Source organism: Variovorax sp. OV329, assembly GCF_900114785.1.
Lineage (GTDB): Bacteria > Pseudomonadota > Gammaproteobacteria > Burkholderiales > Burkholderiaceae_C > Variovorax.
This window is the reverse complement of record NZ_FOUG01000013.1, coordinates 1-111,476: the sequence shown is the minus strand read 5'-3', so window position 1 is coordinate 111,476 and position 111,476 is coordinate 1. Positions and strand designations below refer to the sequence as shown.

104 protein-coding genes (1 of these 104 running past the window's edge) are annotated in these 111,476 nt (G+C 68.5%); 38 read left to right on the top strand and 66 right to left on the bottom strand.

From position 1 onward, the window contains the following. A protein-coding gene (locus tag BM345_RS20645; protein WP_093382944.1) for an alpha/beta fold hydrolase crosses the window boundary here: on the bottom strand, window positions 1-957 show its 5' portion. The gene continues 96 nt to the left of window position 1, outside the view; only the first 957 of its 1,053 coding nucleotides appear in the window; the start codon lies at window positions 955-957; the stop codon falls past the left edge of the window. Window positions 958-1,246: 289 nt separating this feature from the next. On the opposite strand from BM345_RS20645, the gene BM345_RS20640 reads away from it, so the two are divergent. Then, window positions 1,247-1,975, top strand: a complete 729-nt coding sequence (locus BM345_RS20640) for an NADPH-dependent FMN reductase (protein ID WP_093382941.1) — start codon at window positions 1,247-1,249, stop codon at window positions 1,973-1,975. Window positions 1,976-1,990: 15 nt separating this feature from the next. On the opposite strand, the gene BM345_RS20635 is transcribed toward BM345_RS20640, so the two are convergent. Then, window positions 1,991-2,809 (bottom strand): alpha/beta fold hydrolase, encoded by an 819-nt coding sequence (locus tag BM345_RS20635; protein WP_093382939.1) that lies wholly within the window; start codon window positions 2,807-2,809, stop codon window positions 1,991-1,993. A 328-nt stretch (window positions 2,810-3,137) separates the two neighbouring features. Here BM345_RS20635 and BM345_RS20630 point away from each other — a divergent pair, with 328 nt between their 5' ends. Together BM345_RS20630 and BM345_RS20625 are read left to right on the top strand one after the other, a co-directional pair. Further along, window positions 3,138-3,719, top strand: coding sequence for a cytochrome P460 family protein (locus BM345_RS20630; protein ID WP_093383081.1), 582 nt, complete (start codon window positions 3,138-3,140; stop codon window positions 3,717-3,719). A 154-nt stretch (window positions 3,720-3,873) separates the two neighbouring features. Next, window positions 3,874-4,263 (top strand): hypothetical protein, encoded by a 390-nt coding sequence (locus tag BM345_RS20625; RefSeq protein WP_093382936.1) that lies wholly within the window; start codon window positions 3,874-3,876, stop codon window positions 4,261-4,263. 96 nt (window positions 4,264-4,359) lie between these two features. Here the strand turns inward: BM345_RS20625 and BM345_RS20620 are convergent, their stop codons facing one another. Both BM345_RS20620 and BM345_RS20615 read right to left on the bottom strand, forming a co-directional pair. Then, window positions 4,360-5,073 (bottom strand): response regulator transcription factor, encoded by a 714-nt coding sequence (locus BM345_RS20620; RefSeq protein WP_093382934.1) that lies wholly within the window; start codon window positions 5,071-5,073, stop codon window positions 4,360-4,362. Between the two features lie 89 nt (window positions 5,074-5,162). Beyond that, the gene (locus BM345_RS20615; RefSeq protein ID WP_254789845.1) at window positions 5,163-8,075 is read right to left on the bottom strand and encodes an ATP-binding protein; all 2,913 of its coding nucleotides are present in this window, start codon (window positions 8,073-8,075) and stop codon (window positions 5,163-5,165) included. A 195-nt stretch (window positions 8,076-8,270) separates the two neighbouring features. On the opposite strand from BM345_RS20615, the gene BM345_RS20610 reads away from it, so the two are divergent. Together BM345_RS20610 and BM345_RS30790 are read left to right on the top strand one after the other, a co-directional pair. Next, on the top strand, window positions 8,271-8,831 hold the full coding sequence (locus BM345_RS20610; protein ID WP_093382929.1) for a thioredoxin family protein: 561 nt from the start codon (window positions 8,271-8,273) through the stop codon (window positions 8,829-8,831). 15 nt (window positions 8,832-8,846) lie between these two features. Further along, on the top strand, window positions 8,847-8,981 hold the full coding sequence (locus BM345_RS30790) for a hypothetical protein (RefSeq protein WP_302847586.1): 135 nt from the start codon (window positions 8,847-8,849) through the stop codon (window positions 8,979-8,981). An 8-nt stretch (window positions 8,982-8,989) separates the two neighbouring features. Here BM345_RS30790 and BM345_RS20605 read toward each other — a convergent pair whose 3' ends face one another. Next, a complete protein-coding gene (locus tag BM345_RS20605) occupies window positions 8,990-9,730 on the bottom strand; it encodes a response regulator (protein WP_093382926.1) in 741 nt (246 codons plus the stop codon). 206 nt (window positions 9,731-9,936) lie between these two features. Between BM345_RS20605 and BM345_RS20600 the strand changes: the two genes are divergently transcribed. The 3 genes from BM345_RS20600 (at window position 9,937) to BM345_RS20590 (ending at window position 13,793) form a co-directional block, all read left to right on the top strand. Continuing rightward, window positions 9,937-10,356, top strand: coding sequence for an organic hydroperoxide resistance protein (locus tag BM345_RS20600; RefSeq protein ID WP_093382923.1), 420 nt, complete (start codon window positions 9,937-9,939; stop codon window positions 10,354-10,356). 48 nt (window positions 10,357-10,404) lie between these two features. After that, window positions 10,405-11,823, top strand: coding sequence for an ATP-binding protein (locus tag BM345_RS20595; RefSeq protein WP_254789843.1), 1,419 nt, complete (start codon window positions 10,405-10,407; stop codon window positions 11,821-11,823). A gap of 167 nt (window positions 11,824-11,990) precedes the next feature. After that, window positions 11,991-13,793, top strand: coding sequence for a cytochrome c biogenesis protein DipZ (locus tag BM345_RS20590; protein WP_093382918.1), 1,803 nt, complete (start codon window positions 11,991-11,993; stop codon window positions 13,791-13,793). Window positions 13,794-13,896: 103 nt separating this feature from the next. Here BM345_RS20590 and BM345_RS20585 read toward each other — a convergent pair whose 3' ends face one another. The 13 genes from BM345_RS20585 to BM345_RS20525 form a co-directional block, all read right to left on the bottom strand. Further along, window positions 13,897-15,771: an alkyl/aryl-sulfatase gene (locus BM345_RS20585; RefSeq protein WP_093382916.1), complete on the bottom strand. Its 1,875-nt coding sequence runs from the start codon at window positions 15,769-15,771 to the stop codon at window positions 13,897-13,899. A 37-nt stretch (window positions 15,772-15,808) separates the two neighbouring features. Beyond that, the gene (locus BM345_RS20580) at window positions 15,809-16,783 is read right to left on the bottom strand and encodes a Bug family tripartite tricarboxylate transporter substrate binding protein (protein WP_093382914.1); all 975 of its coding nucleotides are present in this window, start codon (window positions 16,781-16,783) and stop codon (window positions 15,809-15,811) included. Window positions 16,784-16,803: 20 nt separating this feature from the next. Then, entirely contained in the window at window positions 16,804-18,639 is a 1,836-nt protein-coding gene (locus BM345_RS20575; RefSeq protein WP_093382911.1) for an AMP-binding protein, read from the bottom strand. 125 nt (window positions 18,640-18,764) lie between these two features. Continuing rightward, window positions 18,765-20,003: an acyl-CoA dehydrogenase family protein gene (locus tag BM345_RS20570; RefSeq protein WP_093382908.1), complete on the bottom strand. Its 1,239-nt coding sequence runs from the start codon at window positions 20,001-20,003 to the stop codon at window positions 18,765-18,767. A gap of 20 nt (window positions 20,004-20,023) precedes the next feature. After that, entirely contained in the window at window positions 20,024-20,950 is a 927-nt protein-coding gene (locus tag BM345_RS20565) for an SDR family NAD(P)-dependent oxidoreductase (protein ID WP_093383078.1), read from the bottom strand. Window positions 20,951-20,984: 34 nt separating this feature from the next. Beyond that, window positions 20,985-22,139, bottom strand: a complete 1,155-nt coding sequence (locus tag BM345_RS20560) for an acyl-CoA dehydrogenase family protein (RefSeq protein ID WP_093382906.1) — start codon at window positions 22,137-22,139, stop codon at window positions 20,985-20,987. An 18-nt stretch (window positions 22,140-22,157) separates the two neighbouring features. Beyond that, window positions 22,158-22,961 carry an enoyl-CoA hydratase/isomerase family protein gene (locus BM345_RS20555; protein ID WP_093382903.1) on the bottom strand — a complete coding sequence of 268 codons (804 nt, stop codon included), beginning with the start codon at window positions 22,959-22,961 and terminating at the stop codon, window positions 22,158-22,160. 10 nt (window positions 22,962-22,971) lie between these two features. Further along, complete coding sequence (locus tag BM345_RS20550) at window positions 22,972-23,736, bottom strand: SDR family oxidoreductase (protein ID WP_093382901.1); 765 nt, start codon at window positions 23,734-23,736, stop codon at window positions 22,972-22,974. A 13-nt stretch (window positions 23,737-23,749) separates the two neighbouring features. Beyond that, entirely contained in the window at window positions 23,750-24,901 is a 1,152-nt protein-coding gene (locus BM345_RS20545; RefSeq protein ID WP_093382898.1) for a thiolase family protein, read from the bottom strand. Between the two features lie 2 nt (window positions 24,902-24,903). After that, on the bottom strand, window positions 24,904-25,308 hold the full coding sequence (locus tag BM345_RS20540; protein WP_093382895.1) for a Zn-ribbon domain-containing OB-fold protein: 405 nt from the start codon (window positions 25,306-25,308) through the stop codon (window positions 24,904-24,906). Between the two features lie 24 nt (window positions 25,309-25,332). Then, window positions 25,333-26,532, bottom strand: coding sequence for an acetyl-CoA C-acetyltransferase (locus BM345_RS20535; protein ID WP_093382892.1), 1,200 nt, complete (start codon window positions 26,530-26,532; stop codon window positions 25,333-25,335). A 6-nt stretch (window positions 26,533-26,538) separates the two neighbouring features. Next, complete coding sequence (locus BM345_RS20530) at window positions 26,539-26,730, bottom strand: hypothetical protein (protein ID WP_093382890.1); 192 nt, start codon at window positions 26,728-26,730, stop codon at window positions 26,539-26,541. 2 nt (window positions 26,731-26,732) lie between these two features. Further along, entirely contained in the window at window positions 26,733-27,908 is a 1,176-nt protein-coding gene (locus BM345_RS20525) for a CaiB/BaiF CoA transferase family protein (protein ID WP_093382887.1), read from the bottom strand. Between the two features lie 215 nt (window positions 27,909-28,123). On the opposite strand from BM345_RS20525, the gene BM345_RS20520 reads away from it, so the two are divergent. The 7 genes from BM345_RS20520 (at window position 28,124) to BM345_RS20490 (ending at window position 36,065) form a co-directional block, all read left to right on the top strand. Then, window positions 28,124-30,916: a winged helix-turn-helix domain-containing protein gene (locus BM345_RS20520; RefSeq protein ID WP_093382885.1), complete on the top strand. Its 2,793-nt coding sequence runs from the start codon at window positions 28,124-28,126 to the stop codon at window positions 30,914-30,916. Window positions 30,917-30,999: 83 nt separating this feature from the next. Further along, window positions 31,000-31,833 carry an enoyl-CoA hydratase/isomerase family protein gene (locus BM345_RS20515; protein ID WP_093382882.1) on the top strand — a complete coding sequence of 278 codons (834 nt, stop codon included), beginning with the start codon at window positions 31,000-31,002 and terminating at the stop codon, window positions 31,831-31,833. Window positions 31,834-31,922: 89 nt separating this feature from the next. Further along, window positions 31,923-33,062, top strand: a complete 1,140-nt coding sequence (locus BM345_RS20510; protein WP_093382880.1) for an acyl-CoA dehydrogenase family protein — start codon at window positions 31,923-31,925, stop codon at window positions 33,060-33,062. Between the two features lie 52 nt (window positions 33,063-33,114). Then, a complete protein-coding gene (locus BM345_RS20505) occupies window positions 33,115-34,308 on the top strand; it encodes a lipid-transfer protein (RefSeq protein WP_093382878.1) in 1,194 nt (397 codons plus the stop codon). 27 nt (window positions 34,309-34,335) lie between these two features. Beyond that, entirely contained in the window at window positions 34,336-34,776 is a 441-nt protein-coding gene (locus tag BM345_RS20500) for a MaoC family dehydratase N-terminal domain-containing protein (RefSeq protein ID WP_093382875.1), read from the top strand. A gap of 16 nt (window positions 34,777-34,792) precedes the next feature. Further along, window positions 34,793-35,209 (top strand): MaoC family dehydratase, encoded by a 417-nt coding sequence (locus BM345_RS20495; RefSeq protein WP_093382873.1) that lies wholly within the window; start codon window positions 34,793-34,795, stop codon window positions 35,207-35,209. Between the two features lie 31 nt (window positions 35,210-35,240). Then, window positions 35,241-36,065: an SDR family NAD(P)-dependent oxidoreductase gene (locus BM345_RS20490; RefSeq protein WP_093382870.1), complete on the top strand. Its 825-nt coding sequence runs from the start codon at window positions 35,241-35,243 to the stop codon at window positions 36,063-36,065. A 194-nt stretch (window positions 36,066-36,259) separates the two neighbouring features. Here the strand turns inward: BM345_RS20490 and BM345_RS20485 are convergent, their stop codons facing one another. The 8 genes from BM345_RS20485 to BM345_RS20450 all read right to left on the bottom strand — a co-directional run bounded on the left by BM345_RS20485 (window position 36,260) and on the right by BM345_RS20450 (window position 43,942). Next, window positions 36,260-37,621: an MFS transporter gene (locus BM345_RS20485; RefSeq protein ID WP_093382868.1), complete on the bottom strand. Its 1,362-nt coding sequence runs from the start codon at window positions 37,619-37,621 to the stop codon at window positions 36,260-36,262. Between the two features lie 50 nt (window positions 37,622-37,671). Then, window positions 37,672-38,460 carry a 1,6-dihydroxycyclohexa-2,4-diene-1-carboxylate dehydrogenase gene (locus BM345_RS20480; protein WP_093382865.1) on the bottom strand — a complete coding sequence of 263 codons (789 nt, stop codon included), beginning with the start codon at window positions 38,458-38,460 and terminating at the stop codon, window positions 37,672-37,674. Next, a complete protein-coding gene (gene benC, locus BM345_RS20475) occupies window positions 38,457-39,473 on the bottom strand; it encodes a benzoate 1,2-dioxygenase electron transfer component BenC (protein WP_093382863.1) in 1,017 nt (338 codons plus the stop codon). The genes BM345_RS20480 and benC overlap by 4 nt, the downstream gene beginning before the upstream one ends. Before the next feature lie 23 nt (window positions 39,474-39,496). Next, window positions 39,497-39,982, bottom strand: a complete 486-nt coding sequence (benB, locus tag BM345_RS20470; protein WP_093382860.1) for a benzoate 1,2-dioxygenase small subunit — start codon at window positions 39,980-39,982, stop codon at window positions 39,497-39,499. After that, window positions 39,982-41,364, bottom strand: coding sequence for a benzoate 1,2-dioxygenase large subunit (gene benA, locus BM345_RS20465; protein ID WP_093382858.1), 1,383 nt, complete (start codon window positions 41,362-41,364; stop codon window positions 39,982-39,984). Before benA ends, benB begins: the two co-directional genes overlap by 1 nt. Before the next feature lie 147 nt (window positions 41,365-41,511). Next, entirely contained in the window at window positions 41,512-42,432 is a 921-nt protein-coding gene (locus tag BM345_RS20460; protein ID WP_093382855.1) for a dioxygenase family protein, read from the bottom strand. Between the two features lie 56 nt (window positions 42,433-42,488). After that, window positions 42,489-42,779 carry a muconolactone Delta-isomerase gene (gene catC / locus BM345_RS20455; protein ID WP_093382852.1) on the bottom strand — a complete coding sequence of 97 codons (291 nt, stop codon included), beginning with the start codon at window positions 42,777-42,779 and terminating at the stop codon, window positions 42,489-42,491. Window positions 42,780-42,787: 8 nt separating this feature from the next. Continuing rightward, window positions 42,788-43,942: a muconate/chloromuconate family cycloisomerase gene (locus tag BM345_RS20450; RefSeq protein ID WP_093382850.1), complete on the bottom strand. Its 1,155-nt coding sequence runs from the start codon at window positions 43,940-43,942 to the stop codon at window positions 42,788-42,790. A gap of 120 nt (window positions 43,943-44,062) precedes the next feature. Between BM345_RS20450 and BM345_RS20445 the strand changes: the two genes are divergently transcribed. Both BM345_RS20445 and BM345_RS20440 read left to right on the top strand, forming a co-directional pair. Then, the gene (locus BM345_RS20445) at window positions 44,063-44,983 is read left to right on the top strand and encodes a LysR family transcriptional regulator (RefSeq protein WP_093382847.1); all 921 of its coding nucleotides are present in this window, start codon (window positions 44,063-44,065) and stop codon (window positions 44,981-44,983) included. Window positions 44,984-45,078: 95 nt separating this feature from the next. Next, window positions 45,079-47,130, top strand: a complete 2,052-nt coding sequence (locus tag BM345_RS20440) for an alkyl/aryl-sulfatase (RefSeq protein WP_093382845.1) — start codon at window positions 45,079-45,081, stop codon at window positions 47,128-47,130. Between the two features lie 57 nt (window positions 47,131-47,187). Here BM345_RS20440 and metE read toward each other — a convergent pair whose 3' ends face one another. Beyond that, on the bottom strand, window positions 47,188-49,479 hold the full coding sequence (gene metE / locus BM345_RS20435; protein ID WP_093382842.1) for a 5-methyltetrahydropteroyltriglutamate--homocysteine S-methyltransferase: 2,292 nt from the start codon (window positions 49,477-49,479) through the stop codon (window positions 47,188-47,190). A 107-nt stretch (window positions 49,480-49,586) separates the two neighbouring features. On the opposite strand from metE, the gene BM345_RS20430 reads away from it, so the two are divergent. Further along, window positions 49,587-50,519 carry a LysR family transcriptional regulator gene (locus tag BM345_RS20430; RefSeq protein WP_093382840.1) on the top strand — a complete coding sequence of 311 codons (933 nt, stop codon included), beginning with the start codon at window positions 49,587-49,589 and terminating at the stop codon, window positions 50,517-50,519. Here BM345_RS20430 and BM345_RS20425 read toward each other — a convergent pair. The 7 genes from BM345_RS20425 to BM345_RS20395 form a co-directional block, all read right to left on the bottom strand. After that, a complete protein-coding gene (locus tag BM345_RS20425) occupies window positions 50,510-51,385 on the bottom strand; it encodes an isocitrate lyase/PEP mutase family protein (protein WP_175545095.1) in 876 nt (291 codons plus the stop codon). The genes BM345_RS20430 and BM345_RS20425 overlap by 10 nt on opposite strands. Then, entirely contained in the window at window positions 51,382-52,356 is a 975-nt protein-coding gene (locus BM345_RS20420) for a Bug family tripartite tricarboxylate transporter substrate binding protein (protein WP_093382837.1), read from the bottom strand. Before BM345_RS20420 ends, BM345_RS20425 begins: the two co-directional genes overlap by 4 nt. Before the next feature lie 104 nt (window positions 52,357-52,460). Next, window positions 52,461-53,639, bottom strand: coding sequence for a 2-methylaconitate cis-trans isomerase PrpF (prpF, locus tag BM345_RS20415; RefSeq protein WP_093382835.1), 1,179 nt, complete (start codon window positions 53,637-53,639; stop codon window positions 52,461-52,463). A 12-nt stretch (window positions 53,640-53,651) separates the two neighbouring features. Then, the gene (gene acnD, locus BM345_RS20410; protein ID WP_093382832.1) at window positions 53,652-56,282 is read right to left on the bottom strand and encodes a Fe/S-dependent 2-methylisocitrate dehydratase AcnD; all 2,631 of its coding nucleotides are present in this window, start codon (window positions 56,280-56,282) and stop codon (window positions 53,652-53,654) included. 2 nt (window positions 56,283-56,284) lie between these two features. Further along, the gene (locus BM345_RS20405; protein ID WP_093382830.1) at window positions 56,285-57,265 is read right to left on the bottom strand and encodes a Bug family tripartite tricarboxylate transporter substrate binding protein; all 981 of its coding nucleotides are present in this window, start codon (window positions 57,263-57,265) and stop codon (window positions 56,285-56,287) included. A 122-nt stretch (window positions 57,266-57,387) separates the two neighbouring features. Next, window positions 57,388-58,557, bottom strand: coding sequence for a bifunctional 2-methylcitrate synthase/citrate synthase (gene prpC / locus BM345_RS20400; protein WP_093382827.1), 1,170 nt, complete (start codon window positions 58,555-58,557; stop codon window positions 57,388-57,390). Then, a complete protein-coding gene (locus tag BM345_RS20395) occupies window positions 58,554-58,949 on the bottom strand; it encodes an acyl-CoA thioesterase (RefSeq protein WP_093382824.1) in 396 nt (131 codons plus the stop codon). The genes prpC and BM345_RS20395 overlap by 4 nt, the downstream gene beginning before the upstream one ends. A gap of 116 nt (window positions 58,950-59,065) precedes the next feature. On the opposite strand from BM345_RS20395, the gene BM345_RS20390 reads away from it, so the two are divergent. From BM345_RS20390 to BM345_RS20380, 3 genes are all read left to right on the top strand, one after another. Beyond that, a complete protein-coding gene (locus BM345_RS20390) occupies window positions 59,066-60,478 on the top strand; it encodes a short-chain fatty acyl-CoA regulator family protein (RefSeq protein ID WP_093382822.1) in 1,413 nt (470 codons plus the stop codon). Between the two features lie 73 nt (window positions 60,479-60,551). Next, window positions 60,552-61,235, top strand: a complete 684-nt coding sequence (locus BM345_RS20385; RefSeq protein WP_093382820.1) for a heavy metal response regulator transcription factor — start codon at window positions 60,552-60,554, stop codon at window positions 61,233-61,235. 4 nt (window positions 61,236-61,239) lie between these two features. Further along, complete coding sequence (locus BM345_RS20380; RefSeq protein ID WP_093382817.1) at window positions 61,240-62,586, top strand: heavy metal sensor histidine kinase; 1,347 nt, start codon at window positions 61,240-61,242, stop codon at window positions 62,584-62,586. Window positions 62,587-62,694: 108 nt separating this feature from the next. On the opposite strand, the gene BM345_RS20375 is transcribed toward BM345_RS20380, so the two are convergent. From BM345_RS20375 to BM345_RS20350, 6 genes are all read right to left on the bottom strand, one after another. After that, window positions 62,695-65,835, bottom strand: coding sequence for a CusA/CzcA family heavy metal efflux RND transporter (locus BM345_RS20375; RefSeq protein WP_093382814.1), 3,141 nt, complete (start codon window positions 65,833-65,835; stop codon window positions 62,695-62,697). Between the two features lie 19 nt (window positions 65,836-65,854). After that, window positions 65,855-67,435: an efflux RND transporter periplasmic adaptor subunit gene (locus BM345_RS20370; protein WP_093382812.1), complete on the bottom strand. Its 1,581-nt coding sequence runs from the start codon at window positions 67,433-67,435 to the stop codon at window positions 65,855-65,857. After that, window positions 67,432-68,736 carry a TolC family protein gene (locus BM345_RS20365; RefSeq protein WP_093382809.1) on the bottom strand — a complete coding sequence of 435 codons (1,305 nt, stop codon included), beginning with the start codon at window positions 68,734-68,736 and terminating at the stop codon, window positions 67,432-67,434. The genes BM345_RS20370 and BM345_RS20365 overlap by 4 nt, the downstream gene beginning before the upstream one ends. A gap of 95 nt (window positions 68,737-68,831) precedes the next feature. Continuing rightward, entirely contained in the window at window positions 68,832-69,221 is a 390-nt protein-coding gene (locus tag BM345_RS20360; RefSeq protein WP_139237571.1) for a DUF2946 family protein, read from the bottom strand. Window positions 69,222-69,233: 12 nt separating this feature from the next. Next, window positions 69,234-70,145, bottom strand: a complete 912-nt coding sequence (locus BM345_RS20355; protein WP_093382804.1) for a cation diffusion facilitator family transporter — start codon at window positions 70,143-70,145, stop codon at window positions 69,234-69,236. Window positions 70,146-70,405: 260 nt separating this feature from the next. After that, on the bottom strand, window positions 70,406-70,669 hold the full coding sequence (locus tag BM345_RS20350) for a hypothetical protein (protein ID WP_093382801.1): 264 nt from the start codon (window positions 70,667-70,669) through the stop codon (window positions 70,406-70,408). A gap of 178 nt (window positions 70,670-70,847) precedes the next feature. Between BM345_RS20350 and BM345_RS29775 the strand changes: the two genes are divergently transcribed. Then, the gene (locus BM345_RS29775; protein WP_139237570.1) at window positions 70,848-71,150 is read left to right on the top strand and encodes a hypothetical protein; all 303 of its coding nucleotides are present in this window, start codon (window positions 70,848-70,850) and stop codon (window positions 71,148-71,150) included. Window positions 71,151-71,162: 12 nt separating this feature from the next. Here BM345_RS29775 and BM345_RS20340 read toward each other — a convergent pair whose 3' ends face one another. The 17 genes from BM345_RS20340 to BM345_RS20260 form a co-directional block, all read right to left on the bottom strand. Further along, window positions 71,163-71,822 carry a glutathione S-transferase family protein gene (locus tag BM345_RS20340; RefSeq protein ID WP_093382795.1) on the bottom strand — a complete coding sequence of 220 codons (660 nt, stop codon included), beginning with the start codon at window positions 71,820-71,822 and terminating at the stop codon, window positions 71,163-71,165. Window positions 71,823-71,876: 54 nt separating this feature from the next. Further along, window positions 71,877-72,200, bottom strand: a complete 324-nt coding sequence (locus BM345_RS20335) for a YnfA family protein (protein ID WP_093382792.1) — start codon at window positions 72,198-72,200, stop codon at window positions 71,877-71,879. Window positions 72,201-72,227: 27 nt separating this feature from the next. After that, a complete protein-coding gene (locus BM345_RS20330) occupies window positions 72,228-73,103 on the bottom strand; it encodes an isocitrate lyase/PEP mutase family protein (protein WP_093382789.1) in 876 nt (291 codons plus the stop codon). Window positions 73,104-73,105: 2 nt separating this feature from the next. Next, the gene (locus tag BM345_RS20325) at window positions 73,106-74,527 is read right to left on the bottom strand and encodes an FAD-dependent oxidoreductase (RefSeq protein ID WP_093382786.1); all 1,422 of its coding nucleotides are present in this window, start codon (window positions 74,525-74,527) and stop codon (window positions 73,106-73,108) included. After that, a complete protein-coding gene (locus BM345_RS20320) occupies window positions 74,524-75,138 on the bottom strand; it encodes a cysteine hydrolase family protein (protein WP_093382784.1) in 615 nt (204 codons plus the stop codon). Before BM345_RS20320 ends, BM345_RS20325 begins: the two co-directional genes overlap by 4 nt. Next, complete coding sequence (locus BM345_RS20315) at window positions 75,135-77,186, bottom strand: hydantoinase/oxoprolinase family protein (protein WP_093382781.1); 2,052 nt, start codon at window positions 77,184-77,186, stop codon at window positions 75,135-75,137. The genes BM345_RS20320 and BM345_RS20315 overlap by 4 nt, the downstream gene beginning before the upstream one ends. Then, on the bottom strand, window positions 77,183-78,865 hold the full coding sequence (locus BM345_RS20310) for a hydantoinase B/oxoprolinase family protein (RefSeq protein WP_093382778.1): 1,683 nt from the start codon (window positions 78,863-78,865) through the stop codon (window positions 77,183-77,185). The genes BM345_RS20315 and BM345_RS20310 overlap by 4 nt, the downstream gene beginning before the upstream one ends. Further along, complete coding sequence (locus BM345_RS20305) at window positions 78,862-79,374, bottom strand: LeuD/DmdB family oxidoreductase small subunit (protein ID WP_093382775.1); 513 nt, start codon at window positions 79,372-79,374, stop codon at window positions 78,862-78,864. The genes BM345_RS20310 and BM345_RS20305 overlap by 4 nt, the downstream gene beginning before the upstream one ends. Then, entirely contained in the window at window positions 79,371-80,663 is a 1,293-nt protein-coding gene (locus BM345_RS20300; RefSeq protein ID WP_175545094.1) for a 3-isopropylmalate dehydratase large subunit, read from the bottom strand. The genes BM345_RS20305 and BM345_RS20300 overlap by 4 nt, the downstream gene beginning before the upstream one ends. 5 nt (window positions 80,664-80,668) lie before the next feature. Next, a complete protein-coding gene (locus tag BM345_RS20295; protein ID WP_093382772.1) occupies window positions 80,669-81,640 on the bottom strand; it encodes a tripartite tricarboxylate transporter substrate binding protein in 972 nt (323 codons plus the stop codon). 30 nt (window positions 81,641-81,670) lie between these two features. Further along, on the bottom strand, window positions 81,671-82,381 hold the full coding sequence (locus BM345_RS20290) for an ABC transporter ATP-binding protein (RefSeq protein ID WP_093382770.1): 711 nt from the start codon (window positions 82,379-82,381) through the stop codon (window positions 81,671-81,673). Then, window positions 82,378-83,136: an ABC transporter ATP-binding protein gene (locus BM345_RS20285; RefSeq protein ID WP_093382767.1), complete on the bottom strand. Its 759-nt coding sequence runs from the start codon at window positions 83,134-83,136 to the stop codon at window positions 82,378-82,380. The genes BM345_RS20290 and BM345_RS20285 overlap by 4 nt, the downstream gene beginning before the upstream one ends. Continuing rightward, on the bottom strand, window positions 83,129-84,130 hold the full coding sequence (locus tag BM345_RS20280; RefSeq protein ID WP_175545093.1) for a branched-chain amino acid ABC transporter permease: 1,002 nt from the start codon (window positions 84,128-84,130) through the stop codon (window positions 83,129-83,131). The genes BM345_RS20285 and BM345_RS20280 overlap by 8 nt, the downstream gene beginning before the upstream one ends. Further along, complete coding sequence (locus BM345_RS20275; RefSeq protein WP_093382764.1) at window positions 84,127-84,999, bottom strand: branched-chain amino acid ABC transporter permease; 873 nt, start codon at window positions 84,997-84,999, stop codon at window positions 84,127-84,129. The genes BM345_RS20280 and BM345_RS20275 overlap by 4 nt, the downstream gene beginning before the upstream one ends. 27 nt (window positions 85,000-85,026) lie before the next feature. Further along, window positions 85,027-86,229, bottom strand: coding sequence for an ABC transporter substrate-binding protein (locus BM345_RS20270; RefSeq protein ID WP_093382762.1), 1,203 nt, complete (start codon window positions 86,227-86,229; stop codon window positions 85,027-85,029). A 31-nt stretch (window positions 86,230-86,260) separates the two neighbouring features. Further along, the gene (locus tag BM345_RS20265; protein WP_254789841.1) at window positions 86,261-87,052 is read right to left on the bottom strand and encodes a GntR family transcriptional regulator; all 792 of its coding nucleotides are present in this window, start codon (window positions 87,050-87,052) and stop codon (window positions 86,261-86,263) included. Between the two features lie 172 nt (window positions 87,053-87,224). Next, window positions 87,225-87,944: a GntR family transcriptional regulator gene (locus tag BM345_RS20260; protein ID WP_175545092.1), complete on the bottom strand. Its 720-nt coding sequence runs from the start codon at window positions 87,942-87,944 to the stop codon at window positions 87,225-87,227. A gap of 128 nt (window positions 87,945-88,072) precedes the next feature. Between BM345_RS20260 and BM345_RS20255 the strand changes: the two genes are divergently transcribed. From BM345_RS20255 to BM345_RS20230, 6 genes are all read left to right on the top strand, one after another. Then, entirely contained in the window at window positions 88,073-89,062 is a 990-nt protein-coding gene (locus tag BM345_RS20255; RefSeq protein WP_175545091.1) for a Bug family tripartite tricarboxylate transporter substrate binding protein, read from the top strand. 15 nt (window positions 89,063-89,077) lie between these two features. Continuing rightward, the gene (locus tag BM345_RS30420) at window positions 89,078-89,833 is read left to right on the top strand and encodes a sulfite exporter TauE/SafE family protein (RefSeq protein ID WP_093382755.1); all 756 of its coding nucleotides are present in this window, start codon (window positions 89,078-89,080) and stop codon (window positions 89,831-89,833) included. A gap of 14 nt (window positions 89,834-89,847) precedes the next feature. Next, on the top strand, window positions 89,848-91,254 hold the full coding sequence (locus tag BM345_RS20245; RefSeq protein WP_093382753.1) for an amidohydrolase family protein: 1,407 nt from the start codon (window positions 89,848-89,850) through the stop codon (window positions 91,252-91,254). Window positions 91,255-91,358: 104 nt separating this feature from the next. Next, window positions 91,359-91,829 carry a carboxymuconolactone decarboxylase family protein gene (locus BM345_RS20240; protein ID WP_093382750.1) on the top strand — a complete coding sequence of 157 codons (471 nt, stop codon included), beginning with the start codon at window positions 91,359-91,361 and terminating at the stop codon, window positions 91,827-91,829. Next, window positions 91,829-92,701, top strand: a complete 873-nt coding sequence (locus tag BM345_RS20235; RefSeq protein WP_093382747.1) for a sigma-70 family RNA polymerase sigma factor — start codon at window positions 91,829-91,831, stop codon at window positions 92,699-92,701. The genes BM345_RS20240 and BM345_RS20235 overlap by 1 nt, the downstream gene beginning before the upstream one ends. A 78-nt stretch (window positions 92,702-92,779) precedes the next feature. Next, window positions 92,780-93,391: an alpha-ketoglutarate-dependent dioxygenase AlkB gene (locus tag BM345_RS20230; RefSeq protein ID WP_093382744.1), complete on the top strand. Its 612-nt coding sequence runs from the start codon at window positions 92,780-92,782 to the stop codon at window positions 93,389-93,391. Here BM345_RS20230 and BM345_RS20225 read toward each other — a convergent pair. Both BM345_RS20225 and BM345_RS20220 read right to left on the bottom strand, forming a co-directional pair. After that, window positions 93,375-94,277 carry a hypothetical protein gene (locus BM345_RS20225; protein ID WP_093382741.1) on the bottom strand — a complete coding sequence of 301 codons (903 nt, stop codon included), beginning with the start codon at window positions 94,275-94,277 and terminating at the stop codon, window positions 93,375-93,377. The genes BM345_RS20230 and BM345_RS20225 overlap by 17 nt on opposite strands. A 343-nt stretch (window positions 94,278-94,620) precedes the next feature. Continuing rightward, a complete protein-coding gene (locus BM345_RS20220) occupies window positions 94,621-95,250 on the bottom strand; it encodes a DJ-1/PfpI family protein (RefSeq protein WP_175545089.1) in 630 nt (209 codons plus the stop codon). A gap of 230 nt (window positions 95,251-95,480) precedes the next feature. On the opposite strand from BM345_RS20220, the gene dps reads away from it, so the two are divergent. Then, entirely contained in the window at window positions 95,481-96,017 is a 537-nt protein-coding gene (gene dps / locus BM345_RS20215; protein WP_093382735.1) for a DNA starvation/stationary phase protection protein Dps, read from the top strand. 65 nt (window positions 96,018-96,082) lie between these two features. Here dps and BM345_RS20210 read toward each other — a convergent pair whose 3' ends face one another. Then, entirely contained in the window at window positions 96,083-96,535 is a 453-nt protein-coding gene (locus BM345_RS20210) for a DUF1931 family protein (RefSeq protein WP_093382732.1), read from the bottom strand. 677 nt (window positions 96,536-97,212) lie between these two features. Further along, window positions 97,213-98,247, bottom strand: coding sequence for an IS110 family RNA-guided transposase (locus BM345_RS20205; RefSeq protein WP_093382729.1), 1,035 nt, complete (start codon window positions 98,245-98,247; stop codon window positions 97,213-97,215). Between the two features lie 328 nt (window positions 98,248-98,575). Between BM345_RS20205 and BM345_RS20200 the strand changes: the two genes are divergently transcribed. The 4 genes from BM345_RS20200 (at window position 98,576) to BM345_RS30605 (ending at window position 100,306) form a co-directional block, all read left to right on the top strand. Continuing rightward, window positions 98,576-99,013 carry a divalent metal cation transporter gene (locus BM345_RS20200; RefSeq protein ID WP_139237569.1) on the top strand — a complete coding sequence of 146 codons (438 nt, stop codon included), beginning with the start codon at window positions 98,576-98,578 and terminating at the stop codon, window positions 99,011-99,013. A gap of 152 nt (window positions 99,014-99,165) precedes the next feature. Continuing rightward, on the top strand, window positions 99,166-99,342 hold the full coding sequence (locus BM345_RS30215) for a hypothetical protein (RefSeq protein ID WP_175545088.1): 177 nt from the start codon (window positions 99,166-99,168) through the stop codon (window positions 99,340-99,342). Then, a complete protein-coding gene (locus tag BM345_RS20195) occupies window positions 99,339-99,527 on the top strand; it encodes a hypothetical protein (protein WP_093382723.1) in 189 nt (62 codons plus the stop codon). The genes BM345_RS30215 and BM345_RS20195 overlap by 4 nt, the downstream gene beginning before the upstream one ends. 272 nt (window positions 99,528-99,799) lie before the next feature. After that, on the top strand, window positions 99,800-100,306 hold the full coding sequence (locus BM345_RS30605; protein ID WP_368086491.1) for an OB-fold nucleic acid binding domain-containing protein: 507 nt from the start codon (window positions 99,800-99,802) through the stop codon (window positions 100,304-100,306). A 127-nt stretch (window positions 100,307-100,433) separates the two neighbouring features. Here the strand turns inward: BM345_RS30605 and BM345_RS20190 are convergent, their stop codons facing one another. Further along, window positions 100,434-101,765 (bottom strand): vanadium-dependent haloperoxidase, encoded by a 1,332-nt coding sequence (locus BM345_RS20190; protein WP_093382720.1) that lies wholly within the window; start codon window positions 101,763-101,765, stop codon window positions 100,434-100,436. A 205-nt stretch (window positions 101,766-101,970) separates the two neighbouring features. On the opposite strand from BM345_RS20190, the gene BM345_RS20185 reads away from it, so the two are divergent. The 4 genes from BM345_RS20185 (at window position 101,971) to BM345_RS20170 (ending at window position 106,578) form a co-directional block, all read left to right on the top strand. Further along, a complete protein-coding gene (locus BM345_RS20185) occupies window positions 101,971-103,692 on the top strand; it encodes a winged helix-turn-helix domain-containing tetratricopeptide repeat protein (protein WP_093382716.1) in 1,722 nt (573 codons plus the stop codon). A 446-nt stretch (window positions 103,693-104,138) separates the two neighbouring features. Next, on the top strand, window positions 104,139-104,498 hold the full coding sequence (locus tag BM345_RS20180) for a hypothetical protein (RefSeq protein ID WP_093382712.1): 360 nt from the start codon (window positions 104,139-104,141) through the stop codon (window positions 104,496-104,498). Window positions 104,499-104,701: 203 nt separating this feature from the next. Beyond that, on the top strand, window positions 104,702-105,532 hold the full coding sequence (locus BM345_RS20175) for a class I SAM-dependent methyltransferase (RefSeq protein WP_093382709.1): 831 nt from the start codon (window positions 104,702-104,704) through the stop codon (window positions 105,530-105,532). 359 nt (window positions 105,533-105,891) lie between these two features. Then, the gene (locus tag BM345_RS20170; protein WP_217654011.1) at window positions 105,892-106,578 is read left to right on the top strand and encodes an HpcH/HpaI aldolase family protein; all 687 of its coding nucleotides are present in this window, start codon (window positions 105,892-105,894) and stop codon (window positions 106,576-106,578) included. Between the two features lie 263 nt (window positions 106,579-106,841). Here BM345_RS20170 and BM345_RS20165 read toward each other — a convergent pair whose 3' ends face one another. Then, window positions 106,842-108,746 carry a putative Ig domain-containing protein gene (locus tag BM345_RS20165; protein ID WP_175545087.1) on the bottom strand — a complete coding sequence of 635 codons (1,905 nt, stop codon included), beginning with the start codon at window positions 108,744-108,746 and terminating at the stop codon, window positions 106,842-106,844. A gap of 376 nt (window positions 108,747-109,122) precedes the next feature. Here BM345_RS20165 and BM345_RS20160 point away from each other — a divergent pair, with 376 nt between their 5' ends. Continuing rightward, a complete protein-coding gene (locus BM345_RS20160) occupies window positions 109,123-109,443 on the top strand; it encodes a hypothetical protein (protein ID WP_175545086.1) in 321 nt (106 codons plus the stop codon). A 1-nt stretch (window position 109,444) separates the two neighbouring features. Here the strand turns inward: BM345_RS20160 and BM345_RS20155 are convergent, their stop codons facing one another. From BM345_RS20155 to BM345_RS20145, 3 genes are all read right to left on the bottom strand, one after another. Beyond that, on the bottom strand, window positions 109,445-109,837 hold the full coding sequence (locus tag BM345_RS20155; protein ID WP_175545085.1) for a hypothetical protein: 393 nt from the start codon (window positions 109,835-109,837) through the stop codon (window positions 109,445-109,447). Between the two features lie 560 nt (window positions 109,838-110,397). Beyond that, window positions 110,398-111,327 (bottom strand): hydroxymethylglutaryl-CoA lyase, encoded by a 930-nt coding sequence (locus BM345_RS20150; RefSeq protein ID WP_093382697.1) that lies wholly within the window; start codon window positions 111,325-111,327, stop codon window positions 110,398-110,400. A gap of 26 nt (window positions 111,328-111,353) precedes the next feature. Next, a partial coding sequence (locus BM345_RS20145) for an acyl-CoA carboxylase biotin carboxyl carrier protein subunit (protein ID WP_139237568.1) occupies window positions 111,354-111,476 on the bottom strand: 123 nt, incomplete at its 5' end.

The window sequence follows — 111,476 nt, the reverse complement described above, 5'->3', positions numbered from 1 at the left end:
GTAGCGGCCGGAGAACTTCTTCGCGTAGGCGGCGGGCTCCGGGTGCGGCGCGCCGTTGGCATCGCCTTCCAGCGTGATGGTGGGCACGGTGATCACGGGCGCCTGTGCCAGCTTGTCCTCGAGTGCCTGGTACTTCGCCTCGCCATCGGCCAGGCCGAGGCGCCAGCGGTAGTTGTGCACCGTGATGGCGACGTGGTCGGGGTTCTCGAAGGCGCGGGCGCTGCGCTCGAAGGTGGCGGCGTCGAAGTCCCACCTGGGCGAGGCGGTCTGCCAGATCAGCTTCGCGAAGGCTTCGCGGTTCTTCTCGTAGCCGGCACGGCCGCGCTCGGTGGCAAAGTAGAACTGGTACCACCACTGCAGCTCGGCCTGCGGCGGCAGCGGGATCTTGCCAGCCGCCTGGCTGCCGATGAGGTAGCCGCTGACCGACACCAGCGCCTTCACCCGCTCGGGCCACAGCGCCGCCATGATGCAGGCGGTGCGCGCGCCCCAGTCGCAACCGCCGACCGTGGCGCTGCGGATCTTCAGCGCATCCATCAGCGCAATGATGTCCACGGCGATGGCCGCCTGCTGGCCGTTGCGCGGCGTCTCGCTGGAAAGGAAGCGCGTCTCGCCATAGCCGCGCAGATAAGGGACGATGACGCGGCGGCCGGCCGCGGCCAGCAGCTGCGCGACATCGGCGTAGGTGTGGATGTCGTAGGGCCAGCCGTGCAGCAGGATCACCGGCTCGCCGCTGGCGGGGCCGGCTTCGTAGTAGGCCACCTTGAGCACGCCGGCGTCGATGGTCTTGAGCGGCTCCATGCGCTGGGTGCCGTTGCCGCCGCGGCCGCGGCCGGCCGCGTTCGGCGAGCCCGCCGACTGTGCGAAGGCCGGCACCGCGGCGACCAGCTGGGCGGCCGCGACGCCGAGGGTCGCGCCTCCGAGGAAGGATCGGCGCGGCAGGTTGAATGAGTCGGACATCGGAACGCTCCTTGTGCGTGGTGGTGGATTCAGGGTGGAGGGATGGGAAAGCGCATCGCCAGGAAGGCTCGTGATGCATCTGCCCGTGCCGGCCGCCCGGCGGCTGGCGGAGGCGAATATGGGCGACAGGTGGGGGTGCCGGACGGGGCTGCGTATCCCCGTGTATCTGCGGTCGGTTTGCCGACAATAGATTTCGCAGCGGGCGCTGTCGCGACCATCGTGCAATGGCGCAGCGCGCCTGCCTCGGGTGAGATCGCGGGCTTCGACAACCCTTCTCTGCACTCCCATCATGAGCAGCAAGCCACTCATCGGCGTCATCCTCGGCGCGTCGCGCCAGGGCCGACTCTCCGAGGTGCCCGCGCACTGGATCCATCAGCTCGCCAGCCAGCGGCAGGACCTGCGGGTCGAACTCGTGGACCTCGGCCACCACCCCCTGCCCTTCTTCGACGCGCCTTCGCTCCCCGGGGAAGCCGGCACGCCGCGCGTGGCCATCGCCCAGGCCTGGCGCGCCGCGCTCGATCGGCTCGATGGCTTCGTCGTGGTGGTCCCCGGGGACGATGCGCTGCGCATCGCCCGACAGGCCGGCGCGGAAAGAACGGCCTTCCTCCACAAGCCCGTGGGCTTCGTCGGCTACGGCCGGCGGGTGGGCATGTCCAACGTGCACGCCCTGCGCTCGCTGGCGTCGGCGCTGCGCATGGCGCCGATGAGCCGCGAGGTGCACCTGAGCCTGCACGAGGTCATGAGCGTCTGGCAGATGGACCGGGGCTTCGACGACTACCCGCACCTGGCCCGGGCCGCGCAGGACATGCTGGACGAGCTTTCGTGGTGGGCCCATGCGCTGAGGGCGGCGCGGGAGCGCCCCGCAGCGGCCGAGTCGCAAACGCATGGTCCGATGGCGGCCCTTGCGCTGCTTCGCCGCGCATGGCGCCGGACGCGCGCCTGGGCGAGCGGCCCGCAAGCCGCCCCGGCATCGCTGGCGAACGCAACGGCAGGCTCTGCCGTTCCCTGGCCTCGCTGACGGGGCCGACGCGCCTCAGTGATTCGCGGCCTCGGCGATGAGCCGGGCCACGGTGTCGGGATGCGAGGTCATCACCACATGCGAAGCGCCCTTGACCACCACGGTCTTCACCGACTTGGCACGCGCCGCCATGAAGGCCTGTGCGGCAGGCGGGATGTTCCTGTCGCCGTCGCCATAGACGAACCACGAGGGAACGGTCTTCCATGCGGCGGCCGATGCCGCCTCGCCGAGTGCCGCCTCCGCGATGGGACGCTGCGTGGCCGCCATCAGTTGGGCCGCCTTCGCCGGGACGTCCGCGGCGAACTGGTCGTGGAACCTGTCCTGCAGGATGTAGAGATCGCGCCCGCCGCCCGCGAGCGCCACCGGCGGCGCCAGGGCCGGGCCCAGCGTGCTGCCCGGGAACTTGCCGGCCAGCGCACCGGCCGATTCACCCGCCTCCGGCGCGAAGGCAGCGACGAAGACCAGGCCCTTGACCTGCGGCCGGTCCCTGGCCGCCTCGGCGATCACCATGCCACCGTAGGAATGGCCGACCAGCACCACCGGGCCCTTCACGGAATCGACCAGGCTGGCGATCTCCGCCGCATCGGATTTCACGCCACGCAGCGGGTTGGCGGCAGCGATCACCGGGAAATGCTGCGCCTGCAGCTTGCGGATGACGCCGTCCCAGCTCGACGACTCCGCGAAGGCGCCGTGCACCAGCACGATGGTCGGCCTGGCGGCGTCCTTCGCAGCTGGCGTCTGCGCGGATGCACCAAGGGTGGCGAATGCGCCGGTCAGCGTCAGCACGCCGACGGCGACGAAGGCGCGAAGGAGACGACGGGAAGTGAATTTCATGGATGGGTCCTGGGTTGAAGTGGCGTGCCTGACCGCCCCTCGCGCCATGCGACGGATCGGTGCACGCCGCATTGAAAGGCGTCACTTCACCGCAGAACCAGGTGCCTGTATTCCACTGTGTACGCGCCGCGATGCGACACGAAGCAATACCCGCGGCGCTGGCCTGCGCTTGCCGGGAACGAATCGAAGTGTGTGGGCCCGTGAAGGCAGATACATGGACATGCGCAAGCTGCGCGAGCCGGCGCCGGCGCCCGAAGAATCTTCAGGGCCCGCGCCGGTGCCGCCCCCGTGCCGACGCACTTCCCCCAACCCCTTCGAGGCCCTTTTCATGAAGCCATCGCCCAGAGAGAACTCCGTCCCGTCCACGTCCACACCGCGTGCACGACGCCCGGCCGCGCAGTCGGTGCTGCTGTACCTGGGCGCCGTCGCCCTGGCAGCGGGCGGCGCCGTCATTTCCATCGCCTCGGGAAGCACCGGGGATGCCACGAAACCCGAGGCCTCGCCCATCTACGGCGTGACCATTCCCAAGGCCTACCGGCAGTGGCAGCTCATCGCGCCCGCCACGGAAGCAGCGCCGCTGGACGAGCTGCGCGCCGTGCTGGGCAACGACAAGGCGGTCGGCGCCTATGGCAAGGGCACGCTGCCCTTTCCCGATGGCACGGTGCTAGTCAAGCTGGCCTGGAAGCAGGTGCCGTCGCCGGAGTTCGAGTCGGCGACCATCCCGGGGCCGGCGACCACCGTCCAGGTCATGGTGAAGGATTCGAAGCGTTACGCCGACACCGGCGGCTGGGGCTTCGGCCGCTTCATCGATGGCAGGCCGGCCGACCTGGCGCAGCACCAGACCTGCTTCGCCTGCCACGCGGCCCGGGTCAAGGACCGCGACTACGTCTTCACCCGCCGCGCACCCTGAATTGAAATTTACTGTGCTGCATGTGCACCGCGATACAGAGCCATACGCGTTCCATGCAAGGCGGCCCTTGCCGATCCAAGAATTCACCACGCCGGCTGATCCGGCCCGACGACCGGGCAGGCGGCGCACCCACCTCCACCACTGAAAGACATCCATGAAGTCATTTGCACGCCTCCTTCTTTCCACCGCCGCGGTCTCCGCCCTTCTTGCCGCCAGCGCCCATGCCGAGCAGTACCAGGGTGTGCTGCGCTTTCAATCGTCGGCCCCGCGCAGCCAGGTGCAGGCCGAAGCGGTGGTTGCCGCGCACAGCCCCGATCCGTACAGCGACGGCGCCAACGCCAATGCGCCCACCCCGCTGCCGCACGAGGCCGATCGCGCACAGGTGCGGGCACAGGCCTACGCGGCCGCCCGCGCAGGCAACCCCTACAGCGACGTCGCCGGCGATGGCGTGGTCCAGCTTGCGCACAGCACGGTGGACCGGCAGGCCGTGCGCGCGCAGGCGATCACCGCCGCAGCGCAGGGCGTGTCCGACGGCGTGGAGTGATGTCGGCACTCGGCCAGCGATGGCCGGGCGCCCGCCCGTCGGGCCAAGTGCCGGACAGGCCATCCCGCGGCCGCGCATGACGCGGCCGCTCGCAGTTCAGGCGGCCAACTGCACCGCCTCGCCCAGCCTGGCGGCCATGTTGACCAGGTCCGGCAGGGTACGGGCTCCCATCTTGCGCATGGCATTGCCGCGGTGCGCCTTCACCGTGACCTCGCAGATGCCCAGCTCGGCGCCCACCTGCTTGTTCAGCAGGCCGCGCACCACCAGCGACATCACCTCCTGCTCGCGGGCCGTCAGCGCGTCGTAGCGCACGCGCAGGTCTTGCATGTCGACCGCCTGCGCAATGGCCGCGCGGCTGCGCGCCAGCGCCTCGTCGACAGCGCGCAGCAGGCTCGATGCGCAGATCGGCTTGGCGAGGAAGTCCATCGCACCCGCCTTCATCGCCTGCACGGCCACCGGTACATCCGCCTTGCCCGTCGTGGCAATGACCGGCATTCCGCTGCGCTCGGCCACGATGCGCCGCTGCAACTCGATGCCTTGGGCATGGGGCAGGTTCACATCCAGCACCAGGCAGCTCGGGCCGGCGTGCGGTGCGCGGCCCAGGAATTCCTGCGCGCTCGGGAAGCACTCGGTGCGGCGTCCGCTGCCATCGACCAGCGTGGCCAGCGCGTCGCGGCTTGCCGCGTCGCCGTCGACCACGAAGACCAGCGTCGAATGGCCGGGCTCGTGCGGCACGCTGGAGGCCGGGGCCGGAAAGAAGGGCGCGGTCCAACGGGACGGGCCAGGGGTCAAGGGGAGCTTGTCATGCATGGGTATCTCCAGGCCGGCGGGGATCGCCGGGCCGCATCGCATTGGAGCGCGGCGGGCACCGAGATGGGCATCGCCGGCGATGGCCGGTGTTAGGCGTTGTTAGCCAGCCGCCGGGGCTTGCGGCCGGGCCCGTCCAGGCTCGCAAGAAGCGCGCTCGCGTCGCGCAGGTCGGCGGTGCCGAAACCCTCGGCGTACCCGGCGAGCACATCCCGCAGCAGCACCCGGCCATCCTGGCGGCGCTCGCTCGCGCTCCACAGGCGCGCCAGGTCCATCGCCGTGCGCAATTCCCAGCCGCGGGCACCCTGGCGACGGCTCCAGTCCAGCGATTGCAGCAGGCAGTCCTCGGCCAGCGCGTGGCGCGGCGCGGGCGAACTGGCCAGGGCGCGCGCCTTGACCCGCAGCAGCTCGGGCAGGTTGTACAGGTCGCCGTTCGCATGCACCAGGGCCAGGGTCTCGTCGAGCAGGGCGATCGCGTCCTCCGTCCTGCCGACCAGGATCTGCCCCTCGGCCAGCGTGAGGTTGAAGGCCGTGGTGAGCAGCTCGTAGCGCGATTCGTGCAGCTCGACCAGGCAGCGCTCGATCGCGGCCACGCCGCGCGCCGGGTCGCCGCTGCGCAGCGCGAGCTCGCCCTTGACGCCGCGCCCCACCGCCAGATAGGGCGTGAGCGAATGCGATTCCGCATAGGCGATGAAGCTGTCGATGTCCCGCTCGGCCCGTGCCAGGTCGCCGACCCAGAGGTAGACCGACACGGCCCAGATCAGCGCGATGCACAGCGTCACCGGGTGGCCGAGCCGGCGCGCCTCGTCGACGGCCTGCTGGGCCACGACGACGGCCTGGTCTGAGTGGCCCTGCAGCCACAAGGTGCGCGACAGCGCGATCCGCGCCCGGTTGCAGTGGTCGAAGCCCGAGTAGATGGTGCTGCCCTGCGTGGGATGCACCGCCGCCGCGATCGCCGCCTCCAGCAGCGGGCGCGCGCTGGCCTGGTCGCCGGTGAGGTGCTTGCACAGGCCCAGCAGCGAGTTGGCCGTTGCACGGGCGGTGGGGTCGGCGATGGTGCCTGCCACCGCCATGCTGCGCTGTGCGTAGCCCAGCGAGACGACGAAATCGCCGATGCGCTCGTGGAAGATCTGCAGCCGCGCCAGCAGCTGCACCTGGCTGGCGGTGTCGCCCAGTTCCTCGGCCACCGCCAGGCTGCGCTCCAGTGCATGGCGCACCTGTTCGCTGTTGCCGCGGGTGAACATCTGCGAGAGGCCCAGCGCCGCCTGCAGGTTCATCTCCGCCGGGCTGCCGCGCGAGGACTCGGGCAGCTCGCCCAGCGCGCGCTCCGACCAGCGGTGGCACTCGGCCAGCAGCGACATGGCCAGGAAGGCCGGCACTGCGGCCGCCGCCAGCGCGGTTCCCAGTTCGGGCGCGCCGCCCGGGTCGAAGCACCACTGCAGCGCCGCGCGCACGTTGCCCAGGTCGGCCCCGTCCGCCGCCCGCCCGGCATCGCGCGAGAAGGCACCGTCGGTGGCCGCGACCTGCTCCAGCCGGCGGCGGAAGTACATGGCGTGCCGCAAGGAAGCCGACGCGGTGGCCTGGGCATCCGCCTTCGACAAGGCATAGGCGCGCGTGCTCTCCAGCAGCCTGTACATCAGGCGCGGCCCGAGGCGGTGCACCGCCAGCAGCGACTTCTCGGCCAGGCTGGCGATGGCGGCGATCACCTGCTCCTGGCTCAGCGCAGGCACCACCACGACCTGGCGCGCAGCTTCCAGCGAGAAGTCGCCGACGAACACCGGCAGCCGGCACAGCACCTCGCGCTCGCCGTCGTCGAGCAGCTGGTAGCTCCAGTCCAGCGTGGCCTGCAGCGTCTGGTGGCGCGGCTGCGCCGTGCGCTGGCCGGGCCAGGACAGCGTGAGGCGCTCGTCGAGCAGCGCAGCCGTCTGGTGCAGCCCATAGGTCGCGACGCGGCGCGCCGCCAGCTCGATCGCCAGCGCCACGCCATCGAGCTTGCGGCAGATGCCGGCGACGACGCGGGCGTCCGTGTCGTCGAGGTCCAGCGCTGCGCCGCCGGCCGCCGCACGGTCCACGAACAGCCGCGCCGCCGGATAGGCCAGCACGTCGCGGGCCGTGATGCCGGGCTGGTCCGGCGGGGTTTCCAAGGGCTCGAGGCGGTGGACATGCTCGCCCTGCGTGCGCAAGGCCTCGCGGCTCGTCGCCAGGACGTGGACGCCCGGCGCGGCCTGCGAGATGCGCTCGGCCAGCAAGGCCGCTTCCTCGACGAGGTGCTCGCAGTTGTCCAGGATCAGCAGCAGGCGCCGCTCGCGCAGGTAGGCCAGCAGGCTGGGCACGGGGTCGGTGGAACGCACCGACAGCCCGAGCGCCGAGGCGATGGCGGTCGGCACCAGGGCGCCATCGCTCAGCGCCGCCAGGTCGATGAAGAACACGGCACCCTCGAAGTGCGCCAGCAGGTCGTGGCCGGTTCGCACGGCGACCGTCGTCTTGCCCACGCCACCCGAGCCCACGATGGTGACGAAGCGGCTTCCGGCCAGCTGGCCGGCGATGGCGCCGAGGTCTTCCACGCGGCCCACCATGTCCGCCAGTTTCGCGGGCAGGCTGGCTGCGAGTTCCGCGGGTGCGGAGTGCGTGGCTCGCGGCGCATCGGCGACGAATCTGGACACCGCGGCGACGAAGCAGTAGCCCCGACCCACGATGTTGGCGATGTAGCGCGCGCCGTCCTTGCCGTCGCCCAGCGCCTGGCGAAGCATCGTGATCTGGAAGCGCAGGCTGCCGTCCGACACGATGACACCGGGCCAGGCCAGCTGCAGCAGCCGCTGCTTGCTGACCACCGTGTTCGCGTGCGCCACCAGCACCAGCAGCACATCCATCGCGCGGCCGCCGATGTCCACCGGGGCGCCGTCACGCGTCAGCAGCCGCTCGCCAGGCACCAGGGTGAAGGGCCCGAAGCCCAGCACGCCGCCGGAGTTCCCGGTGGGGTCGCTGGACAGGACGGACGCTGGCACGGGCTGGGTCATCGAGATGCTTGGGGCAAAGGGCGGGCCGGATGTTATCGGAGCGCGCGCGGGCGTGCCGACCCGGTCGGGTCCGGCCACGCCTGCGCCTTGCTGCAGGAAAAGTAGTGTGTCGGCTCGCCCCGCCGGATACGCAACGGTACGCAAATGCGGCTGGGGCGGCTCGCGCGGGCCGAACATCGGCCCATGAGATTTTCGAACCGCGCCATCTTCACCGCCTTCGCCGTCCTGGCCGCCGCAGCGGCGGTGAGCCTCGCCATCTTGCCGCCCGGCCCGGACACGCCGGTCAGCGCGCAGAAGACCGAGCCGGCCTTCCGCGACATCGACGCCTGGATCAACTCCCCGCCGCTGGACCTCGACGCCCTGCACGGCAAGGTGGTGCTGGTGGACTTCTGGACCTACAGCTGCATCAACTGCCTGAACACCCTTCCCTACCTCAAGGCCTGGCACCAGAAGTACAAGGACCAGGGCCTGGTGGTGGTGGGCGTGCACACGCCCGAGTTCGGCTACGAGAAGTCGAACGCGAACGTGAAGGCGGCGGTGGAAAAGCTGCAGATTCCCTATGCCGTCGCGCAGGACAACCAGTACGCCACCTGGAAGGCCTTCGACAACCACTACTGGCCGGCCCTGTACCTGATCGACCAGCAAGGCCACGTCGTCTACTCGCACTTCGGCGAGGGACGCTATGCGCAGACCGAAGACAGGATCCGGCAGCTGCTCGCGCCATCTCGCGCGGCGGACTCCTGAAGAAAGGCGGCCGCCATGAAAAGACTCTGGTTCGCCCTCCTGTTCCTGGCCGGCGGCGTGGCGCAGGAGCTTCGCAATCCCGTGAACTGCCAGACCATCGCCACGCGCCAGGTCGTCGGCGCGCTGCGGCGCCGCCTTCCTGGCGAGTAGGGCGCCGCTCAGTCGCGCGCTTCGACCGTGGAGGCGAACACGTAGCCTTCGCTGCGAACGGTCTTGATGTAGCGCGGCTCGCGCGCGTCGTCGCGCAGGCGCTGGCGCAGCCGGCTGACCAGCAGGTCGACCGAGCGCTCGAAAAGTTCCGCCTCGCGGCCCTGCGTCAGGTTGAGCAACTGGTCGCGGCTGAGAACCACGTTGGGATGGTCGAGGAAGATGCGCAGTAGCCGGTACTCGGCGCCGCTGAGCGCCACCATGGTGCCGCTGTCGTCGATCAGGTGGCGCTCGGAGGTGTCGACCTTCCAGGGGCCGAAGGCCAGCATGCGGGCCGACTCGGTGGACTGCATGTTCGGCGGCAGCATGCGGGTGCGGCGCATCACGGCACGGATGCGCGCGAGCAGTTCGCGCGCCGAGAAGGGCTTGGCCAGGTAGTCGTCCGCGCCCATCTCCAGGCCCAGGATGCGGTCGGCCTCCTCGCTGCGCGCGGTGAGCATCAGGATCGGCGTGGCCTTGTACTTGCCGGTGCGCAGGTCGCGGCACAGCGTGAGCCCGTCCTCGCCCGGCAGCATCAGGTCCAGGATGATCAGGTCGAAGGGCCCGGACGCCTCCAGCGCCGCGCGCATGTGCCGCCCGGTGGGCACCGCGACCACGCGCAGGCCGTTCTTCACCAGGTAGGTCGTGAGCAGCTCTCGGATCTCGCGGTCGTCGTCGACGATCAGCACGTGGTCGGAAGGACGGGAATTCATGGGTCGCCAATGTAGCCAGCTGCGGCGCCGGTGTCAGCGCCTTTGTATGCCCAAGTATCTACGGCTTGAAATCTATTGTCGTGAAGCGCGGCCCGGATACATAGGCATACGAAACGAAGGCCGCCGCGCCTCGCAGCGCGAAGAATCCCTTCGTCCGCCGATCACCGGTGGGCACTTCCATTCTTCACCCCAGCAAGGTTCACGACATGACCCAGGTTCAGAAAGTCCTCTACACGGCCCATCAACACACCGCAGGCGGCCGCGACGGCGGCGCCTCGCGCAGCTCCGACGGCCGCCTGGACATCCACTTCACGCCGCCGGGCATGCCCGGCACCGGAACCAACCCCGAGCAGTTGCTGGCGGCCGGCTGGTCGGCCTGCTTCATCGGCGCCATGGCGCGCACAGCCGGCAAGATGAAGCTTGCCCTGCCCGCGGACACTGCCGTCGATGCCGAGATCGACCTGTGCATGACGGGCGATGCCTTCTCCCTGCAGGCGCGCCTGAACGTGAGCCTGCCCGGGCTGGAGCCCAGCGTGGCGCGCGCGGTGGCCGACGGCGCGCACCAGATCTGCCCCTACTCGAAGGCACTGCGCGGCAACATCGACATCGCCATCAACGTCGCCTGAGCGATGGCGCGGCGCACAATGCCCCGCGCCACCGCCTATAACCGCTCCATGTCCCACTCACCCGGCAGTTCCATCGCAAGCATGTCCTCGCCGCCCGACGACGCACAAAGGCCCTCGGCGGACGGCGCGCACCCGGCCCGCGCGCGCGGCCGGCGGCGCCTGTGGCCACGCTCGCTGTTCGCCCGCGTCACGGTGATCTTCGTCCTGGGACTCGCGATTGCGCAGGCGCTGACCTTCGCGGCGATCCTCTACGAGCGCGAGTCGGCCATGCGCGAGCTGATGATGAGCGGCATCGAACAGGACATCGCCAGTTCGATCGCGATCCTCGACCGCCTGCCCGCCGCCGAGCGCGCCGGCTGGCTGCAGCGGCTGGAGCGGCGCAACTACCGCTTCGTGCTGGGCGGCAGCGTGAGCGGGCCGGCGCCGTCTGCGGCTTCCGCCCGGCAGTTCGCCACTGCCATCGGCCAGGCGCTGCGCCCCTTCGAGGTCGAGCACGTCGCCCAGGGCGGCAGCGGGCGCGATGCGCTGCGCATGCAGGTGCGGCTGTCCGACGGCGCATCGGTCGTCGTGGATGCGCGCCGCGTGGGCATGCCGCTGGCCGACTGGGTGCTGTGGCTGCTGCTGGCGCAACTGGCGGTGCTGGCACTGTGCGGCTGGCTGGCGGCGCGGCTGGTGACGCGGCCGCTGGCTCGGCTGGCCGCTGCCGCCGACGAACTGGGCCCCGACCTGAAGGCGCGCCATGTCGACGAAGAGGGTCCCAGCGAAGTGGCGCAGGCGGCGCGCGCCTTCAACGCCATGCAGGGCCGCATCAGCGACTACCTGGCCGAGCGCGTGCAGATCCTCGCGGCCATCTCGCATGACCTGCAGACACCCATCACCCGCATGCGGCTGCGCACCGAGTTCATGGACAACGAGCAGGACCAGCTCAAGTTCAGGCAGGACCTGGACGCCATGAACGTCCTGGTGCGCGAAGGCGTGACCTATGCCCGCACGCTGCAGGGCACGCGCGAGCCGCCCTGCCGCATCGATGCCGACGCCCTGTTCGAGAGCATGGTTGCCGACTACGGCGACGCCGGCCAGGAAGTGGTGCTGCAGGGGCAGATCGGCGAGCCCATCGTGACGCGGCCCCACGCGCTGCGCCGGATCCTGTCGAACCTGATCGACAACGCGCTGAAGTTCGGCAGCGAGGTGCGGCTGCAGGTGCAATACGCCGATCACCGCCTGACGCTCGCCGTCAGCGACAACGGCCCCGGCATTCCGCCCGAGCACCTGGAATCGGTGATGAAGCCCTTCTACCGCGTCGAGGGCTCGCGCAACCGCAGCACGGGCGGCACGGGGCTGGGCCTGGCCATTGCGCAGCAGCTGGCCAACGCGATGGGGGCGCAACTCAGCCTGCGCAATCGCAGCGAGGGCGGGCTGGAGGTGCGGCTGAGCATGGACACGCGCGCCGACGCGGCGCAGGGCTGAACGCGGCGGCGCCACCCGCGCCGGATCCGAGCTGCCGCGAGTTTGTATGACCGTGTATCTAGCGCCGTACAGGTACACGGCCATACCAAACGGCTTGATCTCGACACACGCCAAATACATGGCGCGCATCCAATCGATACATCGATCAACTCCGACGAGAAGACAAGATGTTCATCCTGGTCGTGGCCTACCTGGGCGGGATCCTTACCATCCTCAGCCCCTGCGTCCTGCCCGTGCTCCCCTTCGTGTTTGCCCGCGCCGACCGGCCCTTCCGCACGCACGGGCTGCCGCTGCTGCTGGGCCTGGCCCTGGCCTTCGCGGCCACGGCCACGCTCGCCGCCGTGGGCGGCAGCTGGGTGGTCTCGCTCAACCACTACGGCCGCGGCGCAGCGATCGGCCTGATGGCGCTGTTCGGCGCCGCGCTGCTGTTTCCCGCATGGGCCGACCGGCTGAGCCAACCCTTGGTTCGACTGGGCAACCGGCTGTCGGAGACGGCGTCGGTGCCAGCCTCTTCGCGCTACGCCTTCCTCGCTCCGCTGCTGCTGGGCGTCGGCACCGGCATGCTGTGGACGCCTTGCGCGGGCCCCATCCTGGGACTGATCCTGACCACCGCGGCGCTGCGGGGGGCCAACCTCGGCACCTCGGTGCTGCTGCTCGCCTACGCGGCAGGTGCGGCCACCTCGCTGGCGGGCGCACTGCTGTTCGGCGGCCGCCTGTTCTCGATGCTCCGAGGTACGCTGCGCACCGGCGAGAACATCCGGCGCGTGGCCGGCCTCGCGGTCCTGGCCGGTGCGGGGGCCATTGCACTGGGCCTGGACACCGGAGTGCTCAGCCAGATCCCGTTCGGAAGCACCACCCGGCTGGAACAGTCGCTGGTGGAAAAGATCGAATCGCGCCCCGCGCGGCTGACCGAGCCGAGCTCATCCACCCGCCCCTCGCGACCCGGCTTGATGCTCACGGCGGCGGGCGCGTCCGACGCCATGCAGGCGCAGCGCCTGCCCGTTCAAGGAAACTTCCCGTCGCTGGCGGGCGCCACCGAGTGGATCAACTCGGCGCCACTCAGCGCCGAAAGCCTGCGCGGCAAGGTGGTGCTGGTGGACTTCTGGACCTACTCCTGCATCAACTGCCTGCGCACCCTGCCCTACCTGAAAGCCTGGTCGCAGAAGTACAAGGACGCCGGCCTGGTGGTGGTGGGCGTGCACACGCCGGAGTTCGCCTTCGAGAAGAAGCCGTCGAACGTGCAGGCGGCGGTGAAGGATCTGGGCATCGGGTTCCCGGTGGCGCTGGACAGCAACTTCTCGATCTGGCGCGCCTTCGGCAACCGGGCCTGGCCCGCCTTCTACTTCATCGATGCGCAGGGCCGCATCCGGCACCAGCAACTGGGCGAGGGCCGCTACGACAAGGCAGAGAGCGTGATCCAGCAGCTGCTGGCCGAAGCGGGCCAAGGCCATCTGCCGGCGGGCCTGGTCGTCGACCCGGTGGGCCAGGGCACCCAGGCCGCGGCGGGCCCGACGCGCGCGCAGTCGGGCGAGACCTACATCGGCTACGCGCAGGCGGACAACTTCGCGTCGCCGGGCGGCCTGGTGCGCGACCGCGCCCATCGCTACGAAACTGCAGCGCAACTGCGCCCGGACGAGTGGTCGCTGGCCGGCGACTGGACGGTGGACGGCGAACGGGCCGTGCTCGATCGTGCGAACGGCCGCATCAGCTACCGCTTCCAGGCGCGCGACCTGCACCTGGTGCTGGGCCCTGCCAAGGACGGCAGCCCGGTGCGCTTCCGGGTGCGCGTGGACGGCAAGGCGCCGCAGGCGGACCACGGCTTCGACGTGGATGCCGAGGGCAACGGCACCATCGACCGCCAGCGGCTGTACCAGCTGGTGCGCCAGGCCAGGGACGGCAACAAGCCCCGGCTGTTCGAGATCGAGTTCCTCGATCCGGGCGTGCAGGACTATGCATTCACCTTCGGCTAGGCGATGGCGAGCACACGGTCTCGCCTGAGCCGGGCGGCTCCATGATCCCGCTGGGCTGGATCCTGCCCGGCGCAAGCCCTGCTCGGCGGCAGGCCCGCGCCGCTCAGGGCTCGACGACGTTGAACATCACGTCGAGCTCTTCCAGCATGCCCAGCAGCCGCTGCACGCCTGCGGCATCGCCCTCGACGCCGATGGTGCCCTGCGCCACCAGCCGCTCGAAGGCGGCAGGCAGGCCGGCGCGGTCCATCTGAAGCTCGGTCAGCGCGGCGCGGTTCATCGACACGCGTGCGCCGGCCTCGCCACGGCAGGCACCGGGCAGGTAGGTCATGGTGGCGTTCTCGATGTGCATGGCCCAGCGCTCGTCCGTTTCCGGGTTGAACCACTCCACATCCATCTGCAGATCGCGCGCCTGCTCCGCGTCCAGGCGCACGGCGAACGAGTCGAGCAGCAGCTCCAGCGGCAGCACCGAGACCAGGTCACGGCTCACGTGGCTGCGGCGGATCTGGGGCACGCCCTTGCGCAGCTCCTGCGCGCCCAGCAAGTAGGCGTTGCGCCAGGTCGAGGACTCGGCGGCGAAGCCCAGCTGCTCCAGCGCGTCGGCGCACAGCGCGCGCGCCGCCGCGTTGGCCGGGTCGGCGAAGACAAGGTGGTTGCTGACCTCGGCCACCCAGCGGTACTCGCCGCGCTCGAAGTCCTTGCGGGCACGCTCGAGCAGTGCGTCGGCGCCGCCCATGTATTCCACGTAGCGGGGGCCGGACTTCTCCGGCGGCAGCAGGTGCAGGTGCGCCGGGTTGCCGTCGTACCAGCCCAGGTAGCGCTGCACGATGGCCTTCACGTTGTGCGAGATGGTGCCGTAGAAGCCCTTGTTGGCCCAGGTGTCGGCCAGTGAAGGCGGCAGCTGCATGACCTCGGCCACCTCGACGCCGGTCATGCCGCGGTTCATCAGCCGCAGGGTCTGGTCGTGCAGGTGCTTGTACAGGTCGCGCTGCTGGCGCAGGAACAGGCGGATGTTCTCGTTGCCCCAGGTGGGCCAGTTGTGCTGGGCGAACACCACGTCGGCGGTGGGTGCGTAGCGGTCCAGCGCCTCGTCCAGGTAGCGCGACCACAGGCGCGCATCGCGCACCTGCGCGCCGCGCAGGGGGCACAGGTTGTGCAGGGTCTGCACGCCGATCTCGGCCGTGTTGAGCGCGCGCAGGCCGGGGAAGTGCATGAACATCTCCGAGGGCGCCTCGCTCTCCAGCGCCAGGTGGAAGATGATCTCCACGCCGTCGATGACGTGGGTCTCGACTTCCTTCTCGATGCTCATCGTCGGCGGGATCAGGGTCATGGTCCCCAGGGGCGCGCCCTTGCCGATGCCGCAGTCCACCTGGCCGCAGGCATTGCGCGGCAGCATGGCGCCGGACTGGAACATGCCCCGGCGCAGCATGGCGTTGCCGCCCAGCACGTTCTCCGACACCGTATGCCACATGAAGCCGTGCGGCGCGATGATGGGCACGCGCCGGGCGATGGCGTCCTGCTCGTCGAGCACGCCGCGGGCGCCGCCGAAGTGGTCGGCGTGGCTGTGGGTGTAGATGAGCGCCGTTACCGGCCGGTTGCCGCGGTGCGCGCGATACAGCTTGATGGCGGCCTCGGCCGTCTCCGCCACGGTGAGCGGGTCGATCACGATCACGCCGGTGTCGCCCTCGATGAAGCTCACGTTGGCGATGTCGAAGCCGCGCACCTGGTAGATGCGCTCGCTCACCTTGAACAGGCCGTGCGCATTGTTCAGGCGGCCCTGGCGCCAGAGGTTGGGGTGCACCGTCGGCGCGGGCTCGTCCGTCTCGAGGAAGGCATAGTCCTTCATCGACCACACCACGTGGCCCTTGGCGCCGCGGATCTCGGCGTCGGGGATGGAGCCGATGAATCCGCGCCAGGCGTTGGCGAAGTCGGTGTCGCCGGCCGTGTCGTTCGCGGCCGGAATCTTGTCGATGGCGTTCATGGGAGCAAAAACCAGGCGTGAAGTGATGGCAGGCCGCTCATTCGAGGCGGATGCCGGAGGACTTGATCATTTTTTCGACCACGGGGGACATGGTCTCGACCTCGCGGCGGAAGTCGGCCGAGCTGCTGCCCACGGGGTCGGCGCCGTAGACCTGGATGCGTGCCTTCAGCGCCGCGGTCTGCAGCGCAGCACGCGCTTCCTTCTCGATGCGCGCCAGCACCGGCGCGGGCACGTTGGCAGGCGCCAGCAGGCCGATCCAGCCGAAGGCCTTGAACTCGCGCTCGGTGAAACCGGACTCGGCCAGGGTCGGTACGTCGGGCAGGTTCTGCGGCCGCCGGTCGGCGATGGAGCCCAGCGCCGTCAGCTTGCCGCTCTCGACGAAGGGCGCGAGAGAGCCCAGCGAGGCGATGCCCCAGGCGATCTGGCCGCCCAGCATGTCCTGGATCATCTGCGCCTCGCCCTTGTAGGCGACATGCACCATGTCCAGGTCGCGGGACTGCGACAGGTAGGCGCTGTACAGATGCCCGGCGCTGCCCAGGCCGTAGGAGCCGTAGCTGACCCTGCCCTTGTTCTTCTGCGCCCAGGCGACGAATTCCTTCATCGACTTCGCCGGCACCATCTTCGGGTTGACGGCCAGCACCAGCTGGCCGGTGCAGATCTGCGAGACATAACTCAGGTCGCGCTTCGGGTCGTAGGGCACCTTGGGCAGCAGGTAGGGCACGTTGAGGATGGGCGCGGAATGCGTCACCAGCAGGGTGTAGCCGTCGGGGTTGGCGCGCGCCACGGCCTGCGTGCCGAGCACGCCGGAAGCGCCGGCCCGGTTGTCGACCACGATCGCCTGGCCCAGGCGCTTTCCCATCTCGTCGGCCAGCGCGCGGGCGATGCCGTCCACCGCGCCGCCGGGCGGAGCGGGCACGACGAAGGTGATGGGACGTGTCGGGTAGTCCTGCGCCGGTGCGAGGCCGGCCCAGGCCAGCGTGGCCACGGCCACGAGGGTCTTGATGAGTTTCATATGGAATCCTTGGAGAGCGTTCAGCGGGCGCGGGCCACGTGCTGCGGCGGCTGCGCATGGAAAAGCTCGGGCAGCAGGTGCGCGCGGCGGGCACGCGTGCTGGACTGGTTCACGTAGCCCTTGTCGGAGACTTCGTTGGCGTCGATGGAAGGCGGCTCGGGCATCAGCATCAGCCGCTGCACGCTGAGGCTGGCCGTGCCCTTGCTGCGGCGCAGGCGCTCGGCCAGCGCGCCCACCACCACGGGGTGCCGGGCGAGCGCGGCCGCATCCAGGCCGGCCAGTTCGGGCGCCAGGCGCTGGCACTCGGCCACGTTGGGCCAGGCCAGCGCGGCGATGTAGTCGTGGTCGTGCCCGCAGATCACCGCGTCGGTGATGAGCGGCGCGCACAGGTCCACCAGCCCCAGGCGCACGGCGCCGGTGCGAACCCAGGTGCCGTTGATGAGCTTGAAGTCCTCCACCACGCGGCCGGCGAAGCGCAGGCCCTTGGCGGGGTCCGCCGAGTCGGCCAGCACCACCGCATCGCCCAGCAGGAAATAGCCTTCCTCGTCGAAGGCAGCGGCCGTGAGGTCGGGGCGCTGCATGTAGCCCGCGAAGGGGAAACCGGAATGAACGCGGATCTCGTAGCGGCCGTCGCCGCCGTCGAGCGGAACCAGCTTGACCTTGGCGCCAGGGCGCGGCACGCCCACGTTGCCCAGGTCGTCGCCCTCGCCGTCGTAGAAGCAGCCGGCACCGGCCGTCTCGGTCGCGGCCAGGCCCGAGTGGAAGGGGATGCGGCGGCCGACGCCCGTGCTGGCGATGCGCTGCACCCGCTGCCACACCTCGCGCGGCAGGCTGGCGCCGCCGTAGCCGAAGCTGTGGATGCGGGCGCACAGGCTGCGCGCCAGCTCGGGGTCGCGCTCCAGCTCGCCGGCCAGCATGGCCCAGGCCGAGGGCACGCTGCTGAACATGCTGGGCGAGACCTCACGCAGGTTGCGCACCGTCTTGTCGAACTGGCCCGGCAGCGGGCGGCCGTCGTCGATGTGGTGCGTGGCACCGTTGAGCATCGAGCGGTTGAAGTTGACCATCAGGCCGAAGGCGTGGTGCCAGGGCAGCCAGTCCAGGTACACCGGCTGCTGTTCGGTGAGCTCGCCGAACACGTTGTCCAGGTAGCGCGTCATGAAGGCCAGCGCGCCGAAGCTGGTCGCCACGCCCTTGGGCACGCCGGTGGAGCCGGAGGTGAACAGCACGCGGGCGATGTGCTCGGGCCGGATGGCCGCATGCGCGGCGGCCACGGCAGCGCGGCGCTCGGGGGTCAACCCGGTGGCCAGCAGGCTCGCCCAGCTGCGCTGCCCCTCGGTCGCGCCCTGCACCGCGATCACCTGCGCGCCGTGGCCCGACAGCGCGACGAGCGCCGGCCCGAAGGCCTGGCCCGACTGCACGAAGACGGCCGCCGGCGGCACCAGCTCGGCCACGCCCTTCAGGCGGGCGAAGTCGCGGCTCATGAGCGAATAGGCCGGCGACACCGGCGCGGTGGGAATGCCCACGTACTCGGCCGCCATGAAGAGCACCGCCTGCTCGATGGAATTGCCCGACAGCAGCATCAGCGGGCGGTCCTGGCCCAGCTTCATCTCCAGCAGTGCGGCGGCCACGGCCTGCGCCTGTTCCCAGAACTCGCGCCAGGTGATGCGGCGCCAGCCGCCGGCGGTGTCGCGCTCGCACAGGGCGTAGATGCTGCCGCGGCGCTGCGCCCACTGGGGCAGGAAGTCCGCGAAGCTGCCGTTCGTGCCGGCGGGCAGCGGCTGCGTGGGGGTGAGGATCAAGCTGCCGTCGTCGCGCCGTTCGACGCGGATCGCAGGCTCAGCCTTGGCGTGGTTCATTTGTCTCTGTCTCCGGGTTCTGCTCACGCGCCCCGGTTTGCGGGCGAATGGCATCTTGTACGTCACGTTAAGGGGCGGGCGCCACGCCATCACCACCCAGGCCGGGTGGCAGGGTCTACCCCGCCTCAGGCCCAGAAGGCCGTGTCCCCCGCCAGCAGGCGCTTGGCGATGGTGCGGCGCTGGATCTCGGAGGTCCCGTCCGGGATGCGCAGGGTGCGCACGTAGCGGTAGCCCTCTTCCAGCCGCAGCTCGTTGGTCAGGCCCATGCCGCCATGCACCTGGATGCAGCGATCGAACACGCGGCCCGCGGCCTCGGTCGAGGCGGCCTTGACGATGGACACCTCCTTGGTCGCCGCCCGCCCCTGATCCACCAGCCACGCGCAGTGCTGGATCATGGACTTGGCGGCGTAGATGTCCATGGCGCACTCGGCCAGCATGATCTGAACCGCCTGATGCTCGGCAATGGGCTGGCCGAAGGTCTTGCGCACCTTGGAATATTCCAGAGCCTGGTCCAGTGCCCAGCGGGCCAGGCCCAGGCAGGAAGCGGCCATGCTCAGGCGGCCGGCGTTCACGCCATCCAGCGCGACCGATAGGCCCTTGTCCACCGGCCCGATGCGGTGCGAGTCGGGCACGCGTACGTTCTCCATGGTCACGATGCCGAGGTCCGCGCCCAGGTGGCCCATGATCGGAATGACGCTGGGCACCGAGAAGCCCGGCGTGTCCGTGGGCAGGAAGAAGCCGGTGATGCCGCCCTTGCTCGCCCGTGCCTTCTCCTCGTCGGTCACGGCGAAGACCATGGCGTAGTCGGCATAGGGCGCGTTGGTGATCCACTGCTTGGTGCCGGTGATGACCCAGTCGTCGCCGTCGCGCACGGCGCGGGTGCGCATGCCAAAGACATCCGAGCCCGCATCGGGCTCGCTCAAGCCAAAGCACAGCGTCTTATCGCCGCTGGCAATGGCCTCGTGGTGCTGTTCGAGCACCGCGCGGTCGAGGTGCCGCAGCACCGGCGTCAGGCCGTTGGTGAAGGGCGAAGGCAGCACCACCGTCTGGATCAGGTGGCGCGACGGGCCCACATGCGCGTTCAGCCGCTCCTGGATGTACGCGGCGGCTTGCGCGCCCAGGCCCCCGCCGCCGATCGCTTCGGGACCGAGCGCGGTGTAGAAGCCCAACTCCGCCGAGCGCTTGCGCACCTGCTTGCGCAGCGCCAGCACCTGGGGCACGTAGCAGCCGCGCTCGTCGTAGACCTTGCGCTCGCTGTGAAGCAGCCCGCGGTGCTCGTGTTCCAGCGGTGCCACCTCGCGGTCGATGAAGCGGATCAGCGAATCGCCGATCTCCACCCAGTCGCTGGGAATCGTGAAGTCCATGCCGTTCTCCTCGCCTTCGATCAGATCGGGTCCCAGGCGAAGACCTGGCCCGACACTTCCACCGGGAAGAAGGAAGGCGCCAGCGCCGGCGCCATGTGCTCGGCCAGCGTCTGCGGCGTCCAACCCTCGGAGCGCTGCACCGAGCGCACCGGGCGCGGCTGGCTCATCAGGAAGATCTCGTTGCGGCGCACGGTGAAGATCTGGCCGTTGACCTGGCTCGCCGCATCGCTGCCCAGGAACACCGCCAGCGGCGCGATATCGGTGGGCTTCATGCTCATGGCGCGGGCCACGCGCTCGGCCTGCTCGGGCGTGTCGGTGGGCACGGCGCCGGCCATGCGGCTCCATGCGAAGGGCGAGATGCAGTTGGAGCGCACGCCGTAGCGCGAGGCATCCAGCGCGATCGACTTCGACAGGCCGGCGATGCCCATCTTGGCCGCCGCGTAGTTGGCCTGGCCGATGTTGCCAATCAGGCCCGAGGTGGAGGTCATGTGCACGAAGGCGCCGGACTTCTGCTCGCGGAAGTGCGTGATGGCGGCGCGGCTCATGTTGAAGCTGCCCTTGAGGTGCACCGCGATGACGGCGTCCCACTCGTCGGGCGACATCTGGTGGAAGATGCGGTCGCGCAGGATGCCGGCGTTGTTCACCACGCAGTCGATGCGGCCGAAGCGCTCGACGGCCTGCGTCACGATGCGGTTGGCCGCGTTCCAGTCGGCCACGCTGTCTCGGTTGACCACCGCTTGGCCGCCCTCGGCCACGATGAGGTCTACGACTTCCTGGCCCGGGTCCTCGGCGCTGTTCTCGCCGGTGACGGACACGCCCACGTCGTTGACCACCACGCGCGCGCCGTGGCGCGCCATCAGCAGCGCGATCTCACGGCCGATGCCGCGGCCCGCGCCCGTCACGACCACGACCTTGTCCTGCATGGTCTTGCTGTTCTCGTTGCTCATTTCGTTCATCTCCTGTGTCGGGTCGTCGGCAGGTTCAGCGGAAGGCGCTGGTGCCGGTGAGTTCGCGGGCCTGGATCAGGGCCAGGATGCCGTTGGTGCCGTCGGGCACCTGGATCATCCGGGCGTCGCGCCACATGCGCTCCACGCCCATCTCGGCGCTGATGCCCATGCCGCCCAGCACCTGCATCGCCGTGTGCAGCGCGCGCTCGCAGGCCTGGGTGGCGAAGCGCTTGGCCATGGCCGAGCTGCCGTTGGCCCGCAGGCCGCGGTCCACGCAGTCCAGCGCGTGGTAGCACATGAGGCGCGAGGCGACGACGGCCGTCTCGATGTCCGCCAGGTCCTGCTGCACCAGCTGGTGCGCGGCCAGGGCCTTGCCGAACTGCTGGCGCGAGCGCGCATGCTCCAGCGCCAGGTCCAGGCCCTTCTGCGCCAGGTGCACGCACATCAGGCCCAGCAGCGGCCGGTTGCCGTTCCAGCCCACGGTGAGCGTCTTGGCCGCGTCGCCGGGCTCGCCGATGACGTGGCTGGCGGGAATGCGCGTGTCCTCGAACACCAGTTCGCTCAAGTGGCCCTGCTGCAGGCCCGTGACCGCGATCTCGCGCACCTCGAAGTCGCACTGGCTTCTGTCCACCAGGATGCGGCGCACGATGGGGCGGCCCTGTTCGTCCTTGCCCACCGTGCACGAGACGTTGATGACGTCGGCCACCGAGGCGTTGGTGATCCACATCTTGCGGCCCGTGAGATACGCCCACTCGCCCTCGATGCGCAGCTTGGCGGTGACCGCGCCGGAGTCGGAGCCGGCGCCAGCCTCGCTGTTGGCGGTGCAGGCGATCTTGCGGCCGGCGATCAGGTCGGGCAGGTAGCGTGCCAGCAGTTCGGGGCTGCCGCCGGATCGGATGCGGGCGATGCTGCCCTCGTGCGAGGCCAGCGACAGGGCCACCACCGGCGGCAACTGCTCCAGCATCAGGCCGTAGTCCAGCAGCGAGAAGCCGCCGCCGCCCGCCTCCACCGGCAGGCGCGGCGCGGTGATGCCCAGCTCGGCCAGCAGGGCGTAGATCTCCAGCATGGCCGCCTTTGGGAGCGGCTTGTCAGCGGGATGGCGGGCCAGGATGGGCTCGATGCGCCCGCGCGACGTGCGGCGTGCGGCATCGACCATCATCTGCTGGTCTTCGCTCAGCGTGAAGTTCATGGGTCGTGTCTCTTGGGTTCAGGCGCCGCGGTAGTTCGGCGCGCGCTTCTCGGCAAAGGCCTTGCGGCCCTCGATGCGGTCCTCGCTGTCGCGCAGCAGGCCCCAGGCCAGGTTGGCCTGGGCCACGAAGTCGCGCGGCGCCAGGTGGGCGCTCGTGACCGCCAGCTTCTTGATCGCCTGCACCGCGAGCGGGCCGTTGGCGGCGATGCGCTGGGCCATCGCCATGGCCGTGTCCATCAGCGCCGCGGCAGGCACCACGTCGCTCACCAGGCCGATGCGGGCGGCTTCCTGCGCGTCGACGCGCTCGCCGGTCATCGCCATCTTCATCGCGTGGGCCGCGGGCACGGCACGCAACAGGTACTGCACGCCGCCCACTGCGGGAATGCTGGCCACCTTGGATTCGGGCAGCGCAAAGCTGGCCTTCTCGGAGGCCACGCGCAGGTCGCACTGCAGCGCCAGTTCCAGGCCGCCGCCCAGGCAGTAGCCGTTCACCGCGGCGATCATGGGCTTCCACACTTCCAGGTCGCTCAGGTCCAGGAGGCGCGTGTAGCCGCCCAGCGCCATCTCGGCCGCGCGGCTCTTGAGCGCGCCACTGGCAAAGGAGGTGGAAGGCGGCAGCGTGGCCTTGAGGTTGGCGCCCGTGCAGAAGGCTTTTTCGCCCGCGCCGGTGATGACGATGGCGCGCACGGCGTCGTCGTCCTGGTAGGCGGCGAGCTTCTCGCGCAGCGCGGTCAGCTCGCCGATGGTGAGCGCGTTCATCGACTCGGGTGCGTCGAGCGTGAGCACGGCCACATGGCCGTCGATGCGGTACTGGATCGTCATCCCGCTTCCCTCACACCGACGGGCTGGAGAGCGAGCGCCCGCCGCAGACGTAGATCGTCTGGCCGGTGACATACGAAGCCTCGGCGCTCGCGAACATCTTCACCACCTGCGCGATGTCTTGCGGCTTGCCGATGCGGCCCACGGGCACGGTGGCCTTCAGCCTGTCCTTCTGCTCGTCGGTGTAGCTGGCGAGCAGCGGCGTCTCCACGATGCCGGGGGCGATGGCGTTGGCCGTGATGCCGTGCTTGGCCAGCTCGATGGCCAGCGAGCGGGTGAAGCTCACGACGCCGCCCTTGGCGGCCGAGTAGTTGGATTGCCCGAAGCCACCCAGCCAGGCACGCGAGGAGATGTTGACGATGCGCCCGTGGCCCTGGTCGATCATGCCGGGGATGACTTCGCGCGCGCACAGGAACTGCGACTTGAGGTTGACGTTGATGACGAAGTCCCAGTCTTCCTCGCTGAGCTTGGTGATGCGCTTGTCGCGGGTGATGCCGGCGTTGTTCACCAGCACGTCCGGCGTCTTCCAGGCGTGGGCGATGCGGGCAACGGCATCGCGGATCTGCGCGGCGTCGGTCACGTCGACCTTGTATGCCTGCAGCGACCCGCCTGCATCGGGGCCGGCGTGGTCGATGGCCGCGTTCATCGCGTCCTGGTTGAGGTCGAACATGGCCACGGCGTAGCCGGCCGCGAGCAGCCCTTGGGTGATGCCCAGGCCGATGCCCTGGCCGCCGCCGGTGACGATGGCGACGCGCTTGTCGAAAGTCTTGTGAGTCATGGAAAAGGAGAAATCAGGTTGCGAGGATGTGGACCGCAGAGGCTGCGTGGTCCACGCCGGCGATGCCGCCGCCGGTGCACTGGGTCAGCGCCACGCGCGCGCCCTTGACCTGCCGGTCGCCGGCGCGGCCTTCGAGCTGCCACACGGCCTCGACCATCTGCGCGACGCCGGTGGCGCCGAGCGGGTGGCCCTTGGCCAGCAGGCCGCCGCTGGGATTGACCGGCACACGCCCGCCCAGGGTGGTGGCGCCGCTCTTGAGCAGTTCGTGCGCCTCGCCGCGCTGGCACAGGCCCAGGGCGTCGTAGTAGATGAGCTCGGCGATCGTGAAGGCGTCGTGCAGCTCGATGACGTTGACGTCACCCGGCTGCACGCCGGCCTGCGCATAGGCCTTGCGTGCGGCACGGGCCGTGATCTCGGCGGCCAGGATGTCGTCGCAGCCCGTCTCCAGCTTGCCCGACTGCACGGCCGAACCCAGCACGCGCACCGGCGAGGCGCCGCGATGCAAAGGCTTCTTCGTGGTCAACACCAGCGCGGCCGCACCGTCCACCGCCGAGGGGCAGCACTGCAGCAGGGTGAGCGGGTCGAACACCATGCGCGAGCTCATCACCTCGTCGATGGTGACGGGCTTGCGACTCTGCGCCAGCGGGTTGAGCGCGCCGTGGCAGCGGTTCTTCACCGCCACCTCGCCCAGCGTCTGCGCGTCGATGCCGAACTCGTGCAGGTAGCGCTGCGCGCGCATGGCGTACACCGCGGGCAGCGCGAGGCCGGCGCGGGTGAACAGCTCGGTCATGTAGTCGTTGCGCTGCATGGGCAGCGCGCCGCCGCCCAGCGCGGTGAGCTTCTCGGCGCCCAGCACCACCACCGTGTCGTACACGCCCGCAGCCAGTGCATGGCAGGCCAGGTGCACGCCGGTGGCGCCGCTGGCGCAGGCGTTCTCCACGTTGTAGATGGGCAGGCCCGGCAGGCCCAGGTCGCGCAGCAGCACCTGGCCCAGCACCATGCCGCCGAAGACGTTGGCGGTGTAGAAGGCCTGCGCGTCGGCCAGCTCGATGCCGGCGTCGGCCGCCGCGTCGATCACGGCCTGCTGCGCCAGCTCGGGCATGCCGGCCTCGTGGCGGCCGAAGCGCGTCATGGCGACGCCGCCGATGTAGATGGGGGTCTTCATGCTCATGCTTCGTCGCTCCGCAGTTCGAAGGCGTAGACAAGGCCATCGTCGGCCTGGGTCACGCAGGGACTGAGCCGGTCGCCGATGCGCGGCGCGCGGCCTTCCGGATAGACCAGGCGGCCGAAGACGCGCAGGCCCTCGGGAAAGTCGGCCAGGCCCAGCGCCATGGGAGGCTTGCCGGCCTTGGGGCTGGCGTGCACGACGGTGAAGCTGTAGAGCGTGGGCGTCGAGTCGATCTCCACGATCTCGCCGCCGGCCAGCAGCGGCGAGGTGGGCGGCAGCGGCGGGAAATGCAGGCCGTGCCGGCCCGCCAGGCGCGCGGCCAGCAGCACGGTGCGGCCGTCGCGCTCGCGCCAGGGCTGCTGGAAAGGTGCGGGCGCTTCCTGCGCCTTGATTGCGGTGCTCATGTCTTGCTCTTTTCCTTGTGGGCCTCAGGCGCGCTCGAACACCGCGGCCAGGCCCTGCCCGCCGCCGATGCACATGGTTTCCAGGGCGTAGCGGGCCTGGCGGCGCTTCATCTCGTGCAGCATCGAAGTCAGGATGCGAACGCCGGTGGCGCCGATGGGGTGGCCCAGCGAGATGCCCGAGCCGTTGACGTTCACGCGCTCGTCGCCTTCCAGCTTCCATTCGCGCAGGCAGCACAGCAGCTGGCCGGCGAAGGCCTCGTTGACCTCGATCAGGTCCATGTCGGCCAGCGTCAGGCCGGTGCGCTGCATCAGCTTGGCCACCGCCGGCACGGGGCCCAGGCCGAAGCGCATCGGATGCACCGCCGCGGCGCCCCAGCCCACCAGGCGGGCCATCGGCTCCAGCTTGAATTCCTTCACGTAGCGCTCCGACACCACCAGGCAGCCCGCGGCCGCATCGTTCTGCTGGCTCGCGTTGCCGGCCGTGACCGTGCCGCCCTTCATGAGGGGGCGCAGCTGGCTCATGGCCTCGTAGTCGACTTCTTCACGGATGCCTTCGTCGCGGCTGAAGAGCTTGGGCTCGCCCTTCTTCTGCGGCACGGGCACGGGCACCACTTCGTCACTGAAGCGGCCCTCGTTCCAGGCTTGCGTGGCCCGCTGGTGGCTGCGCACCGCCCAGCGGTCCGATTCTTCCCGGGTGATGCCGTACTCGCGCACGATCATCTCGGTGGATTCGGCAGCGCCCGAACTTTCGCCGTAGCGGCTCACGGGCTGGGAGTTGGCGCGGCCGCGGTCCAGGCGGTCGTGCAGCTTCACGTCGCCCAGGCGCGCGCCCCAGCGCATGCTCGTCGAGTAGTACTCGATGTTGCTCATGCTCTCCACGCCGGTGACGAGGATGGCGTCGGCATTGCCCGTCTGCACCTGCATGGAGGCATCGATGACGGCTTGCAGGCCCGAGCCGCAGCGGCGGTCCACCGTGTAGCCGGGCACTTCGTCGGGCAGGCCTGCGACGCCCGCGGCATAGCGGCCGATGCAGGGCGCCTCGCTGGACTGGTAGGACTGGGAGAGGATGACCTCGTCGATGCGCTCCTGCGGCAGGCCGCACTTCCCGAGCACGGCGCGCATGACGTGGGCGGCCAGGTCAGCGGCGGGAATGGAGGACAGGCTGCCGCCGAACTTGCCGATGGGCGTGCGCAGCGGGGAGACGATGTAGGCGTGGGAAGTCATGGTCGTTCAGATGAGCTGGTGGATCACGGCCTTGCTGAGCACGCGCAGGTTGCGCGCCGTGCTGCGTCGCGTGGCGGAGGGTGACGTGCGGGCAGCGCGCTCCTGCGGCAGGTCGCGCCCGTTGATCGGCAGCGGATCGAAGGGCCCGCGCCCGGCGGCGGCGCGCACTTCGAACAGGCGTTGGCGAAGCAGGGCCATGCTCAGGCTCCTTCTGGCTGCTGTGCGTCGGCGAAGCCGAGGCCCTGCCTGCGCAGCCGCTCGATGGCCTGCGCGTCGAAGCCCCAGTCGCGCAGGGCGGCGGCACCGCGTTCACCGCGCCGGGGCGCCGTCGTGCTCAGAGCGGAGGGCGTGGCGGAGAAGCGCGGCGCGGGTGCGGGCTGCAGCACGCCGTCCAGCTCCACGAAGCTGCCGCGTTGCCGGTTGTGCGGATGCAGCGGCGCCTCGGCGAAGCCCAGGACGGGTGCCACGCAGGCATCGCTGCCGTCGAAGATCCGGGTCCATTCCTCGCGCGTGCGGCTGGCGAAGGCCTGGGTGAAGGCTTCGCGAAGCCGAGGCCAGTTGCCGCGGTCGTGCTGCTTCGGCAGGCCGGCATCGGCCAGGCCCAGCTTCTGCACCAGTTCGGCATAGAACTGCGGCTCCACCGCGCCCACCGCCATGTGCTGGCCGTCGAGCGTGCGGTAGGTGTCGTACCAGGGCGCGCCGCCATCCAGAAGGTTGTTGCCCCGCCCCTCCTTCCAGTGGCCGGCCGCCAGCAGGCCCCACATCAGCGAGCCCAGTTGCGCCGCGCCTTCGACCATCGCGGCATCCACCACCTGCCCGGTGCCGCCGCGCTGCACGTGCAGCAGGGCCGAGACCACGCCCAGCGCCAGCAGCATGCCGCCACCGCCGTAGTCGCCCAGCAGGTTCAGCGGTGCGATCGGCTTGTCCTGCGTGCCCATCGCGCAGAGCACGCCCGACAGCGCGATGTAGTTCATGTCATGGCCCGCGCTGTGGGCCAGCGGGCCGTTCTGTCCCCAGCCGGTCATGCGGCCGTAGACCAACTTGGGGTTGCGTGCCAGCGCCGCTTCCGGGCCCAGGCCCAGCCGCTCCATGGTGCCCGGGCGCAGGCCCTCGATCAGGACGTCGGCGCGTTCGATCAGATCCAGCGCGGCATCCACGCCCTCGGGGTTCTTCAGGTCCAGCGTGACGGAGCGGCGGCCGCGCCCGACCACGTCGATGTGCACGGCTTCGGGACCGCGCGGCACCTGGGCCGGCGGCGCGACGGGGCGGTCCACGCGCACCACGTCGGCACCCATGTCCGCCAGCAGCATGGCGCCGAAGGGCCCGGGGCCGATCGCCTCGAACTCCAGTACCCGAATGCCGGACAGAACACCCATCGCCTTGTCTCCATCGCTCTTGTGGAAGGCGTCATGCGCCTCGATGGAAGCAGTAGACCCGTGGGGGTGGGGCCATGGCGCCACCCGAATCCGGTGGCGGTCCGCTTTCTGGACCCGGGTCGGTATTGCACAATCCCCGTCCACAAGCGCCTCCCGGTCCGCCACGCAGCGAATCGGCGGATCAGGCGCAAGTCAAACGGGGACCCAGGAGCAGGATGACACGCAGTTCGTCGAGGCGGGATTCGACCCAGGCCGCTGGCGCCGGCGGGCTGCAGGGCCCCGCGAGCACCCGGCTGGCCCCGCCGCGCAGCACTCAGCGCTTCATCGCCCGCGAGCCGCTCATGTCGCGCCTCGCCGATTCACGCCGGCGCCGGTGCATCGTGATCGCCGGGCCCGCCGGCTCGGGCAAGACCACCCTGCTGGCCGCCTGGCGGCAGGTGCTGGTGCCGCTGGGTTTCGACCTGGCCTGGCTGTCGATCACGCCCGAGGACAACGAGGTGGCCCGCTTCCTCGATGCGCTGGTGGCCAGCCTGGCGCAGGTGGACGCGGCCATCGTGCGCGAGGCCGTGCTGCTGGGCGGCGAGCGCCTCGATGCCGACGCGGTCGAACGCCTGGTGATCTCGCTGGTGCGCGGCGTGGCCGCCCATCCGCGCGGGCTGGTGCTGGTGCTGGACGACCTGCACCACCTGACGCATCCCGACATCCTGACAGCGCTCGAATGGCTGCTGGATTACGCGCCACCCAACCTGCACCTGGCGCTGTCCTCGCGCGGCACGGTTCGCCTGTCGCTGGACCGGCTGCGTGCTCAGGGCCAGGTCCTGGAGGTGGGCCTGCGCGAGCTGCGCTTCTCGCCCGCGGAGACCGAGCAGTTCGTGAAGTCGCAGGTGGGCGAGCTCGACGCGCGCACGCTGCGCCAGATGCACGAGCTCACCGACGGCTGGGTGGCCGGCCTGCAGCTGCTGTGCGTGGAGTGGAAGAAGAAGCACCCCGCCGGAGCCGCGGCCCAGCCCGAGCCAACGGCCCGCGCTCCCATCCGCGACGTGGAGGCCTTCACCCGTTTCTTCGAGCAGGAGGTGCTGTCCGCCCTGCCGCCCGAGGCGCTGGAAACCCTCACCAGCCTGGCTCCCTGCAGCCGCTTCAACGCCGCGCTGTGCGCCGCCCTCGTCGGCCAGCCGCAGTCGGTGGAAGCGGCCATGGAACTGCTGGCCCGTCTGGAGGCGGAGGACCTCTTCGTGGTGGCCACCGAAGGCCGCGAGGCCGACACCTGGTACCGCCTGCATCCCCTGCTGCGCGAGACCCTGCTGGCCCGCTTCGCCGTCCTGCCCGCGGATCGCCGGCGCGAGGTGCATGCCCGCGCCTGGACCTGGTTCCGCGACCACGGCCTGCTGGACGAGGCGGTGCGCCACGCGGTGCAGGCCGGCCAGGCGGAAGACGCGGCCGAACTGGTGGAGCAGCGTGCGCTGTCGATCTTCGCGCGCGGCGAGCGCCGGCAGCTGATCGCGCTGCTGCGCGAGTTGCCCGATGAGCAGGTGCGCAAGCGCTTCGGCCTGCGCCTGTGGCTGGCGCGCTCGCAGCTGTACCTGCGCGAGCTGGATGCCTGCACCCGCAGCGTGGACCAGATGGAGCGCGACCTGGAGGGCAGCGACACCGACCAGCGCTTCAACATCGCGATGCTGCGCTGCGCCCTGGCCGTGCAGCGCGACGACACCGACAGCGCGATGGCGCTGCTGCCCGACATCCTGGCCACGCCCGAGCACGCGGATGCGCTGGCCCGCGGCGGGCGCGACAACATGCTCACCTGGCTCTACATGCACCGGGGCGAGTACGAGAAGGCACGCCGGGTGCAGGCCGAGGCCTCGCGGCACATGGTCAACGGCATGCCGCTGTCCAGCACCGTCGGCGGCCCGATGCACGGCCGCGCGCTGGTGGGCCTGAGCTATGCGCTGGAGGGCCACATGACGCAGGCCGAGCGCATCTACCGCGCGGTGATCGCCGACGCCGAGCAATGCGGCCGCGCCTGCGCGGAGACCTACTACTTCACCATCGCGCTGCTCAGCGACGTGCTCTACGAGCTCAACGACACGCAGGCAGCGCGCGCCCTGATCGAGGACAAGCTCGATGTGCTCGAGCGCATGGCCATCCCCGACGCGGTGCTGCGCGCCATGCGCCTGCTGTCGGCCGCGCACTGGCTGGCGGGCAACCGGCTGGAATGCTTTGCCTACCTGGAGCGGCTGGAAGACTACGCCCTGCGCAACGGCCTGGATCGCCTGCTGGCCTACAGCTTGGCCGACCAGGTGCAGTTCCGCATCGTGGCCGGCGAGACCCTTGCGGCCGAGGCCGAGATGGCGCGCCTGGAAGAGGTGGATGCACGCCACCCCAACGCGCAGCAGAGCGCGCTGGGCGAGATCAGCGACATGGCCGACCGCGCCCGCCTGCAGATCGCCACCATGCAGGGCGACCTGGACGGCGCGGCCACCGGCCTCGCCGCGCTCTTCGCCCGCTGCGAGGCGCGTGGCCGCCAGCGGATGGCGGCGGCCGTGCTGCTCAAGAGCGCCGTCATCGACGCCAGGCGCGGGCGCGCCGGCCCCGCGCGCGAGAAGGCGGTGGAGGCCCTGCGCCGCGGCCATCGCCTGGGCCTCATGCGCACCCTGCTCGATTCGGACCTCGCGTCGCGCAAGCTGATCGGCGAGGTGGCGCAGATCGAGGCGCTGGACCCGGTGCTCGCCTTCTACGTCGAGCGGCTGCAGGCCAACCAGGCCTCGCCGCTGGAAGTGCAGGCCGCGGGCGGCCATGCCGCCGCCGCGGCCACCATCGAGCCGCTGCGCGAGCGCGAAGTGGAGGTGCTGCGCCTGCTGCTGCAGGCCATGCCCAACAAGAAGATCGCCCGCGCCCTCGGCCTCTCGCCCGAGACGGTGAAGTGGCACCTCAGCCGCATCTACAGCAAGCTGGGCGTGACCGGCCGCGACGAGGCCGTGGCCCGCGCGCGCGACCTGGGGCTGGGCAGCTAGCAGCTTCGGCGCTACCCGACGCGGGTGGCGCCGCGCGGCCGAAGCGGGCCGGATCATGGGGTTCAACCCCACAGGATCCTTCCATGAGCCAGGCCACCACCGTCCTGCGCGAGTCGCAACTCTCGGTTGCGAACGGCGTCGCGCACTTCTCCCACCAGCGGCCCTCGGCGCGCAACGCGCTGTCGATGGAACTGCGCGCCGACTACCAGGACATGCTCGCGCAGGTCGAGTCGGACCGCGGCATCCGCGCCCTGGTGATCTCCGGCTCGGGCGGCAGCTTCTGCGCGGGCGGTGACCTCAAGTCGCTGCAGGCGCTGCGCAACGCCGAGGACCCCGAGGCCCGTTCGCCCGACGCGATGCGCCGGCGCCTGCAGGCCGGCCACGTCTGGATGGAGCGGCTGCGTTCGCTGGAAGTGCCGGTGATCGCCGCGGTGGATGGGCCGGCCGTGGGCGCGGGCTTCTCGATCGCGCTGGCCGCCGACTTCGTGCTGGCCTCCACCCGCGCGGTGTTCTGCATGTCCTTCGCCAAGGTGGGGCTGGTGCCCGACCTGGGCGCCTTCTACTTCCTGCCGCGCGTGGTCGGCATGGCGCGGGCCAAGGAGCTGGCGCTGACCGCGCGCCGTGTCGGCGCGCAGGAAGCGCGCGACCTGGGTATCGTCCTGGCCATCCATGCGCCCGAGGATCTGGAGGCGCAGGCGCTGCGCATGGCCGGCCGTCTTGCCGCCGGCCCGCGCGAGGCCCTGGGCCTGACGAAGAACCTGTTCAACAGGAGCTTCGAGACGCCGTACGCTACCCTGGCTGAGATGGAGAGCCAGGCCCAGGCGGTGGCATCGGCCGCACCCTTCCATGCGCAGGCCATCGATGCCTTCCTAGGCGGCAGGCCGGCGGCCTACGACTGGGACCGCCAGGACGCCTGAGCGCCCTTGCCACCCATCGCAGGTGGTGGCCTGCCGCAGGGCCCGGCCCACACTCGACGGACAGAGACAAGACACCAGGAGATCCTTCCGTGCACATCACCCGCACCGTCTTCCGTGAAGACCACGAGATGTTCCGAGACACCGCGCGCCGCTTCCTCGACAAGGAATGCCTGCCGCGCCAGGCGCAATGGGACGAGGCCGGCTTCGTCGACCGCGAGACCTGGCTGAAGGCCGGCCGCGAGGGCCTGCTGTGCGTCACCCTGCCGGAGGAATACGGTGGTGGCGGCGGCGACTTCGGCCACTCCACCGTGTTCAACGAGGAAGTGGCCCGCTCGGGTGCGAGCGGCCTGGGCTTCGGCATGCACTCGGACATCATCGCGCCCTACATCTTGCGCATCGGCAACGAGGAGCAGAAGATGAAGTGGCTGCCCGGCGCCGCCAGCGGCGAGCTGATCCTGGCCATCGCCATGACCGAGCCGGGCACCGGCAGCGACCTGAAGGCCGTGCGCACCACCGCCGTTCGCGAAGGCGACGAGTACGTCATCAACGGCAGCAAGACCTTCATCAGCAACGGCCTGACTGCCGACCTGGTGATCGTGGTGTGCAAGACCGACACCAGCGCCGGCGCCAAGGGCATCACGCTCATCGCGGTGGAGACCACCCGCGCGGGCTTTCGGCGCGGGAACAAGCTCAAGAAGCTGGGGCAGTACGCGCAGGACACGGCCGAGCTCTTCTTCGACAACGTGCGCGTGCCGGTGGCCAACCGCCTGGGCGAGGAAGGCAAGGGCTTCGGCTACCTCATGGGGGAGCTGCCGCAGGAGCGCTTCGCCATCGCCGTGGGCGCCGCCGCGCGCCTGGAGCGCTCGCTCGAGCTGACGGTGGAGTACGTGAAGCAGCGCAAGGCCTTCGACCAGACCGTGTGGGACTTCCAGAACACGCGCTTCAAGCTCGCGGACATCAAGGCCCAGGCGATTGCGGTGAGGCTGATGATCGACCACTACCTGGGCGAGCACATGCGCCGCCGCCTCACGCTGGAAGAGTCGGCCATCGCCAAGCTCTATGCCACCGAGGCGCTGGGCAAGGCGCTGGACGAGATGGTGCAGCTGCACGGCGGCTACGGCTACATGCTGGAGTACCCGGTGGCCCGCGACTTCGTCGATGCGCGCGTGAACCGCATCTACGGCGGCACCAGCGAAGTGATGCGCGAGCTGATCTCGCGAAAGCTCTGAGGGCGCGCCCTCCTCCCATTTCACGCAGATCCATCCAAGGAGACAGATTCCCATGACACGAAAGACCTTCGTCGCCGGCGTCGGCATGATCCAGTTCAAGAAGCCGGGCACCAGCGAGCGCTACGACGTGATGGGCGCCCAGGCCGTGCGCCAGGCGCTGGAAGACGCCGGCCTGGCCTACACCGACGTGCAGCAGGCCTACGCCGGCTACGTCTTCGGCGACTCCACCTGCGGCCAGAAGGCGCTGTACCACCTGGGCATGACCGGCATCCCGGTGCTCAACGTCAACAACAACTGCGCCACCGGCTCCTCGGCCTTGTACCTGGCACGCCAGGCGGTGCAGAGCGGCGCGGTCGACTGCGCCCTGGCCGTGGGCTTCGAGGAGATGAACCCCGGCGCGCTCAAGTCCGCCTACACCGACCGCCCCAGCGCCCTGGAGCGCGCCAACGCGATCGTGGACGAGCTGGTGGGCCGCAACGACCTGCCCAGCAATGCGATCCGCCAGTTCGCCGGCGCCGGCATGGCGCACATGAAGAAGTACGGCACGAAGCTGGAGACCTTCGCAGCCATCCGCGCCAAGGCCAGCCGGCATGCGGCCAACAACCCGCTGGCCGTGTTCCGCAACGTCGTCAGCACCGAGGACGTGATGAACGCCCCCATGCTGTGGGACGGCGTGCTGACGCGCCTGATGGCCTGCCCGCCCACCTGCGGCGCGGCCGCGACGCTGATCGTCTCGGAGGACTTCGCGAGAAAGCGCGGCCTGCGCACCGATGTGTTCATCGCCGGCCAGTCGCTCACCACGGACACGCCCAGCAGCTTCGAGACGCGCGACATGATCCGCGTGGTGGGCGCCGACGTGACCCGCGCCGCCGCCAACCAGGCCTACGAGCAGGCCGGCGTGGGCCCGCAGGACGTGGACGTCATCGAGCTGCACGACTGCTTCGCGCAGAACGAGCTGATCACCATGGAAGCGCTGGGCCTGTGCCCCGAGGGCGAAGGCCCCAAGCTGGTGGCCGACGGCGACAACACCTACGGCGGCAAATGGGTGGTCAACCCCTCGGGCGGCCTCTTGTCCAAGGGCCACCCGCTGGGCGCCACCGGCCTGGCGCAGATCTACGAACTCACGCACCAGCTGCGCGGCAGCGCCGATGCACGCCAGGTGGGCAACGCGCAGGTCGCGCTGCAGCACAACCTGGGGCTGGGCGGCGCGGGCGTGGTGACCATCCTCAAGCGCGCATCGGCCTGAAGAAGCAAGCATCGGAGCACCCCAGAGATGATCGACAAGAAACACATCGGCAAGCAGCTGCCGGGCTTCAAGGCGGTGGCCGAGGCCGGCCAGCTGCGCTTCTTCGCCAAGGCCATCGGCGAGACCGATCCGGTCTACTTCGACGACTCGGCCGCGCGCGACGCGGGCCACCCCGGCCTGCCGCTGCCGCCCACCTTCTTCTTCTCGTTGGAGTTCACCCAATCGTCGGCCGGCTGGCGCGGCGAGCTGGGCATCGAGCCCTCGCGCATCCTGCACGGCGAGCAGCAGTTCACCTATCACCGAATGGCCTACGCCGGCGACACCCTGCAGTACGAGAGCCGCATCGCCGACATCTACGACAAGAAGAACGGTGCGCTGGACTTCGTGGTGCGCGAGACCCGCGTGAGCAACCAGAAGGGCGAGCACGTGGCCGACCTGCGAAGCATCCTGGTGCAGCGCAACGGGTGAAGGAAGGACAAGCAACATGACCAAGATCCGCTTCGACGACCTGAAGGTGGGCGACACCCTGCCCCCGCTGGCGCTGCCGGCCATCGACCGCACCACGCTGGCCCTGTTCGCCGGCGCCTCGGGCGACCACAACCGCATCCACATCGACACCGACTACGCCCGCAAGGCCGGCATGCCCGACGTGTTCGCGCACGGCATGCTGTCCATGGCGTACCTGGGCCGGCTGCTCACGCAGTGGGCGGACCAGCGCCAGATCCGCAGCTTCGGCGTGCGCTTCCAGGGCATCACGCACCTGGGCCACCAGATCACCTGCACCGGCAAGGTGGTGCAGAAGTTCGAGGTCGACGGCGAGCAGCGCGTGAAGCTCGAGGTGCAGACGGCCAACCAGTACGGCGACATCAAGGTGGTGGGTGACGCCATCGTGGCGCCCTGATTCCACCTGTTCATTCAAACGAGACAAAGACATGACCCAGAAACTCGAAGGCAAGGTGGCCCTGGTCACCGGCTCGGGCCGCGGCATCGGCCAGGCCATCGCACTGAAGCTCGCCGGCGAAGGCGCGCGCATCGTCATCAACGACCTGGACGCGGATCCGGCGAACGAGACGGTGGAGATGATCAAGGCCGCCGGCGGCGACGCCGTGGCCTGCGTGGGCAGCGTGACGGCGCCGGACTTTGCCGAGCGCTACGTCAAGACGGCGGTCGATGCGTACAAGGGCATCGACATCATCGTGAACAACGCCGGTTACACCTGGGACGACGTGATCCAGCGCATGACGGACGAGCAGTGGTACGCCATCCTGGACTGCCACATGACGGCACCCTTCCGAATCCTCCGCGCGGCCTATCCCGTCATCAAGGCGAAGGCAGCGGCCGAGGCGGCCGAGGGCCGCGAGGTGTTCCGCAAGGTGGTGAACATCTCTTCGGTATCGGGCCTGCAGGGCAACGCGGGACAGATCAACTACTCGGGCGCCAAGGCCGGCGTGACCGGCATGACCCGCGCGCTGGCGCGCGAGTGGGGCCGCCTGAAGGTGAACGTGAACGCGGTGGCCTTCGGCCTGATCCTGACCCGCATGACCTCGGCCGACGCCAAGGCAGGCGCGACGGTGAAGATCGACGGCCGCGACATCCGCATTGGCATCAGCCCCGACCTGCTGGCCACGCACGCCCAACGCTGCCCGCTGGGCCGCGCCGGCACGACCGAGGAAGCAGCGGGCGCGGTGTACCTGTTCTGCTCGCCCGAATCCAACTACATCACCGGCCAGACGGTCGCGGTGTCCGGAACGCCCTGAGCCAGGGCGCGCCCGACATGCGCATCGCCGAGGGTCCGCGCAGCGACAGTGCGGGTCTAGTCCCGGCGGTCCTTGACCGGAGGCGTTCCCTCGTCGATCAATCGGCCGAAAGCCTCCACCTGCCGCCAGATGGCGTTTGCAATCGCGCGCAACCACCGAAGCATGTCGAACGTTGAAAACTGCATGGCCGCCAGCTACTTGGCCGCTACCGCGGGTTTCGCCACCATGGAAGGTGCGGCCGCCTTCTGCGCACCCGTGGAGCGTCCATGGTTGATCAGTGCCACCGCGACGGCCGCGATGACGGCCGGGATCGCGATGGCCATGAAGTTCTGCTGCAGAGGCAGCGCCAGCCCCACCAGGCTGCCGATCACGATCGGCGCCAGGATCGCGCCGCTGCGCCCCACGCCGGACGCCCAGCCGATGCCGGTGGCACGCACCGCCATCGGGTAGAACTGCCCCACGTAGGCATAGGTGACGATCTGCGTCCCGATGGTCGACGCGCCCGCCAGGCCCACCAGGAGAAACAGAATCTCCGTCGGCACGCGGTAGCCCAGCAGGGTGATGGACACCGCCGCCAGGGCGTACATGCCGACCAGCACGTACTTGATGTGGAAACGGTCCGCGAGCCAGCCGCCACCCACCGCCCCCACCATGGCGCCGAAGTTCAGCACCAGCACGAAAGTCAGGGCCGAGCCCAGGCTGTAGCCGGCGCCGGCCATCAGCTTGGTCAGCCACGAGCTGAGGGCATACACCATGAACAGGCACATGAAGAAGGCGACCCAGAACATCACGGTGCTGAAGCCCCGGCCTTCCTGGAACAGGCGTCCGATCGGTGCGCTGGCGGCCTTGTCTTCACGCGGCAGGGCGAAGCGGTCGCCGGCGCTCGGCCGATAGGCTGGGTCCAGGCGCGCGGCGAGCCGCTGCAACTCCTCCACCCGCTGCGACTTGATGAGGAAGGGCATCGACTCGGGCATCGACTTCAGGATCGCCGGGACCAGCAGCACCGGCAGCCCGGCCGCCAGGAACACCGAGGGCCAGCCATAGGCTTCCAGCAGGCCCTTGCCGAGCAACGCGGCCAGCATGCCGCCGACCGCATAGCCGCTGAACATCAGCGTGACCATGGTGCTGCGAATGCGGCGCGGCGCGTATTCCGTCATCTGCGCGACCACGTTGGGCATCACGCCGCCGATGCCCAGGCCGGCCAGGAAGCGCATCACGCTGAAGCTGACCGGCTCGTGGGTCAGGCCCGCCGCCGCGGTGAAGACGCTGAAAAGCGCGACGCAGATCACGATGGCGCGCCGCCGGCCGATCCGGTCGGCGATGGTGCCCAGGAAGATCGCGCCGAACATCATGCCGAACAGCGCCGAGCTGACCATGAAGCCGGCGTTGGTCGGGCTCACGCCCATCTCCTTCATGATCGACGGAAGCGCGATCCCGGCGACCGCCAGGTCATAGCCGTCGAAGATGATGATCAGGGCGCACCAGAAGAGAACCAGCCGGTGGAAGCCATTGAAGCGGGCCTCGTCGGCCAGCTTGTGAAGGTCGATCTCGCGCATGGTGGGGTCTCGCTGTTCAGGAAGTGACTGGGTGGCCGGCGCCAGGCGCGTCAGCCGAGATCGCCGCCACCCACGGGCACGACGGTGCCGGTGATGTAGGAGGCTTCGTCGGAGGCGAGGAACAGGATCGGCGCGACCTGCTCCTCGATGCTTCCGTAGCGGTGCATGAGGCTGGAGTCGACCGTCTGGTCGACCACGCCCTGGTACCAGGCGGCTTCCTGGCGAGTGGCCTTGGCCTTCGATGCATTCCGGGGCACCCGGCGCGGCGGCGCGTCGGTGCCGCCCGGCGCGGTGGCATTGATGCGGATGCCGTTGCGCGTGTGCTCCATGGCAAGCGACGCGGTCATCGCGTTGATGCCGCCCTTGGCCGCCGAATAGGGCACCCGGTGCACACCGCGCGTCGCGACGGACGACACGTTGACGATGGCGCCGCGCTTCTTCTTCACCATGAAGGGCAGCACCGCGCGGCAGGACCACAGCGTGGGGAAGAGCGAGCGCCGGATCTCGGCCTCGATCTGCGCCTCTTCGTAGTGCTCGAAAGGCTTGGCCCAGATCGTGCCGCCGACGTTGTTGATGAGAACGTCCACGCGCTTGAACTGCGCCAGGCATTGCGCGACCATGGCCTGCGCACCGGCAAGCGTCTCCAGGTCGGCCTGGAAGCCCAATGCCCTGCCGCCACCCTCCTCGATCTCGGCCACCACCTCGTGGACGATGCCCGCGCGATCGACCGCCAGCACCGTGCCGCCTTCGGCCGCCACCCGCAGTGCCACGCCGCGACCGATGCCCTGGGCCGCACCGGTCACGATGACCACCTTGTTGCCGAAGCGACCGGGGCTCATGCTGGCACCGCCTCGTTGGACGAGGAGAACTTCTCGAAGTGGAAGCTCCTGGGCGCGACGCCGATGCCCGCCATCCACTTGCGCACGCCCTCCACCATCGGCGGCGGACCACAGACGTACACGTCGACATTGCCCTCGTGGAGGTCGTCGCCCGACAGGTGGCTGGTGACGTAGCCCAGCCTGGGGTGCGCGCTGTCCTCGTCCACCACGCAGGTGAAATAGTCGAAGTCGGGCAGGCTGGCCTTCAGCGCCGCAAGCGTGTCGAGCTCGACCAGGTCCTCGTCGCCGTTCACGCCGTAGGCCAGGCGGATCGGCTGGCCGGTCGGATTGTCCTTCAACCACAGCAGCATCGACAGGAAGGGGGCCAGGCCGGTGCCGCCCGCGAGCATCAGGATCGGGCGCACGGCGGGTCGCAGGTAGAAGCTTCCGTAGGGCCCCGTGAACATCATGAAGTCCTCCGGCTGGGCCGTCCTGCGCATGTAGGTGCTCATCAGGCCGTCGGGCACGTCGCGGATCAGGAACGAGAGCTCGCTGGAGTTCGGGGCGGAGCTGAACGAGTAGGAGCGCGTCTGCTTGCTTCCGGGCACCATCAGGTTGACGTACTGGCCGGGCAGGAAGGCCAGTGGCCGCTCCGCCTGCAGCTGGAAGCTCACCGTGGTGGACGAATCGCGCTGGATCCGCGCCAGCTTGCCGCCGTGCGTGCCGACTTCCGTCTTGCACGCGGCCGACGATGCCGGCACGCGCACCACGCAATCCGAGGTGGGCTTCATCTGGCAGGTCAGCACGTAGCCGTTAGCCGCCTCGTCGTCGGCCAGCGCGTCCTCGATGTAGTCGCCCATCGTGAAGCTGCCGCTTTCGCAGTGGCACTTGCAGGTGCCGCAGGCGCCGTCGCGGCAGTCCAGCGGGATGTTGATCTTGGCGCGGTAGGCCGCGTCGGCCACCAGTTCGTTGGGCTCGCACGGGATGATGCGCGACACACCGTCCTCGAACTGCAATGCAATGTTGTAGGTCATGGCTTGTCTCCTGTCCCCAGGGGTCAGATGTGATAGATGTCGAGCAGGTGGTGGATGTAGTCGTTCTTCAGCACGACGTACTTGCGCTTGATCAGCGGCTTCTCCCCGCGCGTGTCCAACGTGTATTGCGAGCTGCCGAAGTACACGTCGACGATGTCGTAGCGAAAGCTGTGGGTGGTCCAGTTAAAACTGACGACGCACTCGTTCTCGTCCTGCGACAGCACCTCGAGGTTGTTGATCGCGTGGCCGGTGCGCGTGTCGGGCATGGTGGCGCTCGAGCGCTCGGTCTGGATGCGGAACACCCGGTCTTCCAGCCCCTGCTTGTCGGGGTAGTAGATGAGCGAGACCTCGTTGCTCGGGTCCGTCGTGAGGCGGTCGTCGTCGTCCCAGGAGGGCATGAAGAACTCGGCGTCGTCGGCGTAGCAGGCGAGCCAGTCGGCCCAGCGGCTCTCGTCCAGGGCGCGCGCCTCCGAGTACACGAAGGCCTGGAGGGCTTGGTAGGACAGCATCACAGCGCTCCTTCCGTCAACTCACCCTGCTCGGCGCCATAGGCCTTCTTCATGGTCGCGAGCCAGTACTCGTGCTGGCCGATGTACAGGCCCTCGTCCTCGGTCTTGATGCAGCTCATGTCCGGCTTCAGGCCGATCAGGTCGGCGGTGGCGTCCGGCCCCTTGATCCAGTGCGTGGCGCCGCGGCTCATGTCGTTCCACTTCACGGCGCGCGCGCCGTAGCCGTGCTGGCAGGAGCGGAACTCCTCCAGGTCGTCGGGCGTGGCCATGCCGGTCGCGTTGAAGAAGTCCTCGTACTGGCGCAGGCGCCGCGTGCGCGCTTCGGGCGCTTCACCTTTGGGTGCGATGCAGTAGATCGTCACCTCGGTCTTGTTCACCGCGATCGGCCGCACGATGCGGATCTGCGAGCTGAACTGGTCCATCAGGTAGACGTTGGGGTACAGGCACAGGTTGCGCGACTTGCCCAGCATCCAGTCCGCGCGCGCCTCGCCGAACTTCTCGATCCATTCGCCGCGCTGCGCATACAGCGGCCGGTCTTCCGGGTTCGACCAGTTGGTCCACAGCAGCAGGTGGCCGTGCTTGAAGGTGTAGGAGCCACCGCCCTGCTGCGCCCACTTGCCGGCGTTCATGGCCTTCACGGTGTCGACCTTGCCGTCGCTGCTGCGGCGGCTGGTAGTGGCCGCGTAGTTCCAGTGCACCGACGAGACGTGGTAGCCGTCGGCACCGTTCTCCGCGCCCAGCTTCCAGTTGCCGTCGAAGGTGTAGGTGGATGCGCCGCGCAGCACCTCCAGGCCCTCGGGCGACTGGTCCACGATCATGTCGATGATCTTGGCCGCCTCGCCCAGGTGCTCCGCGAGCGGTACGACGTCCGGATTGACGCTGCCGAACAGGAAGCCGCGGTAGTTCTCGAAGGCCCCCAGCCTGGTCAGGTCGTGGCTGCCCTCGCAGTTGAAGCTCGGCGGGTAGCCGGCCTCGGCGCTGTTGTCCTTCACCTTGAGCAGCTTGCCGGCGTTGCTGAAGGTCCAGCCGTGGAAGGGGCAGGTGAAGCTGGACTTGTTGCCCTTCTTGTGGCGGCACAGGATCGCGCCGCGGTGCGTGCAGGTGTTGGCCAGGGCGTTGAGCTTGCCGTCCTTGCTCCGCGTGATGACCACCGGCTGGCGGCCCACGTAGACGGTCAGGTAGTCGTTGACGTTGGGGATCTGGCTCTCGTGCGCGAGGTAGACCCAGTTGCCCTCGAAGATGTGCTTCATCTCCAGGTCGAACAACTGCTCGTCGGTGAACACGGAGCGGTCCAGGCGGTGCACTTGCTTGACCGGATCGTCTTCGAGCAAGGCGTCCAGCTGGGCGAGCCTGGTGGTCTGCACGGGGTAGATGGGGATCATGGGGTCTCCAGGGGGCGTTGGGCGGCGATTCGCTGCAAAGGGGGTCGTCGCAAAGCCGAAGCGCGCTGCTTCACCATCGACGATCGGAGTTGGGAAAGAGCTCCTGGCCGGTCGGCTCGCGCCGGCGCAGGAGTGGTGGGCCTCAGCTCAGGCGAGTGCGCGTGCCACGCGGGCCTGGGGCGCCGCTTCGCTTTCGTCGGCGGCCGGCTGCATGACGAAGTCGAAAGGCACGCGGGTGAAGGGCTCCTTCACGCCGAGCGATTCGTAGCCCTTGGCGGACGTGTTCTTCTCCAGCTTGAGGATCAGGCCGTCGCGCGTGGCGAAGGCGAAGTCGTCGTCGATGAAGCTGTCGCCCGGCACGTTGACCTGCGTGGTCAGCGTGCGCAGCCCGGGTGCGACCACCAGGAAGTGGATGTGGGCCGGACGGTTGCCATGGCGGCCGATCGCGCTGAACAGCTCGGAGGTCGGGCTGTTCGGCGGAATTGCGTAGCCCGGCGGCAGGAAGCTGCGAAAGCGGTAGCGGCCCTGCGCATCGGTCTCGATGCGGCGGCGCAGGGCGTACTCGGCCTGGTCGGGGTCGAAGTGCGAGTAGCGGCCCAGCTCGTTGGCGTGCCAGACGTCGATGATCGCGCCGGCCACGGGCTGGCCGTTCACATCGACCACGCGTCCTTCCATGACCATCGTCTCGCCGCGCTGCGCCTCGCCCGCCTCGTCGACACGCGTCTCGTACTTCGACAGCGGCGCGCCGGCGATGTAGAGCGGGCCTTCGATGGCGCGCGGCGTGCCTGCGTTGCGGCCGGCGCGCTCGTCGGCTTCGTCCAGGCGGATGTCCAGCAGGCGATCAAAGCCCAGGCCGGCGGTGATGAGCCCGGCCTGGCCGCCCGAGCACAGGCGCGAGAGCCAGTCGACACCGGCCCAGAACTCGTCGGGCTGGATGTCCAGCTCATCGATGGCGCGGAACAGGTCGCCGACGATGCGTGCGCTGATCTTCTGCACGCGCGGGTTGCCGTTGGGCCGGTTCGAGTGCTTCACGCGTTGCAGTAGCTGGGTTTGGGTCAGGTCGCTCATGGTTGTCTCCTTCGGGTCGTGGGTTCGGTGGGGTGGGTCGGGTGCTTCGGATGGGATCAGCGGTCGTCTTGCCGGATGGAAGAGCCGTGGCGGCACAGCGGCTGCACGACGATGTCCATGTAGGGAAACAGGGGCAGCGTCATCAGCGTGTGGTGCAGCGCGGCGTTGTCCGCCACGTCGAAGACGCTGACGTTGGCGTAGCGGCCGGCGATGCGCCACAGGTGGCGCCAGACGCCATCGCGCTGCAGGCCCTGGGCGATTTCCTTCTCGCGCGCCTTGAGTTGCTCGGCTTCAGCCTTCGGCATGTCGTGCGGCAGGCGGACGGTCATTTCGACGTGGAAGAGCATGGTGGTCCTCAGGCAGTGACGGCAACGGGTTGCGACGCGCGGTCGCGGCGGTAGAAGGCGAGCTTGTCGAGGTCGAGCTGCACGCCCAGGCCTGGCACCTGGGGCAACTGCAACTCGAAGTCACGGAACTCGGGGCGCTTAACGACGACGTCATCCTTGAGCAGCAGCGGGCCGAACAGCTCCGTGCCCCAGGCAAGCGTCGGGCAGGCCGCGAACACATGCGCCGCGGCAATGCTGCCGATGCTGCCTTCGAGCAGGGTGCCGCCGTAGATGCCCATGCCGCCCGCATCGGCCACCGCCGCGGCACGCAGCGTGGGCCACAGGCCACCCGCTTGCGAGATCTTCAGTGCGAAGACATCGGCCGCGGCATCGGCGGCCAGGTCGAAGGCGTCGGTGGCGTCGTGCACCGCCTCGTCGGCCATGATGGCCACGTCGAAGCGGGCCGCGAGCCGCCGGAGGGCGCCGCGATTGCGCCGCGCCACGGGTTGCTCTATCAGGCTCACGCCGATGGCCTCGAGTGCGGCGACGCCGCGCACGGCGGTGGGCTCATCCCAGGCCTGGTTGACGTCGACGGTCAGCATCACCTCTTCGCCCAGGCCGCGGCGGATGGCTTGCACATGGGCCAGGTCGTCGGCCAGCGGGTGGCTTCCGATCTTCAGCTTGAAGACCTTGTGGCGACGCGCCTCGATCAATGCGAGGGCCTCGTCGACGTCGCGCGTGGCATCGCCGCTGGCAAGGGTCCACAGCACCGGCAGGGCATCGCGCACCGCGCCGCCGAGCAGCGCGTGCACCGGCAGGCCCAGCCGCTGGGCCTGCGCGTCGAGCAGCGCGATCTCCACGGCCGACTTGGCGAACGAATTGCCCTGCACCGAGGCCGACACGCGCTGCATCGCGCCGTTGATGCGGGTCGCATCCGTGCCGACCAGCAGCGGGGCGATGTAGGTGTCGATGGCGCTCTTGATGCTCTCGGGGCTCTGGTCGCCATAGGCCAGGCCGCCGATGGTGGTGGTCTCGCCGACACCGCTGATCTCGTCGCTGCACAGAAGGCGCACGATCACGAGCGTCTGGCGCATCATGGTGGTCATCGCCAGCTTGTGGGCACGGATGGTCGGCAGGTCGACCAGGATGGCCTCGATGGACTGGATGGTGGGGCTCGTGTTCATGGGTGGAATGTTCGTTTCCACGAGCGCTTTGGTCCAATATCGATTGGGTCCGGCAAAATACCTTTGAGGTATACGGCCATCGGGTTACTACCAATCCGCCTTCATGCAGGAGGAAGATCCATGCACCTCGAGTTGCGTCACCTGCGTTACTTCTGCGCCGTCGCGCGCGAGTTGAGCTTCAGCCGCGCGGCCGAGCAGCTGCACATCGCGCAGCCGCCCCTGAGCCGGCAGATCCGCACGCTCGAAGAGGAACTCGGCGCCGAACTGCTGGACCGCAGCTCGCGGCCCCTGCGCCTCACCACGGCCGGGCGCTACTTCCAGATCCAGGCGCAGCAGATGCTCGACCGCATGCAGGAAGTGCAGGCCGCCACGGCACGCATCGCGGGCGGCAGGCGCACCTGGTATGCCATCGGCTTTGCGCCATCGACGCTTTACGGCAAGTTGCCGGACGTGATCCGGCAGTTCCGCCAGGCGCACCCCACGGTCGAACTGCACCTGCACGAGATGACGACGGTGCAGCAGATGGAAGGGCTCAAGGCCGGCCGCATCGACATGGGCTTCGGGCGGCTCTCCTTCGACGACGACGACGTCGTGGGGGAACTGGTGCGCAACGAGCCCGTGATGGTGGCGTTGCCGGCGAACCATCGGCTGGTCAAGCACAAGCAGATCACCCTCGCCAAGCTGGCCTCGGAGCCGCTGTTGCTCTACCCCGCCAAGCCGCGGCCGAGCTATGCCGACCAGGTGCTGGAGATGTTCCAGTCGCGCGGGCTGAAACCCACGGTGGCGCTCGAATCCAACGAAGTGCAGACCGCGATCGGCCTGGTGGTGGCGGGCCTGGGCTACGCGCTGGTGCCGCAGTCGGTGCAGAACCTGCACCGCGAGGGCGTGCTCTACCTGCCCCTGGGCGACGAAGGCGTGAGCACGCCGGTCGTGATGAACCGCCGTCGCAATGACGAATCCGAACTGACGGCTTACCTGGCCGAGATGGTCCGCGCGTTGCCCTCGTCGGTGCGCAGCATGGCGAGGCAGGCGCAGGCCTGAACACTGCTCCGCGTACCGGTTCGACGACAGACAAATCCAACTACAGTACGCCCAGACGGAGCCACCCCGGCATCCGTCATCAGGGAGTTGAAAAAATGTCTACAAGACTCGTCTTGGGGAGCCGCGCGCTCCTCTGCGCCAGCGCGCTCGCGCTGCTGGCACTCCAGGGTTGTTCGGGCTCGAACGACACCAGCAAAGCCCAGGCCTCGCAAGCCGCACCGTCCGGCGATCCGCTGCCGGTCGGCGTGGCCACCGAGCACACGCGCCTGGCCAACGCCGCCGTGCTCAAGGAACTGGACTTCAGTGACAAGGCCGCCTACGCGGCGGCGCAAAAGGGCTTCATCGCCAGGCTCGACGACCCGAAGATCCTCGGCAAGGATGGCAACTACATGAGCGAGAAAGGCGTGGTCTATGACGCCTCGAAGCTCGACTTCCTCAACAATGCCGCCGAGGCGCCGCCCACTGCCAACCCCAGCCTCTGGCGCCAGGCGCAGATCAACAACGTGCAGGGCCTGTACAAGATCGCCGAGCGCATCTACCAGTTCCGCGGCTACGACATCACCAACCTCACCCTCATCGAGGGCAAGACCGGCTGGATCCTGGTCGACCCCAACATCTCGCCCAACGTCGCGGCCGCCGGCCTCAAGCTGGCCAACGAGAAGCTGGGTGCGCGGCCGGTCAAGGCCATCCTCATCACGCACAGCCACGGCGACCACTTCGGCGGCATGCTGGGCGTCACCACGCTGGAAGACATCAAGGCGGGCAAGGTGCAGGTCATCGTGCCCGAGGCCTTCATGGAAGAGGCGGTGAGCGAGCAGCTCTACACCGGCAACATCATCGACCGGCGCTCGGGCTTCTCCTACGGCTTCAACCTGCCCACCGGGCCGGCGGGCACCATCACCAACGGCCTGGGCGTGCCGGCCGCGCAGGACATCGTCACCCTCGCGCCGCCCACGCAGGTCGTGAGCCGTACCGGGCAAAAGCTCACCGTGGACGGGCTGGACGTGGTGTTCCAGATGGCGCCCCACACCGAAGCGCCGGCCGAGATGCTGTTCTACTTTCCGCAGCTCAAGGCCCTGTGCCTGGCCGAGGACGGCAACCAGCTGATGCACAACCTCTACTCCATCCGCGGCACCAAGGTGCGCGACGCGCGCGTGTGGGCGCAGACGCTCAACACCGCGCTCGAGATGTTCGGCGCCGACGCGCAGATGGCCTTCAGCCCCCACACCTGGCCGGTGTACGGCAACGAGAGCATCCGCACCTTCCTGGGCAAGCAGCGCGACATGTACAAGTACATCAACGACCAGTCGCTGCGCCTGGCCAACAACGGCTACGACGCGGTCGAGATCTCCAACATGATCAAGCTGCCGCCTTCGCTGGACAAGGAGTTCTACAACCGCGGCTACTACGGCGCGCTCAAGCACAACGCGCGTGCGGTGTACGACTTCTACCTGGGTTACTTCAACGGCAATCCGGCCGAGCTCGACCCACTGCCGCGCATCGACGCGGCCAGGCTCTACGTGGAAGCCATGGGCGGCATCGACAACGTGCTCAAGCTGGGCCGCAAGGCCTTCGACGCGGGCGACTACCGCTGGACCGCACAGCTGGTGAACCACGCCGTGTATGCCGACCCCGAGAACAAGGCCGCTCGCGAACTGCAGGCCGCGGCGCTGGAACAGATGGGCTTCCAGGCCGAGTCCGCCACCTGGCGCGGCTTCTACCTGACTGCTGCCATGGAACTGCGCCAGTACGGTGGCGAGCGCCGCCACACGCGGCCCATCATCGACCCGGCGACCATCCCCGTTCCCATGGCCGTGGACTACCTGGCCGCGCTGGTGGACCCGGCCAAGGCGCAGGGCAAGGCGATCCGCGTCGGCCTGGCCCTCGGCAAGCAGAAGTACACGCTGCGCCTGGAGAATTCGGTGCTCAACCTGGGCCAGCCCTTCCCGGGCGAGAAGCTGGACGCGAGCTACACGCTCGACCAGGCCACCTTCGGCCGCATCGTCAAGGCGCAGGCCAAGGCAGCCGACGAAGCGAAGTCCGGCGCGCTCAAGGCGGACGGGAACGCCGCCGCGCTGGATGACATCGTCGCCGTGTTCAGCATGCCCAGCACGGACTTCCCGCTGGTGTGGCCCAACAAGCCATAAGCACGCGAGACCATCGAGTGGAAGCGGGCGCCTCAGCGCCCGCTTTTTCGTTGCCGCTCAGGCGGCCGCGCGCAAGACCTTCGCGGCGGACACCATGTTCCTCAACGCGGGAAGCACCTCGGCCCACTGGCGCGTCTTCAGCCCGCAGTCGGGGTTCACCCACAAGCGCTCGGCCGGGATGCGCTGCGCCGCCTTCCTCATCAGCTGCACGATGTGCTCCTGCGTCGGGATGTTGGGCGAGTGGATGTCGTACACGCCCGGCCCGATCTCGTTCGGATAGTTGAAGCTGTCGAAGGCATCGAGCAGTTCCATGTCCGACCGGGAGGTCTCGATGGTGATCACGTCGGCATCCATGTCCGCGATGGACGCGATGATGTCGTTGAACTCCGAATAGCACATGTGGGTGTGGATCTGCGTCTGGTCGCGCACGCCGTTGGCCGTGATGCGGAAGGACTCGACGGCCCAGTCCAGGTACTCCTTCCACTGCGACTTGCGCAGCGGCAGGCCTTCGCGCAGCGCCGCCTCGTCGATCTGGATGACGCGCACACCGGCCTTCTCCAGGTCCAGCACTTCCTTTCGGATGGCCAGGGCGAGCTGCCTGCACGAGGCTGCGCGCGGCTGGTCGTCGCGCACGAAAGACCAGTTCAGGATGGTGACGGGCCCGGTCAGCATGCCCTTCATCGGCTTGCGGGTCAGCGACTGGGCATAGGTGATCCAGTCCACCGTCATCGCGCGCGGACGGCTGATGTCGCCGAACAGGATGGGCGGCTTCACGCAGCGCGAGCCATAGGACTGCACCCAGCCGAACTGGCTGAAGGCGTAGCCGTCGAGCTGCTCGCCGAAGTACTCCACCATGTCGTTGCGCTCGGCCTCGCCATGCACCAGCACGTCCAGCCCGAGCGACTCCTGCTCGCGCACGCTGCGCTCGATCTCGGCCTTCATGGCTTTCGCGTAGCCAGCCTCGTCCAGGCGTCCGGCCTTGAATTCGCTGCGCGCGTGGCGGATCTCCGCCGTCTGCGGGAAGGAGCCGATGGTGGTGGTCGGGTAGGCCGGCAGCTTCAGGAAGGCGGCCTGCTGGGCCGCGCGCTGACCATAGCCGCTTTCGCGCTGGCCCATCTGGCGGCTGATGCGCGCCACTGCCGCCTGCACTTCGGGGTTGTGCACGCGCGGCGAAGTGCGGCGCGAATTGAGCGCGGCGCGGTTGGCGGACAGCGCCTCCTTCACCGCATCGCGGCCCCGGTTCAGGGCGGCCGCCAGCACGCGCAGTTCGTCCAGCTTCTGCAGCGCGAAGGCCAACCAGGACTGGAGGTCCGGGTCCAGCTTCTTCTCGCTCGCCAGGTCCACGGGCACGTGCAGCAGCGAGCAGGATGGCGCGATCCACAGGCGCTCGCCCAGCCGCTCGGCGATGGGCTCCAGCCAGTCGAGCGCGGCGCCCAGGTCGGTCTTCCAGATGTTGCGTCCGTTGATCACGCCCAGCGACAGCACCTTGTGCGGCGGCAGCATGCTCAGCAAGGGCAGCACGTCCTCGCGGCCGTTGATGGCGTCCACGTGCAGGCCGGCCACGGGCAGGTTGGCGGCCAGGTACTTGTTGTCCTGCAGCTGCCCGAAGTAGGTGGCCAGCAGGACCTTCACGCGGCAGCTCTTGAGCTGGTGGTAGGCGGTGTTGAAGGCGTGCTGCCATTGCGCATCCAGCTCGGTCACGAGCAGGGGCTCGTCGATCTGCACCCATTCCACGCCCTGGGCCCCGAGTGCGTCCAGCAACTGCGCATACACCGGCAGAAGGCGCGGCAACAGTTCCAGCTTGTCCGAGTCGTCCTTGGCCTTGCCCAGCGCCAGGTAGGTCACGGGGCCCACGATGACCGGCTTGGCCTTCACGCCTTGCGCCTTCGCCTCGGCCAGCTGCGCCAGCAGGCGCGACGCGTCCAGCCTGAACTCGGTGGACGCGCTGAACTCGGGGACGATGTAGTGGTAGTTGGTGTCGAACCACTTGGTCATCTCGCCGGCGGCGACACCGCCGCAGCAGGCGCCGTGGTCTTCGCCCGTCTGGGCCGAACGGCCACGGGCCACGCGGAAGTAGTTGTCCAGCGCATCGCCGTGGAAGCCCTGCACGCGCTCGGGCAGGTTGCCCAGCAGGAAGCTGGTGTCCAGCACCTGGTCGTAGAAGGAGAAGTCGCCCACGGGCACCAGGTCGATGCCGGCCTGGTCCTGCCAATGGCGCTGGCGCAGTTGCGCGCCCAGGTCCTTCAGGGAGTCGCGGGTGGACTCGCCTTTCCAGTAGGCCTCCAGCGCGAACTTCAATTCGCGCTTCGCGCCAATGCGGGGGAATCCGAGGTTGTGGGTGGTCGTCATGGAGATGGAGGCGGTGGTACAGAGCCGTTCAAGCGAAGGGCCCGATGCTAGGCACCCAACTCCATGAAGTAAAATGGTCTTATCTCACGTATCGATGAATTTCCCTCATGCTTGAACGCGTGCACCTGGCCATCGTCCAGGAGGTCGAGAAGCAGGGCTCGCTCACCGCGGCCGCCGGCGTGCTGTGCGTCACCCAGTCGGCACTGAGCCACAGCATGAAGAAGCTGGAGCAGCAGCTGGGCACCGACATCTGGCTGCGCGAGGGCCGAAGCCTGCGCCTCACGCAGGCCGGCCAGTACCTGCTGGCCGTGGCCAACCGGGTGCTGCCGCAGCTGGACCTGGCGGAAGAGCGCCTGGGCCAGTTCGCGCAGGGCGAGCGCGGCACGCTGCGCATCGGCATGGAATGCCATCCCTGCTACCAGTGGCTGCTGAAGGTGGTGTCGCCCTACCTGGCCGCATGGCCCGACGTGGACGTGGACGTGCGGCAGAAATTCCAGTTCGGCGGCATCGGCGCGCTCTTCGGCTACGAGATCGACCTGCTGGTCACGCCCGACCCGCTGTTCAAGCCGGGCCTGCACTTCGAGCCCGTGTTCGACTACGAGCAGGTGCTGGTGGTGTCAGCCAAGCATCCGCTGGCGGGCGAGTCCCACGTCAAGCCGCGGCAGCTGACGCAGGAAGTGCTCATCACCTACCCGGTGGACATCGACCGGCTGGACATCTACAACCAGTTCCTGCTGCCCGCCGGCGTCACGCCCAAACGGCACAAGACCATCGAGACCACCGACATCATGGTGCAGATGGTGGCCAGCGGCCGCGGCGTGGCGGCGCTTCCGCGCTGGCTGGTACAGGAGTACGCGCAGAAGATGGACGTGGTGCCCGTGCGGCTGGGCGCGCGCGGCGTGGCCAAGCAGATCTACCTGGGCGCACGTGATTCGGACACCGGCATCGACTACCTCAAGGCCTTCATCGGGATGGCCCGCAAGGTCGGCGACGCCTACCCAGGCGGCAGCGCTGCGAAGAAGAAGCCGGCTCAGGTGTAGCGCTTTTCCAGCGCGTCCCATTCGGGCTTGCCCACCAGCCGCTGCCGCTCCGCAAAGGGCGTGACCAGGCCGCTGGACTCCTGCACTTCCTTGGCGTCGCGCAGCACGGTCAAGGCCTTCTGCATGCCGGCCAGCGCGCCTTGCAGCGCCGCGTTGGCATAGAGCACGATGCCGTAGCCCATGCCGCCCAGTTCGTCGGCGCTGAAGATGGGCGTCTTGCCGCCGATCACCATGTTCATCAACTGCGGCTTGGCCAGGCGCTTGGGCAGCGCGCGGATCTCGTCCTCGGTGGTCACGGCCTCGACGAAGAGGATGTCGGCGCCGGCCTCGGCGAACTTCTGCGCGCGCTCGATGGCCGCCTCGAAGCCATGGACTGCCGCCGCATCGGTGCGGGCCATGATCATGAAATCCGCATCCTGGCGCGCATCGACGGCTGCCTTGATCTTGCTGACCGCCTCCTCGGTGGGGATGACCTCCTTGCCCGAGAAATGGCCGCAGCGCTTGGGCGCGACCTGGTCCTCCAACTGGATGCAGTCGGCCCCCGCGCGCTCCAGCACGCGCACCGTGTGGCGCACGTTGAGCGCATTGCCGAAGCCGGTATCGGCGTCCACGATCAGCGGCAGGCTCACCGCGTCGCGGATGCGCGCTGTGTGGTCGGCGATCTCGTGCAGCCCCATGAAGCCCTGGTCCGGCATGCCGAACCACATGTTGGTGACGCCGGCGCCGGTGATGTAGAGGGCCTCGAAGCCCAGGTCCTCGATGACCCTGGCGGACAGGGCGTTGAAGGCGCCCGGCACCAGCACGCCACGGCGCGCCTCGGCCAGTGCGCGCAGGGTCTTGCGGGTGCTGCTGGAACTCATCTTCATTCTTCCTTCATTCCCGTGGCCTTGACCACGGCGCCCAGGCGGGTCCGTTCCTCGTCCACGAATTTCACGAACGATGCGCGCGTGCCGCCGATGGGCTCGATGCCCATGTCCTTGAGGCGCTTCACCGTGGCGGGGTCCTTCATGGCCTGGTTCACCGCATCGGCCATCTTGTCGAGGATGGCTTGCGGCGTGCCGGCCGGCGCATGCACGCCGGCCCAGTGCGCGATGCGGATGTCGTCGAAGCCCAGCTCGATGGCCGTGGGCAGTTGCGGGTAGGCCGAGATGCGCTGCGTCCAGGTGGTGGCCAGCGGCTTGAGCTTGCCGGCCTTGATGTAGGGCAGCACCACGATGCTCGCCTCCGAAGTGGCTTCCACCTGGTTGCCCAGCACGGCGGTGATCGACTCGGAGCCGCTCTTGTAGGGCACCAGGTCCAGCTTGGCGCCGTAGTTCTTTTCCAGGATGCCTTCGACGAAGTGCGGGGTGCTGCCGGTGCCGGCGGTCGCGAAGTGCAGGCCCTTGCCCTTCTTGGAAGCGGCAACGAATTCCTTCAGGTCCTTGTAGGGCGCGTCGGCCGGCGCCACGATCACCGACGGCGCCAGGCCGATCATGGCCACGGGCACCAGGTCGCTGTCCTTGTAGGGCACCTTGCGGATCATGCTGTTGGAGACCACGCCCGCGGCGCTGATCAGGAAGGTGTAGCCATCGGGCGCGCTCTTGGCCACCACGTCGGTGCCCAGCATGGCGCCGGCGCCTGGCTTGTTGTCGACGATGATGGGCTGGCCCAGCACCTTGGATGCGCCTTCCGCAGCCGCGCGACCCAGGAGGTCGTTGGCACCGCCTGCCGAGAAGGGCACGACGAAGCGGATCGGCTTGCTGGGCCAGGCCTGTTGGGCGGATGCTGTGCCGGCCACCAATGCGCAGGCCGACAGCGCCAGCACTGCGGTGCGCCGGCGAATGAGTGCAGTGTTCATGGTGCTGCTCCTTGAGTCTTGATGTTGTGCTTTGGATGCCGGACAGGCCGGCAACGAGCATGATGCGCCCGCCTGCCCGCCGCCGCAAACCCTTTGGGCGCTGCTCAAGCCGGCACCCGCACCCACCCTTCCATCAGCACCCGGGCGCTGCGGCTCATCTGCGCCTTGGTGACGACCCACTGGCCGCCTTCGCGATGCGCCTGCGCGCCCACGCGCAGGGTGCCGGAAGGATGGCCGAAGCGAACCGCCTCGCGCTCGCCGCCCCCGGCAGCCAGGTTGACCAGCGTGCCGGGCACCGCTGCCGCCGTGCCGATGGCCACCGCCGCCGTGCCCATCATCGCGTGGTGCAACTGGCCCATGGACAGTGCGCGCACCAGCAGGTCCACCTCCGCCGCACGAACCTCCTTGCCGCTGGATGCGACGTAGTCCGCCGGCGGCGCCACGAAGGCGATCTTGGGCGTGTGCTGGCGCGTCGCGGCTTCGGACACCTCGCGGATCAGCCCCATCTTCACCGCGCCCCAGGCGCGGATGGCCTCGAAGCGCGCCAGGGCCGCCTTGTCGCCGTTGATGGCGCCCTGCAATTCGGTGCCGGTGTAGCCGATGTCGCTGGCGTTCAGGAAGATGGTCGGAATGCCGGCGTTGATGAGCGTGGCCTTGAAGCAGCCCACGCCGGGCACTTCCAGCTCTTCCACCAATTGGCCGGTGGGGAACATCGCGCCGCCGTCCTCGCCATCGTCGGCCGGATCCATGAATTCGAGTTGCACTTCCGCCGCGGGAAAGGTCACGCCATCGAGTTCGAAGTCGCCCGTCTCCTGCACCTGCCCGTCGGTGATGGGCACATGCGCGACAATGGTCTTGCCGATGTTGGCCTGCCAGATGCGCACGGTGCACAGGCCGTTGCGCGGAACGCGCTCGGCATCGACAAGCCCGTTGGCGATGGCGAAGGGGCCGACGGCCGCCGACAGGTTGCCGCAGTTGCCGGACCAGTCCACGAAGGCCTTGTCGATCGCGACCTGCCCGAACAGGTAGTCCACGTCATGGCCGGGCCGCGTGCTCTTGGAGAGGATCACCGTCTTGCTGGTGCTCGACGTGGCGGCGCCCATGCCGTCGATCTGCTTGCCGTAAGGATCCGGGCTGCCGATCACGCGCAGCAGCAGGCGGTCGCGCGCGGCGCCGGGCTTCTGCGCCGCCTCAGGCAGATCCTGCAGGCGGAAGAACACGCCCTTGCTGGTGCCGCCCCGCATGTAGGTGGCGGGAATCTTGATCTGCGGTGCGAATGCCATTCGTGCGTCCGTTCAGGCTGCCTGGGCAGCCGATGCGAGAAAGTCCTGTGCGAAGCGCTGCAGCACGCCGCCGGCCTCGTACACCGACACCTCCTCGGCCGTGTCGAGCCTGCAGGTCACGGGCACCTGCAGCGTCTGGCCTCTGCGGCGGTGGACCACCAGTGTCAGCTCGGCGAGTGGCGTGCGCCCGCCCACCACATCGTAGGTCTCGGTGCCATCCAGTTCCAGCGTGAGGCGATTCGTTCCCTGCTTGAACTCCAGGGGCAGCACGCCCATGCCGATGAGGTTGGTGCGGTGGATGCGCTCGAAACCCTCGGCTACCACGGTCTCCACGCCGGCCAGGCGCACGCCCTTGGCGGCCCAGTCGCGGCTGGAGCCCTGGCCGTAGTCGGCGCCAGCGATCACGATCAGCGGCTGGCGGCGGTTCAGGTAGGTCTCCATCGCCTCCCACATGCGCACCACGCGGCCTTCGGGCTCGATGCGCGCCAGCGACCCGGACTTCACGCTGCCGTCGGCGTTGCGGACCATCTCGTTCTTCAGCGTGGGGTTGGCGAAGGTGGCGCGCATCGCGGTGAGGTGGTCGCCGCGGTGCGTGGCGTAGGAATTGAAGTCTTCCTCCGGCAGGCCCATGCGGTGCAGGTACTCGCCGGCCGCGGAGTCTCTCAGGATCGCGTTGGAGGGCGAGAGGTGGTCGGTGGTGATGTTGTCCGGCAGCAGCGCCAGGGGGCGCATGCCCGTCAGCGTGCGCGGGTTGGCGGCCAGCGCGCCCACGCCCTCGGTGTCCCAGTAGGGTGGGCGGCGGATGTAGGTGGACTGCGGGCGCCAGTCGTACTGAGGGCTCACGGCCTCCTCGTCGTCGGCGCGGATGGCGAACATCGGCTCGTAGACCTGGCGGAACTGAGCCGGCTTCACGCTCGCCGCGACGATGGCGTCGATCTCCGCGTCGGCGGGCCAGATGTCCTTCAGGCGGACTTCCTCGCCCCCCTGGTCCAGCCCGAGCACGTCCTGCTCGATGTCAAAGCGCACCGTGCCCGCGATGGCGTAGGCGACCACCAGCGGCGGCGAAGCCAGGAAGGCCTGCTTGGCATAAGGATGGATGCGGCCGTCGAAGTTGCGGTTGCCCGAGAGCACGGCGGTGGCGTACAGGTCGCGCTCGATGATCTCCTGCTGGATCTCCGGCGCCAGCGCGCCGCTCATGCCGTTGCAGGTGGTGCAGGCGAAGGCGACGATGCCGAAGCCCAGCTTCTCCAGCTCGCCCAGCAGGCCGGCTTCCTGCAGGTACAGCTCCACCGCCTTCGATCCGGGCGCGAGCGAAGTCTTCACCCAGGGTTTGCGCAACAGCCCGCGCGCATTGGCGTTGCGCGCCAGCAGCGCCGCCGCGATCACGTTGCGCGGATTCGACGTGTTGGTGCAGCTGGTGATGGCAGCGATGATCACCGCGCCGTCGGGCATCAGGCCCTGCGCCTCTTCCGCGAGCGCCTTGTCCAGGCCGACGGCGATGCCGCGCTCGCGCAGCGCGCTGGTGGGCAGCCGCCGGTGCGGGTTGGACGGGCCGGCCATGTTGCGCACGACCGTGGACAGGTCGAAGCGCAGAACGCGTTCGTACTGCGCGGTCTCCAGCGCGCTGGCCCAGAAGCCAGCCGCTTTCGCATAGGTCTCGACGAGCTTCACCTGCGCGTCCTCGCGGCCGGTGAGCCGCAGGTAGTCGATCGTCTGCTCGTCGATGTAGAACAGCGCGGCGGTGGCGCCGTACTCCGGGCACATGTTGGAGATGGTCGCGCGGTCGCCGATCGACAGGGTCTTTGCGCCCTCGCCGAAGAACTCGACGTACGCGCCCACCACCTTCTCCTGTCGCAGGAACTCGGTGAGCGCCAGCACGATGTCGGTGGCGGTGATGCCGTCCTGCCGGCGCCCGGTGAGCTCCACGCCCACGATGTCGGGCAGGCGCATCCAGGAGGCGCGTCCCAGCATCACGTTCTCGGCCTCCAGGCCGCCCACGCCGACGGCTATGACGCCCAATGCATCCACGTGCGGCGTGTGGCTGTCGGTGCCCACGCAGGTGTCGGGGAAGGCGACGCCATCGCGTACATAGACCACCGGTGACATCTTCTCCAGGTTGATCTGATGCATGATCCCGTTCCCCGCCGGGATCACGTCCACGTTGTCGAAGGCCTTCTTCGTCCATTCGATGAAGTGGAAGCGGTCCTCGTTGCGGCGGTCTTCGATCGCGCGGTTCTTGCGAAAGGCGTCGGGGTCGAAGCCGCCGCACTCCACGGCCAGCGAGTGGTCCACGATGAGCTGCACCGGCACCACCGGGTTCACCGCGGCCGGATCGCCGCCTTGCGAGGCGATGGCATCGCGCAGTCCGGCCAGGTCCACCAGCGCGGTCTGGCCCAGGATGTCGTGGCACACCACGCGCACCGGGAACCACGGGAAGTCCAGGTCGCGTCGGCGCTCGATCAATTGCGCGAGGTAGGCCTGGAGCTGCACGGGGTCGGCGCAGCGCACCAGGTTTTCGGCATGCACGCGCGCGGTGTAGGGCAGCGTGGCCCAGGCGCCGGGGCGCAGGGCGTCGACCGCGCCGCGTGCATCGAAATAGTCCAGCGCGGTGCCGGGAAGAGATTGGCGATACAGATGATTCAAGCTCAATCAGCCTTGATGTTGTTGTCCTTGACGACCTTCGCGTAGCGCGGAATTTCCGTCTTGATGAGGTTGCCGAAGGCTTCCAATGTGCCGCCTGCGGGCGACACGCCGGTGGGCTCCAGCTTGGCCACCAGCTCGGGGCCCTTCAGGCCCGTGTTGAGCGCTGCGTTGATCTTGGCGATGATGGCCGGCGGCACGCCCTTGGGCGCAATGAGGCCGTGCCACGCGACCACGTCGTAGTCGCCCAGGCCCTTCGTCTCGGCCACCGGCGGGATGTCGGGGTAGGCCGGCTGGCGCTGTTTCGTCGTCACGGCCAGGGCGCGCAGGCGGCCCGACTTGACGTGCGGCATCAGCGCCTCGGTGCCGGCCACCAGCATGTCGACGTTGCCCGCCACCAGGTCCGTCACGGCCGGGCCGGTGCCCTTGTAGGGCACGTGCGTGGCCTTCACCTTGGCCATGCCGAACATGTACTCGGTGGCGATGTGCAGGTGGCTGCCGTTGCCGGCCGAGGCAAAGGTCAGCTTCTCGGGGTTCTTCCGCGCATATTCCAGCAGTTCTTCCAGGCTCTTGGCCTGCACCTTGGCCGGGTTGACGCACACCACGTACGCGCCCTTGGAGAGCTGGATCACCGGTACCATGTCGCCCACCGGATCGAACTTCAGCTTGTAGAGCGAGGGGTTGACCGTGTAGCTGCCCGCCACCAGCAGCAGCGTGTAGCCGTCGGGCGGGGTATGCAGCGCGATCTCGGTGCCCAGCGTGCCGCCGGCCCCGGGGCGGTTGTCGACCACCACCGGCTGGCCCAGCCCCTTGGCGAGCAGGTCGGCGCCCACGCGTGCGATGAAGTCGGAGCCACCGCCGGGCGCGAAGGGGCACACGATGCGGATGGGCTTGCTGGGGTAGGCGTCCTGCGAGCGCGCGAGCATCGGCAGCGGCGCGGCGAGGCTGGCGATGGCGGCGGAGAAGGTGCGGCGGCGAAGCGTCATGACTTGAAAATCTCCAGTGTTGTAGTGGTGGGTCGCAGGCAGATGCAACCCTGCCCGGATGCTAGTACGCCACCCTCTGCAACAACGGAAGCAAGTTGAAAGCTGGCGCGTCTTCTTCTTGCCTACCGGCGCTGCTCGATGGGCACGAAGGCCAGGTCTTGCGGACCGGTGTAGTTCGCGCTGGGCCGGATGATCTTGTTGTCCACGCGCTGCTCGATCACGTGCGCTGCCCAGCCGCTGGTGCGTGCGATGACGAACAGCGGCGTGAACATGGCCGTGGGCACGCCCATCATGTGGTAGCTCACGGCGCTGAACCAGTCGAGGTTGGGGAACATCTTCTTGGCCTCCCACATGACCGATTCCAGCCGCTGCGCGATGTCGTACATCTTGGTCGAGCCGGCGTCGTCCGACAGGGTCTTCGCCACGCGCTTGATCACGACGTTGCGCGGATCGCTCACCGTGTAGACGGGGTGGCCGAAGCCGATGACGACTTCCTTGAGCTCCACGCGTCGGCGGATGTCGGCCTCGGCTTCGTCGGGGTTGTCGTAGCGCTTCTGGATCTCGAAGGCCACCTCGTTGGCGCCGCCGTGCTTGGGGCCGCGCAGCGCACCGATGGCGCCGGCAACGGCCGAGTACATGTCGCTGCCGGTGCCGGCGATCACGCGAGCGGTGAAGGTGGAGGCGTTGAACTCGTGCTCGGCGTAGAGGTTGAGCGAGGTGTGCATCGCGCTTACCCAGGCCTGCGAAGGCTTCCTGCCGTGCAGCAGGTGCAGGAAGTGCCCGCCGATGGAGTCGTCGTCGGTCTCCACCTCGATGCGCTTGCCGTGGGTGCTCCAGTGGTACCAGTACAGCAGCATCGAGCCCAGCGAGGCCATCAGGCGATCGGCGATGTCGCGCGCGCCGGCCAGGCTGTGGTCGTCCTTCTCCGGCAGGATGCAGCCCAGCGCGGACACGCCGGTGCGCATCACGTCCATCGGGTGGGCACCGGCCGGCAGCCGCTCCAGCGATTCCTTCACGCTCACCGGCAGGCCGCGCATGGCCTTGAGGCGATTCTTGTAGGCCCGCAGTTCTGCGCGCGTGGGCAGCTTGCCGTGCACCAGCAGGTGGGCGATCTCCTCGAACTCGCAGACCTCGGCGATGTCCAGGATGTCGTAGCCGCGGTATTGCAGGTCGTTGCCGGTGCGCCCGACGGTGCACAGCGCGGTGTTGCCGGCGGTGACGCCCGACAGGGCCACGGATTTCTTGGGCCTGAAGGCCGCCTGCGCCGGCGCTGCGGTTGTGGTGGTGCTCATGCAGTTTCCTTGTCCAGATAAGAACGATCGATGGCGGCGGGGCGGCCGGCCGCATCCACGGCCACCATCTCGAACACGCCCTTGAGGACCTCTTCCGCGGGAATGCCGGGCAGTTGCGCCAGCCCGGTCACGCAGACGGTCATCGAGCTGCGTCCGACGCGGCTGACCCAGGCACGCAGCAGCAGCTCATGGCCCACGGCCACGGGCGCCAGGAAGTCGGCGCCAGTCACGCCGGCCATGACCACCTCGCGCTGCGCCAGGCTGCGCGCGGCCAGGAAGGCAGCCTTGGCCATCAGCTGCAGGCCCTGGCCGGCGAACAGCGTGCCGCGGTGGTTGGCATGCGCCGGCAGCACCAGTTCGTGCAGCTCGACGGTTCCCTGGGGTGTTGTCATGCTTCGCAATTTACGCAAAATAAGCCCATGCGAACAGGACTGAAATGGCGAATTGCTGCGAACGGAATCCGGCCAATTTGCGAATATTGCGAACTCTCAATGCAAGGAGCGGCCCGATGAGGAAGACCTTCATGGGCGTGCGCCTGCGCAAGCTGCGCGCCGAACGCGGCCTGTCGCAGATCGCCCTGGCACAGGCGCTGGGCCTGTCGCCCAGCTACCTCAACCAGATCGAGCAGAACCAGCGGCCGCTCACGGTAGCCGTGCTGCTCAAGATCAACCGCGCCCTGGGCATCGACATCCAGGAGTTCTCCGAGGACGAGGAAGCCCGCCTGGTGGCGGGCCTGCGCGATGCACTGGCCGATGCGGCCGAGCCGGTCAGCCTGCCCGAGTTGCAGGAGGTGGCCGCGCAGATGCCCGCGCTGGGCCGCGCGCTGCTTGCGCTGCACCGGCGCCATCTCGACTCGGCCGCGCAACTGGAGGCGATGGCGCTGCGCCTGGGCGACGACCGCTCGGATGCGCCGGCGCCACGCGCCACGCCCTTCGAGGTGGTGCGGGACTTCTTCTTCGCGCACCAGAACCATTTCGACGCCATCGACCGCGCGGCGGAGAAGCTCGCGCTGCAGGCCCAGGCCGAAGGTGGCCGCCTGACGGACTGGCTGGCGCGGCGCCTCTCGCAGGAACATGGCGTGCGCGTGCTGCTCACCGACGACGCGCAAGAGAGCAAGCGCCGCTACGACCCGGTGGAGCGCACGCTGCGCCTGTCCTCGGTGCTGGAGCCCGGGCAGCAGGCTTTCCAGATGGCCACGCAGGTCGCGCTGCTGGAGATCGGCCCGCAGATCGATGCGCTGATCGGCTCGCCCGCCTTCGCCGACGACAAGGCCTCGGCCCGGCTGGGACGCATCGGCCTGGCCAACTACTTCGCGGGCGCGCTGCTGCTGCCCTATGGCACCTTCCTGCGCGCCGCGGAAGCCATGCGCTACGACATCGACCTGCTGGGCCAGCGCTTCGGCGTCGGCTTCGAGACCGTGTGCCACCGCCTGAGCACGCTGCAGCGCCCGGGCGAGCCGGGCGTGCCCTTCTTCTTCGTGCGCGTGGACCGGGCCGGCAACATCTCCAAGCGGCAGTCGGCCACGCACTTCCACTTCAGCCGCGCCGGCGGCACCTGTCCGCTGTGGAATGTCTACGAGGCCTTCGGCCAGCCCGGGCGCATCCTGCCGCAGCTGGCCCGCATGCCCGACGGACGCAGCTACCTGTGGATCGCCCGCGCCGTGAGCAGCGGCGCTCAGGGGTACGGCGCGCCGCGCAAGACCTTCTCCATCGGCCTGGGCTGCGACATCCGCCACGCCGGCCGGCTGGTGTACGCCAAGGGCCTGGACCTGGGCGACCCGGATGCCGCCACGCCCATCGGAATGGGCTGCAAGGTCTGCGAGCGCGAGCGCTGCACGCAGCGCGCCTTTCCCTACGTGGGCCGGCCGCTGGAGGTGGACGAGAACCAGAGCCGCTTCAGCCCCTACGGCGTGGCAGGCTGAAGCGCCCATGCCGGGCCGGAAAATGACGCGAATGTAATCGGTGGCCCAGCCCCGCCGAAGTACCATCGAACGGATGCATCTCCTGGTGGTGGAAGACGAAACGAAGCTGGGCAACTACCTGCACAAGGGCCTGTCGGAGAGCGGCTTCAACGTGGACCTGGCGGTCGACGGCACGCAGGGGCTGGCGCTGGCCCTGACCGGGAACTACGACGTCGTCATCCTCGACATCATGCTGCCCGGCATCGACGGCTTCCAGGTGCTCGCCGAACTTCGCAGGAGCAGCAAGGTGCCCGTGCTCATGCTCACGGCGCGCGACGAGGTCGAGGACCGCGTGCGCGGCCTGGAAGCCGGCGCGGACGACTACCTGGCCAAGCCCTTCGCCTTCACCGAACTGCTGGCTCGCGTACGGGCGCTGCTGCGGCGCGGGCCGATGCAGGAGAGCACGCGCTACGCGCTGGGCGACCTGCAGCTGGACCTGAGGACACGCCGCGCCACCCGCGCCGGCAAGCGGCTGGACCTCACCGCCAAGGAGTTCGCCCTGCTCTCGCTGCTGCTGCGGCGCCAGGGACAGATCCTGTCGCGCGCGGTGCTCGCCGACCAGGTCTGGGGCATGAACTTCGACAGCGAGACCAACGTGGTCGAGGTGGCGGTGCGGCGCCTGCGCAGCAAGATCGACGACCCCTTCGAGCGCAAGCTGCTGCACACGGTGCGGGGCATGGGCTATGTGATGGAAGACCGGGCTGCAGCCGGAACCTAGGCGCATGTCCATCCAGGCAACGCTGTCGCGCTGGTTCGCGCTCCAGGCCCTGCTCGGGCTGAGCCTGGTCTGCGCGGCCGTGTACGGCGCCACGCGGCTGAGCTTCGAGATCAAGCAGAACGCGGAATTCGACCGGCACGCCGACATCGTCCGCCACGTGGCGAGCGAGACCAGCCAGCCCCTGAACGTCGAGGCGCTGAGCCACAAGCTGGACGACTACTTCCAGTCCCACTCGGATGCCGCCGTCTCGCTCTGGAGTGGCGGCCGCGAGATCTACGTGTCGGGCGTCCGGCCCAGGGGCGAAGGCTGGATGACGCGCGCATCGACGCTCGACAGCCCGGGCGTCGACGGCCGCCCACTGGAGTTGCGGCTCAGCCTGGACACACGCGGCGATGCCGTGTTGCTGCGGCGATTGGCGTGGACGCTGGTCGGCGCCGCTGCCCTCGGCACGCTGCTGATCGCCACGACCGGCTCGCTGCTCGTGCGCCGCGGCCTGCGGCCGCTCAAGCGCCTGGCCGCGGAAACTGCGGCGTCCGGACCGGACCGGCCGGGGCACCGCATCGAGTCCGCCGGCTACGCCGAGGAAGTGCAGCCCTGGATAGCGCAGTTCAACGACCTGCTCGACCGCGTCGAAGGCGCCTACCGGCAACTGGAAGGCTTCAACGCGGACGTCGCGCACGAGTTGCGCACGCCGCTGTCGAACATGATTGCGCAGACCGAGGTCGAGCTCGGCCGCGAGCGGTCTTCGGCCGAGCTTCGCTTTGCGCTGGAGTCGCAATTGGAAGAGGCCACGCGGCTTTCCACCATCGTGGCCGACATGCTCTTTCTCTCGCGCGCCGACCGGGGCTCACGGGCCCGCCGCAGCGCCGTCGAAAGCCTGGCGGCGCAAGTCAGCGCGGTGGCGGACTTCCAGGAGGCTGCGCTGGAGGAAGCGCGTCTCACGCTGGCGATCGAAGGCGAGGCGCGCCTGCGGATGGACATCGGCCTGGTGCGCCGCGCGGTGTCGAACCTGGTGTCCAACGCCATCCGCTATGCGGACGCGGGCTCGACCCTCCAGGTGCGCATATCGAGCGACGCCGCAGGGGCCCGGCTGGCGGTGTCGAACATCGGTCGGCCCATCGAGACGAATGCGCTTCCCCGGCTCTTCGAGCGCTTCTACCGGGCGGACCCTTCGCGCGCCGGTTCGGCCAGCCATCACGGGCTCGGGCTGGCCATCGTCGCGGCCATCGCGAGGATGCATGGCGGGAGCACCTTCGCCGAGAGCGCGAACGGCGTGACGACGATCGGGCTGACCCTGGCCGAGGCGGACGAAGCCGCAACCAAAGGCCAGCACGCCGACCCCGCGCACTGATCGGCGCACCGCGAGTCGAAGCCTGTAGCGTCCGCCCTACTTGAGGGTGAAGCGCGCCGCCTGCGCCGGCTTGCCCTTCATCTCGCTTCATCTGCAACATCATTGCGTTCAATCGTCCCGCGCATGCGCCAGCCGGTAGAGCACCGGCAGCACCAGCAGCGTCAGCGCCGTCGAGGACAGGATGCCGCCGATGACGACGGTGGCCAGCGGGCGCTGCACCTCCGCGCCGGTGCCGGTGGCAATCGCCATCGGCACGAAGCCCAGCGAGGCCACCAGCGCGGTCATCAGCACGGGCCGCAAGCGGGTGATGGCCCCTTCGCGGATGGCCGTGTCCAGCGTGGCGCCGCCCTCCCGAAGGCTTCGGATGAAGGAGATCATCACCAGGCCATTGAGCACCGCCACGCCCGACAGCGCGATGAAGCCCACGGCCGCCGTGATGGACAGCGGTATGTCCCGCAGCCACAGCGCCAGGATGCCCCCCGTCAACGCGAACGGGATGCCGGTGAACACGATCAGGCCGTCCTTCAGGTTGCCGAACATGGCGAAGAGCAGCGTGAACACCAGCAGCAGCGCCACCGGCACCACCACCTGCAAGCGCTGGGTGGCCGACTGCAGGTTCTCGAACTGCCCGCCCCAGGTGGTCCAGTAGCCCGGCGGGATCTTCACCTGCTGCTCCAGCGCGGCGGAGGCCTCGGTGACGAAGCCGCCGAGGTCGCGCCCACGCACGTTCGCGCTGATGACGATGCGCCGCTTGCCGTTCTCGCGGCTGACCTGGTTGGGGCCCGGCGCCAGATCCAGCGTGGCGACCTCGGCCAGGGGGATGAAGCGCACGCGCTGGGCGCCGCCATCGGCGGTCTCGGCGCCCGGCAGCGCGATGGGCAGCCGGCGGATGGCCTCCAGGTCGCCGCGCAGGTTCTCGGGCAGGCGGACGATGATGTCGAAGCGGCGGTCGCCCTCGAACAGGGTGCCGGCCGCCTTGCCGCCCACCGCAGTCGCCAGCGTGTCCTGCACGTCCGCGATGTTCAGCCCGTAGCGGGCCGTCTTCTCGCGGTCGATGTTCACGCTGAGCATCGGCAGACCGGTGGTCTGCTCGACCTTGACCTCGGCCGCGCCCGGAATGGCGGCGAGCACCTTCTCGACCTCGGCTGCCGTGCGGTTGAGCACCTCCATGTCGTCGCCGAAGACCTTCACCGCCACGTCGCTGCGCACGCCCGACACCAGCTCGTTGAAGCGCAGCTGGATGGGCTGCGAGAACTCGTAGCTGTTGCCGGGAAGGCGGGCGACTTCCTCCTGCACCGCCTCCAGCAGCTGCTGGCGCGTCCGGCGCGGCTGCGGCCACTGGCTCTCGGGCTTGAGCATCACGTAGCCGTCGGAGATGTTGGGCGGCATGGCGTCCGAAGCGATCTCCGCCGTGCCGGTGCGTGCGAACACGCGCTCGATCTCCGGGAACCTGTCCTTCAGGCGCTTTTCGAGCGCCTGCTGCATCTGCACCGACTGGCTCAGGCTGGTGCCGGGAATGCGCAGCGCCTGGATGGCGAAGTCGCCTTCATTGAGGTTGGGAATGAACTCGCTGCCCAGCCGCGTGGCCAGCAGGCCGCACAGCACCACGGCGATGCCGGCCGCGGTCAGGATCACCGAGCGGGCGCTCAGGGCGTAGTCCAGCAGCGGCGTGTACAGCCGCTTGGCCCGCCGCATCAGCGGGTTTTCCTTCTCGGTGACTTTCTCGCCGATGAACAGCGCCACGCAGGCCGGAATGAAGGTCACCGACAGGATCATCGCGCCCAGCAGGGCGATGACCACCGTGAGCGCCATCGGGTGGAACATCTTTCCCTCCACCCCGGTCAGCGCAAAGATCGGCAGGTACACGATCATGATGATCAGCTGCCCGAAGAGCAGCGGACGCCGCGCCTCCCGGGCCGCCGCGAACACTTCGTGGAAGCGCTCGTTGCGCGTCAGCGCGCGGCCGTGGTGCTGCTGCGCATGCGTCAGGCGGCGCACGCAGTTCTCGACGATCACGACCGCGCCGTCGATGATGATGCCGAAGTCCAGCGCGCCCAGGCTCATCAGGTTCGCGCTCACCTTGGTGCTGACCATGCCGGTGAAGGTGAAGAGCATGGACAGCGGAATGACCATCGCGGTGATCAGCGCCGCGCGCAGGTTGCCCAGGAAGGCGAAGAGCACCACGATGACCAGCACCGCGCCTTCCAGCAGGTTCTTCTTCACCGTCGCGATGGCCTTGTCGACCAGCACCGTGCGGTCGTAGACCGTGACGGCCTCGACGCCGGCGGGGAGGTTCCTGTTGATCTCCTCCATCTTCTTCGCCACCGCCTGCGACACGGTACGGCTGTTCTCGCCGATGAGCATGAAGACGGTGCCCAGCACCACCTCGCGCCCGTTGTCGGTGGCGGCGCCGGTGCGAAGCTCCTGGCCCACTTCCACCTGGGCGACGTCGCGCACGCGCACCGGCGTGCTGCCCGCGCTCGTGAGGATCACGTCGCGCAGGTCGTCCACACTGCGCGCCTGCCCGGGCGCGCGGATCAGGTACTGCTCACCGCGCCGTTCGATGTAGCCGGCGCCGACGTTGGCGTTGTTGCGCTCCAGCGCCCGCACCACGTCGGCCAGCGACAGGCCGAAGGCCGCGAGCTTCTCGGGCTGCGGCGCGATCTGGTACTGCTTGGCGTAGCCGCCGATGGTGTTGATCTCGGTCACGCCCGGCACGTTGCGCAGCTGCGGCTTGATGATCCAGTCCTGGACCTCGCGCAGGTCGGTCGAGGTGTAGGGCGAGCCGTCGGCCTTCTTCGCGCCGTCCTTCGCTTCCACCGTCCACAGGTAGATCTCGCCCAGGCCCGTGGAGATCGGCCCGGTGACGGGGTGGATGCCATCGGGCAACTGGCCCGAGGTGGACTGCAGGCGCTCGTTGACCAGCTGGCGCGCGAAGTAGATGTCGGTGCCGTCGCGGAAGATCACGGTCACCTGCGACAGCCCGTAGCGCGACAGCGAGCGCGTCTCCTGCAGGCCCGGCAGGCCCGCCATGACGGTCTCGATCGGGAAGGTGACGCGCTGCTCGGTCTCCAGCGGCGAGTAGCCGGGCGCGGCGGTGTTGATCTGCACCTGCACGTTGGTGATGTCGGGCACCGCGTCGATGGGCAGCTTCTGGTAGTTGGCGATGCCCAGGCCCGCCATCCCGAGGACGGCAAGCAGCACCAGCCATCGCTGCTCGATGGCAAAGCGGATGATTCGTTCGAACATGAATGGGGTCCGCTTTCGATCAGTGCGAATGGGTGGCAGAGCCCTTGCCCTGCTCCGACTTGACGACGAAGCTGCCGGCTGCCGCGTAGCTCGCGCCGGCCTGCAGGCCGCTGACGATCTCCACCCGCTTGCCGTCGGAGCGGCCGATCTGCACCGGCTGCGGCACGAAGCCCCCCTGCACCTTCATGAAGACCACGGTCTTGTCGTCCAGCGTCTGGATGGCGGAGGAGGCCACGGCGACCGGAACCTGTGCCTCGTCGGCCAGCAGTTCCACCGTCACGAACAGGCCCGGGCGCCAGGCGCCCTGGGGGTTGGCCAGCGTCACGCGCGCCGGCGCGGTGCGCGTCTGCTGGCCGATCAGCGAGCCGACGTAGGCGATCCTGCCTTCGGCGGTGGCGTCGAAGGCGCCGGAGCGCACCAGCACCTTGTCGCCCACGCGCACGCGCTGCAGGTCGCGCGCAGGCACGTCCATCTGCGCCCATACCGAGGACAGGTCGGACACGGTGAAGACGTTGGCGTCTTCCTTGACCGATTCGCCCAGGGCGATGTGCTTCTCGACGATCACGCCGTCGAAGGGCGCGCGCAGCTCGAAGCGGCCCAGCGAGCCCGCGCTGGCCGAGGCGCCCAGCGTCTGCAGCTTCTGGCTGGCGTTGGCTACCGCGATTTCGGTCTCGCGCAGTGCCTGGCGGGCCTGCAGCATGTCCTGCTCGGGCGAGATCTTCTCTTCCCACAGCCTCTTCTCGCGTTCGTAGGTGGTCCGCGCCAGGGCCTGGCGCTGGGCCGCGGATTGCAGCTCGGCGCGCACGTCGGAGACGGCGCTGCTGGAGATGGCGGCAAGCACCTGCCCCTTCTTCACCGGCTGCCCCAGGTTGGCCGAAACGCCTTCGACGACGCCGGCCACGCGCGGAACGATGTGGGCCGTGAGGTCTTCGTTGAAGCGGATCTCGCCCGGAAACTGCAGGCTGCTGCGGATGAGGGCACCGCCACTCGTTTCCACCGTCACGCCGGCGGCCTGGATCTGCGCGTCGCTCATCGCGATCTTTCCTTCGCTGCTGCCGAAGGCGAAGAGGTAGGACTCCTTGGGTGTCTGCAGTTCGACGGTGGCTTCGAACACGTGGGGCTCGGCGATCTCCTGGTCGGAACCGAGGAAGTCGCCAGCGGGCGCCATGCGGATTTCCTGGCGCTCGCCGCCGGGGCGCGTGAGCACCACGGTCATGGCGGAGCCGGCCGGGCTGGCCTGCACGTCCTTCTCGAACAGCCAGGCCTTGAGGCGCGCCTTGCCGCCCTCCTCGGCCAGCAGCACTTCGGCGGCGAAGTCACCCTCGACGAGCTTCTGGCCACCGTGCGGCCCCCTGGCGATCTTCTTTTCCTCGCCGTGCGCGCCGCCTTCCGCACCGTGGTCGTGCCCGTCGCCGGAGGCTTCCTCGTGCGATTCGCCGGCATGGTCGCCGTGGCCGTCGCCACTGGCCTTCGGGCCACCGGTGCGCGTCAGGATGAGCGCGCCGACGACGATGCCCAGGATGACCAGCACGGCGATGGCGAGCGCGTGCCGGCGCTTGTTCTTCTGCGGGTCGGACGATGGAGTTTGTGGGGTGCTCATGGGCGGGCTTTCGGGAGGGCAGCGGCGTCGATGCCGGGCGTGCCGATCAGGCGGTTCAGGTCGGAGGCGGAGCGGTGCGTCTCGGCAAGCGCCCGCAGGTACTGGGCGCGGGCCTGCAGCAGGGTGCGCTGCGCATCGAGGGCGTCCAGGTAGCTGAACTTGCCCAGTTCGTAGCCCTTGGTCGCGGCATCGAAGGCGCTCTGGGCGCCGGGGAGGATCTCGCGCTTCAATGCGGCGACCTCCTCGACGGAAGTCTCGAAGCGCTGGCGCGCGCCAGCGACTTCGGCCAGCAGGCGCACTTCGGTCGCACGCGCCAGGTCCTCGGCCTTGTCGCGGCGCTTGTAGGCCTCCTGGATGTTGCCGCGGTTGGCGTCGAACACCGGCAGGGGAATGGAGACGCCCACCACCGCCTGGTTGCGCGCCAGCTCCGCATCGCGCTTGGCGCCGAGCGTGAAGGTCACGTCCGAAATCCGTTTCGCGCGCTCGAGTTCGACCAGCGCCTGCTGCCGCTGGATCTCCAGGCGGGCCTCCAGCAATGCAGGCGCGCTGTCGAGCAGACCATTCGCCTGCTCGGCGCTCGGCATGGCGGGAACGTCCAGCGCATTGCCATCCACGGCTGCAATCGCAGCGCCCGAGCCGATGGCGGCGCGAAGCTGCTGCAGGGCGGTCTTGAGTTCGCCTTCGGCCTGCAGCAGCTGCACGCGCACTTCCGCCTCGGCGACCTTGGCCTTGGTTTCCTCGACCGGTGAGACCTTGCCTGCCGTCACGCGCTTGCCGGCGGCATCGCTGCCCCGCCGCGCCAGGTCCAGCGAGGCGCGGGCGAGGCTGACCCTGTCCTGCGCGATCAGGGCCGCGAAGAAGGCCGCGGTGACGCTGGCCTGCAGCTCGTACTGGCGCGCCGTGAGTTGGGCCCGCGCGATGTCGATGGCGCGGTCTGCCGCGGCCATGCGGGCGTCGCGCTTGCCGCCCAGCTCGATGGGCTGGCTCAGCGCGATCGTCGTGGTGCGCGTCTCGGGCCGCGTGTCTTCCAGCAGGGCCTCGACGGTCGGGTTGAGCCAGGCGCCCGCCTGGACGCGCGCACCTTCGGCGGCGCCCAGTTGGTTGCGGGCGCCCGAGAGTTCGGGGTTGGCCTCCAGCGCCCGCTGCAAGGCGAGCGGCAGGGTCAGGGGCTGGCTGGTCGTCGCGCCAACGGGTGCGGGCATGGCCGGGCCGGCGGTAGGGAAAGAGGACTGCGCCAGCACACAGGTGCTGGCGGCGAGCGCCACGATCGCCAAGGCGACGGGCGCATACAGGCTGCGCATCGAAATCTCCGGTCAGGAAAGGGACGGGGGGATTCCGGCGCGACCTTCAGTTCATCTCGGCATGGCGGATGAGGAAAGTGGACAGTCGCGCCGGCTCAGGCGGCGCGCTGCCATTTGGGACGCTCGATTTCTCTCAGCCGCTCGATGCCGATGAGCACCGGGGCCTGGGGCGGGTACGAAGCTGCCGGCGGTGAGATGCTCGGCATCGACGGCGCGAACGGCACCTGCAGCACGCAGCCGTGGCAGTAGCCGCAGTCGAGGTCGGCCACGCTGGCCGGGCTCTGGTTCGCTGGCGATGCCTCGGCGGCCGCAGCGGACCGTGGTGCCTCGTGTTCATGCGAATGGTGGCCCGGGTGCGAGGTACCCACTTCGTGACCGCAGTACTTCGCCGCAGCCGACCAGACCAGCTGCGGCGACAGCACCATGAGCATCCCGATCAGCAGGATGCGGGTCATGCCGGGAACGAGGCCTCGGCAGGAAGACATGCGCGGCATCGGCTAGAACCTGTGCTCGCCGTCGGCCTGCGCGCAAGAGACTTTCTCGACCTGGATCGTGCTGTGGTGCAGGTCGAAGCGTTCCTGCAGCGCCTTGGCCGCAGCTTGCGTGATCGCGTCGGCATCGCCATGGGCGCTGACCAGGTGCACGCTCAGGCTGGCCTTGCCGCTGGTCATCGCCCACAGGTGCAGCTCGTGCACCGAATCCACCTTCGCAAGCCCTGACAGCACCGTGCGGACCTCGGCCAGGTCCATTTCTGCCGGAACGCCTTCCAGCAGGATGTTGATGCTGTCACGAAGCAATATCCAGGTGCGCGGCAGCACCCACAGGCCGATCAGCACGGCGATGCCCGAATCGACCCAGGTCCAGCCGGTCAGCCAGATGACGATGGCACCCACGATCACGCCAACCGAGCCGAGCATGTCGCTCCACACTTCCAGGTAGGCGCCCTTCACGTTCAGGCTCTGGTCCTTGCCCGACTGCAAGAGGCGCATGCTGACCAGGTTGACGGCCAGCCCGAGGATGGCGATGGCCAGCATGCCGCCCGAGGCGATGGGCGTGGGCGCCTTCGCGCGCTCGTAGGCCTCGTACAGGATGTAGATCGCCACACCGAACAGCAGCAGCGCGTTGAAGGCGGCCGCAATGATCTCGAAGCGGTAGTAGCCGAAGGTGCGCCGGTCGTCGACGCCTCGCCTGCCGATGCGGATGGCCGCGAGCGAGATGGCCAGTGCCGCCGAATCGGTGAACATGTGCGCCGCATCCGAGATGAGCGCGAGGCTGCCCGTCAGCATGCCGCCGATCACTTCGGCGACCAGGAAGGCGCCGGTCATGCCCAGCGCCATCCAGAGCGCGCGTTCGTGCCGCGCGCTGCCGGGCGCCGAGATGGCATGGGAATGGGTGTGGCCTGAGGACATCGGAACGACCGGGATCGTAGGCGAGGCAGGCGGCCGGAAGCCTCTCGCGAACATTACATCTCTGTCATGTTCGAGCGTACCGGCGAGCGGTGGCGGATTACGTACGTCTTCGCGCCGACGGTTCGGGCACCGTGGCGCGCGGCCCGCAGCCTTCGCCTGGAACGGCGCAGCCCGCGGGCAACCGAGGGATCGCGCGAGGCGGCGGCTGCACCGCCCGCGTGCTGGAAAGATTGGCAGGCGGCCAGCGCCGCCGCCGTGCCTCAGCCGGCGTTCTTCAAGGACTGCTTGGCCTTCTCGGCGGAATTCTGCGAGCGGTTCTTGTGATAGCCCGACTTGACGTTGTTCACCGCCTTGCCCACGGGGCCGCTCTTCCTGGCCTCGTCGTCGGCGCGCTTCTCGTCGATCTTGTGCTTGGCGGAATCCGTCGCCTCGGAGGCTGCCTTGCTGAGCTGGGCGTTGGCAGTGGCCCCCAGGCCCATGAAGCTGGCGGACACGAGGAGGACGGCAAGGATGTTCTTCTTCATTTTCGAGTTCGGTGTGGCTGTGTTGCGAAGCCGCAATGGTCGGCGAAGCTGCCCGGACGCCCTGTAGGCGCCGGCCTCGCGCCCCCGACGGACGGCCGTGCGAACCGCGTCTCGAAATCGCTGCTTACACCGTTAGGAATATAGGCGTGGTGAAAATAAGCAACAAAAATGTGTACGCATGTACTACACCGCTGTCACACCCCACCCCGCCGCGTCCTCCGCGGAACCGTTGGCCCCGGCCGAGCGGGCCCAGGAAAGCGCCGGCTCCCCCTGGCCGCGCCCCCGGGTGCTCACCAGCCGCGAGTTGCGCGAACTGGCCGTCGAGTGGCGCGCCCGGCGCGACCCGGACGATGCGGAGCGTGCGGAAAAGGTGGCCACCGTGCTGGAGTGGCTGGCTGCCCAGCGTGAACCCAAGCCGGCGCCCAAGACGCGGCTGCAGGCAATGGGCGAGCGCATCTCGGCCTGGGTGGGCCTGCACTAGCCTCCCGGCTTTTCAGTCCCGCGCCGGCGCGCCGAGCGGGAACAGCGGTCGATAGGGCCGCGCTTCTTCCACTGCACGCGCGAAAGAGGGACGCGCGAGCAGGCGGGCCCGGTAGGCCCGGACCAGGGGATGTTTTTCCGAGACCGGATGCGTCCAGTCGGCATAGAAAAGCGCGGGCGCCGCACCGCAGTCCGCCAGGGTGAATTCTTCGCCCGCCGCCCAGATGCGGCCCTCGAGCCGGCCCTCCAACCAGTCATAGGCACGCTCCAGCCGTTCCTCGGCCACGGCCCGACCTGCCTCCTTCGAATGCGGATGCCGCCCGAGCGCGCTGTCGACCGCGTACTGCACGGCCGACATCACGTAGAGGTCGAAGAAGCGGTCGAGAAAGCGCACATCCAGCGCGGCCAGCGGGTCCTCGGGCAGCAGGCGCACGGGCCCCGGGTGGGCGAGCTGCAGGTACTCGATGATCAGGCTGGTTTCCAGGATGGTGCGCTCGCCGTCCAGCAGCATCGGGAAGCGCGCCATCGGCCAGCGCTTGAGCCACTCGGCAGCGTGCTCGGGCGTGTCCGGGCCGATGACGCGGTAGTCGAAGGGCGTGCCGTTCTCGTACAGCGCGATGAGCGCCTTCTGGGTGTACGAGGAGAAGGGATGTCCGTAGAGCGCGAGAGCCATGTCGGGTGTCCTTGTCCTGTTCGATCCTGGAAGCCGGGCGACGATTCAATCACGCTAGGCCACGCGCGGCTGGAAGGCGATGATCGCCATGCCCACCAGGCTCACCGCCACGCCCGCCACGTCCCATGCGCTGGGCCGCACGCCATCCACCGCCCACAGCCAGGCCAGCGCGACGGCGATGTAGACGCCGCCGTAGGCCGCATACACGCGGCCGGCCGCCGCGGGATGCAGGCTCAGCAGCCACGCGAAGAGCGCCAGGCTCAACGCGGCCGGCGCCAGCAGCGAGGCCGAGGCGCCCTTGTTGAGCCACAGGTAGGGCAGGTAGCAGCCGACGATTTCCGCGATGGCGGTGACGAGGAACAGCGCGAAGGTCTTCATGGGCCACCATGCTACGGCCCCGCGCCCCTACTCGTAGCGCTTGCCCTGCGCCATCAGCTCCGGCGTGCCGATCACCGCGTTGAGTCCGTCGAAGTCCAGCATGCGGTCGCGCCAGGGCTCCGTCGTCCTGTGCGACTTCAGGCTGGCGTAGTAGCCCTGCAGCAGGTGCACCACGGCGCGCGCGGTGCCGCCGGGGAAGATGGCGATGCGAAAGCCGTGTGCCTGCAGCGCGCCCGCATCCTGGACGGGCGTCTTGCCGCCTTCGACCATGTTGGCCAGCAGCGGGATGCGGTCGCCCAAGCGGCGGCAGGCGGCGTCCATCTGTTCGGGCGAGCGCAGGGCCTCGATGAAGAGCGCGTCGACGCCGCAGTCCAGGTACGCCTCGGCGCGGTCCAGCGCGGCGTCCAGGCCTTCGACGGCTACCGCGTCGGTGCGGGCAAGGATCAGCGTGTCGCTCGACGCGCGCGCATCCAGCGCGGCCTGCAGCTTGCCGCACATCTCCTTCACAGGCACCACCGTCTTGCCGTCCAGGTGGCCGCAGCGCTTGGGAAAGCCCTGGTCCTCGATCTGGATCATGGCGGCGCCGGCGCGCTCGAAGCCGCGCACGGTGCGCTGGGTGTTCAGGGCGTTGCCGAAGCCGGTGTCGGCATCGACGATGACCGGCAGGTTCACGCGCTCGCAGATGCGGGCCAGCGTGTCCTCCACCTCGGTGTAGGTGGTCAGGCCCACGTCCGAGCGGCCCAGCCGGGTGTAGGCGATGGAGGCGCCCGAGAGGTAGAGCGCCTCGAAGCCGGCCTGCTCCGCGACCAGCGCGCTCAGCGCGTCGTACACGCCCGGGGCCAGCACGATGTCCTTGGAAGCCAGGCGTGCCTTGAAGGATGCCTGGGTGTTCTTGTCTGCCATGTTCATTCTCCTTGCGTTGCGCGCCCGAGGATGGCCGCCGCGCTGCGTGCCGCGATCGCGCCACCCGCGACCGCGCTGAGCAATCCGTTGCCCGAGAGGTAGCCCCACACCGCGTCGCCCGAGACGCCGCCCGCAGCGCCACCGGCGGCTAGCAGGTTGGGCAGCGGCGTGCCGTCGTCCTTTCGCAAGACGCGCATGTCGGGCGCCACGTCGAGGCCGCCTTGGGTGTGGAAGAGCGCGCCGGTCACCTTGACCGCGTAGTACGGCGCCGAAAGCGCGCGAGTGAAGACGCGGTCGTCGGACTGCGGCGACGGCCCCATCGCAGCCAGCGTGGCCTGCAGCACCGAAGCGTCGCAGCCGATGCATTGCGCCAGCGCGTGCACCGAATCGCAGCGGCGCAGCGCGCCCGCGGCTTCGGCGTCGCGGAAGTCGGGGAACTCGCGCGCCAGCTTCAAGAGCGGCGCGTCGAACACGTTCCAGGCGACGCCGCCGGGCTGCGCCAGCACGTGCACCGCGGCTTCCGAGTAGCCCTGCGTCTCGTCGTGGAAGCGCCGGCCTTCTGCATTGACCTGCACGCCGCCTTCCATCATCACGGCCCAGCTCATCAGCGCGCCTTGGGGCGTGACCCAGGAACCGTGGCCCTGGTAGCCGCCCAGGTCGCGCAGGCGCGCGCCCAGTTCACGGCCCCAGAGGATCGCGCTGCCGTCGTTGCCCACGTGGCCGCCAAACGCGGCGTCGCGCATCTCGGGCAGCAGCTCGCCCACCATCTGTGCGTTGCCGCCGAAGCCGTTGCAGGCCAGCAGCAGCGCGTCGCAGGCCAGGCGCTCTTCCTGGCCATCCGGACGGCGGTAGCCCAGGCCGATGACGCGGTCCGCGCCTGTTTCGAGCCACAGCGTGTGGACAAGCGCCTCGGTCAGCACCGGGATGCCGGCCGCCTCCACGGCCGATTGAAGCGCGGCCATCAGCGCGGCGCCGGTCTTCTGCGGCAGCGCATGCATGCGGTGGCGCGTGTGGCCGGGGTAGAGAAAGTTGTCGAGAAGCACCCAGTCCAGGCCGTGACGCGCCTGCAAGGCATCGAGCGCGGGTCCGATGGCTTCGGCATAGGCCGTGACGAGCGCAGGCGAGGCACGGCCATGGGCCTTGGCCTGGATGTCGGCCGAGAAGCGATCGGCACTGTCGTCCGTGACGCCCGCCGCGCGCTGCACGCTGGTGCCCGGCGCCGGGATGAAGCCGGAAGACAGCGCCGTCGACCCGCTGGGCTGCGCATCGCGCTCCAGCACCACGCAGTCGAGCCCCAGGTCGTGCAGCATCAGTGCAGCCACCAGGCCGCAGGCACCCCCGCCGACGATGGCCACCGGCACCTGCGCCTCGGCGTCCATGTGCGACGCCCGCTGCACGCGGCGATCGGGCGGGGTCGGACTCATGCCAGCATCTGTGCGAAGGCCGCGCCGTCGATGACCTCGGCCACGTTGCCCATGTCCGCCAGCGCCGTGTCGTGGCGCTGCTGCCCGAAGGCGGCGCACACGTCGGCCAGCACCAGGGTGCGGTAGTCGCGCATGTGGGCATCGCGCACCGTGCTGGCCACGCCGCCGTTGGTGACGATGCCGCACACCGCCACGGTGTCGATGCCGCACTTGCGCAGCACCCAGTCCAGCTGCGTGTTGAAGAAGGCCGAGTAGGCGACCTTGCACACCGCCACGTCGACCAGGCCCGCAAGCGCGTCGACATTGGCCTGGCCCCAGCTGCCGGGAGCGAAGTCGCCCTTCTTCAGGTAGGGGCGCAGCGCCTTCAGGTGCGGCGAGATCATGGGCTCGCCCTGCGCATCCGGCCACAGCGTGAACTGGCTGGCGGTCACCAGGCCGCCCTGTGCCTTGAGCGCGCGTGCGGCCTGCGCGGCGCGTTCCGGCAGCGGCTCTGACATGGGGTTGGTGTCGCCGCCGCGCGCATAGGCGCCCTTGGCGTCGAGGAAGTCGTTCTGCAGGTCGACGATGACCAGCGCGGTGCGTCGGCCGTCGAGCTTGGTGGGGACGCTCATCCCTGCCTCACCAGCAGGTTGCCGAAGCTGTCCACCTCGGCCGCGAAGCCGGGCTCCAGCCACACGGTGGTGTCCGCCTGCTCCAGGATCGCAGGACCTTGAACGCGTGCGCCCACCGGCAAGTCAAGCCGCGCGTAGCGCACCGCGTCGTGCCAGCGGCCCTGGTGGTACACGCGCTGCGTGCCCAGCGGCGTGGTGCTGCCCTGCCCTTCGGGTGCCAGCACCGCCAGGTCGAACTTGGGCCGCTGGCCGATGCGCGCATAGCGCAGGTTCATCACGCGGATCGGGATGCCGCCCAGCACGCGGCCGAAAGCGGCCTCGTAGGCCTGCTCGAAGGCGGCGCGGATGCTCTCGCGCGTCAGGCCTTGCGCACCGCCGGGCAGCGGTACGGGCAGCGTGTGGGTCTGGCCGGCGTAGAGCATGTCCAGCGCCACCACCTCGCGCACGCCGTCGAAGCGCACGCCGGCCGAATCCAGGCGCTGCTGGCAAGCCTGCGCGAGCTCTTCGATGCGCTGCTGCAGGGCCGGCACGTCCAGTTCGGCCAGCGGCCGGTTGATGGTCTGCACCGCGTCGTGCCGCATGTCGGCAATCACGCAGCCCAGCGCCGAAGTGACGCCGGGGTAGCGCGGCACGATGCCGGTGCCCACGCCCACCTCGCGCATCATGGCGCACACGTGCAGCGCACCGCCGCCGCCGAAGGGCATGTAGGCGAAGCGGCGCGGGTCGTGGCCTCGCTCGATGGAGACCAGGCGGATCGCGCCGGCCATGCGGGCATTCGCCACCGTCAGCATGGCTTCGGCGGCCGCCATCACGTCCAGGCCAAGAGGCTTGGCAACGTGCGTCTCGATCGCCTCGCGCGACTTGCCAGCATCCAGCGCGGCCAGCAGCCCGCCCCCCAGCGGCCGGTCGGCCGCGATGCGGCCCAGCAGCACATTGGCATCGGTCACCGTGGGGCGCATGTTGCCGCGGCCGTAGCAGGCCGGGCCCGGCACGCTGCCGGCCGACTCGGGGCCCACCTGCAGCATGCCGCTGGCATCCACCGAAGCGATGGAGCCGCCACCCGCGCCGATGGTCTCGATCTGGATCATGGGCGAGCGGATCACCATGCCGAACTCGATGGCGGTCTGCGCGGCCAGCGCGGCCTCGCCGCCGGCCACCAGCGACACGTCGAAGGAGGTGCCGCCCATGTCGCCGGTGATGACGTTGGGGTGCCCCGCGGCGCGCGCGATCTCGGCGCAGGCGATGACGCCGGCCGCCGGCCCGGAGAGCGCCGTGCGCACAGGCAACTCGCCCGCCGTGCTGCGCGACATCACGCCGCCGTTGCTCTGCACCACCAGCAACTCGCCGCCGAAGCCCTGTGCGCGCAGGTCGCCTTCGAGCCGCTCCAGGTAGCTGCCCACCACGGGCTGCAGCGCGGCGTTGAGCGTGGCGGTCGAGCAGCGCTCGAACTCGCGGATCTCGGGCAGCACCTCGGCCGCCGCGGTGACGTGCGGGTTGGGCCATAGCGCCCGCACCGCCTCCACCGCGCGCTGCTCGTTCACCGGGTTGGCGTAGGTGTTGATGAAGAAGACGCAGACCGCGTCGCAGCCGGCTTCGAGCAGCGCACGCGCCTCGGTGCGCACCTGCTCCAGGTCGACCTCGGTATGCAGCGTGCCGTCGGCCAGCACGCGCTCGTCCACCTCGCGGCGCAGGTCGCGCGGCACCACGGGCAGGAAGCTGCCGCGCAGGCCCCAGGTTTGCGGACGGTCGCGGCGGCGCATCTCCAGCACGTCGCGAAAGCCCCGCGTGGTGATGATGCCGGTGCGCGCCACCTTGCGCTCCAGCAGCGCGTTGGTGCCCACGGTGGTGCCATGCACGATGGTGCCGATGGCGGCGGCCGAATCGGCCACGCGCGCCACCCCGTTCATGAAGCCGCGCGCTTCCTCGCCGCGGGTGGAAGGTACCTTGACGATACGTGCCGTGCCCTTCGCCTCGTCGAGCACGAACAGGTCGGTGAAGGTGCCGCCGACGTCGACGCCGACGACCAAGGATGCATTGGCGGAACTCATTGCTTGTCTTTCCCTTGTTCGCTCACATAGCCCATGGCGCGATCGGCCTCGCGCTCCTTCGCGTTGCGCCTGGCAGGGTCGCCCCAGCCACCGCCCCCGGGCGTTTCCAGCCGCACGCGTTCGCCGCGCACCAGTTGGATGCCGCGCATCTTCGAGACCATGGGCGGCACCTGCCACTGCCCTTCGTTCTCGTAGCGGAACACGTTGAGTGCCCCGGACTCGCCGCCGGCGATGCCCTTGGGGGGCGAACTGCCGCGCTCGCCGAAGACGAAGACCTCGGCGTCCTTCTCGAGCAGTTCGATCTCGTAGACGGCGCCCAGGCCGCCGCGATGTTCACCGTCGCCGCCCGAGTCGGGGCGCAGGGCCCATTCGGTGAAGCGCACCGGGTAGGCGGCTTCGAGGATTTCCAGCGGCGGGATGGTGGCGGTGGAGATGGGTGCATTGCCATGCGCCAGCCCGTCGCCCGCGGAGTGGCCGCCGTGGCCGCCGCCGAAGAAGCTGAACATCACCCAGCGCTGGCCCTCGCGGCCCGCGTCGCTGCGGTGGCCGGCGATGGACAGCGCATTGATGGTGCCGTAGGCCTGCGCCACCGCGCGCGTCGGGTCGGCCTGCGCGGCGGCGCTGAAGATCACGTCGATCATCCGCAGGATGGTCTCGGTGTAGCCGCCCACCGGGCGCGGGCGCTCGGCGCTGATGACCAGCTTGTCGGGAATGACGAAGTCGACCGCGTCGAGCACGCCGGCGTTGGCCGGCACGTCGGGGAACAGGTGCTTGAGCGCGACGTAGCAGGCCGCCACCGCGGTGGCGCGCGAGATGTTCACCGGCCCGGCGCACTGCGGCGAGCTGCGCGAGAAGTCCAGCGTCAGCTTCTCGCCCTGCACCGTCATGTCCAGCGCGATGGTGAGCGGCTCGCGGCTGATGCCGTCGTTGTCCAGCAGGTCCTCGAAGCTGTAGCGGCCGTCGGGCAGCGAGGCAATGTGCGCGCGCATCAGGCGCAGCGCGCGGCTGCGCAGTTCGCCCAGCGCCTGCAGCACCAGGCCGTCGCCGTACTCGTCGAGCAGGCCGTCCAGGCGCCTGGCGCCCAGTTCGAGCGCAGCCAACTGGCCGTTGAGGTCGCCCCACAAACTGTCGGGCAGCCGTGTGTTGGCACGCAGGATGGCCAACACGTCTTCATCCAGCACGCCGTTGCGCACGATGCGCACCGGCGGAATCTGCACCGCCTCCTGCCAGCATTCGGTGGCCGCGGGGTTGTAGTTGCCCGGCACCGCGCCGCCCACGTCGTGCCAGTGCGCTGCCGAGGCCATGTAGCAATACAGCTTGCCGTTGCGAAAGAAAGGCTTGACCAGCTTGAAGTCGTTGGCGTGCGTGCCGCCGTCGTAGGCGTCGTTGCTGATCCAGATGTCGCCCTCCTGCATGCCGCCGCGGGCCTCGGCCACCTTGGCCGTGGCGCGCACCGCGAAGGCCATGGCGCCGACGAAGACCGGCAGGCCCGACTTGCCCTGCACCAGCGTGTCGCCGCTGGCGGCGTCGTACAGGCCGTGGCAGGCGTCGTGCGCCTCGGCGATGATGGGATTGAAGGCGCTGCGGTAGAGCGTGGCGTCCATCTCGTCGGCCACCTGCTCCAGCCGCCCGCGCAGCACCGCGAGGGTGACCGGGTCCAGTGTCGTGTTGTCGTTCATGCTTGTTCCTTGGCGCCGGCGGCTGCGAAGCGCTTGCGCAATTGCGCGAGCAACCCGCCCGCGCGCACCATGTCCATGAGGAAGCCAGGCACCGGCTCGCAGGCCAGTTGCCGGCCGTCGGCGGTGCGCACGGAAGGCGCATCCACATCCAGCACGATGCCCTCGCCTTCCTGCAGTTGCTCCGCCTCGGGGCAGGTCAGCAGCAGGAGGCCCAGGTTGAAGGCATTGCGGAAATAGAGCCCGCTGTACGAGGGCGCGATGACAGCCGCGACGCCCAGTTGCACCAGCACGGCGGCGGCCTGCTCGCGCGAGGAGCCGATGCCGAAATTGGGGCCGGCCACCAGCACGTCGCCGGGCTTGACCTGGCTGGCGAACTCGGGGCGCACCGCTTCGAGGCAGTGCTTCGCGATGGTCTCGATGCCGTGCTTCATCGCATGGCCGGGGGCCAGCGCATCGGTGTCGACGTCGGCGCCCACGCGCCAGACGCGGTGCAGGCTGCGGTCGTTCATGCCAGCACCTCGCGCGGGTCGGTGATGCGGCCGCGCAGCGCAGAGGCGGCCACCGTGTAGGGCGAGCCCAGGTAGACGCGTGCGCTGGCCGAGCCCATGCGGCCCTTGAAGTTGCGCGCCGTCGTGGAGATCACCGTCACGTCATCGCCCACCGCGTCGCCATAGCCGGCGCAGGCGCCGCAGGTGGTCGGCGCGAGCTCGGCGCCCGCGTCCTGCAAGGCCTGCAGCACGCCTTCCTCGCGCGCCTGTTCCTGGTCGCGCAGGCTGGCTGGCGCGACGATGAGGCGCACGCCGGGCTGCACCTTGTGTCCGCGCAGCACCTGCGCGGCGGCGCGCAGGTCGTCGAGCTTGGCGCCGGTGCAGGCGCCGATGTAGGCGACGTCGATGGCAGTGCCCGCCTCCTGGCCGACGCCGTGGCTGTTGGCCGGGCTGTGGGGCAAGGCCACCTGGGGTTCCAGCGTGGCGGCGTCGAATCGGTGCTCGGTGAAAGTCGCGCCTTCATCAGTGAACCAGGGCGCCACGTCGACCCCGGCCGCCCCATGCGCCGCGAGCCACTCGGCGGTAGTCGCATCCGGCGCGATCAGGCCGGCCTGCGCGCCCAGTTCGGCGCTCATGTTCGACAGCGTCATGCGCTCCTGCATCGACAGGGCCTGCACGGCCGGCCCGCAGAACTCCACCGCCTGGTAGCGGCCGCCGTTCATGCCGAAGCGGGCGATCATGTGCAGCATCATGTCCTTGGCCGTGACGCCGGCGGGCAGCCGCCCGTCCCACCACATGCGGATGGTCTCGGGCACGCGCAGCCAGATCTGGCCGGTGACCACCACGCCCAGCATCTCGGTGCTGCCCACGCCGAACATGTAGGCACCGAAGGCGCCGCCGGTGGGCGAATGCGAATCGCCGCCCACGCACAGCATGCCGGGGCGGATGTGGCCGTGCTGCGGCACCACCACGTGGCAGATGCCCTGGCTGTCGTACACATGGGGCAGCTGCTGGTCGCGTGCCCAGTCGCGGGCGATGCGCACGATGCGGCGCGAGTCGTCGTCGCGCTCGGGCACGTAGTGGTCCATCACCAGCACGATGCGCTCCTTGTCCCACACCTGCGCGCCCAGCTCTTCCAGCATGGGCTGCAGGCGGCGCGGGCCGGAGGAGTCGTGGAACATGGCCAGGTCCACGCTGCAGTTGACGATCTCGCCCACCGTCACGCGCTCGCGGCCGCTGGCGCGGGCGATGAGCTTCTGCGCCAGCGTCTGCGCCGCCACGGGTGCGGCGCCTGCAATGCCGGAAGTCATGGCGGTCATTCCGGCTTGGCTCCCGAAAGCTTCACCACCTTGGCCCAGCGCGTGATCTCGCTTTGCACGAAGGCGGAGAACTGCTCGGGCGTGTTGCCCACGGGGATCGCGCCTTCGGTTTCCAGGCGCTGGCGCATGTCGGGCTGCTGCAAGGCCTGGCGCGCGCCTTCGCTGATCTTGCGCGCGGTGTCGGGCGCCATGCGGGCAGGGCCGAAGAGGCCGAACCAGGCGCTGGACTCGTAGCCGGGCAGCACCTCGGCAATGGCCTGCACGTCGGGGAAGGCGGGCAGCCGCTGGGCCGTGGTCACGCCCAGCGCCTTGAGCTTGCCGGCCTGGATGTGCGCCTTGACGTTGCCCACAGCCGCGAACATCAGTTGCACTTGGCCGGCCAGCAGGTCCTGCACGGCGGGCGCGGTGCCCTTGTAGGGGATGTTCACGATGTCCACGCCCGATTGCTGCTTGAAGGCCTCGCCCGCCATGTGCAGCGAGGAGCCGACCGCGCCGATGGCGAAGTTGAGCTGCCCGGGCTTCTGCTTGACCAGCGCGATCAGCTCGCGCACGTCTTTCGCAGGCACCGAAGGATGGGCCACGAGGATCGAGGGCGAGGTGGCGACGCAGGTCAGCGCGGTGAAGTCCTTCACCGGGTCGAAGGGCAGCGAGGGATAGAGCGTGGCGTTGATCGCGTGGCTGGTGAAGCTCATCAGCAGCGTGTTGCCATCGGGCTGGGCCTTGGCGACCAGCTCGGCGGCGATGTTGCCGCCAGCGCCAGGCCGGTTCTCGACGATGACGGTGCGCCCCATCGCCGGGCCCATGCTGGCCGCCAGCGAGCGTGCGAGCGTGTCGGTCGAGCCGCCCGCGGGCGCGCCGACCAGGATGCGGATCGGCGTGCCGCCGATCTGCGCGCGGGCAGCGCCCGAGAGCGCCGCCAGCGAGGCGAAGGCACCCGACGAAACGAGGATGTGCCGGCGATTGATCATCACGAAGTTTCCCTTTTTGAATGGCAGGGCCTACAGGCCCAGGTAGGCGCGCCGCAGTTCGTCGCTGGCCAGCAGCTGGTCGGGGGCACCGGAGAAGCGCACGGCGCCGTTCTCCAACACGTAGGCGCGGTCGGCAATCTCCAGCGACTGGCCCACGTTCTGTTCGACCAGCAGTACGGCCAGGCCGTCGTCGCGCAGCTTGCGGATGAGCGCGAACATCTCTTCCACCAGCAGCGGCGAGAGGCCCAGCGAAGGCTCGTCCAGGATCAGCAGCACGGGCTCGGCCATGAGGCCGCGGCCGATCGCCAGCATCTGCTGCTCGCCGCCGCTCATGGTGCCGGCGTGCTGGCCCCGCCGCTCCGCCAGGCGCGGGAAGGTGGCGAACACACGCTCCAGGTTCTGCGCGCGGCGTTCGCGGGCGCGGGTGAAGGCGCCCAGCTCCAGGTTCTCCAGCACGCTGAGGTTGGGGAAGACCTTGCGGCCTTCCGGCACCTGGATCAGGCCGGCCTTGACCACCTCGCGGTAGTGCGCGCCGCTGAGGTCGCGGCCGTCGAAGCGCACGGTGCCGCTCCAGGCGGCGCACAGGCCGCAGACCGTCTTGTTGAGCGTGGACTTGCCGGCCCCGTTGCTGCCCAGCAGCGCGACCATCTCGCCGGCGTTCACCTTCAGGTCGACCCCGCGCAGCACCTCTGTGCGGCCGTAGCCGCCGCGCAGGGCCTGGATGTCGAGCAGTGCCGTCATGCCGCTGCTCCTGCTGCCTTGCGAAGGCGCGCCGCGGTGCCGTGGCCCAGGTAGGCCTCCACCACGCGTTCGTCGGCCGTCACCTCGGCCGGGCTGCCTTCGGCGATCAGGCGGCCCTGCGCCAGCACCCAGACATGCTCGGCCAGGTGCATCACGGCCTGCATCACGTGTTCGATCATCAGCACGGTCACGCCGCTGTCGGCGATGCCGCGCACCACCGGCATCATCTCGGCGATCTCCTGCGGGTTCAGGCCTGCCAGCACTTCGTCCAGCAGCAGCAGGCGCGGTCGCGTGGCCAGCGCGCGCGCCAGTTCCAGGCGCTTGCGGCCGGCCACGGTGAGGTCGGAAGCCGGCTTGTCCAGCTGCGGTGTCAGGCCCACCTGCTGCGCCACCTGCTCGGCTTGCGCGAGTGCCGCGGTGCGGCCCTTCTCGTGCAGGTGCGCGCCGACAGCGATGTTCTCGCGCACGCTCTGCGCGGCGAAGGGCTTCACGATCTGGAAGGTGCGGGTCATGCCGCGGCGCGCGTTGCGATAGGGCTCCTGGCCGGTGATGTCCTCGCCGGCGAAGCGCACGGTGCCGCTGTCGGGTACCAGGAAGCCTGACATCAGCGCGAACAGCGTGGTCTTGCCCGCGCCGTTGGGCCCGATGAGCGCAGCCAACTGCCCCTGGGGCAGCGACAGGCTCACGTCCTGCACGGCCTTCAAGCCGCCGAAGGCGCGCGACACGCCCGAGATCTGCAAGAGCGGCTCAGCCACGGGAAGACTCCTTGCCGCCGCCGATCAGGCGGCGCGCCGACACGCCCAGGCCGGCGATGCCGCGCGGCAGGAAGATCACGATCAGCACCAGCACCACGCCGTAGATCACCATGTTGATGCCCGGCAGCTCGCCGAACAGGTTGCGCGTGAGGTCGGCCAGCAGGTGCAGCACCACGGCGCCCAGCACCGGGCCCCACACCGTGCCCATGCCGCCCACGATGGCCGCCACCAGCGCCTCGACCGACACGGCGGGCCCGTAGGCGATGGACGGATCGATGTACTGGAAGACCTGCACGTAGAAGGCCCCGGCCGCACCCATGAAGGCACCCGACAGCGCGATGGCGCCCAGCTTCACGCGGAAGGGGTTCACGCCCACGGCGCGGGCCGCGTCCTCGTTGTCGCGCACAGCCTGCAGCCAGGCGCCGAAGCGGCCGTGGCGCAGCCACCAGCTCACCACCAGCGCCGCGGCCACGAAGGCCAGCACCACCCACAGGTAGCCCACGCGCGAGCCGAACTGCAGGTTGGCCACCGACTCGCGCAGCGGCACCATCAGGCCCACGCCGCCGCCGGTGAAGGGCACCGACAGCGCCAGGATGCGGAACACCTCGGCGAAGGCCAGCGTGACCAGCGCAAAGTACGAGCCCTTGAGGCCGTAGCGGAAGCTCAGCGCGCCCACGAACACACCCACGAGCGCCGCGCCCGCGACCGCCAGCACCAGCGCGACCCAGGGGTTGATGCCCCCCTGCAACTGCGCGATGGCCTGGATGTAGGCGCCGCTGCCGAAGAAGAGCGCGTGGCCGAAGGAGAACTGCCCGCCGAAGCCGCCCAGGATGTTCCAAGCCTGCGCGATCAGCGTGGCGTAGAGCGCCATCATCACGAAGTTGAGCGTGGCGCCCGAGCGGGTGAACAGCGGCACGCAGGCCACCAGCAGCACGAAGAGCGCGATGAAGCCCAGCTCGCGCAGGCCGCGTGAAGTCGATGAAGATGCACTCATGCGCGCGCTCCGAACAGCCCTTCGGGCTTGAACAGCACCACGGCGATGAAGATGACGAAGATGCCGATCTGCCCCAGCGATTCGCCCAGGTACAGGCCGCCCAGCGATTCGACGATGCCGATCAGGAAGCCGCCCAGCAGCGCCCCCACGAAGCTGCCCATGCCCCCCAGCACCACGATGGTGAAGGCCACCAGCACGAAGCCGCCGCCTACTTGCGGGTTGACGTAGTAGGCCGGCAGCAGGAAGCAGGCGGCCGCGCCCAGGCAGGCCAGGCCGATGCCGAAGCACATGGCGTAGACATGGTCCACGTCGATGCCCATCAGCTTGGCGCCCTCCTTCTCCTTGGCCACCGCGCGGATGGCGCGGCCCAGGTCCGTGCGGGTCATGATCCAGAAGAGAAGGCCCGACACCACCAGCGCGCCCGCGAAGGCCACCAGCTTGGGCACCGCGATCATGGCCGGGCCGATGGCCACGGTGGCCAGCGAGTAGGCCGTGTCGATGTTGCGCGTGTCGGACTTGAAGAAGATGAGCGCCAGGTTCTCCATCACGATGGCGACGCCCAGCGTGGCCAGCAGGATGTTCTCGTCCTTGCCATGGCCCGCGCGGTTGATGACCACGCGCTGCAGAAGGTAGCCGAGCGCGAACATGCCCGGCACCACCAGCGGCAGTGCCAGGTAGGGGTCGATGCCCAGCCGGTCCTTCAGGAAGTAGACCGCGTACAGCGCCAGCATCAGGCTGGCACCATGCGCGAAGTTGATGATGTGCAGGACGCCGTAGATCAGCGTGAGGCCCAGCGCGATCAGCGCATACACCGCGCCGGTCGTCAGGCCGTTGAGCACCGAGGAGAAAAGAATGCCGGGATCAAACATCCTGCGTCTTCAACTTTGGAAAGAAGCTCAGGCCTTGAGCGGGAACACCGGATCGATCTCGCGGTAGTCGCGCGGCACGATCACCTTGATGTCGTTCTTCCACACCTGCGTCATGAGCGGCTGCGCGCCGGTGTTCTGGCCGTTGACGAACTTCGTCGGCCCGTAGGGCATGAAGTGGTCGGAGAAGGTGCTGCTCGCCAGCGCGTCGGTGATGGCGGCGCGGTCGGCCGACTTGGCGCGCTCGATGGCATCGGCCAGCATCCACATCGAGGCGTAGGTCATGAAGACCTCGTAGCTGAAGAACTGGCCCTTGGCCTCCACGCGCTTGCGCAGGTCCTGCGCGCGCTTGTCCTTGGGGTTGAACCAGTGGTTGCAGTCGATGATGCCGTTGGCCGCGTCCGGGAACTCCTTGACGAACTTGTAGCTCGACGCAGCGCCGCCCAGCACCGAGAAGATGGCCTTGGGCTGCACCTTCTGCTGCTGCATGGTGCGCACCAGCAGCGCGTACTCGTTGTAGTAGTTGGCCGGGATCACGATGTCGGGGTTGATCGACTTCATGCGCAGCACGATGTTGTTGAAGTCGCGCGTGGGGTTGGCGTGCTTCACCACTTCCTTCACCTCGAAGCCGTAGCCCGGAAGCTCGCGAGAGAGCAGTTGAGCCGTGCCGGTGCCGAAGAGCGACTCCTCGTGGATGATCATCACGCTCTTGGCCGGGTTGCCCGCCGCCTTGTTGAGCACCAGCAGGTTGGCCATGGCCACTTCGGTCGACTTCTTGTAGCCAGGGCCGAAGCGGAAGGTGTTCTTCAGGCCGCGCTCCACGATCTGGTCGGCCACGCCCACGTCCACCACGTGCGGCAGGTTGTACTTGGCAGCGGTCTGCGTGGTGGCCAGGCAGATGGCCGAGGCGTAGGCGCCCAGCACGGCGGCCACGCCGGCCTCGTTCATCTTCTCGACCTCGGCCGAGCCGGCCTGCGGCTGCGACTGCGCGTCGCCCAGCATGGCCTCGATCTTCGCGCCGCCCATGGACTTGATGCCGCCGGCCTTGTTGATGTCCTCGATGGCCATCTCGGCGCCCAGCCGGCACTGCTGGCCCGAGTAGGCAAGCGCGCCGGTCACCGGGTGCAGCACACCCACCTTGATGGACTTGGGCTGCGCGCCGCCCACGAGCGGAAACGCAAGCGTGGACGCGATGGCGGCGGACTGGGAGATGAAGTGGCGGCGATTCGTCATGAGGCTTTCCTTCTTGGTTTGAATCAGGTCTTCAGTTGAAAGGGGCGGACACATCCTTGCTGACCCACACCTTGGCGTCGATGCTGCCCACGCGGGACAGCTCCATCTCGTAGGTGTAGCGATCGGGGCGGTAGAAGCCGTGCAGCCATTGCACCGGCCGCTCGTCCTCGTCGTAGATCAGGCGGCGCACGGCCAGGAGGGCCGAGCCGACGGCGATGTCCAGGTGCTGCGCCAGCACGTTGTCGGCGAGGCGCGCCGAGATGGTCTGGTGCGCGCGGCCCACCTTCACGCCGGCCTGCTCCAGCAGGACCAGGATCGGCTTTTTCATGAGCTCGCGCCGGCCGAAGCTGCGCGCGAGTTCGGCGGGCACGTAGGTGGTGATGTGCGAGAGCGGCCCTTCGCGCGTGGAGCGCACGCGCACCGCCTTTTGCACCGGATCACCGATCTTGAGCTTCAGCGCGTCGGCCACCTGGGTCGAGGCGGAGACGGTGGCCACGTCCACCACCTTGACCGAAGTGCGCAGGCCCATGGTGACCAGGTTCTCGAGCAGGCCATGCAGGTTGGCACGCTCGGCGCCGTCGGGGCCCGAGTTGCGCGGCTCGGCCACCGGCGGCACCGGCCGCGTGCGGCGGCCGGGGTTGCGGGAGATCAGGCCCTCTTCCGCCAGCCGCTGCAGCGCCCGCCGCACGGTCACGCGCGCCACGCCGAACTGCTCGATCAGCGCCAACTCGCCCGGCAGGCCGTCTTCGAAGCGGCCTTCGTCGAGCTGTTCGCGCAGCACCAGGTAGATCTGGTGGTACTTGGGCAGCGGCATCAAGGACATGGGGCGCGATGGTCGATCGGTTCGATTGTCCTGTCAATGGGACATTTGATGGCGGCGAAGCGCAGCCTGTTCCATCGGGTTTTCATCATGGTGCGCGGGCGTCGCCGGCGTGCACCGCGGCGAGACGATTTCGCACCAGCGCAGGGCTTGTGAAGGCCCGATGCGCAGCGGCTCAGCGCCGCAGATTGAGCTTGTAGCGGAAGGTGTCGGCCCGGTAGACCGCCGTCTCCACGTGCACCGGTCCGCCGTCGGCCAGGTGCAGGAGGCGCTCCACTTCCAGCACCGGCGCGCCCGGCTCGAGCTGCAGCAGCTTCGCCTGCTGCGCGTTGGCCACGCCGGCGCCGATCTCCAGCTGCGCCTCGCCGATCTTCAGCCCGCCCTCGTGCTCGAAGACGTCGATGAGGTCGCGCTGCGAGAAGTCGACGCGCGCCAGCCGTTCGCCGAGAAAGCGTGGCAGCCAGGAACTGTTGACCGACAGCGGCTCGCGGTCCAGGTAGCGCAGCGTCTGCAGGTGGTAGACGGTCTCGCCGCTGTCCAGCTTCAACTGCCGGGCGACGGCAGCCGGCGCCTTCATCTCGCGCCAGGCCAGGCGCTGGCTGCTGATGGCGTGCTGCTCCAGCGCCATCGCCTCGTTCAGACCCTGCAGGCGGTTGAGCGTCTGCGATGCCTTCGGATGGGACACGAAGGCACCTTTGCCGTGCAGCTTCACGATCAGCCCCTCGGCCTGCAGCGCACCGAGCGCCTGCCGCACGGTGATCCGGCTGACGCCGTGCTCGGCCGTCATCTCCGATTCGGAAGGCAGCTTGGCCCCGGGCGCCAGGCGGCCGTCGAGGATGCGGGCGCGCAGCTGGTCGCGAAGCTGGGCATGCAGGGACTGCGGCAGTTCAGCCATGGGCGAAGCCCTCCGGACAAACCCTGGCACGGCCTTTGCGTGACTTGTCATAACTTGTCATAACGAGTATTCTCTCGCACCGTCTGGGTGCTTTTTCTTTTCGTTCCACATCGATCGAGGAAATGACCATGTCCGCAAGCCGTACCCGCCTTCGTTCCATTGCCGCAGCCTTCGCGCTGTGCGCCGCCGCCATCGGTGCCGCACAGGCCCAGGGCTATCCCACCAAGCCGATCTCGCTGATTGTGCCGTTCTCGGCCGGCGGCGGCGTTGACGCCACTGCGCGGCTGCTCACGCCCAAGCTGGGCGAGTTGCTCAAGCAGCCGGTGGTGATCGAGAACGTCGCGGGCGCCGCGGGCACCATCGGCGCGCAGAAGGTGGCTCGCGCGAGCGCCGACGGCTACACCCTGCTCTTCGCGGTGGCCAGCCCGCTGAACGTGGCGCCGCTGGTGGCACCCTCGGCGGTGCGCTACGACACCTTCAAGGACTTCGTGCCGGTGGCCACGGTGGGCACCTCGCCCTTCGTGCTGATCGGCAAGGCCTCGCTGCCGGCGCAGACCACGGCCGAGCTCATCAAGCTCGCGAAGTCGCAGCCGGGCAAGCTCAACTTCGGCACCGACGGCGTGGGCACCTCGCTGCACATCACCGCCGAGATGTTCAAGCAGCGCGCGGGCATCGACATCGTGCACGTGCCCTACAAGTCGGGCCCGCAGGTGCTCACCGACGTGGCCGGCGGCCAGGTGGACCTGGCGGTGCTGCCGCTGACGCTGGCGCAGCCCTTCATCCGCGAAGGCAAGGTGCGCGCCTTCGGCGTCAGCTCGCCGGCGCGCTCGCCTTCGGCGCCCAACATCCCGACCCTGGGCGAGACGCCCGAACTCAAGGGCTTCGAGATGGATTCCTGGCTGGGCGTGCTCGCGCCGGCCGGCACGCCCGCGCCGGTGATCGCTGCCTGGGTGGCCGCGCTCGACACCATCACCAAGGACCCGGAGATCGTTCGCAAGCTGGGCGAGGTGGCGGTGAAGCCGCAGCTCATCGCCGGCCCGGCGTTCGCCGACTACCTCGCCAGGGAGCGCAAGGCCATCGCCGGCGTGGTGCAGGCCGCCAACATCAAGGCCGAGTAAAGGAAAGACCCCGCCATGCCCCTGACCCTGACCGCCGCCTGGATCGTGCTGCCTGCCATCGTGATGGCGGGTGGGCTGATCGGCGCCACGGGCATCGGGGGCGTGCTGCTGGTGCCGCTGCTCACCACGCTGGGTGGCGTGCCGCTGCCCAAGGCCATCGCCGCGGCTTCGCTGGGCTTCGCGCTTCCCGCGCTGGTGGCGCTGCGACCCCTGCGGCGCGAGCCCGCGCTGACGGCGCGATGCCTGCCACTGCTGGCCGGTGCGCTGGTCGGCGCAGCGGGGGGCGCCTTCTTCGTGCGCTGGATTCCCGGCACCGTGCTGATGGCGGGCGTGACGGCGCTGGTGCTGTTCTCCGGCTGGCGCGGCCTGCGCAGGCCTGCAACGGCTTCTGCACATCCTGCTCACGCGCTCCTTCCCCCCGCGGCATTGGTCGGCGTGGGCGCGCTGGTTGGCATCGGCTCCGCCCTGACAGGCACGGGCGGACCGGTGCTGGTGATCCCGCTGCTGATGCTGCTCGGCCAGCCGGTGCTCTTCGCGGTGATCGCGGCGCAGGCCATCCAGTTGCCCGTGGCGCTGTCCAGCAGCACGGTTCACGCGCTGGCGGGGCGGCTCGACCTGGGGCTGGCCCTGCTGTGCGGCGTGCTGATGCTGGCGGGCTCGATCGCTGGCCAGCGCATGGCCATGCGGCTGGACACGCGGCAGCTGCAGCGGCTGGTGTCGGGCCTGCTCCTGGCGGTGGGCGCCTGGTTCGCCTGGCTGCTCTTCAATTGAATCTGGAGTTTCCCATGCTGTCTCGCGAACTGCTTACCCCTACCGAGGGCGCGCTGCTGCTCGCGCCCGAGTGGCTGATGCTGCCCGAAGGCGCCCGCCAGGGCATGGCGGTGCTGGTGCGCGGCGGCCGCTTCGAGGCGGTGGCGCCGCTGGAGGAACTGCGCGCCGCGCATCCCGCGCTCAGCCCCATCGAGTTGCCGCAACACCTCCTGATGCCCGGCCTGGTCGACACGCACACGCACCTCACGCAATCCTTCGGCAAGTCGCTGGCCTTCGGCGAGCCCTCGGAAATCTTCCGCCGCATCTGGGTGCCGATGGAATCGGTGCTCGACGCGGACGCGGCTTACCTGTCGACCAAGCTTTCGGCGCTTGAAGCGCTGCGCGGCGGCTTCACCACGGTGGTCGACGCAGGCACGCGCTCCGAAGCCGGGCTCGATGGCGTGGTCGCCGCAGTGCGCGACACGGGCATCCGTTGCGTGCTGGGAATGATCTGCAACGACGCGGCGCTGGCCGCGGACGACGAAGCCGGCCGGCGCCGCATCCTCGACACGGCGCAGGGCTTCCTGGCGCAGTACGAGCACGACGCGCTGTTGCATCCCTCGCTCGCCATCTCCATCCCCGAGGCGGCCACCGACCACATGCTGCACGACGTGGCCGCCCTCACCCGCGAAAGCGGCCGGCGCTTCCAGACCCATGTGAACGAGCACCTGGCCGCCGTCGAACGCGCGCTGGTGGCACGCGGCCTGCGGCCGCTGGAGCTGCTGCATGCCTGCGGCGCCCTGAACGAATCTGCCCTGCTCGCGCATGCCACGCTGCTCACGCCACGCGAAATGGGCCTGCTGCGCGACAGCGGCGCCGCGGTGGCCTACAACCCGGTCGCCAGCGCCTGGAAGGGCAACGCGGTGCTGGACGCCGGCGTGATCGCCATGCTGGGCGTGCCCTTCGGCCTGGGCACCGACGGCACGCGCGCCGACGGCTTCCGGCTCATGGACGCGGCCGAGACCACGCAGCGCCTGACGCACGGCCTGGCCAACGGCGACTCTTCCTGCGGTGGCGGCTGGCTCTGGCTGGATCATGCGACCCACGGCGGTGCGCGGGCCGCCGGCCTGGGCGCCATCACCGGCCGCATCGCGCCCGGGCTGGCGGCCGACTTCCTGCTGGTGGACCTGGACGTGCCCGAGTTCATGCCCAGCTGGGACCTGAGCTGGGAGCTGGTGCGCTACGGCAACCGCGACCAGATCCGCGCCGTGTTCGTCAACGGCGCGATGCGCCTGTGGCAGGGCTGGCCCGTGGACTGGGACGGCCGCGCGCTGATGCGCCAGGTGGCCGAGATCGCCCGGCGCGACGTGCAGCGCGCGCCCATCCAGCGGGTGCATCCGGTGGCGGACGTGCATCGCGCGCAGCAGCTGGCACGGCGCTGAGCCGCCGCGGGCGAGCGCCCGCTTCGGTTTTTTTGGGGGTCCATGTCACACGGGCCGGCGCTGTCTCGTCAAGACATCGTCAACCAACCAAAAGGACCTGAAACATGACCGCCAAGCTGAACCCTTTCACCGCCGCCCCCCAGCTGATGAAGAGCTGGATGAGCGTCTCCACCCAGGTCGCCGACAGCCTGGAGCGCAGCCTGGTGGAGCTGGTGAAGATCCGCGCCTCGCAGATCAACGCCTGCGCCAACTGCATCAACATGCACACGCAGGAGGCACGCGCCCAGGGCGAGACCGAGCAGCGCATCTACCTGCTTTCGGCCTGGCGCGAGGCGCCCTGCTACAGCGAGCGCGAGCGCGCCGCGCTGGGCTGGACCGAGGCGCTCACCCGCCTCTCGCAAACCCAGGCGCACGACAGCGACGCGTACCATGCGCTGCAGACCCATTTCTCGCAGGAAGAACAGGTGAAGCTCACGCTCATGATCAACGTCATCAACGGCTGGAACCGCCTCGCGGTCGGCTTCGGCCTGTGGGTCGAGCCGCAGGCAGCGCAAGCCGTGCGGGCCGCCGCCTGATGAGCGAGGCCGTCGACGACGAGAAGGGCAGCGACGACGCGGCGGCCAGCTTCCAGCCGCTGCGCGGCAAGCTCGTGCGCGTCGCCTACCGCATGCTCGGCTCGGTGGCCGATGCCGAGGACGTGGTGCAGGAGGCCTTCATCCGCTGGATGGACGTGGACCGCAGCCAGGTGCTGGTGCCCGAGGCCTTCCTGCGCCGCACCGTCACCCGCCTGTGCCTGGACCAGTTGAAGTCGGCGCGCCACCAGCGCGAGACCTACATCGGCCCCTGGCTGCCCGAGCCCATGGTCGAGGAGCAGGACGACGAGGACGTCACGCTGCCGCTGATGCTGGCGCTGGAGCGCCTGTCGCCGCTGGAGCGCGCGGCGTTCCTGTTGCACGACGTGTTCGGCCTGGAGTTCGAGGAGGTCGCGGCCACGCTGCAGCGCGACGCCGCCGCCTGCCGGCAGCTGGCCGCCCGCGCACGCACCCACGTGCGCGAGGCGCGGCCCCGCTACCAGGTGGAGAAGGCCCGCGGTCTGGAGATTGCCAATGCCTTCTACGCGGCATCGCGCAGCGGCGACATGAAGGCGCTGGGCGCGATGCTGGCGCTGGACGTGAGCCTGCACGCCGACGGTGGCGGCAAGCGCTCGGCGGCACTGGAACCCGTGCTGGGCTTGGATGCCGTGCTGCAGCTGCACGAGAAGCTGGCGAACCTGTTCAAGGCCAAGGGCTCGACCCTGGTGCGCGCCGGCTTCATCAACGGCCTGCCCGGCTTCGTCACGCGCGAAGCCGACGGGGAGCTGCAGACCACCGCGCTGGAGATCCAGAACGGGAAGGTCGCGGCGGTCTACGTGGTGCGCAACCCGGACAAGCTGCGGCACCTGCACTGACGCGGTTGGAATCCCCCGCCGCAGCGCGTCGTCCGGCAGGGTGGGATACTGTAGTTTCATACAGTCATTCCACCCGTCATGCAGTGCGAACTCTTCGACGAGGCCGACGCCCTCGCCGCCATCCCCGGCCTGCGCTACCAGGCCGAATTCCTCAGCCGCGAGGAGGAAGCGGCCTTGCTGGAGGTCATCAGTACCTTGCCGCTGCACGCCGCCAAGTACAAGGAATACCTGGCGCGCCGCCAGGTGCTGAGCTTCGGCGGCTCCTACGACTTCGACACGAACCGGTTGCAGCCGGGCCAGGCGCTGGACGAGCGATTGCTTCCGCTGCGCGAACGTGTCGCCGCGTGGATCGGTGTGGCGCCCCACGACCTGGTGCATGCGCTGGTCGCCGGATACGCCCCGGGCACGCCATTGGGCTGGCACCGCGACGTGCCGGACTTCGAGGTGATCGCCGGCGTGTCGCTGGGCAACGAGGCGCTGCTGCGCTTCCGGCCCTATCCGCCCGAGGCGCAGAACCGGCGCAAGGTGCTGCAGTTGGAAGTGGCGCCCCGGTCCATCTACCGCATGGAAGGCGAAGCCCGGTGGGGCTGGCAGCACGGCGTGCCGCCGGTGAAGGCGCAGCGCTGGTCCATCACCTTCCGCACGCCGCGCTCGCGGCCCGCGGTCGCCGGCGCTAGGCGCCCGGCATGACCTGCGAGACTTCGTCCGGCTTGTAGATCTTGTGCTGCGCGGCGCCGGTCAGCGGATCGGCGACGACGATGAGCCGCCACAGCTTCTCGCGCTTGGCGCTCGCCTGCTCCTCGGCCGTCAGGGCGCGCACCGGCGTTCCGACCGAGGCGCCTCGCACGCACACCTGCAGCAGCAGGGCGCCCTTCTTGTCGGCCACCTGCACGTCGAAGCCCACGCCCTTGGCGGACACGTCCTCGGCCTGGTAGCCATAGCTGGAGAAGTGACGCAGCACATAGCTCTTGGCGGCGCTGTCCACGTCCTCGCCGCTGGCGGCAGCCTCGGCGTCCCCGGCCGCCGCACCGGCTGGCGAATGCGCACGGCGCGCGGCCTTCAGTTCTTCCTCCGAGGGTTGCCAGTCGCGCGCTCCGCGCACCAGCACTGCCACCTGCAGTTCGGGCGACCAGCTCGCGACGTGCCAGTCGGCGTCGTCGCGCACACGTGTCGAGATCTTGGCGTTCTTGTTGCGCTCCGCCTCGCCGATGGACATCCGGTTGGTCTGCAACACGGCCCTGAAGCCTTGGCCGGCGTCGAAGGTGCGCTTGAGCAGCGACAGCCGGAAGGCCGCGCGCTGAGCCTGGTTGGCCGAGCGTTCGCCGCCATCGGCCCGCAGGTCGGCGTTCAACGACTCGAGGCAGAACCAGCGGCCGTTCGATCCGACGTTGACGTTCTCGCCCCAGATGGTCGCGATGACGCTGTCGCCCGATGCCAGCCAAGCACTCTCGAACGGCTTGTCGCGGGCTTCGAGCACGCCCATCTTCGAGATGATGTCGACGGGACTCTGACGAGGTCCCGACAGACGCTTTTCCTCGATGACGGCCAGGACCTTCGGGTCGACTTCACTTTCCATTTTTCGGGGGCGATAACTTCTTGGGGTGGGCGAGTATGCCGCGTTAGGCAACTAAGGGCGCGGGAATTTTCAACCAATACACACCAATACCTGCGGAATCACGCGCGAACTTCGTCGCGCCAATCTAACAGGCGATCCAGCGTTCGCGACTTCCGGTGAGAAGGGCGGCTACCGAGATGTCTCCCGATGAGCGACCCGCGCACGTAGGAGCCCAGACCCGGCCAGGAGGCGATCAGGCCACGCTCGCGCGCCTCGGCAAAGCCCCTGGCCACCGTCATATAGCGCTGGTCATCGGCGGCGCCGGTTCCTCGCGTGCATAGTGCGACGACAGGGCGCGAATGAGCTAGCCGTCCTCGCCCACGGAGCTCGGAGTCTCGTCCGCTTCGCTGGCGAAGCCGTCGCGGCGGCGCTGCTCCAGCAGGCTCTGGAATGCGGCCTCGAAGGCACCCAGCGCCTCGCGGCCCGTGGCGGTCACCCAGCGCTCCTGCACGCACACCGGCTCGTTCGCCCGCCGCGCGCGGGCGCGCCAGAGCTCGCCGGCAATGGCATCGGGCGCGCACAGCTGGCGCCCGGCCGCCTGCCCGGTGTCCAGCAGTAGCAGCACACCTTCGCCCAGCGCTCCCAGCGGCTTGTGGTCGCGGTTGATTTCCCGGATGAACTCCAGGCTCTCCGGCGCGGCGCGCAGGAGCTCCACGCCTTCGGCCCCACCCACCACCACCACGCCGTCGAAGCCCATCGGATCGGCATCCGCGATTCGCTGGTCCGCGGGAAGTGGCTGCGTGCCGGGCCGACCGGGTGACAGCACGAAAACGTTCACACCCTGCTCCTCGAGTCCACGGCGCACGGCGGCGAGCGCCTCGGCATCGCTGCCGGGCGCGGCGAGCAGGGCGACATTGAGGCCGCCGAGCATGGCAAAGGGGGGTTCGGATTCCTGCATGACGGTGCGAGACGGTTTCCAGAGTGGTGCCTTCATGTTCGCATCAACTCCGGCGGTCCCTGTAGGACCTGGACGATGGATGCGCGTCGCCGGGGCACTCCACAGCAGCCCTGGGGTGCGAAACGCAGCATTGGGGAAACGCCACGGCGCCTCCAGGTGCACGCTGGCGCCCAGACCCACACACAAGGAGCATTTCATGGCACGAGGCAACCTGCTGCCCTTCAGTCTCGGCAGCCAGCGCGGCGATCCGTTCCACTACTGAACCCATGGCCGCCAGTGCTGCGACACCCGGGGCGAGCGCCGGGTCTGGTGCCACGCCGGCGGGACCGTCGCCGGCGCTGTGCGAGCGTGCCTGCGATCTGCTCAACCAGCGACTGGCCGAATGCATCGACCTGCAGATGCAGTGCAAGCAGGCGCACTGGAACGTCAGGGGCGCGAACTTCATCGCCCTGCACGAGCTCTTCGACGACATCAACGGCGCCGTCGAGGACTATGTCGACCTGGTGGCCGAAAGGGTGATGCAACTGGGCGGGGTGGCCGAGGGGACCCTCGGCAGCGTCGTCGCCGGCACGTCGTTGCCGCCGTACCCGCCGTGCGGCTCCGAAGCCACGCGGCACCTGCAGGCGCTGGCCACCGCACTGTCGACATTCGGCAGCGGCGTCCGGCGGGGGATCGACGAGATGACCCAACTGGGCGATGCAGCGAGCGCCGACATCCTCACCGAGATTCTGCGCGGCATCGACAAGTGGCTCTGGTTCGTCGAGGCACACCTGCCGGCGCGCGCAGCACCTGCGTCGGCCTGAGAGCGACGGCGGCCGCACCTCCTCGTCCCTGCCGGGGTGTCGGGCAGCAGGTCGCCTGCGGCGCTTCAGATCAGCAGGTCGAACAGGGCGAACGCCCGGTCCCACTCCGCGGGGCCGGGATGCTTGACGTCCGCATCCATGATCTTGAAGCTGCGCGCCAGCGCGACGCTGAGCCCGCCGGCGAGGTCGGGCAGCCCGGCCGCCACCTCATCGCTGAAGTCGAGCTCGAGCGGCGGCAGCTTCGCGAGCTGGTCGAGGATGGGTCGCACTTCGACATCCTCGTCCAGCACGCGGAATTCATGGATGCAATGCTGCAGGCCGCCGGAGACCGGAAGGTCGGCCGGCAGCACCACGTCGCGCCCGTTGGCCTTGGCGATCGCGCAGCCGCGCTGCAGCAGGTCGTGGATCTTGCGGTTGACGAATTCGTCGTGGCGCCGCAAGTCGCTCTTGTCGATGCCGAGCCCGGCGGCCTTGCGAAAGAGACGCTGGAACCGGGGGATGCCTGCAATGACTGTCATGGCTCACCTTCTGTCGTGGCAAGGAACCGAGGCTACGCCAGGCGTCGTCCCCGCGCGCGGGCACTGCAGGAGAAGCGCAGGGATCCGACACGCACCGCAGGACTGCGCCTCGCGCCCGCCACGTCCATCCAGCCGCCGCACCCCCCGGCGCCCTCGGCCGGCGAGGCCGAGTACGAGCAGTACCGGCGAGACGAAGCCTATGGGCGGTGGAAGCGCTTGGGAACCGCCTAGGTTGGTGGGCGTTTGCGCGTCCGCTTTTGGCATGACCCGGCGCGCCAAGCATTAGGATCGTTCTGGCCAGTGTCGTCGACGCCTTCGCAGCGTGCCCGGTCTCAATTGTTCCGCTCGGCGTTTGACTGCTTGACGTTCCGAAAGGCGACCATCACGCGCGGCCTCGGGAACTACTGCTTCTCTGATCGGGCCCGTTTGTCAATCGCGGGCTGTCTTTGTCTTGTGGGCATTGTGCTGGATCGTCTTGGTGCGGGTCACGCTTCTCTACGCAGTCGGTCCGGACGGTTTGTCCGGCGCTGCACGCATTGGTCAGACGGAGCGGAGAGCCACGCTGTTGGGCGCGCTTTGATGCGCAGCAGTAGTTTGCGGCTTCATCCGGACCATCGTCCACACCTCGACGAATCTCGTCACAACAACCATTGGCTATGCTTGGTTTCTGGTCGCTTTCAGGCGGCAACCTCCTTAGCACCCCAGCGGAACTCGGTGCCGTCACTCCACATGCGATGCAGGATGATGGCGAGCTTGCGTGCCACCGCGATCACTGCGCGTCGATGACCTCGCGTCTTGGCCAAGCGCATACCCCAGGCCTTGAGCGAGGACCATTGTTCGTTGCGTGTGAGTAGCGAATGCGCCGCCACATAAAGTGCCGAGCGAACGTCGGCGTCGCCGGCGCGCGAGATGTGGCCAGGGTTGTCGCTCTCGCCAGACTGGAAGCGCCGGGGCGTCAGCCCAAAGTGCGCTGCCACCGTGCGAGAGGACTTGAAGCGGCTCGGATCGTCCACGCCCGCCTTGAACGACAAGGCGGTCACCGGCCCCACACCAGGCACCGACATCAGCAACTTGCACACCGGATCGGCCTTCACCAGGGCCTTTATGGCGTTGTCGAGCTTCAGATATGTCTTATAGAGCATCGTTCGGGCGTCCAGGAGAGGATTCAGCGCGCACGCGAGCATCTCGTCGCCTGCAAAAGTCTGACGGACCTCGCCATCGAAGCTGCCGTGCCCCACGCGCGACGCCAGACAGACGCCAAACACGCGAAGTAGCCCACGCAGTTCATTCTCAAGGTCCACGCACTTCTTGAGGATCGCCTTTCGGCTGGCTAGCAGCGCGCGCACGCGGTGACTGTGCATGCTCTTTACGTGCACCCGGCTATACCAACCAGTGCGCAGGATCTGCGCGATGCCGCGGGCATCGTTGCGATCGGTCTTGTTGCGCATGGCGGCCAACGTGTTCTTCACCTGCCGGGATTCCATGCAGACCACTTCGAAACCGGCTGCCTGCAGGCCGTACGTCAGGTACTGGGTGAGCGTTCCCGCCTCCAGGCCAACTGAATTCACGTCGGCGTCAAAGCCCCTCAAGCACTGGGCAATTGCCGCCGGCTGTGCCGCCGTCTTGGCTTCATGGCACACCTCGCCACGCTCATCCACGATGCAAATCGAGACGGAGCGCAGCGACACATCGATTCCGGTGAAGTACGTCATTCGATCTCTCCTTCGTAAGAGGCCTACGAGTCTAGAGAGACAACTCCGCGAACTACTGGGGCTGCCCGATCACCGATGCTGCTGCTGGCCGAAAGTCGCCGACTGCCTTTCGACGCCTGTCGGCCAGAAGCGGAGATTTGCGGGTCCCCGCCTCAAGGTCACCTACTAGAACGGGAAGCAGTCAAATGCCGAATGCAACAGGACTCGCAGCGGTGCAGCGACTCAATCCGGTTAGAAGCATCGGTGATCAGCCGGGCGATTGACCCGCAGGGTTCTCTTCCTAGACTCGTGCGCCTACTACGGTGCACCGGAAGGCGCGGGGGTGGGCGTGTTGAGTGCGCAGGCAGGCCGCCTCGGCGCCGATCACAGAACCCGTTCTCCTCAAGGCACCCTGCCTGTGGCCGGCGAAGCGGCTTTCGCGCTTTTTGCCCTCGGGCTCATCGGAACAGAGCTGCTCCCGCTTCCGGTCCTCGCCGGTTCGGCCGCCTATGTCGGCGCTGAACTTTGCGGCGCGCGCTGCGGGTTCCAAATACCCCTGCGCAAAGCCTTCTTCTATGGCGTCATGGCAGGCGACATGCTGATCGGGATCGGCATCAGGCTTGTCGGTATCGACCCGATGAAGGCGCTCATCTGGGCAGCGGTCTTCAATTCCCTCAGTGCCCATCATGGCGGCGGTGATGCTCGCTTCGAGCAGCCCGCGCTGATGGGCTCCATCGTGCTACCCAGAGATGGAAGTTGCTGGACTGGCTCGCCGCGCTCGCCATAGCAGCAGCATGCGCCGTCTAGGGTTGGACCAGCCTCCACTAGTACCAAAACGTAAACGGTGCAATTCGCTCACTCGAAGAGCCAGCGTCCTACTCAGGGGCCTTGGTTCGCAATCCCATACTCGTCTTTCGCACTCCCCAAAAGGAGAACACCATGACGGCCATTACGATTTGGACTTACGCACTCATGGCGTCGCTGGCGGGCGCCTTTTCATTGTTCTTCGCGGCACTACCCAACCTGGACACCTTGGCCAAGGTAGCGTCGATCGCGATCTGGTGCTTTGCAATCATGATTGCCGTGAATCAGCTGGCATTGCAGTCACCCTCGTGAACACCCTCTTCATGGGGGTGGTGGGTGCGGTGTCGGTCGCTGCAGCCATCGCTTTCGGGTGGGGCGGGTTTGGATTGGCCTTGGAAATCGTGCGCAAGTGGCATCACGAGGGCAACAAAGCTGCCCCCAAGCATGCCGACGCCTCGGAGCCGATTTCACAAGAAATACAGCGCGGTCGGACCTGATCCGGCTTGAAATCAGGGCGCCCCCGAAGAGTCGCCCTCGCCCTGCTTTGGCTGCAAACGGGGCCCGCACAAAAGGCGTAGTTGGCCGCTGCTTCGCACCTAGCGCGGCCGCGAGGGAAACGAGTGGGGGCCGAGTCGAGCCCGGGGTTCGCCGACGTGTGGGCCGTTGAGGAGGCGTCCGCGCTGCGAAGAGCCTCTCGGGCCACCGGCGCCAGCAGGTCTGGCAAGCCTCGGCGCTTCGGCGCCCACCTACCCTGCTGCGCGACGCACCGGTGGACGAGGACTTCCTCGAACTCGCCCCTGCGCTGCAAGGCGAAGAGGTGGTGCACGACTTCGAAACCGTAGGCCTGACCTTGCGCACCCACCCCATTGCGCCTGCGCCCCGCCCTCGACCGGCGCCGGCTGCTCAAGGCCAGCGACTTGGAGCGAGTGAAGGACGGCCAGGTAGTGCGCTATGCCGGCATCGTGACCTGCGCCAGCAGCCCGAGACAGCCAAGGCAATCTTCATCAGCCTGGAGGACGAGACCGGCGTGGTCCAGGTCATCGTGTGGAAGTCACTGCGAGAACAGCAGCGCCCCGAGGTGCTGCGCTCGCGCCTCTTGGCCGTCCACGGCAAGTGGCAGCGCGAAGGCGATACGAAGAACCATCGCCTATCGGCTGGCCGACATGACGCCGCTATTGGGCCGGCTGGCGACCGTATCGCGCGATTTCCGCTGAGGGGCACGAACCCTAAACCTCAGCGGCGACATTGCCTCCAAGTAGGGTGGCGGCTACGCTGAAACGCCATCCGCTGCTGGACCCTTGGCGAGAGCATCCTCAAGTGGTGCAACGGCTTGGCGCCGGTGCTGGTCTGCTACGGGATCTGGCGCGTGACGCACGCCGGGGCGGCTGCTGCCGCCGCCCCTCTCAGCGGGCCTGGAAATTCCGCTCCAGGGTCCACTGCGCGACCTTGAGGCCCAGTTCCTCGCCGCGCATCAGCGAATTGCGAAAGTGCATGCCGCCGTAGATGCGCGCGCCGATAACCTCCGCGACCAGCGCATGCGTCGTGGCGAATGCATGCGTCGATCCCGTCACCGTGCTGTCGAAGGAAAACTCGACCTGGTCGGTCCGGTAGTAGGCCTTGAGCGTCTCGGCCATGGCCGCCGAGATGCAGGCATGGGCGGCGGGATACTCCGGATGATTCGGCGTCGGCAGCGCAGGTGTCCAGGCGGTATCGGCTGTGGTGGCCGGATTGCCGTCGCTGTCGGCCAGCGGGATAGCGCTCTGCGGGCGCCAGAATTCGTAGTAGTACTTCGACTCGAAGCAGGCGATGCCGGCGTCCGCCTCAACTACGAACAGCATCGCCAGCAGCCGCGCCTGGTCGACCAGCGCGCCGTCGGTCATTGCGAAGCGCCGCAGGTTGCGGGGCCAGAAGCGGTTTGGCGCTTCGGTGTGGAAGCGGGCGATCTCAAGTTGCTCTGGCGTCCGCGTGCCGCCGACCGCGCCACCCAGCAGCCGCGTCTCGTTGAAGTCGGCCGCATAGGTGGCGCCGTCGAGCGGCGGGGGCTCCGGGGTCCGGAATTGCGATGCGCTCTGCAACGCATAGGGCTTGATATAGGGACCGAAGCGATTGACCGGATTTACCCCGCGAAAGCGACCCGGGGCGGTGCCGGGCACGTAGGGCGTCAGCGCCACCGAGCGGCCGTCGTCTCCCCGCAGCGCCAGGATCGCTTGCGCCATCCGGTCGCCCACGACAATGCCCTGGATCTTCCCCGGCCCGTCCTCGATCGCCGCTAGCGAGCGCGCATAGGCATCCTGGTACTGGGCCGATCGGTTCGGAAACAGACCCTTGAGCACGCCGTAGGCGGCCGACGCGACAGCGGCCGGCTGGGAACCTTCCGAGTCGGCATCGAGCGTCGTCGAGATGCCGTAGATCTGATACTTGCCCGTGATCGCGGCCAGGGCGTTGTAGATGGCCAGGTGGACCGCCGCCAGATCGACGGCATCCGAAGGCCGCCGCTCGGCTGCGGTGCCGCTGGTGGCAGCCGGCACGTTGATGGTGTCGACCGCGATCTCGTTCCAGCTGCTCACCGGATTGGGCCCGGTGACCTGGACCTTGACAGGCGCCGGCGTAGTGGCCGCGGGCGCGAATCCGCCGCCCGCGCCGCCGTTGCTTCCGCCTCCGCCGCAACTCGAGAGCATGGCGGAGACGGCGACCAGCAAGCCCGGGAGAGCGCGCTTTGCACTTGGGTTTTTCATGGACTTCCTCCTCGAAATGGGTGATTGCAGCGAAACCCACGATAGGCCATGCTGGGTATGTTTCGCCACGAACACCCGCCGATGAAGTGACGATCAATGGCCGAGCAAGCGCCGCGCCGACGCTTTTCGGGCGTGAGAAAGAGGTGGAAAATTCGTCGCGCTCCCGGCGTCCTCCGAGCCGGGGCCCGCGAATGGAGGTGGTTACGTGAACGACGAGCCCTCGACGGTCCACGACCTGGCGGTGCCCCGCTCCGCATCGCCGCGGGCTCGGGTCGGGATTCCGGCAGCCGTTCGTTTTGCTGATTTCGAGTTCGACTTCGAGCGCGACCAACTGCGCCGCAATGGCCTGCCCATCCCCCTGAGCCCGAAGCCCGGGGCGCTGCTGCGCTACTTCCTGGCCAACCCGCAGCGGCTCATCCCCAAGGCGGAGCTCATGAGCAGCCTGTGGGCCGGCGTCGTCGTGACGGACGACTCGCTGGTGCAATGCGTCGGCGAACTGCGCAGCCGGCTCGGTGATCAGGGCTCCAAGCTGATCATCACTGCGCCGCGTCGAGGCTATGTCTTCGAGGCGGACGTGGGGCCTGCCGCCGTCATCGGTGCCCCCGACGCACCGCACGAGATCGACGCGCCCGTCGGCGCGAAGGCGTCGCCGTCGCGCCGCGGCAGGCAGGTGGTCGCGGCGACCCTCGCGCTGGCTGCCACCCTGACCGCCGGCGCCCTGCTGTACGCCGTATCGGCGCAGCCGCCGAACTTGGACGAGGAACTCGCCAGGCGCAACGCGATCGTGCTGCTGCCATTCAAGGATGTGGGAGAGCCGCCGGCGCCGGCCGTCGTCCGCAATGGGCTGGTAGACGAAATCGCGGCGCAGTTCTCCGAACGCCAAGGCGCACGCATCCTGCGCTCGGCCGATGACCAGGCCGCGCCGTACGCGATGAGCGGCCGCATCGCCACGCAGGGGAACGGCGTGGCGTTCGATGCGCAGCTGACCTCGACATCGGATGGAAAGATGATCTGGTCGGATCATTTCGAGAGCCCGGATGCGACCGATCCCCGGGTCAACTTCGACATCGCCCTGCGGGTGGTCAGCAGTGTCCGGGCGCGACAGCGCGAGATGCACCGGGCCAACGTAAGCCGACCGGGTTACCGCATGAACACTGGTGACCTCGTGCTCTCGGGGTGGGACGACATCGACGGGCGACAGACCGCCGAAGACGTCCGCCGGGGCAGGTCACGCTTCGAAGAGGCATTGCGCGTCGATCCGAGCTCGGTCATCGCGCTGACGGGTCTAGGGGCGGCATTAATGGCCGAGCGCTTCGGCAACTCCGGCGAGCCCACGCCCGCCGACCTCGCGGAGTCGGAGCGCGTGGCCGAGCGGGCGCTCGCCATCGACCCCAACAACTCCGTCTCGCTCATCAACTGGGGCAACGTGCAGCTGTTCCGTGGCCATCCTGATCTTGCCTTGCCGATGTACGAGCGCGCGGTGCAGCGCGCGCCGTCGAATCCCAACACGCACCTGCGCTATGCGAACGCGCTGATGCTGATGGGCCGGACGGCGGACATGCAGTCGAGCATCGACCAAGCCTTACGCATTGGCCATCGGGACCCGCGCATCGTGGCGGCCGCCTACTACACGGGCGCCCAAGCGGCCTTCGCACTGGGCGACGACACGCGTGCCTACGCGCTGGCGCGCCGCTCGCTGGCGGAGCGGCCGAACTACGGACCGGCCTACGGAATGCTGGCATCGATCGACGCCCTGCACGGCCGCACGGACGAAGCGGCAATGAACATGGCAGAACATCGCCGGCTGATGCCCTACAACACGATCGCCCGCCACATCACGAACAATCCCTCCGGCGCCGACAGCTACATGGCCAGCCGCAGCCGGATGTGCGAGGGTCTCCGCACAGCAGGGCTTCCGGAGCGATGAGCGTTAAGGCCCGCCCCTGAGGCGCGCGGGCTCCGACCCTGCACTACTACCAGCACGGCGGCTTCGGCACTGTGGGCATCAAGGAACCAGGGGTCCTGCGCCATGAAGTGGGCATGATCGACGCGGTGGCCTAAGCGGCACGAGTCATTGGTGTGTGAACTCTCCCACGACTAAACGCCTAGTCCCTCAAGTAAATTGGACACAGTGTCCACGCTCCGGAATTGCCGTGCTTTGCCGAGTGCTGTGATCAACTTGGTCAGGGTGGCGAGGCGCGGAATCAGGTGGTTGGTAGAGGCACGGCCCCGGTGATAGAAAGCAGCGAATCTGCCCTTCTCATTGGTTGCCGCCTGTCCTCTGTGATCTCCAGGACGCTAGGCCACCAGAGTTCAGCTGTCGGCCAGGAGCGGTCGGCCGACCACGCTTCTGAATTCGGCAAGAATGAATCAATGGCTGCCCCTGTCGTCGTGATCGTGTTGCTGCTGTGCTTCCTCGCTTTCCTTCTTTGGGATCGGAGGAGGCTGGGCAATGCGGAAGTTCAGCCCCTTTCGCGCGAACAGATGAAAAAGGGGTTTGCACCGAGCGCAGCGTTGGCTTGGCCTGTCTCGATGGGCATGGGGGTGGTCGGCGTCACGCTGGCCTACCTCGAGTGGCGCTCGCCCTCTCAGCGCCCCTACTCTGGTCGGTGGGCTTGGCTTCACGAACTGGTGTATCAGGCCTTCGGTCCCCATGGACTCGCCGGTTTCTTTGCAGCAGTTGGCGTGTTTTTGATTGGCTATGGGATCCTGCGTTGGCGGCGAGCTCAATGAGTACGCTTGGGCAGTGGATCGCTCGAATCAGCGCCTTTCGGCCATGAGCCGTCATAGAACGAACCTCGCCCACTCGGCCGCTTAGCGGACTTACCGCCACTGGTCGACCGTCGGCCACATTTGTTGCGAGCTCGCGCCACGAAGAAGAATCCGAGCCTCCAGGCATATCATCTCGTTCGATGGCGTGAACGAAGGAGCATTCGATGTCTCAGTCACCACAGTCGTTCGGCGAGTTTGAACATGCGGCGTGGGCCGACCCCACCCTCGCGGACAAGTATCACGAGCACCTATCCGCACTCACCAGGCAATCTATCGACGCGCTGTTGAATGCGGCGAAGGTCGGCCCCGCAGGGCGCGTCCTGGATGTCGCGACCGGCGCTGGCTACGTCGCCGACGAGGCTGTACGCCGGGGAGCGGATGCAACCGGCATCGATTTTTCCGGTGCCCAGGTAGAAATGGCGCGCCGGACGTATCCGCAAGTGCGCTTCGAAGTAGCCGACGCGCAAGCGCTTCCCTATCACGAAGGTAGCTTCGATTCGGTTGTCAATGCGTTTGGCATGTGCCATCTTCCGGACCCCGACCTTGCGCTGCGAGAAGCATTCCGCGTGCTCAAGGTTGGCGGCTGGATGGCCTTCACGGTGTGGGACGCGCCTGAACGCGCGGTCGGCTTTGGAGCGGTCTACGCGGCGATTCGGGCCCATGGTTCGTTGGACGTGGGATTGCCGGCAGGCCCGAACTTTTTCTTGTTCAGCGACGCTGAGCACAGCTTGAATGCGATGCTTCGCGCTGGATTTGTCAGCCCCTCATTCACGCAGGTGCCTCAAGCATGGCACATGGCCACGCCCGATAGTCTGTTCGACATGGTTGCAGAAGGTACAGCGCGCGCCGCGGCAACCCTGCGTGCGCAAGCGCCGGCGGCGCGAGAGGCTATCCGTGCGGCGTTAAGGGAGGCGGTCTCGAGATTCAGGGTTGGCGACCACTACGAAGTGCCGATGCCGGCCTCACTTGCCGCGGCGGTGAAGCCTGCCCCTTGACGCGCATCGATTGCCGCATCGAATTGGGAGAAGGCGTGCAAAGGCCAACTGCGGACACACCTTGGCTCCCTGCGTTTTTCCTTGAAGCTGCCGTTCGACACGGCCACGGGCAAGCATTTGGCGAAAATCTTTGAGTGAGGCAGGTTGCTGCTCGTGCTTGCCCAACCCTCTCTGAACTCAGACACTTGCGGACTGTTGCTAGCAACCTTGCCAGCCGTCCGCAATCGGATGAGGTTCAATGAGAGAGGGGTCCAGCCATGTCACATCCCGCTGCACATCAGGTTCCTCGCCTGAATCGCTTGCGCAACTTGTGGGCAGACGGAGGGTGTGCTTTTGGCGTTGTGGCCACGATTCCGTCAGTGCAGACCGTGCAGGTCTTGGCGCGCTCCGGCCTGGATTTCATGATCGTCGACATGGAGCATGGTCCAATCGATTTGCAGGCGGCGCACGGAATGATTGCCGCTTCGAGTGGGACGCCGCTTGTTCCTTTAGTGCGCGTCAGTGGCAAGGAAGCATGGCATGCCAAGGTTCCCCTGGACATTGGCGCAATGGGCGTTTGCTTCCCCATGACCAACTCCAGACAAGACGCCGAGAATGTCGTAAAGGCCACACGATACCCGCCACTTGGCGAGCGTCTTTGGGGTCCCTTCTATGCTCCGCTGGGGTGGGGAATTACCATGTCTGAGTATCTCTCCCGTGCCGATGAGGAGGTTTTAGCTGTCGCAGTCCTCGAAAGTATCGATGCGTTGGAGTCAGTCGCCGACATCGCGCGGACACCTGGGCTTGACCTCGTTTTCATTGGACCGCGCGACCTAGCCACCAGCATGGGGCTGCGTGGTCATCCAGAGCATCCTGACGTCCAAGCAGCAATTGCGAAGTTTGAGAAGGCCATTGAAGGCAGCACGGTAATTCTTGGTGGGGTCGCTACCAGCGCCGAACAGGGACTTGCCATGAGACACAGAGGCTATCGTGCGCTGGTAGTTGGCTTCGATTGGTCGCTGCTCCAACGAGGAGTTACTGCTGCGCTCGAAGGCATGCCGCGGTAGGAAATTGCAAACGGCCAGTGCGGCCGCTCGGACATTGCGGATGCGGGAGATCCCTGAGTGAGAGATCCACCGATAGGGAGTTTGCCCGCACGGACTCCCCTCAAGGCAGTCGTTCCGGCACGGGCATCTTGGGCGCTTTGCCGAGCAGCCCTGACCTTTGCTGCTCGCCCGTGTACCGATGCACGATGCCTCGAGGCGGCCTTAGCCGAACGCGACGCCGCCAGCACCACTTGGAGCCCTTCGCGCCAGCGTACGTAGGAACACTACGGCAAATGCAACTCCACCGTGGCCAAAGCGCTCAGGTCGTTCGAGCCTCCCGCCAGCAGCACGTTGCCATTCGACAAGAGCGTCGCGGTGTGGAAGTAGCGAGCGCCCAGCATCGCGCCGGTGGTGGTCCACTGCCCGGTGGCGGGGTCGAAGAGATCTGTCGAGGCCAGGGCACTGCCGGTGCTGCTGTAGCCCCCCGCAGCGAGCACATGGCCATCGGACAACAGGGTCGCAGTGCCGGCGGTGCGGCCGGCGCTCATGGGGCCTGTGACTGTCCAGGTGCCAGTGGCTGGGTCGTAGCGCTCCGCAGTGGCGAGAGAGCCGCCGCCGCCGGCGCCTCCGTTCCCCCCCGCGACGAGCACCTGGCCGTCCGGCAGCAGGGTGGCAGCATGGGTCAGGCGCGCAGCAGTCAGGGGTGCTGTCGGTGCCCACAGGCCGGTGGCGGGGTCGAACAGCTCTGCCGCAGAAATCGGGCTGCCGTTCGTTCCTCCGGCAACCAGCACCCGGCCATCCGTCAACGAGGTCGCGGTGAACACGCTGCGGGCGGTGTTCATGCTGCCGGTGGGCGTCCACTGGCCGGTTGCCGGATCGAACAACTCCGCTGAGAGCAGGAAGCTGCCGTTGGTGCCAGCGGCAACCAGCACCTTGCCATCGGGCAGCAGGGTCGCCGTGTGGCCGCTGCGGGCCGTGCTCATGGCACCCGTTGGCGACCATTGGCCGGTCGCCGGGTCGAAGAGTTCAGCCGACGAGCGAAAGACACCGAGAAGGTCTTCGCCTCCCGCGATGAGCACCCGGCCGTCCTGCAGCAGTGTCGCGGTATGGAAGAAGCGCGTCGCGCCCATCGATCCCGTTGCAGTCCACAGGCCCGTGCCGGGTGTGTACAGGGCCGCCGAAGCCAGCGTGCTCGCGTCGTCGTGCCCCCCGGCAACCAGCACCTTGCCGTTGGTCAGCAGCGTCGCGCTGTGGTTGGTGCGAGGGGTGCTCAACGCACCGGCCGGTGCTGCCGATCCCGCGGGCAGTACCGCAATGTTGACCGTCGCCGTCACGGCCCCCGCACCGTTGCTGCCCGTCACCGTGAAGTTGGCTGCAGCGCTCGGGCTCTGTGGCGTGCCCGAGATGACGCCGGTGGCGGCGTCGATGCTCAGCCCGGGCGGCAGCGTGGGCGCAACAACGAATGCGTCGATGGGGCCGCCGGTGCTGCTCGGCAGGTTGGGCATGATGGGCCGGCCTGTGGCGTACAAGGCGGTCGGCTCCTGGTAAGACAGCGAAGCGGGTGCCACGGGCGGCAGCTCGCGCACCTCGATCTGCAGTTGCGTGCTCGCGGAACCGCTGCTGTTGCTGGCGGTCACCCTGAAGCTGGCGGATGGCGCGAGGCGGACAGGCGTGCCGGAAATGACGCCGGAAGCCGTGTCCATCACCAGGCCGGCTGGCAACGCCGGCTGCACCGTGAAGCTGCTGACATCGCCACCTTCCACGAATGGATGGTTTGGCGAAATGGTCTGGCCGATGGTATAGATGGGGTTCTGGTTCTCGTAGCTCAGGTTCGCCGGAGGCTCCGCCTTCACCCTCACCGCGATCAGCAGACGGGTCGTGACGAATCCCGCGATGTTGATCCCGGTCACGGCATAGAGCGTGGGCGCGCTCACCGTCGTCGGCGTGCCGCTGATGACCCCGGTCGACGCGTCGATGCGAAGACCGTCCGGCAGTTGCGGACGCACGATGTAGCCGGTGATCCGGCCGCCGCTGCTGATGGGCGAATTCGGGTGGATCTCCCGGCCCAGTGCATAGACGACCGCATTGCGCTCGTAGTGCAGTCCCGCCGGGGGCGAGGTGACAGGCAGAAAGGGGCCATCCCCGCCACCGCCGCATGCACCCATGCAAAGCAGGACCAGGATGCTCAAGCACCATGCCAAGAGGCGCGAGGCGCCTCGCGAGGTTGTCGTCTCCATGCCGACCCCTTTGCTCGCTTCAAGGGGCCGACAGTATGCATTCGGGCGTTGGACCTGTCCACACGGTTTCTCGAAGGACGCAGGCCAACGCATCGGGAAGGCTTGTCGAGAACACGTGCGGCGTCCGCAAACACTGCACTGGGAGGACGCATCGCAGCAGGCGCCAGCAATAACGAGCTGGTACTTTCGTTCTGGACTCCCGATTCGGAACGCGCCTTCAAAACGCGCCTTCGACAATGGCTGCTTGTGGGCTGTTGTCGCGTGCTTTACGCTCCGGCTGGAACAACGACGTGGGCAACATTGCCGCAGATCCGATCGAGAGGGACGAATGCAGTACTGTTCTTTTTCCATCGTCGGTGCGTTTGCCATGACGCTGGCGGCGTGCAGCCAACCGACACCAGGCCCGTCGATCGGTGTCGGCAATCCTTATCCGGTGAGTAACTACGTCTGCGACGGGACGCGATTGGCCGTGCGCTTGAAGGGCGAAAGCGCCTCGGTCTCCGTTGACGGTGCGGCTGCCGTCGATCTCCCGGCGATCGGAGACTCTGGGACCAGGTTCTCTAACGGACGCCAAACGCTGAGCATCGACCAGGGCCGCATGTCGTGGGGAATGGGACGCGCCATGCCGGTTGCGTGCACCGGCGGCTGATTCATCGCAGGCGCTCGCTCTTCTGCTGAGGCGCTTTGCAGGTAGCGCCAATCTTGGAGCCCTCGAACTTTTCCACGACAAGGTGTTCACGCGCCGGACCCTCCATCGGCTTGCGCATCTCGAACCTTCCTTTGAGACTGACGAGGAGGGGCGCTTGCGGCTCCAACTTTGAATTCAGATAGGCCCTTTCCATAGCCGCATCGTCTTCTTCCATCGCGACTGGCCACCGCCTTCCTGATGCGCAATCAGTGAATACTGCGCAATCGGCGAAGTACACGAACTCCCCTCGCCACACCCTTGTACGTTCGCCAGCTTCAGTCCCGACGGAAAGTAAAGCGGCCAGAAATGCCGCGGCGACAGTGATAAGGTTTCGACGGAGTTCGAGCGTAGGCATCCTGTCCTCCGTCCCCGTGCGGAGCCAATCATCGCACTTGGCGAGCGACACATGTGTTGATATGGCCATCGATTCCTTGATTGCCCTGCGAGACTGGATGAAACCAGCCGTCCTGCAGCAGACCTGAGGCGCGACTAAGGAGGTTGATTCGGCGTGCACTGGTTCTGGCAGTTGGGCAGCGAATGCCGACGTCGAGGCTAGGACCGGTTGTTGGCGGAGTCCTGCCGTTCCCGCTGGGCTCCGAGGCGTCTGCAAAAGGCACAGTCCGGCCCCATCGCTACTTCGCCTCTCGGCCAGCAGCAGACCTTTGCCGGGCCGCTTTCGAATGTCAGCTTTCGCAGCGGCTAGCAGTCATTCTCTGTGGGGTCGAATGACTTCGCGCACTTCAGAGGAGCCATTCATCAATGAGCGGACGTGAAGCTCTAGCGTGGATTGGAATTCCGACTGCTCGGCAGTGTGAGCGTCGATTGCGGGCCGAATCGCAAACCAACCTCATTCGGCGAGCTGCGCTTCGTGAATTGCAGTGGACTGATCGTCATCTTGCGCCAAACCTCAGAACGCTATCGACAGACGCTCGCGCGCCTGTAGCGATTCGCGCGATGCACTCGTGAATTGGGCTCTCGACCTAGGGCGTGACTGATAAAAACACCTGCCTCAACTAACTTATTCAAGTCGATACCTGTCTCAATGCCCATGCCGTGCAGCATGTGGACCACTTCTTCAGTCGCAACGTTTCCGGTCGCCCCATTCGCATAGGGGCACCCACCTAAGCCAGCAACCGAGGTGTCATACTGCCACACGCCCAACTCCAGACTGGCCAGCGTGTTAGATAGGGCAAGCCCATGGGTATTGTGGAAATGCCCCGACACATCATCAATCCCAAAATGGGCCAGCGTTGCTTCCAGTGCGTGCTGTACTTTGCTCGGAGTTCCGACGCCGATGGTGTCTGCTACGCCAACGTGCTGCACACCGATTCCCTTCATGAGCTGGGCCAATCGGCCCACCGCGTCCGGTGAAACATCTCCCTCGTAGGGGCATCCAACGGTGCACGACATCGCGCCTCGCACGTAGATCCCCTTCTCCAGCGCCGTCATCACCACAGGCGCGAAGCGCTCGATGCTCTCGGCGATCGAGCAGTTGATGTTCTTTTGGCTGAAGGCCTCGCTGGCCGATCCGAACACAACTATCTCATCCGGCCACTCTTCTGCTGGGGCTGCTAGCGCTGCTTCCAGCCCTTTCATATTGGGTACCAGCGCTGAATAGCAAGTGTTCTTTTGACGGTGAATGCCCCGCATCACCCTTGCGTTGTCGGCCATCTGAGGAATCCATTTCGGACTCACAAAGCTGGTGACTTCAATTGCCTTCAAACCGGCAGCCTGCAGCCGATGCACGAGTTCGATCTTGACCTCGGTAGACACGTGCTCCTTTTCATTTTGGAGGCCGTCGCGCGGTCCCACTTCAACGATCTTGACTCGGGCGGGATAGGTCATTGCTGTGCGTTCCTAATTCGGCCGTACTAGGCCGCCAGCCGCAGCAGCGCCGAGCCCTCGGTCACCTGGTCGCCCGGCTGGAACAGCAGCTCTTCCACCGTGCCGTCGGCCGGCGCGGCGATGGTGTGCTCCATCTTCATCGCCTCCAT

What these genes read in the sequence shown, in the direction of transcription:
- BM345_RS20640 (WP_093382941.1), top strand. Translation starts at nt 1,247, where the DNA reads ATGAGCAGCAAGCCACTCATCGGCGTCATCCTCGGCGCGTCGCGCCAG.
- BM345_RS20635 (WP_093382939.1), bottom strand. Translation starts at nt 2,809, where the DNA reads ATGAAATTCACTTCCCGTCGTCTCCTTCGCGCCTTCGTCGCCGTCGGC.
- BM345_RS20630 (WP_093383081.1), top strand. Translation starts at nt 3,138, where the DNA reads ATGAAGCCATCGCCCAGAGAGAACTCCGTCCCGTCCACGTCCACACCG.
- BM345_RS20625 (WP_093382936.1), top strand. Translation starts at nt 3,874, where the DNA reads ATGAAGTCATTTGCACGCCTCCTTCTTTCCACCGCCGCGGTCTCCGCC.
- BM345_RS20620 (WP_093382934.1), bottom strand. Translation starts at nt 5,073, where the DNA reads ATGCATGACAAGCTCCCCTTGACCCCTGGCCCGTCCCGTTGGACCGCG.
- BM345_RS20610 (WP_093382929.1), top strand. Translation starts at nt 8,271, where the DNA reads ATGAGATTTTCGAACCGCGCCATCTTCACCGCCTTCGCCGTCCTGGCC.
- BM345_RS30790 (WP_302847586.1), top strand. Translation starts at nt 8,847, where the DNA reads ATGAAAAGACTCTGGTTCGCCCTCCTGTTCCTGGCCGGCGGCGTGGCG.
- BM345_RS20605 (WP_093382926.1), bottom strand. Translation starts at nt 9,730, where the DNA reads ATGAATTCCCGTCCTTCCGACCACGTGCTGATCGTCGACGACGACCGC.
- BM345_RS20600 (WP_093382923.1), top strand. Translation starts at nt 9,937, where the DNA reads ATGACCCAGGTTCAGAAAGTCCTCTACACGGCCCATCAACACACCGCA.
- BM345_RS20595 (WP_254789843.1), top strand. Translation starts at nt 10,405, where the DNA reads ATGTCCCACTCACCCGGCAGTTCCATCGCAAGCATGTCCTCGCCGCCC.
- BM345_RS20590 (WP_093382918.1), top strand. Translation starts at nt 11,991, where the DNA reads ATGTTCATCCTGGTCGTGGCCTACCTGGGCGGGATCCTTACCATCCTC.
- BM345_RS20585 (WP_093382916.1), bottom strand. Translation starts at nt 15,771, where the DNA reads ATGAACGCCATCGACAAGATTCCGGCCGCGAACGACACGGCCGGCGAC.
- BM345_RS20580 (WP_093382914.1), bottom strand. Translation starts at nt 16,783, where the DNA reads ATGAAACTCATCAAGACCCTCGTGGCCGTGGCCACGCTGGCCTGGGCC.
- BM345_RS20575 (WP_093382911.1), bottom strand. Translation starts at nt 18,639, where the DNA reads ATGAACCACGCCAAGGCTGAGCCTGCGATCCGCGTCGAACGGCGCGAC.
- BM345_RS20570 (WP_093382908.1), bottom strand. Translation starts at nt 20,003, where the DNA reads ATGGACTTCACGATTCCCAGCGACTGGGTGGAGATCGGCGATTCGCTG.
- BM345_RS20565 (WP_093383078.1), bottom strand. Translation starts at nt 20,950, where the DNA reads ATGAGCAACGAGAACAGCAAGACCATGCAGGACAAGGTCGTGGTCGTG.
- BM345_RS20560 (WP_093382906.1), bottom strand. Translation starts at nt 22,139, where the DNA reads ATGAACTTCACGCTGAGCGAAGACCAGCAGATGATGGTCGATGCCGCA.
- BM345_RS20555 (WP_093382903.1), bottom strand. Translation starts at nt 22,961, where the DNA reads ATGACGATCCAGTACCGCATCGACGGCCATGTGGCCGTGCTCACGCTC.
- BM345_RS20550 (WP_093382901.1), bottom strand. Translation starts at nt 23,736, where the DNA reads ATGACTCACAAGACTTTCGACAAGCGCGTCGCCATCGTCACCGGCGGC.
- BM345_RS20545 (WP_093382898.1), bottom strand. Translation starts at nt 24,901, where the DNA reads ATGAAGACCCCCATCTACATCGGCGGCGTCGCCATGACGCGCTTCGGC.
- BM345_RS20540 (WP_093382895.1), bottom strand. Translation starts at nt 25,308, where the DNA reads ATGAGCACCGCAATCAAGGCGCAGGAAGCGCCCGCACCTTTCCAGCAG.
- BM345_RS20535 (WP_093382892.1), bottom strand. Translation starts at nt 26,532, where the DNA reads ATGACTTCCCACGCCTACATCGTCTCCCCGCTGCGCACGCCCATCGGC.
- BM345_RS20530 (WP_093382890.1), bottom strand. Translation starts at nt 26,730, where the DNA reads ATGGCCCTGCTTCGCCAACGCCTGTTCGAAGTGCGCGCCGCCGCCGGG.
- BM345_RS20525 (WP_093382887.1), bottom strand. Translation starts at nt 27,908, where the DNA reads ATGGGTGTTCTGTCCGGCATTCGGGTACTGGAGTTCGAGGCGATCGGC.
- BM345_RS20520 (WP_093382885.1), top strand. Translation starts at nt 28,124, where the DNA reads ATGACACGCAGTTCGTCGAGGCGGGATTCGACCCAGGCCGCTGGCGCC.
- BM345_RS20515 (WP_093382882.1), top strand. Translation starts at nt 31,000, where the DNA reads ATGAGCCAGGCCACCACCGTCCTGCGCGAGTCGCAACTCTCGGTTGCG.
- BM345_RS20505 (WP_093382878.1), top strand. Translation starts at nt 33,115, where the DNA reads ATGACACGAAAGACCTTCGTCGCCGGCGTCGGCATGATCCAGTTCAAG.
- BM345_RS20500 (WP_093382875.1), top strand. Translation starts at nt 34,336, where the DNA reads ATGATCGACAAGAAACACATCGGCAAGCAGCTGCCGGGCTTCAAGGCG.
- BM345_RS20495 (WP_093382873.1), top strand. Translation starts at nt 34,793, where the DNA reads ATGACCAAGATCCGCTTCGACGACCTGAAGGTGGGCGACACCCTGCCC.
- BM345_RS20490 (WP_093382870.1), top strand. Translation starts at nt 35,241, where the DNA reads ATGACCCAGAAACTCGAAGGCAAGGTGGCCCTGGTCACCGGCTCGGGC.
- BM345_RS20485 (WP_093382868.1), bottom strand. Translation starts at nt 37,621, where the DNA reads ATGCGCGAGATCGACCTTCACAAGCTGGCCGACGAGGCCCGCTTCAAT.
- BM345_RS20480 (WP_093382865.1), bottom strand. Translation starts at nt 38,460, where the DNA reads ATGAGCCCCGGTCGCTTCGGCAACAAGGTGGTCATCGTGACCGGTGCG.
- benC (WP_093382863.1), bottom strand. Translation starts at nt 39,473, where the DNA reads ATGACCTACAACATTGCATTGCAGTTCGAGGACGGTGTGTCGCGCATC.
- benB (WP_093382860.1), bottom strand. Translation starts at nt 39,982, where the DNA reads ATGCTGTCCTACCAAGCCCTCCAGGCCTTCGTGTACTCGGAGGCGCGC.
- benA (WP_093382858.1), bottom strand. Translation starts at nt 41,364, where the DNA reads ATGATCCCCATCTACCCCGTGCAGACCACCAGGCTCGCCCAGCTGGAC.
- BM345_RS20460 (WP_093382855.1), bottom strand. Translation starts at nt 42,432, where the DNA reads ATGAGCGACCTGACCCAAACCCAGCTACTGCAACGCGTGAAGCACTCG.
- catC (WP_093382852.1), bottom strand. Translation starts at nt 42,779, where the DNA reads ATGCTCTTCCACGTCGAAATGACCGTCCGCCTGCCGCACGACATGCCG.
- BM345_RS20450 (WP_093382850.1), bottom strand. Translation starts at nt 43,942, where the DNA reads ATGAACACGAGCCCCACCATCCAGTCCATCGAGGCCATCCTGGTCGAC.
- BM345_RS20445 (WP_093382847.1), top strand. Translation starts at nt 44,063, where the DNA reads ATGCACCTCGAGTTGCGTCACCTGCGTTACTTCTGCGCCGTCGCGCGC.
- BM345_RS20440 (WP_093382845.1), top strand. Translation starts at nt 45,079, where the DNA reads ATGTCTACAAGACTCGTCTTGGGGAGCCGCGCGCTCCTCTGCGCCAGC.
- metE (WP_093382842.1), bottom strand. Translation starts at nt 49,479, where the DNA reads ATGACGACCACCCACAACCTCGGATTCCCCCGCATTGGCGCGAAGCGC.
- BM345_RS20430 (WP_093382840.1), top strand. Translation starts at nt 49,587, where the DNA reads ATGCTTGAACGCGTGCACCTGGCCATCGTCCAGGAGGTCGAGAAGCAG.
- BM345_RS20425 (WP_175545095.1), bottom strand. Translation starts at nt 51,385, where the DNA reads ATGAAGATGAGTTCCAGCAGCACCCGCAAGACCCTGCGCGCACTGGCC.
- BM345_RS20420 (WP_093382837.1), bottom strand. Translation starts at nt 52,356, where the DNA reads ATGAACACTGCACTCATTCGCCGGCGCACCGCAGTGCTGGCGCTGTCG.
- prpF (WP_093382835.1), bottom strand. Translation starts at nt 53,639, where the DNA reads ATGGCATTCGCACCGCAGATCAAGATTCCCGCCACCTACATGCGGGGC.
- BM345_RS20405 (WP_093382830.1), bottom strand. Translation starts at nt 57,265, where the DNA reads ATGACGCTTCGCCGCCGCACCTTCTCCGCCGCCATCGCCAGCCTCGCC.
- prpC (WP_093382827.1), bottom strand. Translation starts at nt 58,557, where the DNA reads ATGAGCACCACCACAACCGCAGCGCCGGCGCAGGCGGCCTTCAGGCCC.
- BM345_RS20395 (WP_093382824.1), bottom strand. Translation starts at nt 58,949, where the DNA reads ATGACAACACCCCAGGGAACCGTCGAGCTGCACGAACTGGTGCTGCCG.
- BM345_RS20390 (WP_093382822.1), top strand. Translation starts at nt 59,066, where the DNA reads ATGAGGAAGACCTTCATGGGCGTGCGCCTGCGCAAGCTGCGCGCCGAA.
- BM345_RS20385 (WP_093382820.1), top strand. Translation starts at nt 60,552, where the DNA reads ATGCATCTCCTGGTGGTGGAAGACGAAACGAAGCTGGGCAACTACCTG.
- BM345_RS20380 (WP_093382817.1), top strand. Translation starts at nt 61,240, where the DNA reads ATGTCCATCCAGGCAACGCTGTCGCGCTGGTTCGCGCTCCAGGCCCTG.
- BM345_RS20375 (WP_093382814.1), bottom strand. Translation starts at nt 65,835, where the DNA reads ATGTTCGAACGAATCATCCGCTTTGCCATCGAGCAGCGATGGCTGGTG.
- BM345_RS20370 (WP_093382812.1), bottom strand. Translation starts at nt 67,435, where the DNA reads ATGAGCACCCCACAAACTCCATCGTCCGACCCGCAGAAGAACAAGCGC.
- BM345_RS20365 (WP_093382809.1), bottom strand. Translation starts at nt 68,736, where the DNA reads ATGCGCAGCCTGTATGCGCCCGTCGCCTTGGCGATCGTGGCGCTCGCC.
- BM345_RS20360 (WP_139237571.1), bottom strand. Translation starts at nt 69,221, where the DNA reads ATGTCTTCCTGCCGAGGCCTCGTTCCCGGCATGACCCGCATCCTGCTG.
- BM345_RS20355 (WP_093382804.1), bottom strand. Translation starts at nt 70,145, where the DNA reads ATGTCCTCAGGCCACACCCATTCCCATGCCATCTCGGCGCCCGGCAGC.
- BM345_RS20350 (WP_093382801.1), bottom strand. Translation starts at nt 70,669, where the DNA reads ATGAAGAAGAACATCCTTGCCGTCCTCCTCGTGTCCGCCAGCTTCATG.
- BM345_RS29775 (WP_139237570.1), top strand. Translation starts at nt 70,848, where the DNA reads ATGTACTACACCGCTGTCACACCCCACCCCGCCGCGTCCTCCGCGGAA.
- BM345_RS20340 (WP_093382795.1), bottom strand. Translation starts at nt 71,822, where the DNA reads ATGGCTCTCGCGCTCTACGGACATCCCTTCTCCTCGTACACCCAGAAG.
- BM345_RS20335 (WP_093382792.1), bottom strand. Translation starts at nt 72,200, where the DNA reads ATGAAGACCTTCGCGCTGTTCCTCGTCACCGCCATCGCGGAAATCGTC.
- BM345_RS20330 (WP_093382789.1), bottom strand. Translation starts at nt 73,103, where the DNA reads ATGGCAGACAAGAACACCCAGGCATCCTTCAAGGCACGCCTGGCTTCC.
- BM345_RS20325 (WP_093382786.1), bottom strand. Translation starts at nt 74,527, where the DNA reads ATGAGTCCGACCCCGCCCGATCGCCGCGTGCAGCGGGCGTCGCACATG.
- BM345_RS20320 (WP_093382784.1), bottom strand. Translation starts at nt 75,138, where the DNA reads ATGAGCGTCCCCACCAAGCTCGACGGCCGACGCACCGCGCTGGTCATC.
- BM345_RS20315 (WP_093382781.1), bottom strand. Translation starts at nt 77,186, where the DNA reads ATGAGTTCCGCCAATGCATCCTTGGTCGTCGGCGTCGACGTCGGCGGC.
- BM345_RS20310 (WP_093382778.1), bottom strand. Translation starts at nt 78,865, where the DNA reads ATGAACGACAACACGACACTGGACCCGGTCACCCTCGCGGTGCTGCGC.
- BM345_RS20305 (WP_093382775.1), bottom strand. Translation starts at nt 79,374, where the DNA reads ATGAACGACCGCAGCCTGCACCGCGTCTGGCGCGTGGGCGCCGACGTC.
- BM345_RS20300 (WP_175545094.1), bottom strand. Translation starts at nt 80,663, where the DNA reads ATGACTTCCGGCATTGCAGGCGCCGCACCCGTGGCGGCGCAGACGCTG.
- BM345_RS20295 (WP_093382772.1), bottom strand. Translation starts at nt 81,640, where the DNA reads ATGATCAATCGCCGGCACATCCTCGTTTCGTCGGGTGCCTTCGCCTCG.
- BM345_RS20290 (WP_093382770.1), bottom strand. Translation starts at nt 82,381, where the DNA reads ATGACGGCACTGCTCGACATCCAGGCCCTGCGCGGCGGCTACGGCCGC.
- BM345_RS20280 (WP_175545093.1), bottom strand. Translation starts at nt 84,130, where the DNA reads ATGAGTGCATCTTCATCGACTTCACGCGGCCTGCGCGAGCTGGGCTTC.
- BM345_RS20275 (WP_093382764.1), bottom strand. Translation starts at nt 84,999, where the DNA reads ATGTTTGATCCCGGCATTCTTTTCTCCTCGGTGCTCAACGGCCTGACG.
- BM345_RS20270 (WP_093382762.1), bottom strand. Translation starts at nt 86,229, where the DNA reads ATGACGAATCGCCGCCACTTCATCTCCCAGTCCGCCGCCATCGCGTCC.
- BM345_RS20265 (WP_254789841.1), bottom strand. Translation starts at nt 87,052, where the DNA reads ATGTCCTTGATGCCGCTGCCCAAGTACCACCAGATCTACCTGGTGCTG.
- BM345_RS20260 (WP_175545092.1), bottom strand. Translation starts at nt 87,944, where the DNA reads ATGGCTGAACTGCCGCAGTCCCTGCATGCCCAGCTTCGCGACCAGCTG.
- BM345_RS20255 (WP_175545091.1), top strand. Translation starts at nt 88,073, where the DNA reads ATGTCCGCAAGCCGTACCCGCCTTCGTTCCATTGCCGCAGCCTTCGCG.
- BM345_RS30420 (WP_093382755.1), top strand. Translation starts at nt 89,078, where the DNA reads ATGCCCCTGACCCTGACCGCCGCCTGGATCGTGCTGCCTGCCATCGTG.
- BM345_RS20245 (WP_093382753.1), top strand. Translation starts at nt 89,848, where the DNA reads ATGCTGTCTCGCGAACTGCTTACCCCTACCGAGGGCGCGCTGCTGCTC.
- BM345_RS20240 (WP_093382750.1), top strand. Translation starts at nt 91,359, where the DNA reads ATGACCGCCAAGCTGAACCCTTTCACCGCCGCCCCCCAGCTGATGAAG.
- BM345_RS20235 (WP_093382747.1), top strand. Translation starts at nt 91,829, where the DNA reads ATGAGCGAGGCCGTCGACGACGAGAAGGGCAGCGACGACGCGGCGGCC.
- BM345_RS20230 (WP_093382744.1), top strand. Translation starts at nt 92,780, where the DNA reads ATGCAGTGCGAACTCTTCGACGAGGCCGACGCCCTCGCCGCCATCCCC.
- BM345_RS20225 (WP_093382741.1), bottom strand. Translation starts at nt 94,277, where the DNA reads ATGGAAAGTGAAGTCGACCCGAAGGTCCTGGCCGTCATCGAGGAAAAG.
- BM345_RS20220 (WP_175545089.1), bottom strand. Translation starts at nt 95,250, where the DNA reads ATGAAGGCACCACTCTGGAAACCGTCTCGCACCGTCATGCAGGAATCC.
- dps (WP_093382735.1), top strand. Translation starts at nt 95,481, where the DNA reads ATGGCCGCCAGTGCTGCGACACCCGGGGCGAGCGCCGGGTCTGGTGCC.
- BM345_RS20210 (WP_093382732.1), bottom strand. Translation starts at nt 96,535, where the DNA reads ATGACAGTCATTGCAGGCATCCCCCGGTTCCAGCGTCTCTTTCGCAAG.
- BM345_RS20205 (WP_093382729.1), bottom strand. Translation starts at nt 98,247, where the DNA reads ATGACGTACTTCACCGGAATCGATGTGTCGCTGCGCTCCGTCTCGATT.
- BM345_RS30215 (WP_175545088.1), top strand. Translation starts at nt 99,166, where the DNA reads ATGACGGCCATTACGATTTGGACTTACGCACTCATGGCGTCGCTGGCG.
- BM345_RS20190 (WP_093382720.1), bottom strand. Translation starts at nt 101,765, where the DNA reads ATGAAAAACCCAAGTGCAAAGCGCGCTCTCCCGGGCTTGCTGGTCGCC.
- BM345_RS20180 (WP_093382712.1), top strand. Translation starts at nt 104,139, where the DNA reads ATGGCTGCCCCTGTCGTCGTGATCGTGTTGCTGCTGTGCTTCCTCGCT.
- BM345_RS20175 (WP_093382709.1), top strand. Translation starts at nt 104,702, where the DNA reads ATGTCTCAGTCACCACAGTCGTTCGGCGAGTTTGAACATGCGGCGTGG.
- BM345_RS20160 (WP_175545086.1), top strand. Translation starts at nt 109,123, where the DNA reads ATGCAGTACTGTTCTTTTTCCATCGTCGGTGCGTTTGCCATGACGCTG.
- BM345_RS20155 (WP_175545085.1), bottom strand. Translation starts at nt 109,837, where the DNA reads ATGCCTACGCTCGAACTCCGTCGAAACCTTATCACTGTCGCCGCGGCA.
- BM345_RS20150 (WP_093382697.1), bottom strand. Translation starts at nt 111,327, where the DNA reads ATGACCTATCCCGCCCGAGTCAAGATCGTTGAAGTGGGACCGCGCGAC.